We start from the raw sequence: 103,766 nt of genomic DNA on the forward strand, positions 1-103,766 counted from the left end.
AGAAGTGAAACATCATCGCGCCAATGGTAGTGTGGCTCCGGCCATGTGAGAGTAGGTCATCGTCAGCTCTCTATTCTTAAAGCTAAACCCCCTTCGCGAAAGCGAAGGGGGTTTTCTTTGTGCGTGATCATATTATTCTGTATCTATAAACTTACCGATACCATCGTATCCAATTTTTTTAAGCTATGTTACTATCAACAAGCGTTTAATATTATTAATCTGTAGTTTTAAAGTATATTTTAAAAGTTAATAATTGATCTTTAGTGGTACAAATCGCCATACTTAATTCAATATCTTATCAATAGAGAGAAAAAATGATGATCATAAGGTCTGGAACTTATCAGGATATTATATGGATCACTAAGTTATTAATTGAGGGAGCTAACGATGGACACTATTTATCAACAGTAAAAGATCAAGCTAAGGAGCTTTTACAAAATATTGTTGCGAATGGTGGTGTTCAAGTGATGAAATTAAGAGGAAGTATTCAAGCTCCAGTATTTTTACGGATGAATTTGACTATAGCTGAGATAGATGGAAATCCAGTTTCTTTCTTAGTATGTTCTATAGAACCAAACGAAGTTGAAATTTACTTAGCTGGTACATTGAAAAAATCCAGGAGACACGGTTGCTTTAATAATTTAGTAACTGAAGCTGTTTCAACTTATTCAAATAATAGAATTTATGCTCGCTGTTATAAAAAGTCATCTTGGGCTATAAAAGGATTAGAATCTCTTAATTTTAAAATTACAAAAAGTGGGAATCCTATTGAATTAGCACTTATAGAAGCAGAATAAAAGATTCCCAAAGTTAAAAGATATTATGGATTACTATCGCAAATTTTTAATAAAAATAAAATAAGAAGATATCGAGGTTAAATGGACATTTTTACATTCATATCTGAAATAATAAAAGCTTTAGCATGGCCTCTAGCAATCGTAACTTTGGTTTTTTTACTTCGTAGACCTATTATTGAAGTTTTTCCTTTATTGCGTCGATTAAAGTATAAAGATATTGAATTAGAGTTTGCACAAGAAGTTTCTGAATTAAAAGCTGAAGTTGAGGCTATAGCAGAAGAAAAAGGCGAAGAAGCTCCATCTATTACATCTACTTCATCTAACCTTCTAAACTTAGTATCTTATTCGACCCGTGCTGCAATAATGGAAGCTTGGTTAGAAGTTGAGTCCTCAAGCATTGCTGTTGCTAGCTCATTTTGGGGACAGCCAGCAAATAATGCATTCAAAAATATGCCAAAACTTGGAGAGTATTTGCTTCAATGTAATGTCATAGATGAAAACCAACTTACAGTATTCAACAAATTAAGGCAGCTGCGAAATAAAGCAGCACATGCACAGGATCTCGAACTTAGTGAAGATGATGCAAGATCGTATGTAATACTTGCTTCAGATCTCGCGAAACATATCAGAAATGCGCAATGAGATATACTTCAATAGTTACATACAGTTTTGAAATTCTGTGTGTCTGAATTGTATTATGACTCTAGTGAGCTTTTATTATTGCAATCTGCGACTGTTATTCTACTTTAGTGATAAGGGATTATATAAATGATTCAAAAATTATCCGACAGATTTGATCAATTATTCGATGAGATAAAACAAATTGAAGCAACACATGGAAAACAGAATAGTCAGCTTGGTGGAACTATTGATGTTATAGATAACGAGAAAACTTTAACTTGGAAGGTAAAATCTAAAAGCCTGCTAGTTACTACGTGTGGCAAAGACTCACAACACTATGAAGAATTTATAGAGGCAGAAAAGTTACGTAGTTATGAAACTCAGTGGAATGCATTTAAGAGAATGAAGTCTGTATTTATAGCAGCAATGGATGACTACAAAAATGGTTATTTAACTTCGCTAAAAAATCTAATACAAGCAGAAGTTTTTGATAGTGAACTTGAACAAGCTCAAGAGTTGCTATCCAGTGGTTATAAACTAGCAGCAGCAGTCATTGCTGGTGTTGTGTTAGAAACAACACTTCGAGATATATGCCTTCAAAATAATTTAGCCTTAGGAAAGTTAGATAAAATGAATGCTGACCTCGCCAAAGCGGGAATTTATAATAAGCTTCAACAAAAAAGGATTACTGCTCTAGCGGACATAAGAAACAGTGCTGCACATGGAAAACCTGAAGAGTTTTCTGATGATGATGTAACAATAATGATAAGAGATATTGAACAGTTTTTAGCTATTTATTTAGCTTGATTAATAATAATTAATTTCAATTCTTTGCTGAAAATTTAATGAAGTGTTATATTCTAATGGAGATGTATGCTCAAATCTTTCGTAGTAAAAGATATCGAAGAGCTCAAACAACTTGAGCAAAAACTATACGAATCAATGGATAATACTTTATCGCAGATTAGCTCTGAGATTACCTCAAATTCTTCACAAACGCTCTTTTCAAAAATGAAGTTCGGTGGTATAGGTTTTGATCCTTTAAACTCTAACCGTGAACTCAATATGATCGAGCAGATTAACCAGTCTTTCACCTATCTAGCATCATTTTATGCATTGGAAGTTCTATTTATTGAATACCCAGAATTAGCTCCATTTAGACTTAATCTTGGAACTGCTCCAGGCTCTGACATCGAATCTGAGTGTGGTGAACTAGCTGCTGAAGTGTTTGCTGCAGTAGCGCCAACAAGCAATCAAAAGCTTAAGAAAGATATAAACAAAGTATTACAATCTGATGCTAAATTAAAATTTGTTTTCTTCATGTGTCCCAATTTTAAATTAGGTCGTCAATTTCAATTAGAGAAAGATAATGTTATCGTTTGGGCTCTAAAAGGTGCAACCTTATAACTAGTCATCAAAATAGTAATAAAAAAATTTAAGCTTAAAGTCATGTATGTTGATTAATGAATCTAAAGTACTTATTGTCTATAACAGGTCTGTTTAAATTTTTTTGAATAATATTAACCCGAAATCAATAATCATTAAAGAGCAGAAGAATGACAACCTCAAAAGTAACTTATCAAGGCGACCTGCGCACCATTGCCATTCACTTGCAGTCAAACAATGAAATTATTACTGATGCACCAGTTGATAATCAAGGTAAAGGCGAAGCGTTTTCGCCAACGGATTTATTAGCGACGAGTTTAGCCAGTTGTATGTTGACGATTATTGGTATTAAAGCACGCGATATGGATATTGATATTGCAGGCACTACCGCTGACGTAGCCAAAGTAATGGCTGCTGATCCAAGACGCGTTAGTGAAGTACATGTTGCGATTACTTTTAATCAGCAGTTAGATGATAAAACGCAAAAAATATTTTATAACACTGCGCTTACCTGTCCGGTTGCGAAAAGTATCCATCCCGATATTATTCAAAAAGTGACTATTGATTCTAAGAGTTATTGATTCTAAGAAATACTAAATCCAAAAGTTAATAACCTCTATAAGGGTGATTAATATGGCTACCAAAACCTTACTTATCGTTGCTCATGCACCGTCTCACAATACCAAAAAATTGGCACAAGCTGCTTATAACGGTGCCAATCATCCTGAGTTAGATATTAATGTCATACTAAAATCTCCCCAAGATACGCAGCCTGAAGATGTGCTGGCAGCCGATGCGCTATTATTAGGAACAACTGAGAATTTGTCCTATATGGCAGGACTGACCAAAGACTTTTTTGATCGCTGTTACTACCCTGTGTTAGAGAAGAAGCAGGGCATGCCATTTGCCTTATATATTCGCGCAGGACATGATGGTACGGGCACTAAGCTTGCTATGAAAACGATTACGACGGGACTGCGTTGGGAATGGATTCAAGAAGCATTAATATTGCAAGGTGATTGGCAAGAAGTATTTACTGAGCAAGTCGAAGAGCTGGCGATGACATTGGCAGCTGGGATAGAAGCGGGTATTTATTAGTGGTTAGCGGTCGCTATTGCAAGATAATAGAGAACAGGAAAGGCTATGAATAAAGACAGCTCAACAAGTAATCATTTCTTTGACGCTGCAACCTTACCGTTTTCTCAAGCGTGTGAAAATAATAAGCAGCCAATACTGGAAGTCCTACAGCAAGAGTTAAAAGATTCACATCATGTATTAGAAGTTGGTTCAGGGACGGGTCAACATAGCGTTTATTTTGCACCAAGATTAGCCCATTTAACATGGCAGACCAGTGATGTGTTCGCGCATCATGCCACCATCAATGCTTGGCATGCTGCTTATCCTGCGCATAATCTATATGCGCCGCTTACTTTTGATGTATCGCGTGATTCAGTACCAATAAATGAGGTTGTCGCTGCCCCTTACGATGCAGTATTTACCGCCAACACTTTGCATATTATGTCGTGGTCTTTGGTTAGTAAGTTACTTGAATTAATCGGTGACATGCTATCTTTAAATGGTAAGTTTATCGTTTATGGACCCTTTAACGAAAAGGGCAGTTATAGCAGTGAAAGCAATCGTCAGTTTGACCATAGCTTACGGCAGCGCGATGCTAATAGTGGTATCCGTCATTTAGAAGACGTTATAGATTTGGCAAATACATATCATTTAATATTAAGTAGGCGTTATGCGATGCCATCTAACAATCAAATATTAGTATTTGAAAAACTTTATTAACGTAAAAAGCTGAATTGATTCAGTGTGATAACATCATGAATCAACTCAGCGTTGGTACGATTTTGATTGAGTAAATATTTATCTAACTAACTTCCTCTTTCTCTATCAATGCTAACCCGTATTGCGTAGGCCTGCTGCCAAGGCATTGATACTACGAATTAATGCATCTTCGACAGCCAGTCTCTCGTTATTTTCCAATTTATCATCACTAGCGTTATCAGGCTGGCGCATACGTTTGAGTAGCTCAATCTGAATATAGTTAATAGGGTCTAAATAGGCGTTACGCCATTCCAATGAATGAGCCAGTTCTTGTTGGTTTGAGAGTAAAGACGCCTGCTCTAACAAGGAGTTGAGACCTGCGTGCGTCAATTCATGCTCATCAATCACTGCCTGCATCACCTGCTCACGTAAGCTTTCATCTGCACACAGTTGACTGTATGCGCGGGCGATATTCATCTCAGATTTGGTAAAAGCCATTTCGATATTGCTGATAAAGACATTGAAAAAAGGCCAGTTTTTATTCATCTCCTTCATTAACGCTTCGTCTTTTTTGACGCTATCTAAAGCGCTGCCCACGCCATACCAAGCGGGAAGGGTAAAGCGCGCCAATGACCAGCCAAATACCCACGGTATCGCTCGAATCGTCGATTTGCTCGGCAGTCCTTTTTTACGGTGAGCAGGACGTGAGCCAATATTGAGCAATGAAATCTCTTGTACCGGTGTAGCCTCAGAATAAAACTTATAGAAACCTTCTGTGTTATCGGTCAGCTCTCGATATTGCTGTTCGCCAGCATCTGCCAAATCAGCAAACAAGGCTTCATAGCTATCGAGCTGTTTGGGTTGCTCAACAAATCGTGACGAGCTGGCTTTTAGCGCACCTGTGATTCCCATGGTTAATTCAAACACGGCGGTATCTGGATTGGCATACTTGGCGTAAAGCACTTCGCCTTGTTCGGTGAACTTGATTTGCCCGTGTAAAGTGCCAGCAGGTTGCGCGGCAATGGCTTGATGGGTTGAGCCACCACCACGACTGACGGAACCACCACGACCATGGAACAGGCGAGTGGTGATACTATATTGATTGGCGATATCGGTGATGGTTTGCTGAGCGCTATATAACTGCCAAGCGGAGGTAATAATGCCGCCGTCTTTAGAGGAGTCTGAGTAGCCAAGCATAATCTCTTGAAGATTTCCTGAGTGCTCAAGTAACTGACGATACAGCGGATTGTCCAACACCATTGGCATAATTTTATCGATGTTTTTTAAATCGTCGATGGTTTCAAACAGCGGCGCAACCGGTAGGGCGGAAAATAAATGTCCGTTATTATCAATGCCCGATAAGCCTGCAAAACGCATCAGTAGCAGCACCTCTAATAGCTGACTGGCGTTATTGGTCATCGAAATTACATAGCTACCAAAAGTATCATCGCCGACCAGTTTGCGCAGTTTAGCGACAGAATTCATTAAAGCAAGCTGTTCATGTGTTTGTGCGCTTAAGCTGTCGGTATAAACCAGCGGTGCTCCGGGTTTTTCTAGCAAACGGGTTAGCCATTGTTGGCGCTCTGTTTCGCTGAGGGTTTTATAGTCGGGCAGATTCGAGGCGCTAGCAAAAATATCTGCAATAACTTCGCCGTGATAACCTGAATCTTGACGAATATCTAGCGCAGCCAAATGAAAGCCGCAGGTTTTAACCAAGCGAATAGTATCAAGCAGTAAGCCTTCGCCATGCGCTTTGTCATGGGTATTGACGCTTTTGCGAATAAGGCGCAAATCATCTAGCAAGGCCGTCGGGGTTGAGTAAGCCTCTTGTGCAGCCTCACTATCTGCGCCTTGGCTTTGAATATGCTGATTGGTGGCTTTTATTTTGGCAATAATAATGGACAGCAATCTGCGGTACGGCTCGTTATTGTAATCATCGGGATTGTAGCGAAAGACTTTTTGATCGAGCGAGCCGTAGTCTTTGATACGGGCGTAAATCTCTGGGGCGATATCGACGATAGTATCGCTATGAATCAGCTCACGACGCAATTTTCTGACCAACACTTGGTAATGGCGTAGCACGGTATTGGCATGCATCAATACCGCCATTTCAGTGGTTTCATGGGTGACGAATGGATTGCCATCTCTATCGCCGCCAATCCAAGAGCCAAAATTAACAAAAGCTGGCAAAGGATAGTCGCTTAGCTCAGGATAGATATCGACGATAGCTTCTTTGATATTACGATAAACTTTGGGAATGGCGGTGAATAAGCTGGCGTCAAAATAGTGTAAGCCGTTGTTTATTTCATCATAAACCAAAGGTTTGCGGCTACGAACTTCGTCTGACGACCACAGCAAGTCAATAGTTTCTGCCGTCTTTTGCTTAGCTTGCATAAAGGCAAGGCTGCCTTCGGGATAGTCGCTCATGGCATCGGTATGCTCATAGAGGGTCTGCAAGATATTCATCGTTGTGCGTCTACGGGCTTCGGTAGGATGGGCGGTAAACACAGGAATAAATTTAAGCTGATCAATCAGCTCTTGTATTTGCTTCGGTTCGATCTGCCGCTCACGGCATTCTAATAAGGTGCGGCGAAACGAGCCTTCCCAGCTTTGATTGGACTCGGCACGCATAATACGGCGCTGCTCACGCAAGTAGTTTTCTTCGGTTAAATTGGCGAGGAAAAAGTAAATAGAGAATGCTCGAATGACGTTTTTTAAGGTTTGATTGTCTAACGAGGCGATAAGGTCTATAAGTTGTTGTTTTTTCTCTTTGTTATGCTCGCGGCGCTCCTGAATAAAGCCTTTACGCAAGGTTTCGATAGTACGTAAGGTTTCTTCCCCAGACTGACGAGAAATGGCCTCACCTAAAAACGAGCCTAACAATCTAACCCGCGCACGCAATACGTCGTTCTTCAATAACATAACTGGCTTCCTTGCCTTTTAATAGGCGCTTTTATTCATAATTTCTTTTATTCATAAGTGCTTTTATAAATAAGCTAAACTGAGTGATAAATAATTTTCGCTGTTCATATTAAATATGAATTAAGGTAATTTATATTTATCGGCTAAAAAGTCTAAATAATGCTGCCAAGAACGCTCATCAGCGCGAGCGTTATATCTATCGCTGCCGAACACGCTAAAGGCATGTGGCGCGCCACTATAAGTCACCATCTCATGCGGCACTTTTGCCGCTTCTAATGTCTTGCTCAAAGTAGCAAAGCTCTCTAAGGATACAGAATCATCAGCAGAGCCGTGAAATACCAAGATCTCTCCAGTCGTTTTGTCATAACTTTGACCCGTTGGGATATCAAAGGCTCCATGGAAAGGTACAAATGCTTTTTGCGGGAACCCTGAGCGTGCTAGCTCTAGAGCAACCGTGCCACCGAAACAATAGCCCATCGTAACGCCTTCACGGACATTATTACCTTGTTGTTGTCCTGCATTCAGTGCCCCTTGCAGTAAGCGGCGCATTTTACTGCGATCGTTATATAATTCTCCAGTTAAGCGTTTATTGTCCTCAATGTTCGTCGGACGGATGCCTTGCCCAAACAGGTCTGCCGCCAATACATTGTAGCCTTCGGCCGCTAACATGTCAGCGCGTTTGCGCTCATAGTCTGTTAGTCCATCCCAATCATGGATGAGCAAGATAAAAGGCGCATTCGCTTTGTCGGCTTTGGCGTAATAGCCCTCATAGGGTTGATTGTCTACCGTATAAGTGACATTTTTAGTGGTAATGGCGGCAGCTGTTTGGCTAAAAGTGAGCGCCATTAAAACCAGTGAAGTTCTGAGCATTAATGAACGGTAACGGCTTTTAGATGGAGGGAAGGATAATAAATTAGCTGTGGTCAACGATTTCATTAACATAATAGATAGCCTCATTGTCTTGTGAAAAACGATAAATAGGTGGCTAAAAATCATGTCCATTTATTTACCATTGAGAGTCAATTCTTCATTTATAAAAGCATACCTTAAAGAATCTCTATATTACAACAACCGATTATTAATAAGCTGAAGATTTAAAAGATGGATATTTTAAAGGTCGTTACTTTAACCAAATATCAACACGCTTACCGATATATGTGACATACCTAGGGCAAATTTTAAGTAATATAATTGATGAGCTTATCAATGCTGTAATGCCTCAACAGGTAAATGTGTAAAAGCTTTCTCATCTATTAAGAAATAATCGCGCTAAACACAGAAAATTAAACGACATATGAAGTCAAAGCTAGCTCTAAGGATATAAAAACTGTGTTAGTGCCTATTTGATGGGCTGTCTGCAGTCCATTTTACTCATTAGCTAGGATATTTTATGAATAAGAATATTGATCATACCGACCCCGCTAAAGATATGAATACCGAACGCGGCAATGGCGGTGAAACTCACCAACGTGCTAATGGCGACACTAAAGCCATGACAACCCAGCAGGGCGTTGTCATTTCGGACAATCAAAACTCCCTTAAGATTGGCGCTCGTGGCCCGACGCTATTAGAAGATTTTGTCTTACGCGAAAAGATTAATCACTTTGACCATGAGCGTATTCCAGAACGTATCGTCCATGCACGTGGTAGTGCCGCCCATGGTTATTTCGAGCTGACCGAATCGTTAGAAGAATTTACCACCGCTAAGATTTTAACCGAAACAGGCAAACAGACCCCGTTATTTGCCCGTTTTTCTACGGTTGCTGGTAATAAAGGCTCAAAAGATACACCGCGTGATGTGCGTGGTTTTGCGGTGAAAATTTATACTGAAGAAGGTAATTGGGATATTGTCGGTAATAATATGCCGATTTTCTTTATTCAAGATGCGATGAAATTCCCTGACTTGGTTCATGCAGTTAAACCAGAGCCTGATCGCGGCTTCCCGCAAGCGGCTTCTGCCCATGATACCTTTTGGGATTTTGTGTCACTCAGCCCTGAGACCATGCACAATGTCATTTGGCTAATGAGTGATCGTGCTTTGCCTCGTAGTTTGGGGATGATGGAAGGCTTTGGTATCCATAGCTATCGCTTTATTAATAAAGATGGTAAAAGCACCTTTGTACGCTTCCATTGGAAGCCAGTACTAGGCGTACAGTCGACCACATGGGATGAAGCGGTTAAAATCTCTGGCGCGGATCCTGATTATCATCGCCGAGATCTATTTGAATCGATTAATAATGGCGACTATCCCGAGTGGGAATTTGGCGTACAGCTATTTACTGAAGAACAAGCCAATGCGTTTCCGTTTGATCACTTAGATGCGACTAAACTGATTCCAGAAGAGACGGTGCCGGTACGCATCGTGGGTAAAATGGTGTTAAATCGCTATCCGGATAACTTCTTTGCCGAAACGGAACAAGTGGCGTTCTGCCCATCGCATCTGCCACCGGGCATCGACTTCAGTAATGACCCATTATTGCAAGGTCGCCTATTTAGTTATTTGGATACGCAGCTGTCGCGTTTGGGCTCACCGAATTTTGCGCAAATTCCAATTAACGCGCCAAAATGTCCGTTTGCTAACAATCAGCAAGATGGTCATATGCAAATGCATGTCCCAAAAACTCGCGTGTTATATGAGCCACAAAGTCTTGATCCAACAAGGCCACGCGAGAGTGTTAAGAAAGGCTTTGAGTCATTCCATGAGCAGCTAGATGATGGCGTCAAAGGTCGCGTGCGCGCTGAAAGCTTTGCGGACCATTATAGCCAGCCGCGCATGTTCTACCTTAGCCAAACGCCAACTGAGCAAGCACACATTGCTTCAGCATATGCCTTTGAGCTTGGCAAAGTAGATACGGCGCATGTACGTACGCGTATGCTCGGGCATTTACGTAATATTGATGAAGACTTGGCAAAACGTGTCGCAACAGCATTGGGTATGGACTTGCCAGCAGTGGCAGAGCCTGCAGCGCCGATACAAGATATGGCGACTTCTGAGAAGTTACAAACGATTGGCTTGACGCCTAAAACCCTAAAAAGTCGTTTAATTGGTATCTTAGTCGCAGAAGGCTCAAAACACAGTGAGATTAAGAAGTTTGAAGAGGCCGCGAAAGCAGAGGGCGCTCGGGTAAAAATCGTCGCACCAAGTAAAGAGGTAATATTAGACGACGATACTCGCATACAAGCCGATGAGCGCGTTGCAGGTGATCCCTCAGTGATGTTTGACGCGGTGGTCAGTATCATTATGCCTGAGCAAGCAAAGAAGTTGGCTGAAGACAGCGCTATCCTTGATTGGTTTACGGACGCCTACGCGCACTGTAAAGCCATTGCTTATTGCGGGGCAACCGATGAGTTTATCTTAAGTAAATTACCAATCGAGAAAGATGCTTTTGTCACACCACTGGCGGAATTGGATACCTTTATCGAAAATGCCAAATCTCGCTTGTGGGAACGTGAGCCAAAGGTGCGTGACTTGGCATAACGCTTTATAAAAGCTATCTATCGAGAAAGTTAGCTATTTTCATTTAAATGATTAAAAAAACTCAGCTTAAGGGCTGGGTTTCTTGTTTTTATGAACTAAGTGTAAAAGCCAATAAATGGTTGATAAACGCCTAAATACTAAAGCTTAGCCACAAGCGTTCACTGAATATCACTCATAAAACAATACTGAGCGTTATAATGACAAATCATATTGTTTAGAGCGTGTTGAAAAAAGGCTGCGCTTTTATATATAAATGATGTTTATAAATAGCTATGCTAAAGGTTACATCAAAATAAAGGAATATTATGAGCTTAATAGATATCGTTGCCATAGAGGGATATATTCAGACAACGTATATGGCAGTTTATCCTGACAAGTTGCTATTGCTAGATTCAGGATGTCGATGTGATGTAGATAAAATTTTAGCGTATATTACCGATAATCTAAAACGTCCGGTCGAGCAACTTAAGACAGTCATGGTCACGCATATGCATCCTGATCATGCGGGAGGTGCTGAACTTTTGAAACAAAAAACAGGCTGTCAAATCGTCACCGCTATGTCTGACAAGCCTTGGTATCATGGCATTTTGGGAAGGTTCGCCCATCTAAATGATTTGGGATTGACTTATTATGTGGCCAATCGACAAGGTAAGTCGGTTACCAATGTCTGGTACAACCCCATTCTAAAAGCAGATGTCAACGTTCAGGATGGTGACCCTGTGCCAAACTTTGAAGATTGGATCGTCTTGGAGACACCAGGGCATACCGATCGGGACTTGTCTTTATGGCATCCGCAAAGCAAGCAGGCGTATACCGCCGATTTGATATTAATCATCAAAAACAGATTTGTCTCGCCTTATTTAATTACCTTGCCTGACGCTTACCGTGCATCATTGGCCAAGGTGAAAGCACTGCAACTAGATACTTTATTACTGGCACATGATAAAAGGGTTAAGCTCAGCGATGAAGACTTTGAAAAATTAATAGAACGTACACCGAATGAACCACGAGAAACAACCTTGAAACATGGTTTTAAACTCATGCTTGCACAGGTTAAGTTTGCGCGCAAAAGAGTGAATACGCCTTAGTGAAATAAGTGTTAAATAATATCGGCCAAAAAAAAGCCCAATCATTAAATGATTGGGCTTTCCTAAATATGGTGGGCCGACCGCGACTCGAACGCGGGACCAATTGATTAAAAGTCAACTGCTCTACCAACTGAGCTATCGGCCCTGAAGAGTGTATAAAAAAAGCACTGCTTTTTTAACTCTGCAAGAGAATTTACATTTTCGTAAATTCTGTGAAGCTTTCTAAAAGAGAACTTCTTAAACTTCCTAACTTATTACGCTACTACCGGATAGGGTAGCATACATGATAAGGATAATACTAAAGATGGTGGGCCGACCGCGACTCGAACGCGGGACCAATTGATTAAAAGTCAACTGCTCTACCAACTGAGCTATCGGCCCTGAAGAGTATGTAAAAAAGCACTGCTTTTTTAACTCTACAAGAGAATCTTACTTATTAGGTAAAATTCTTAAAGCTTCATTTCTTTATCTATTCATGAATCAATATTAAAAGAGACAATAAGCTTGTTTACCCGTTTAGATTATTTGTATCTCTAAACGTGAGAGCACATTATATATATAATTATGACAATTACAACCCCGAATGTTGAAAAAAGTGCAAATCCATGTGAATTAATCCTATTTTTTTAAATTTAAGGCTTAATGAGTTTCGAAACACGCTAAAATCCTATCAATGACGTACTCTTGACTGTCAGTTTTAAGCAGTTGGTCTTGAACGTTGTGTTCAAAATTCTTTTAATCCCTAGAAAGCGCTTCTACTGGATCTAACTTGGCGGCGTTGCGTGCCGGTAAAAAGCCAAAAACAACCCCAATAAGCGTTGAGCAGACAAAGGCGGCGATTATAGAGGTTGATGAGTATATGACTTTGAAACTATCGCCGCCGACACGGTTAATCAGCTCACCAATCGCAAATGCCATGCCTATACCCAATAGTCCGCCTAAAATACAGACCAAAACGGCTTCAATCAGAAACTGCTGCATGATATCGCTTTGACGCGCACCGACGGCCATACGTACGCCAATCTCATTGGTGCGCTCGGTCACTGATACCAGCATGATGTTCATGACGCCAATACCGCCGACAATCAGCGAGATAATCGCAATGGATGAAATGAGTAATGTCATGGCAGCGGTCGTAGATTCAATCGTCTGACGAATGGAGTCGGAGTTGCGTATGCGAAAATCATCGGTACCATGACGACTTTTCATCAGCTCAGATATGGCAGACTCAGCGGCAGAAGAGGAGATATTGTTGTCAATCAGCGCAACAAAGCTCTCAATATAGGCACTGCCTATCAGCCGCGACATCATAGTGGTGTAGGGCATATATAAAGTCGGCGAATCTGCGCCTCTACTAAAGCCGCTATCGTTCGGCTCTAGTACCCCAATCACGCGCCCAGGAACGCTACCGATTAGTAATACCTCGCCAATCGGATTGGCATTGTCAGGAAAAAAAGTTTTATTGGCATTATTATCAATAATGATATCTTGGGTACGGCGCAGGATACTCTGTTCATCAAAACCTTGACCTAGTGCCAGCTTTTCACCGCTCACATCGAGATAGTCTTTACCAACGCCACTGATACTGGCAGCTTCTTGAACATTACGATAGCGCACGTTCATATTGCTATTGAGCTGCGGGCTGACACTGAGCACATAGGGTTGGTCAGCGACCGCTTGAGCGTCTTGTGGGGTTAAATTATCATCGTTGTACTGACGTCTAGGGTCACCGTAGGGGTAGCCGTCAGTGACAGTAATGGTATTGGTACCTAAGGAGCTAATATTGGACAGTATCTGCTCTTGTGAGCCTTTACCCAAACCGACGACCGATACCACGGAAGCAATACCAATGATAATCCCTAACATCGTCAATAACGTGCGCATTTTATGCGCACGCATAGCAAGTAAAGACATCTTAAAGGCTTCAAATAGACGGTCGATAAAACTGCTAAAGGCATTTTTACGGTGTTTGTCTATCATAGCTGCTGGCTGTGCTTCTGGGCGTTGATAATATTCATTTTTATAATCGGCAATGATATAACCGTCTTTGATTTCAATCACGCGCTCAGCTTGGGCAGCAAGCCCCGGGTCATGAGTGACCATTATTATGGTATGACCTTGCGCGTTTAAGTCTTTGAGGATTTGTACGACATCTTCACCTGATTTACTATCCAGGGCACCTGTTGGCTCATCGGCTAGGATGATATCGCCACCATTCATCAGCGCCCTTGCGATAGACACACGCTGCTGCTGTCCACCCGATAGCTGGCTTGGGCGATTATTAACTTTGTCCGCCAGTCCTAAATCTGACAATAGTTTTTCGGCACGGTCATTACGTGCTTGCCCGTCCATCCCAGCATAGACTGCTGGTACAGAAACGTTGTCACGGGCATTGATGTCGCCCAATAGATGATAGCGCTGAAAAATAAAACCAAAGTGCTCACGGCGTAGTTTTGCCAGCTCATCCGCATCTAGGCGGCTGACCGATTGACCAAATATCTTATAGTCGCCGGCAGTCGCTTGGTCTAAGCAACCCAAGATATTCATCAAGGTCGATTTTCCTGAGCCTGATTGCCCAATGATAGCCACCATTTCGCCTTGATTGATGGTCAGGTTGATATCATGCAAGACGCGAATGGTCTGCTCGCCAGCTTTGAACTCTCTAATCAGTCCTTTGACTTCCATCAAAGGCGTAGCGGTGGCATTAGAAGTCGGGTCTTGGTTACTCATTTGCTATCCTGCTTATATCAAATCAATATTAACGCTCGTTTTTTGCTATCGTCGATTCAACGTAGGTTTTAGAGTTTTAAATTTCGAGCCTTTTAAAATTCAATAGTGTTAACGCTTGAACATCGTTAATCTTACGACTATAACCTCATATTAAAACGGTCGACCGCCTCTGCCACCCATGCCACCTCTGCCGCCCTTACTGCCAATATTAGGTCCTTCTTCGCTTAAGATAACCTCATCACCTTTTTTAAGACCGCTCAAAATTTCCGCATTGACACGATTATTGATACCGACTTTGACGGTTTGTTCAACGACTTCACCATCAGCTTTAAGCACACGCACTGTTGCCATGGTTGCACTAGAATCGCTATCCAGCTTATTTGCAGTGGTAGACTCTGGTTTAGAGCCCTTAGGTTTTCTAGATGTACCAACAGGCTGCAGGGCAGCAGATGGGATAAGCAGCGCGTCTTTTGCTTGATTAATGACGATATAAACTTGCGCGGTCATATCGATACGAAAGCGGCGCTCAGTATTGGGTACTTCGATATAACCAACATAATAAATGGCCGCATCGGTAGAGCTAGTATCACTGATTTTCTCAGGAGCGGGTTCAATCGCTTTGAGGGTCGCATCATATTTTTGGTCGGGATTACCGATGATATTAAAATAGACTGGCAAGCCTGCTTTAACGTTAATGACATCAGCTTCAGAGATTTGCGCATTGATACGCACGGTGGATAAATCGGCTAAAGTCACAATGGTGGGCGCGGTTTGATTGGCGTTGACCGTCGTACCTTGCTCAGTGGTCACCGATACCACCGTCCCTGACATCGGCGCACGAATGGTGGTGTAACTTAAGTCTTCCTGCGCGGTGCTGACGTTGGTTTGAGATTTGCGCAACGCGGCTTGCTGGCTATTGATATTCGCTTCGGTGGTAGCAATCGCCGCTTTTGCCGTCTCAATAGCAGCGCGGGCATTGGCGACAGATGCTTGAGCGGTGGCAACCTTTGTTGCTTGCGTATCATAGTCCTGCTGCGATATCGCATCGATAGCCAGTAAGCCTTGCAAGCGTGAGAAATCTGCTTGTGCTTGTCTCAATTCAGCTTGACGGCTGGCAAGATCCGCTTGCGCACTTTTTAGACTTGCCTGACGGCTTAGCGACTCGGCACGGGCGCTTTGTAGCGCCGCTTCACTTTGTTCAAGGCTCGCTTGCTCATTGCTTAAATTATTCTTCTGCGTCACCTGATCAATCTGCGCAATTAAATCGCCTTTTTTGACTTCATCACCGACGTCAACAAACAGCCGCGTCACTTCACCCGATACCTGCGCGCCAACATCGACGGTATTTAACGCTTTTACTTTACCGGAGGCCATGACGTTATTTTCGATATCACCAATCTCAGCGGTCGCTGTTAGATAGTTGGGTGTGGTTTCTTTTGGCTTCAAGGTTTTGTAGGCTAGAAATCCTAAAGCGATGATGACGAGGGCAATAATGCCCCATTTGATAGCAGACTTTTTGCTCATTTTGCGCATGACAACAATCCAATCACAGTTAAATCAAGTGTAGCTATAGTAGAGGCTTGACGCCCAAAAGGGAATGGCAATTAGTTTGCGAAACGTTAAGAGGAAAAATCGCGACGGTAATAAATGTTAAATTTTAGACAAAAAATAACCCTACAGAGAGGGTTAAATAAGAAAAATCGATGTTTTATCGTTAATGAATTATTGTGCTTTAAACAAACCTTGCCCTGATAGCTTAAGCGCTGCTTGTAATAATAACTCCCATGCTGGCTGGCGTACCAAGCCCTTAATCGCTTGGTCACATTTATAAAGCAGAGCCGGCCAAGTCGCAGTTTGTGCTTTTGAATGGCGTCGACAGGCTTGCTGATATAAGCCTTGTTTGCTACGCCAAATGCCAAGGGCTTGCGGGTCTTGTCCATCCATTAACTGCATAATCTGCCGCATGTCTTTACTGATTGCCCATAAAACCAAAGTTGTTGGCTCATCAGTCGCTTTCAGCTGAAAAATGATTTTAGCAACTTGGGCGCTATTGCCAGCAAGCATCGCATCAGATAAATCGAACACGCTAAACTGCGCATCGCTAACCAATGCTGCTTGTAAGTCATTAATATCTAATGCTACGCCTGTCACAGGCTGGCTTGAGGTGCTTGCAGAATTAGCATTTATGATATCAACCTCTGCCATCAATTGCGGCGCAAATAAATACGATAGCCGCCATAAGGTTTGATAGGCACTAAGCAGATGATGTTCGGTATGTGACATCAGCAGTTGCCAAGCTTCTTGCGATAAGGTTAAGCCAAACTGCTGGGCTTGTATCTGCAATAACTGTTGGCGCTGCTGCTCATTATACAAATTACAATCGATGACATGACCATATTGCGCAAATGGCACAAACCATTTGCTAGTTTGCGCGCGTTTGTCTTGCTTTGGCGTGAGCCACAATAAGCTATGGCTATGCGCCCCTGTTTGCGCATCGACGGCAAAACGTTCTAGCTCGGCAATGACTGCTTTATCAGGTTTATGGTTGCCCGTGACAATGAGCGCACTCGCATCATCGAATAAAGACTGACTGCCAAGCTCTGACAACACTTCCTGCCAACTCTTTACTGACACCAGTTCGATGCGTTTAATAGCATAGTTCTGCGCGCGCCAATGCGGTCGCAGCGCATCGATGAGCCATTGACTGAGTAACGGCTCATCACCGTGTGCCAGCCACAAGCCTGCTACTGCAACGGAAGGTTGTAGCAGTTTTGGATAAGCTTGTATAAAAGTATCTTGCATAGACGAAGAAGGACACAAGGTTATGAATATGAGGGTTAAAGCTATCTTTACCTAAAAAAGTACTTTAAATAAATGCAGCTTCAATAAAAGTGTCTTTAGAAACTTAATTTTTAAAAATAAAAAATAGCAATATTAAGAACTCGGTACGATAACAGCAGTAGATACTGAGCCTTTGCCATTTTGCATAGCTGGTTTGGCGCTGTTAGGGGCGATTTTAGGCAGCGCAATTGCCACATATTGGTCAGTGATACGGCGCGCCAAGCTGTCATAGAGCCAATCGCGAATTTGATCACCCTGTTGGTCATCGGTACTCACCGATGCCTCATTATACTGATAGCTACGCTCAACTTGGATAGGATTAGTGAGCGTCACAGGCTTGCCATCCTCTACGCTTTGATAACTGACATCAGCTGACATTACCAAGCGAATTTCTGTTAATACACCGACCAACTCATAACGCTTAAAACGGACGTTGTTAACCGTAATTGCTGCGATGGTTTCTGCACCTATTTTTTGGTTATTACTGGCAACATCCGCCAAGGTCATATTGTCAATCACATCAACGCCCAATGCCTGTAGACGTTTTGTGAGTGGTAACTTCAATGGGAATGAGGCGCGATTGTCTTCAATAATTACCGCTGTTTTAGCGACATCAAACAGCATGGGCGCATCATAGCCGCGTAGCTGAAAGCCGCAACCACTGAGACTAGCAGTCGCACCCACTATGGCAAGCATTGGCAAAGATGCAAGTAATGCGGTCGCTAGTTTCTGTCTATTCGACTTATTAGGCATGTGCTTTTTCCCTTACATGTTGTTTGATATGACGGCATAGCACAGTGCTTATCCGTCATAATCTCTATTCTTATTGTGATAAGAAAACCTAAAATATCCGCGTTTAATTATCCCTAACCTGCAACCACAATATTAACCAGTCTATTCGGTACGACGATTTCTTTTTTAATCTCGCCAGTAAGGAATTTTTCCACGCCATCAAGCGCGCGTGCCTGTGCTTTAATAGCCTCAGCATCGCTATTGGGTGCTACATCCATTTTACCGCGCATTTTACCGTTAACCTGCACTATCATAGTAATCATGTCTTGCACTAAAGCGCTTGCATCGACTTCTGGGTAGCTCAGGGTGACGGTATCCATTCCTAGTTGCTCAAGCAAATGCTCACCAATGTGCGGCGCGTATACCGATAGGATAATCAATAAATCAATCAGCGCTTCATGCTGTACTTGCAGATCTTGCTCACCGTTTGCTTTAAAGTTACTCAGCTCGTTGGCAAGTTCCATTAAGCTAGAAACTGGCGTATTGAGTGCTAAGCGTTTACCCAAATCACTATCAATTTTGCCGATAGTTTCATGCGTCTTACGGCGTAATGACTTTGCTTCTTTGCTTAAGTTATCCGTATTTAAGGCATCATTATTAAGCTGCTCAAGACTTAAATTGGTATCAGTTAACGCTTGGATATGCTCAGAAGCGATGCGCCATACTTTTTTAACAAAGTTATAAGGACCTTTGAGCGCATCGTCTGACCATTCTAGCGTTTGGTCGGCAGGGGCGGTAAATAAGGTATAAAGGCGAACGGTATCCGCACCATATTTATCAATGGTAATTTGTGGATCAACGCCATTATTTTTTGACTTCGACATTTTCTCGATTTTGCCAATCGTCACTGGCTGCCCATCTGATTTTAAGATGGCTTTGATTGGCTGACCACGCTCGTTATAGTCAATATCAATGTCTTTAGTGAAGTAATAAGTGGTACTGCCATCGGCATTAACGCGGTAGAAAGTACCAGCAAGCACCATACCTTGGGTCATCAAATTGGCAAATGGCTCATCACCTGATACCAAGTTTTCGTCACGCATTAGCTTGTGGAAGAAGCGTGCATAAAGCAGATGCATCACGGCATGCTCGACACCGCCGATATATTGGTCGACTGGCAACCATTTATTCGCCGCTGACTTGTTGACCATATTGGTCGTATCATGTGGGCTAGCAAAGCGCGCATAGTACCAGCTTGATTCAACAAAGGTATCAAAGGTATCGGTTTCGCGCTCAGCAGGATTGCCACATTTAGGACAAGTGGTATTTACAAATTCTGGAATGTTTTTTAAAGGATTGCCGCGACCATCAGGGACGACGTCAGTTGGTAGGATAACTGGTAAGTCTTGCTCTTCGACCGGCACCGTACCGCAATGCTCACAGTTGACCATTGGGATAGGGCAGCCCCAATAGCGCTGGCGAGATACACCCCAATCACGTAGACGGTATTGGATTTTTTTCTTCGCAAGCGCTTGCGGCTCAAGCTTAGCAAGCATGGCTTCAAACGCTTGTTCGAAATCTAGGCCATCAAACTCGCCTGAATTCACTAAGGTGTTACGCTCGGTATAAGCGCGATTGTCATTGCCTTCTTCAGCGTTATCAAAATAGCCAGCAGGGATATCAATCACTTGCTTAATGGGCAAATTGTACTTAGTGGCAAACTCATAATCACGCTCATCATGGGCTGGTACTGCCATGACCGCGCCCGAGCCATAGCTCATCAGTACATAGTTGGCAACCCATACAGGCACTTCTTCGCCGGTCAATGGATGGGTCACCGTCAGACCGGTATCCATACCAATTTTTTCGGCTTTGGCTAAGTCCGCTTCAGCAACTGAGCCTTTTTTGCACAGCGCATTAAACTGGGCAATAGCGTCGTCATTTTCAGCGGCATATTGTGCCAATGGATGCTCGGCAGCAACGGCGACATAGGTGACGCCCATTAAAGTATCAGGGCGAGTGGTAAAGACGTCTAAGCTATTGCTTTGACCAGCCAGCTCATAAGGGAAATGAACTTCCATACCGGCACTACGACCAATCCAGTTACGCTGCATAGTCAGTACTTCAGAGGGCCAGTGACCTTCTAACTGGTCTAAATCATCAAGCAGCTCATCGGCATAATCGGTGATGTTAAAGTAATACATTGGAATATCGCGCTTTTCGACCGCCGCGCCACTACGCCAGCCTTTACCGTCAATGACTTGTTCGTTGGCTAATACGGTATTGTCGACCGGATCCCAGTTGACGGTGGCAAGCTTTTTATAAACCAAGCCTTTTTTGTATAACTGTAAAAACAACCACTGTTCCCACTGATAATATTCGGGGCTACAAGTGGCAAATTCACGTGACCAGTCAATAGACAAACCAAGCAGTTTTAGCTGCGCGCGCATGCTGTCAATATTAGCAAACGTCCATTCAGCAGGCGGTGTTTGATTGGCAATTGCGGCGTTTTCAGCTGGCAGACCAAAACCATCCCAACCCATTGGCTGCATGACTTCATAGCCTTTTAGGCGATAATAACGGCTCAGTACATCAGAGATCGTATAGTTACGCACGTGACCCATATGCAGCTTACCGCTTGGGTAAGGGAACATCGACAGCATATAGCGACTTGGTTTGTCGCTTGGCTCGTTACTTACTTCAAAACGCTTGTCAGTTCCCCATTTGGCTTGCTGCGCCGCTTCAATAAGTTGCGGCTGATACTGGGCGTTATCGATAGAAGTATTATTGGTATGGGTAGTATTAGCAGTTTCTGCTGTCACGGCGTTGCTCATAGTTGGCTCGGAATAGGTTGTTACAGATAAATTGGGTAAAATTTTACAATGCCATAGCATAGCGTAATTTGGCAAAAATTGCGATTGATTGTGAGGTTGTTATAGTCGAGAATAGTTGATTAATCGTTATAAACAGATGATATTCCTATCAACTATAAAGTAGATAAAACATGAGTGAAATTATTCTCAAGCAACCAGTCAGCTTACTTAACCGTAACGTCAAATTTGATTTGAAAGCTTTTTTTATTCAAGCATCGTCCACTGTAGCAGGCACTGCAATTCAAGTTGCTACCGTAAATCCTATTGGAGCATTGACGAGCATAGTTACAGGCTTATCAGGTGCCTCTAAAGCAATCTCGTTGGAGGAGATACCAGTAGAGCAACGAGCTTGGTTGCTTGTTGTGAGTTCTTTAACTCATGCTATTGCCAAGACATTAGAAGACTTTAATGATTTATTTGAAAATAGCATCGAATTTTTTCAACTGAATACGGTTAGCGAGCAACTTACTAACCAAATTAATGAACTTGAAATTACGTTAACAAATGATTTTTTTAACAATCCGCATAAATTAGCATTTTTAGAAGACATCTCTCATATTCTAATTTGTTGGCTACAACAGCTAGGATTAAATGATATTCAAACTAAGTCATTCATTTACCAGTTTAAATCTCAATTTCCGATGTCACTACATTATGAGTGGGGTGCAAATCCATCCTATTATGCGCTGATAGTTGAGAAGCTAGATACACCGTTTAACGTGGTAAATAGATTGCAAAGACAGGCATCTGAATACCGCTACTGGCTCCAGCAACAAGTTAATGAACGTATCTTCGAAGAAGCCTTTGGACTTAAACAAATATATGTACCTCTAAGAGCCTATTACACACAAACAATAAGTAATGATGGTAGTAAAGCTGCTGAAGATAGTGTGGAACCGGAAAAGAGTGAAGTGCTTAATCTTAATAACAGTGGAAATGTCACTAAAACAGTCTGTAATCTGTATGAGGAAATTAGTAAGTGGCTTAAGAAGACTGATATGGACGATAGCTTAAAAATCATTAGCGGTGGTCCTGGTTCGGGAAAATCATCGTTTTCTAAAATTTTGGCTTCAGAATTAGCTGAAAAATCCGATGTACCAGTTTTGTTTATACCTTTACATCGTTTTAAAATTAGTGGTTATCTACCTGATGCTATTAGGCAGTTTCTTGACAATCATCATATATTAAGTCAAGAGAATCTATTAAATGAATCCAATCTTCTTCTCATATTCGATGGTTTGGATGAACTGTCAATGCAAGGTGCCAACTCGAAAGAGGTGGCAAACAATTTCACAGAAGAATTGAAAGAAGTGTTGAGGGAAAAGAGAAGTTTGAACTGGAAAGCAATTGTTACAGGTCGTGAATTATCTATACAACAGCAAAAAAATAAATTAAAAAAGCAGAAAACGATTTTATATTTATTACCATATTTTATTAACGAAGATGATAGGGATGGGTTTGATGATCTTGATAATTTATTATTAAAAGATCAACGTAACGAATGGTGGCAGAGTTTTGGTGAGCTGAAAGGTCAGGGGTATGACGGATTACCCGAGATACTAGCAACTGAACATTTAGAACCTATAACGAAGGAACCTTTGCTTAACTATCTTTTGTCGTTAAGTTATCTACGACAGGATATAAAATTTACATCAGATACTAACCTTAATCAGATATATGCAGATTTACTAGATTCAGTACATGAACGAAAATATACAGGTAGCCGTACTCATACTGGAATAAATAATCTTGAGAAAAATAATTTTATACGAATTCTCGAAGAAATTGCTTTAGTAGTTTGGCATGAAAATGGTCGTACTGCTAGCATTGATAGGATTATGGAACGATGTAAAGAGGCTAATATTGCAAGCTATTTTGATGAATTTAAAGGTGATGCGGAGTCAGGCGTTATTCGGTTACTAATGGCGTTTTATTTTAGAGAGTTTGATGGTAGTCAAGGAGATAAAACATTTGAGTTTACTCATAAAAGTTTTGGTGAGTATCTGACAGCAAAGCGAATAATGCTAGAATTAGACATAATGTTAGATGAAGTCGAACGTGGAAGAAGTCGTGCAGGTTCAGGCTGGACAGTAGAGTATGCATTTGAAAAATGGATAAAAATTTGTGGTGCCCAATATATCTCCTATGAGTTAAATCGATTTATAGGTGGTGAGCTTAAAATAATGATGTTAAAACAGAACGGACTAGAAAAAGTAAAAAAATATCAGAGTTTAATGATCGAATTAATACAAATGTCAGTAAATGGACAATCGCCTATAAAAAACCTTAGTTTAAGCTCTTCTAAAGAGGATTTAACATATAGCAATATAGCTGAAATTGATATGTTAATAATACATTCACTATGTGCCAGATATACTAATGACGTAATTAAAAACGTTAAATATAATGATGAAAAAGCCTTTGATAGCTGGATACATAGGCTAGATTATAATATTGACGGGCAATTTAATCATTTAGATCTTAGAAAGTGTGACTTAAGAAATATATTCTTAGGTTGTAATTTTGACTCCACAATACTAGATGATGGTAACTCGCTTTTTTCCTCCTTTTTTATGTCGACATTTAAAAATGCAAGTCTTAAAAATGCCAAACTATATGTTACTAACTTTGAAAATGTAGACTTTGAAGGTGCAAATTTTGAAAACGCAAAACTTGTAGAGTCTTCCTTGAAAGGTGCTAATATAAAAAATGTTTGTCTTTCAGGTGCTAACTTAGAAAGAACGAATTTTACTAAAGTCCAAGCTGAAGGCGCGGACTTCATGATTGCCAACCTTGAGGATGCTAATTTGAATGAAGCAAATTTTACGAATGCTAATTTCGTAGGTGCTAATTTTAAAAATGCTAATCTTAATGGCACCGATTTCACTAATGCAAACCTTGAAAATGCGAACTTTGAATGCACTAACCATGAGGATGCTATTTTCATTGGATCAAATTTAAAAGGTACTATTTTAGAAAATATATACATATCAGAAGAGAAATTAGAGGAAGAAAAATGACCATCACTATCTACGGCATCAAATCATGCAGTACGATGAAAAAAGCCTTTACTAAACTTGATGAGCTAGGCGTCAGCTATGATTTTCATGATTATAAGAAACAAGGCATTGATAAAGCAACGCTACAGCATTGGGTTAACCAGCTTGGTATCGATAAAGTACTGAATAAGCGCGGAACAACATGGCGCAAGCTGACTGACGAGCAGAAGCAAGCCGCTGATAATAACGTCAATAACGCCATAGATTTGCTGGTAGAAAACACCAGTATGATCAAGCGTCCGATAGTTGAAGGTGAGCGGACAGATAACAATCAGCCGATACTATTATGCGGTTTTAATGAAGCTGAGTTTGAGGCGGCTTTTTATAAATAAACCGTTCTCATAAAAACGCTATCAGTTTGGCACATTATAAATTATTATTAGAATTAAGTTTGCCAGTTTATAATGTTCAAGGACGAGGAGAGGGTTATGAAGAAATTAATATTGATTGCTGCGCTTGCCGTTGCACCATTGATGGTTACAACCGTACAAGCAGCAGACACATCTACCAAGATTACCTTTGCTAAAGACAGCTATTGTGGTAATTTTAGTGGTAACCTTAAAAACGGCAAAGTATTTCGTTTATGGTTACTGTCCGATCAAAACTTAGTGATTCGTAACGTCGGTGACGACCAAATTAATGTCGCTTATGTCTCAGGACCAAATGGTCGCTTAAACGGCGATCGCTACGAAAATGAAAACTCTTATATCACCCAGCGCAAAGGCAATCACCATATGAAGGTGTATGGTAATAGTAGCCATAGTAACGTGGAGTTTTGCGCTTATTAAACGCTTCTAAGTTAAGCAGCTTTGATAAATAAAAAGCCCAAACTTAAATGTTAAGCTCGGGCTTTTTTATATGAAAAATTACCACAGCTCGCTAGCTCATTGACGAATCCAAATCACGGCTAATCAAGGTGCCGACGCCTTCGTTGGTGAAAATCTCTAACAGCGTGGCATGCGGCACGCGACCATCGACAATAACCGCACTTTTTACGCCGCTACGTACCGCATCAAGTGCGCATTGAATCTTAGGAATCATACCGCCCGAGATAATACCATCTGCAATCAAACCATCAACTGTCTTTGGCGTCAATCCAGTCACGACTTCACCATCACGACCCAATACCCCTTTGATATTGGTCAGTAGCATAAGCTTTTCTGCTTGTAAAAACTCTGCGACTTTACCCGCAACCAAATCGGCGTTGATATTATAAGTATTGCCTTCTTCATCGACACCAAGAGGGGCGATAACGGGAATGAAATCAGAGGCAATCAGCATATTAATCACGTCTTTATTAACGCTGACCACATCACCGACAAAGCCCAAATCAACGGGAACCGCTATACCATCAGCGCCGATTTTTTCCATCATTAACTTTTTAGCTAGGATTAAATTAGCATCTTTACCGGTCAGACCAATGGCGCGTCCACCGTGCTTATTGATTAAGCTGACGATAGATTTATTGACGCTACCGCCGAGCACCATCTCAACGATATCCATGGTGCTTTTGTCAGTCACGCGCATGCCGTCGATACGATCAGATTGACGACCGAGCTCTTTTAACAAGTTATCTACTTGTGGACCACCGCCGTGTACAACTACGGGATGCATGCCGACGGTTTTTAATAAGACGATATCACGGGCAAAGGAGCTTTCGAGCGCAGGGTCGGTCATGGCATTGCCGCCGTATTTGACTACAATGAGCTTATCAACAAAGCGTTGAATATAAGGCAGCGCCGTGGTTAATACTTCAGCGGTAATTTTGGCTTCATCCAAATTAAGCGTCATGACAAGCTCCTAAAAGACAGGGTTAAGCGGTTGATTGAGGGTTTCTGTTTTTTTCTGGCGTTCTCTAATAAAATAAATGGTAAAAAAATCAGTTAAATAATAGCTATTCAGCAACGATAGATAGTATTTGCGTGGCTAAATGCTCGTTAAATGGGCGGCATAAAGCGGCGAATCTCGTTTGAATATCGATAAGATCGTCGATGCTATCACCGGCAAAGCGCACGGTCAGATTTTGACTGGTATTTGATTGGCGTAATACGCCAAACCCGCGCGCGAAATCCAAACGTACCCCGTCAATACAGCTTAGTGTCGTACCAATTGGCAAGAGTTTTTTTGCTGCTTCTAAAGTTATAGCGTGTTTTTGAGCGGAACAGGTACAATGCGCTGGTGCACAGTTGATGATAGTCTGGTCATTAGAATGAGTCGAGCAAAGCGCTGTGACTGTTATAAGATGTTGTAAATAAAGACATAGACGGGTCAACTGCTCAACGATTGAGCACTTTGTCAAAACTGTTTCTGGCAGCGGTAAATAATGGTCAGCCGTACTGACGATAACGGGTAAACTCTCGATGATATCAGATAGGCTTGTTGTACGAGTCGTTAGATTGGGCTTAACCAGTTGTGGTTTAGCTAACCAATGTAGCAGTCTTAATGCCGCATACATGGCATCATCATAAAGAATAAAATAGCTATCATTAAAAATAAAATGCCCAGATAACTCACCGGCAAAGACAATTTGACCGTCAGACTGCTGCATTTGTTGCCGCATCAAACTGCTACCTGTTTTACTAATCACAGGCGTGGCGCCAAGTTCAGTAATGAGCTTTGGTAAATGATGACAGCATTTAATATCAAAAAGCACTTGAGCGTTTGATAATGACTCATTTAACGGCGGAGGGCACTGATTGACAGCTACTGTTGCCAACATATAAAGCAGATGGTCAGGCGTGACAACTTTGCCCTGATTATCAACCACCATTAACCGATCGCCATCACCATCAAAGGCGATACCTATATCTGCCTGATGCAGAAGCACGCTTTGCTGTAATTGCTTAAGACGCTGCGGCTCAGTAGGATCCGGATTGCCGGCAGGAAAATCACCGTTTGGCATGTCGTTAAAGGTGATGACCTGCTGGCAAAAACGTTCAAATAAAGGCTTGGCAATATTGCTGGTCGCGCCATGCATACAATCAATCACCACCACTAAATCAAGTTTGGAGGAGGGTGTATAACTATCTTTTGCGCTCTGGCTATTTGACTGGTTATTATATTGATAAATTTGCTCAAAAACTTGTGTAATGGTGTCTATATAAACGCTTGCGACTTGATTAACAGATAAATGTTGCTGTTTATGATAAATAGGCTTATCAATAGCGACTAAAGAATTATCTTGTGCGTCGCCGCTAGCTAGCTGCTGATAGAGAACTTGAATGTCTGCGCTGCTCGGAGAGGTATGGTTGACTAGCCACTTGACCCCTAAAATGTCTTTAGCGGAATGACTGGCAGTGACAATAATGCCATGCCCCTGATATTGCTCCGCCCAAAAAATCATCATGGGCGTGGTAACAAGACCTAATTGAATGACCTGTATACCTTGCTGAGATAACACATCAGTAAGTGTTTGGGCAACGGTATCGCTACCGCAGCGCACATCATAACCCATAACAACGATGGTTTTTTTGTTAGCGCTTTGGCTATTATTTTCGTTATTAGTTTTTTGCTGAACTCGATAAAGATGAGCAAAAGCGTGCCCCAATGCTTGAATAAAGTCATTGGTAAAATGCTGGCGCGAACCACGAATATCATAAGCACGAAATAAGGATTGCTGCGCAGCAAAAGACGGCATCGCTTACTCTCCTTATTGTCGTGTTTATTAAGTTATTGTGATTGTTAAATTATTATGATTTCTAGATTGTGATCATCATAAAAAATTAAAATGGTAAATCAGTACGGACTACTGACGACCTGAATGTCCGAAACCACCGGCACCGCGCGCACTGGTATCACTAAATTCTGCCACCAATTCAAACTCAGGACGAGCAACCGGTACAACCACATATTGCGCCATACGCTCGGCAGGATTTAAGATAAAATTTTCATTGCTGCGATTCCAAATACTGACCATCAGCTCGCCTTGGTAATCGGCATCAATCAAGCCGACTAGATTACCCAAAACAATACCATGCTTATGCCCAAGACCTGAGCGCGGTAAAATCATACCTGCAAAATTAGGGTCTTGAATATAAACCGCCAAACCAGTACCAATCAAATGCGTCGCACCGGCTTTAATCGTCAAAGGCTCGTCAATGCAAGCGCGTAAGTCGATACCTGCGCTGCCATCGGTTGCGCGTGTCGGTAAAGAAAACGCTTTATCTTCAGTAATTTTAGGGTTTAATACTTTAACTTGTACAGCTTGCATAATGCACTCACTTAACGATTTTAATGGTTTTATAAACAGAATGAATCTAGGGCATGCCCTGATTTTTAAATATACTCAACAACAACTATTTTCATTATAAATAGCTGCTGATTTCTAACTTTTAGTTTTCAGATTTTCATATTTTCATATTTTCATATGCGATTGATCAAAGAATCAGTAAACTTGCCAAGCCCAAAAACGACATAAAGCCAACAATATCTGTTACCGTGGTAAGGATAACAGAGGCAGACAACGCCGGATCAATATTCATACGTTTGAGCATCAGCGGAATACTGATGCCTGAAACGTTGGCGGCAGTCATGTTAATCGCGATAGCAAAGCCAATAACGGCACTGATTTTAATATCATGAAACCACAATTGGGCAATAAACGCCATGATTATCGCCCATATGATACCGTTTATCGCCCCAACCCACAGCTCTTTATTTAATAACCATAGGCGGTTGGAACCACCGATTTGACCCATTGCCATACCGCGAATGACCACCGTCAGTGTTTGCGAGCCTGCAATTCCGCCCATACTGGCAACCACGGGCATCAGTATTGCCAACGCCACCACTTTTGCTAATACGGCTTCGAACTGCCCAATCACCGCCGCGGCCAGTAGCGCGGTACACAAGTTAATGCCCAGCCAAATACTGCGGCTTTTGGCGCTGGTCAAAATAGGGGCAAACAGCTCCTCATCTTGGCTGACACCGGCAAGATTTTTCATGGTGCTATCGACATCGTCTTGGATAATCTCCATGATATCTTCGCCATTTAACTGACCGACCAGCTCGCCATGGCTATTAATTACAGGCGCAAAGCGAATGTCTTCTGAACGGAAAATCGCTGCCGCATCTTGAATATCTAAGCGATCATTGACAGTAATGGCGCTATCGATTAAATCAGCGACTAAGGTGCTTTGTTCATGCTTAATTAAATCAGCCAGACTTAATAAGCCAAGCAGTTGTTGGCTTTGGTCGACGACCAAAAGCTCTTGGCTCTCGTCATCGAGCAAATCGGCATTTTCTCGCAGCCAGTTTTGTACTTCTGCAAGGGTGATATCGTCCCTGATTTGAATCAGGTCAGGATCCATATAACTACCGACTTCCCAGTCGGCATAAGTATCAAGCTTATTGACCTGAATGCGAATATCTTCATCCAAAGTCGCCATCACCGAGGTACGCACACTTTCGGTAACGGTATCTAGAATCTCGGAGATATCTTGCGCATCAAGGTCTTGGGTAAAAAGCGATATCTCTTTTGAAGAGACGTTTTCTAACAGCGGTTGGCGGGTATCAAACTCTAACTCCGCCAGCACTTCACCTTTGATATCTTCTGGCACCTGTGCCCATATCAATAAACGGTTTTGGCTAGGGAAAGATTCTAATAAGCTGGCAATCTCATATTCTGATTGCTTTTCTAAAAACTCAGTAATCGCCCCATATGCCTTTTCGGCAACCAAACCTTGTAAATACAGCAGCTTATATTCGCCGCTAGATTCTGCCGGATTATAATCGCCCTGCCGTGTCGATGGTCGTTCAGGATTCGGCGTCGAGGTGGGCATAAAGGTTCCAAGTTTTTTAAAAGGGGTTAATATGAAAATTAAGCTTAGCGCTTATTTTAAGTACGCTAAGCATGAGAAATTTTTTAAAAGTTGAGTTTAGCGATTACCTAATAAAGCGCGAATATTGGCCAAGTATTCATCAGCGACTTTTTCAGGGTCTTTGCTGGCTTTTTTCTTTTTCGCTTTGGCTGGCCAGTCGATATGTTCTTCTGGCAGCTCATCTAAGAATCTGGATTCAGACGTCACGCGCATTTGACCACCCGCGCGGCGCTGAGTGGCGAGCGTCAATGTTAGCTCGCGACGCGCACGAGTAATGCCCACATACATCAAGCGTCGTTCTTCGTCGACCGTCTCGCTCAGGATAGAGTTGCGGTGCGGTAGCATCTCTTCCTCAAGCCCCATGATATATACAAAATCAAACTCTAAGCCTTTTGCCGCATGTAAAGTCATGAGGTTCACTTTATTGGTGTTTTCTTCTTCTTGCTGCTGCTCGAGCATATCAAGCAAAACCAGCTTACGAATGATGGTATCAATGGTGCGGTCTTCATCTTCTTCAGCACGATTAATCAGTGATTGAATACTGGTATAAAGCATGTCGATATTATCAATACGGTTTTTTTCTTGTTGCGGCGTTTTTGAGTCGCTACGGATAAAGTCAATATAACCGGTCTCATCAATCATTTGACGGACGATTGGTACAGGATCAGGATGCTGATCGAGCTCGCGGGTATAGTGGCCAATAAAATCGCCAAACTCTTTTAAGGTGCCATAGGCTTTTGACGGCAAAACGTGAGCAAGCCCAGCATGGGTACAAGATGCCAATAACGAGATGCTATGCTCTTGTGAAAATAAACCAAGCTTTTCAAGGGTTGCTGGTCCCATCCCGCGCTTAGGCGTATTAATAATGCGTAAAAATGCGCTGTCATCTTCAGGGTTAAGAATCAAACGCAGATAGCCCATGATGTCTTTAATTTCACTACGGGCAAAGAACGATTGACCGCCCGATAACTTATAAGGGACTTGCAGCTGACGCAATTGTGCCTCTAGCATGCGCGCCTGAAAGTTACTGCGATAGAGAACCGCATATTGCTCCCACTCATTACCAAAACGTAATTTATGCGTGACAATCTCTTTTGCAACGCGCTCTGATTCATCATCGTCATTACGGCAATTAATAATACGAATTTTCTCGCCTTGACCTTTATCTGACCAGAGTTTCTTTTCAAATAAATGCTCGTTATTGGTAATAACGGCGTTGGCAGAGGTCAAGATACGCGTGGTTGAACGGTAATTTTGTTCAAGCATAACGATTTTAAGTTTGGGGAAATCTTCTTTGAGCAGCGCCATATTTTCAGGTTTTGCGCCGCGCCATGCATAGATAGATTGGTCATCGTCACCAACCACGGTAAAACGTCCTTGCGGTCCAACCAGATATTTAATCATTTCATACTGAGCAGTATTGGTATCTTGATACTCATCGACCAATAAATAACGAATACGGTTTTGCCATTTATCACGCAGCTCTCTGTTTTCACGTAATATTTTGGTCGGTAATACAATCAAATCATCAAAATCTACGGCGTTATAAGCCCGCAGGTTACGCTCATATAAAGCATAAAGGGTGGCAAAAATCATATCTCCTGGATCGTCTAAGGTTTCCATCGCCTTATCAGGTTCAATCAGATCGTTTTTCCAATCAGAAATCATTTTTATCGCTTTACCAACCAACTCACGACTTTCAGCACCGCTTAAATTGTCACGCATCATCAGCTCCATCAGCAAACGCTTGCTGTCGTCGCTGTCCATGATGGAAAAGTTGCCTTTGAGCGGGGTATGAATCAACTCATAACGTAAAAACTGTAGCCCAAATTGGTGAAAGGTAGACACCGTCAGCCCGCGAGTTTTTTCACTCGGCAGCAATTTACTGACACGGGCTTTCATCTCACGCGCCGCTTTATTGGTAAAAGTCACCGCGGTGATACGCTCAGCTGGCATGTTGCATTCTTCGATTAGATAAGCGATTTTACGCGTAATCACCGATGTCTTACCGGAGCCGGCACCTGCTAGCACAAGCAATGGACCAGATACATAGAGCATCGCTTCTTGTTGTTTGGGATTAAGTTGACTCATAAGATGACCTGTAAGACAAAAGCAAAAAAGGAAAGCAAAAATAGGCTGACGCTGATATTGAGAGTCGCTAAGCCAGATGAAAAATGCCCGTATTAGGCAAATCGGTGGTGCCACATGGCATCGATAGGATTATTTAAACCATCCACTCATTAAGCGCATCGCAGTTAATATTTTGTGACAATTGATCATAACCGCTGTCATTAAAACAGCCGCTGATATAACCATGAAATTCGGTGGGCCATTATAAAGCAAAAACCCTATCTTTGGGTGAGGAGTTAGTAGAGAGTGCGCAGTAAAAAAGCGTTTGGATTGCGCGACTTACACTATATATACCAGTGCCTTTTTAAAAATATGGATTTGGGCTTAATATAAGGTAACGTCTATATCATAGTTTATGGTAAAAAAAAACATATTTTTTTTGCAGAGAAAATGACCGTTCAATGCAGTTAAAAACTAGCTTTTGATTACCGATATGCGTATAGTACGTAAATAATTTATGCCAGTTGTCACGTCATTGTTGACCACGTGTAATGAGCTATTAAATCAATTAAGTAAGCGATTGAATACGATATTGATTTAATACGTTGATCTTACGTTGTTAAAAGATGCGTTAGGCGACCAGCCTTTTTATCCGTGAACAGAGCGGAACATCTACAGTTGGTCACGTCTGACATCGTCGTCAATAAGCTTGATAATTGGTTATTACCAGCACAGTAGCTATAATAGTCATTGATTGATCATAATCACTGAGTTATTTAAACAAATTTACTCAAATAAAGTGACTCAATGACAGTTACTTTGTGTTTTCGTCTGCGTTATGCCTGTCGCCATTACCACCATTATTTGTGAGTATTCGCGGTGCGCTTGACACTCGATTGGGTGAGGAGCACGTATTATCATGTCTGCTTTTAATTGGTCAGCAATTGCTTTTATTTTAGCCGCCATTGGGCTAGTTGTTTTTATGCTGGTCGTTCCGCGCTTACTGGGCGGTCGCTCTCATGGCTCACAAAAAGAAGAGATATTTGAAGCGGGTGTTGTCGGAGCTGGCAACGCCCGCATTCGTTTGTCTGCAAAATTCTATTTGGTAGCCATTTTCTTTGTCATCTTCGACTTAGAAGCGCTTTATCTTTATGCTTATGCAGTGTCAGTGCGTGAAACGGGCTGGCTTGGCTTTGCAACAGCAGCGACTTTTATCGTCGACTTGTTGATTGGTCTGGTTTATGCCTTGAGTTTAGGTGCATTGAACTGGGCGCCAGCGGATAAGCGCCGTAAACAAGCACGTTTATATGCCGCTCCAGCAGGTTTCAATTTGGCAGATATCACCAAGTTTGATGGCGTTGATGAGCTGATGGTCGACCCGACGGGTAAAATACCGGCGCAGTCTTCAGGACAGATTAATGTCTCTAACAACATCGAGACCAATCGTCGCCACTTGCAAAATATAGATCATATTAATACCACAGGTAATATTACTTCCGTAGATTTTGCCACCTCTGTGCAACAAGACAATGCTAAAGGCGTTTAAAGCCAATTGCTTTTGGCTATCTTGCTGCAGTTGCACACCAGAATGGTCACTTATTATTAATAATAGAAGTTATGGCGATAGTAATATCAATCTGATTGCTACAAGTCGCTTAAAATAAAGGTTGTATGTTATGAAATACACATTAACAAAAGCCAACCCTGATGCAGATATCTATCCTGCACAGACTAGTCAAACGGTCAATGATCCGCTCGAAGATGAAGTCAATAAAAACGTCTTTATGGGTCGTCTTGAAGACCTTGTCCATTCAACAGCAAACTGGGGGCGCAAGCACTCACTATGGCCATTTAACTTTGGTACTTCTTGCTGTTATGTCGAATATGCCACTACCTTAACCGCGGTTCACGATTTATCACGCTTTGGTGCCGAAGTTATTCGCGCCTCGCCCCGTCAGGCGGATGTGATGATTGTTGCTGGTACCTGCTTTGTCAAAATGGCACCGGTTATTCAGCGCCTTTATGAGCAAATGCTTGAGCCAAAATGGGTCATCTCAATGGGTGCTTGTGCCAACTCGGGTGGCATGTATGATATCTACTCAGTGGTACAAGGCGTGGATAAAATCATTCCTGTTGATGTTTATGTGCCGGGTTGTCCGCCGCGTCCAGAAGCCTTGATTCAAGGCTTGATGCTGCTGCAAGAGTCTATTACTAAAGAGCGTCGTCCGCTGGGTATTCATGTCAATGAGCAAGGTATCTATCAGCCACAAATGACGCCTGAGCGTGACCGTAAGCAAGCAGATCGTATCGCTGTGAAAAACTTACGTAGCCCAGATAGTATCTAGCTATAAGTCATTTAATAGTTAACGTTGTAGTTTGGCTCAATCATTCATAATCCGTAAAAGTGCTCAGTACGCATATATTCATCGTAGTTTGGTTATGATTAACATAGCTCGGTTTTTTTTAATAGAGCGTGGTTATGTTTAGCATAGCTCAATTATGATTAATGAAGGAATACATCATTCATGGTCACGGTAGTTGAAAACATAGATCCTAAGATCAAGCCTGTCCCAGCAGTTATCAAAGAGCTGGAAGAAAAATATGCCGGTAAGTTTGTCGTGCAGCACACTGTGGATGAGATTCCAACGGTTTGGGTGGCACGTGCTGATTTGCTTGATGTTCTCTTATACCTGCGTAAATTGCCAAAACCTTATGTCATGCTATTTGACCTATCAGCGATAGATGAGCGCTTGCGTCAACATCGCCAAGGCTTGCCTGACAGCGATTTTACGGTGTTCTATCATTTGATGTCGCTTGAGCGTAATAGCGATGTGCGTATCAAAGTCGCGCTAAGCGAAGACGATCTCAATGTACCGAGCGCCACCAAAATCTGGCCAAATGCCAACTGGTATGAGCGTGAAGTGTGGGATATGTTCGGCATTGTTTTTAGTGGCCATCCGCATTTGACCCGTATATTATTGCCTAAATATTGGGAAGGTCATCCACTGCGCAAAGAATATCATGCGCGGGCGACTGAATTCACCCCGTATTTCTTGAATACCGCCAAACAACAATACGAACAAGAAAACCTGCGCTTTGTCCCTGAAGAGTGGGGCATGAAACGCTCGGGTCGTGATGAAGACTTTATGTTCTTGAACATCGGTCCTAACCATCCCTCCGCTCACGGTGCGTTCCGTTTGGTGCTACAGCTTGATGGCGAAGAAGTCGTCGATTGTATCCCTGATATTGGCTATCACCATCGCGGCGCCGAAAAAATGGCTGAGCGTCAAACGTGGCACTCATACATTCCTTATACCGACCGTATTGACTATCTCGGCGGCGTCATGAATGAGCTGCCGTACATCATGTCGGTTGAAAAGCTTGCGGGTATTACCATTCCACCGCGCGCTGAAACCATTCGTGTGATGATGAGTGAGTTTTTCCGTATTACCAATAACTTGCTGTTTGTTGGTACCTTTATTCAGGATGCGGGCGGTATGACGCCGGTATTCTATATGTTTACCGATCGCCAAAAAGCCTATGACGTCATCGAAGCCGTGACTGGTTACCGTATGCACCCAGCGTGGTTCCGTATCGGCGGTACCGCGCACGATTTACCGCGCGGCTGGCAACGTTTGGTTCGCGAGTTCTTAGACTGGATGCCAAAACGCTTGGATGAGTATGTCAAAGCGGCACTGCAAAACAGTGTGCTTAAAGGTCGTACCCAAGGCGTTGCCCAGTATAATACCAAGCAAGCTTTAGCTTGGGGTGTTACCGGTGCAGGCTTACGTGCGACAGGTTTAGATTTTGATTTGCGTAAAGCGCGTCCATATATGGGCTACGAGAATTACGACTTTGAAGTTCCAGTCGGCTATAACGGCGATGCTTATGATCGCTGTATGGTCAAAGTAGAAGAGATGCGCCAGTCGCTACGTATCATTCGTCAATGTATGGATAATATGCCGCAAGGTCCTTATAAGGCAGATCATCCATTGGCCGTACCACCGCCAAAAGATCGTACGTTGAATGACATCGAGACCTTGATTAACCACTTTATCTCCGTCTCTTGGGGTCCTGTGATGCCAGCGGGTGAGTGCACCACGATTGTGGAAGCAACCAAAGGTCTAAATAGTTATTACATCACCTCAGATAAAGCGACGATGAGCTATCGTACCCGTATTCGTACGCCGACATTTGCGCACCTACAGCAGATGCCATCGGTTATTAATGGCTCATTGGTCTCTGATGCCATTATGTATTTGGCATCGATTGATATTGTGATGGCCGATTGTGACCGCTAAATGTTAGCCGTAATGCATTTATCATCATCTTTTATGAATGCTAAATATTAGATGTTAAGTATTAAAAGTAAGATACGTTCATTAACATGTTATCGCCAAACTGGCACACCAAAACGCTGTCATTGCGCCATAAGCGCAACCTTAACAGTGGGCTGAGTGAGGAAAGAAAAAGATTATGAAAATTGTTTCCGATAAAATGCCAAAAGTAGATGTGGCAAGTATTTTAACCGCTGAAGAAATTGCAGCTATCCACGAGTTTATGCATCATTATCCCCATCCACGGGCAGCGTCTTTAGATGCGCTAAAAATCGTGCAAAAGCGTAACGGTTGGGTCGATGATGCACAAGTCAATGCCATTGCCAACATTCTAAATGTGCCAATGACAGATATGGATGGGGTGGCAACCTTCTTTAACCGTATCTATCGTCAGCCAGTCGGTCGCAATGTCATCCTTATTTGTGATTCAGTAGCTTGTTACTTAACGGGTTACGAAGCGCTGGCGGCTGAATTAAAAGCGCAGCTGGGCATTGACTATGGTCAAACTACCGCTGATAACCGCTTTACGCTATTGCCGATTTGCTGTTTGGGCAACTGTGACAAAGGTCCTTCTGTCTTGATTAATGAAGATACTTATGGTCCTGTGCAGCCTGAAGAAGTCGCCCAATTGTTGGAGCTATACGCATGAGTTTAACGATTTCAGAGCAGATTGCTCGTCGCGGTCAAGGCAAAGCGCCAAGCCAATTAAATGACCAGCGTATTCCTGTTTATGGCGATAAAGCCACCGCAACTAGTGAAACCAAACCATTAACATGGCGCCTGGCACATCACGATGCGGTATTGGATTTGGCCACTTATGAATCGCTACGTGGTTTTGAAGCGCTAAAAATGGCCTTAAACCAATCGCCAGACGATACTTTGAATACCATTAAAGAAGCTGTGGTAAAAGGTCGTGGCGGTGCAGGTTTCCCAGCAGGTATCAAATGGTCGCTAATGGCACCACCCGATGGTGGTTCACGTTATCTCGTCTGTAATGCCGATGAGATGGAGCCGGGTACTTTTAAAGACCGTCTGCTGATGGAGCGTCTGCCACTACAGCTTATCGAAGGTATGCTGATATCTGCCTATGCGATTGGTGCAACGGCTGGTTATATCTTTATTCGCGGTGAATATATTTTAGCAGCAGAGCGTTTAAATACAGCGCTTGAAGAATTGCGTGCCAATAACTTGGTCGGCGACAATATCTTAGGGTCAGATTTTAGTTTTGATTTACACGTCCATACCGGTGCTGGTCGTTATATTTGCGGCGAAGAAACCGCTTTGATTAACTGTCTAGAAGGTCGCCGCGCTAACCCTCGTACTAAGCCACCGTTTCCACAAGTAGCGGGAGCATGGGGACGTCCGACGGTAGTCAATAACGTTGAAACCTTACATAACGTTTCAGCGATTATTTTGCATGGTAGTAAATGGTATCAAGATTTACCAAAAGCCAAAGGCGTGGTTGAAACCCCGGGCACTAAGCTGTTTGGCTGTTCAGGTCTAGTTAATGATCCCGGTCTGTGGGAGCTGCCATTTGGTTATACGGCGCGTGAAATTATTGAAGATTTCGCTGGCGGTATGCAGGAAGGTAAAAAGCTTAAAGCATGGTTACCGGGTGGCGCATCAACCGACTTTTTAACGGCTGATCATCTAGATACGGTTGTTGATTTTGATACCATTCAAAAAGCCGGTAGCCGTATGGGTACGGGTTTATTAATGGTCGTCGATGAAGAGCAAGATATGGTGCCATTATTGCGTAACCTTGAGATTTTCTTCCAACGTGAATCATGCGGTTGGTGTACGCCATGCCGTGATGGTCTACCGTGGGGCGTGAAAATATTGACCGCCATTAACGACGGTCAAGGTCAAATCGGTGATGTTGAGAAGTTAGAAGAGTTGACTCGTGATTTATGGATCGGTAAAACTTTCTGCGCGCATGCCCCAGGTGCGATGGAACCATTGATGAGTGCTATTAAATATTTCCGTCCTGAGTTTGATCAAAAAATTGCGCAGGCGGTTGGTGAAGATGTCATTGAGGCTGCAGCCAATCAACAGCCAGAAGTGAAATAAGGAGAGCGGCATGGCAGTCATACATATTGATGGAACCACTGTCGAAGTAGATAGCGCAGATAACTTGCTACAAGCATGCTTATCACTCGGCATTGATGTGCCGTATTTTTGTTATCACCCCGCCTTAGGTTCAGTCGGCTCTTGCCGTCAGTGCGCGGTTAAGCAATATCAGTCTAAAGAAGATATGGAAGCGGGTCGTGGTCGTCTCGTGATGTCATGTATGGTCGCACCAGGCGATGATATGTACATTTCAGTGACCGACGATGAAGCCAAAGCATTTCGTAAGTCGATGGTTGAGCTGTTGATGGTCAACCATCCGCATGACTGTCCAACTTGTGAAGAAGGTGGACATTGTCATTTGCAAGACATGACCTATATGTCAGGTCATAGCCGTCGTCGCTATCGTTTTACTAAGCGCACCCATCACAACCAAGAGCTTGGTCCATTTATTGCTCATGAGATGAACCGCTGTATCGCTTGTTATCGCTGCGTCCGCTTTTATAAAGACTATGCAGGTGGCGAAGATTTGGGCGTTTATGGCTCAAACGAGCGCGTTTATTTTGGTCGTGATAAAGATGGTCAGTTTGAAAGCGAGTTCTCAGGCAACTTAACCGAAGTGTGCCCAACTGGTGTGTTTACTGATAAAACCCACTCTGAGCGTTATAACCGTAAATGGGATATGCAATATGCGCCAAGCATCTGTCATGGTTGCTCAGCCGGTTGTAATATCTCTCCGGGCGAGCGTTATGGCGAATTACGCCGTATTGAAAACCGCTATAACGGTGAAGTGAACCGTTATTTCTTATGTGACCGTGGTCGCTTTGGTTACGGTTATATCAATCGCGAAGACCGCCCAACGCAAGCGCTTGAACGTATCAATGACAAGCATGTCAAAATCAATATCGACTATGCCCTTGATGAAACCATCAAACGTATCAAAGATAAAAAAGTCATCGGTATTGGCTCACCACGTGCGAGTCTCGAGACCAACTTTGCGCTAAAAAACATGGTCGGCTTTGATAGCTTTTCGACCGGTCTAAACCATCAGCAGCAAGCACTGGTCAATAAATGTATTGAAGTATTAAGTACTAAGGGTATTTATAACCCGGGTATGACTGATATTGAAAGCCACGATGCCGTATTGGTGCTAGGTGAAGATATCACCCAAACCTCATCACGTGTGGCGCTATCGATTCGTCAGGCGGCAAAAAATGAAGCCATTAAAATGGCGGCAGCAACCAAAACCCAATCATGGCTAGCCGAGCCAGTCAAACGTATTGGTCAAGGCGTTCAAAGCCCAGTATATGTTATCGATGTTATCCAAACTAAGCTAGAAGATATCAGTAAAGTCAGCGTCGTTGCGACACCTGAAGATATCACTAAGCTTGGCTTTAAAGTCGCTGATGCAATTGCTGATTTTGCGGATGATTTATCGGAAATAGTAGACCCACAAACCGCTGAACAAGATGCTAGTGTCGATACCAATGCCGATGGTATGCAAGCGTTGGCACAGCAAATCGCTTATGACTTAATTCAAGCCGATAAGCCGTTGGTTGTTTCTGGTAGCAGCTTATCATCGACTGCTTTGATAGAAGCAGCGGCACAGATTGCTCAAGCATTGAGCCAAAAGCGTGCGGCGATTAAAGCAACTGAGCAGCAGCAAGTTGAGGCGCATAATGAGCAGGTTCGCGCCGCTGAAGCACAAGCAGCAACCACTCAGCAGAGCGAAGACAAAGACTTGTCTGCTAAGCCGAGCAAACCGGAAACAGGTATAGATACAGAAGCGCAAGACGATGTCGAGCGTAAGCCTGCAACCAAGCTTGAGCTCAAAGAAGTTAATAAACAGTACCAAGCGCAAGCCGGTATTTATTTGGCGGTTCCTGATGCCAATAGTATTGGCGTCTGTATGCTTGGCGGTCAATCACTCGAAGAGTTATTAGCGACTGACTTTGATGTGGTGATAGTCGCTGAAAACCAGTTGACTGATGCCATTGATGCGCATAAATTAACCCAGCTATTGACTGACAAAACTGTCATCGCCCTTGACCATCAGCTGCTTGATTGGCATAAAGATGTCGATATTGTATTGCCAGCCGCTAGCTTTGCGGAAGCAGACGGTACGCTTATCTCTGCTGAAGGTCGTGCGCAGCGCTTCTTCCAAGTTTATGACAACGAATATTATCATCCGCTGAGCAGTATCAAAGAAGGCTGGCGCTGGTTACATGCCGTCCATAGCAGCTTAGAAGGTCGTGATGTCGATTGGACACAGCTTGATGATGTCATCAATGCATTGGTTACGACTCATCCTAAGCTTGCTGGTATTAAAGGCGCTGCTCCTGATGCCGATTACCGGATGACCGGTCTAAAAATTGCCCGTCAGCCGCGTCGCTACTCAGGTCGTACTTCTATGCGCGCGCCAGTATCTGTGCATGAGCCGATGCAGCCAAAAGATTTGGATACTGGTTTAACCTTCTCAATGGAAGGCTATAGCGGTAAGCAAACACCAAGCTCGATGATTCCTTTTGCCAGTGCAGCCGGTTGGAACTCACCGCAAGCATGGAATAAATACCAAGATAAAGTCGGCGGTAGTCTCAAAAATGGTGATCCAGGTGTGCGTCTGTTTGATCAATTAAAGCGCCTAGCCACGCGGCAATATGTTGCGCCAGAAATTACCTCGGTGACGACAACGAATATGCAGCAAGGACAAGCAAAACTGGTACCTATTTACAACCTTTATGCCAGCTCTATGATGGCATCACGTAGCCCAGTGGTTGCAGAGCAATTACCGCTAGCAACATGGCGTGTGGGTATTGATGATGCCAAAGACTGGAATATCGCTGATGGAGATTATCTGGCGATTGAGATTGATAAGCAGCAAATCACCTTACCAGTTGAGCTCGTCGGTTACTTGGCAGAAGGTTGTATCGGTTATCCCGTCGGGCAGGTAAGTATTATTCATCCTTCAATGCCGGCATCGGTGCGTAAAGTTGATGCGCCGGTGACGATGATGGGCAGCATGGCGACTGATAGTGCTTTAACAGCCAATACCAATAACCGCGCAACGCCAATAAGCAGCGCGCCGACCACCACACAGGAGCTGTAATATGCAAGTTACCCGCATTATCCCTGATGTGCCAAGCTTTTTGGCTGGTATGATGACCTTTGATACCTGGTCGATACTCTTTATGGTCGTGCAATCACTGGTTATCTTTTTGGTGGTGGTTATAGTGGCGGCAATGATGATTGTCTATGAGCGCCGCATGTTAGCGCTTTGGCAAGATCGTTACGGTCCGAACCGTGTTGGTCCATTTGGCTCATTGCAACTGGTTGCCGATATGCTCAAAATCTTCTTTAAAGAAGATTGGACGCCAAACTTTACCGATAAGTTTATGTTTACCTTGGCACCTGCGGTAGCGATGTTTACCGCGTTGGCGTCATTTGCCATCATTCCTATCTCCCCAACCCTTGGGGTTGCTGATTGGGATATCGGTATTTTGTTCTTCTTTGCCATGGCAGGTATTGCGGTCTATGCAGTGATGTTCGGTGGCTGGGCATCTGCCAATAAGTTCTCTTTACTTGGCGGCTTACGGTCAGCGGCGCAAACTATCAGTTATGAAGTCTTTTTAGGCTTATCATTGATGGGTGTTGTTGCCTTAACAGGCTCGTTTAACCTACGCGAAATCGTTGAATCACAAATTGACGGCTGGTATATCATTCCGCAGTTCTTTGGCTTCTTAACCTTTGTGGTTGCGGGTGTTGCCGTTACCCATAGACATCCATTTGATCAGCCAGAAGCAGAGCAAGAGCTGGCCGAAGGTTATCATGTTGAATATTCTGGCATGAAATTCGGTATGTTCTTTATCGGTGAGTATGTCAACGTCGTACTGATTTCTGCGTTGATGACCTGTTTGTTCTTCGGTGGTTGGCTTGCGCCGTTTAATTTAGATATTCCGTTTATTCCACCAGCTTTTTGGTTCATGATTAAGACACTATTCTTTATGACCATGTTTATTTTGGCTCGAGGCTCACTCATGCGTCCGCGCTATGATCAGGTGATGAACTTTGGCTGGAAAGTCTGCCTGCCGGTAACCTTGATTAATCTGTTGGTTACTGCTGCAGTCATTTTGATTTTTTCCCCAACGTTATAATCGTTACTAGCCATCGCTGATGAACTAGAGTAAAGCTGATAAGGATAATAATCCATGTTTACTACTATAAAAAAGACGGTCATTGGTATTTTTACCATTGTCCGCAGTATGTGGATGGTCAACAGTCACGCCATCAGACCGCGCGATACCATTCTTTATCCTGAAGTGCCGGTACCAGTACCGCCGCGCTTTCGCGGACGTATCATCTTGTCGCGTGACCCCGACGGTGATGAGCGCTGCGTCGCTTGTAACCTTTGTGCGGTGGCCTGTCCAGTTGGCTGTATCTCACTGCAAAAAGCAGAACGTGAAGATGGACGCTGGTATCCAGAGTTTTTCCGCATCAACTTTTCACGCTGTATCTTTTGTGGTTTGTGTGAAGAGGCTTGTCCGACGACCGCGATTCAGATGACTCCAGACTTTGAGATGGGTGAATATGTTCGTCAAGACTTGGTATATGAAAAAGAGCATTTGCTGATTTCAGGACCGGGTAAATATCCCGATTATAACTATTATCGCGTGACGGGTATGGCGGTAGCAGATAAACCAAAAGGCGCGGCGCAAAACGAAGCTGCACCGATTGATCTAAGGAGCTTGCTACCATGATGAATATCTTAAATAGTCCTGAATTGGCAGGATTCTATGCGCTGGCAGCGGTGGCAATATTTGCCAGCTTGCGCGTGGTGACCCTTGCGAATCCAGTGCATGCTATTTTATCGATGATTGTGTCGTTATTGGCCATCTCAGGTATTTTCTTCGTATTGGGTGCGCCATTTGCTGGTGCGCTTGAAATTGTTGTTTATGCTGGTGCCATTATGGTGCTATTTGTTTTCGTTATTATGATGCTAAATCTAGGTATGAGTAATGATGAGCGCGAAGAGCGCTGGCTTGATGCTGGCACTTGGGCAGTACCGACGGGGCTAACGATTATCATCGCGGTTGTGCTGTATGCGATGATTGGTCTTAACCATGATGACGCAGCAATGATTGGCGGTACGACGATTTCAGCCAAAGCAGTCGGTACGGTATTATTTACTAAATATATTATGTTGATAGAAGTGGCGGCATTGTTATTATTAGCCGCTTTGGTGGCCGCTTATCACTTAGGTAAAGAAGCTATCGATGACGAAATTATCGGCAACGATAGCCTAGCGCGTAACCCTAATGTCGCCAGTATCAAACACTACGATGATAGTGGCATGCCCGTAGATACTGATACGGTAAACGGGGCTGAACAATACGAATATAAAGATGTTGACCCGCATGACTATGTTGGCAAGAAAGTCGGCATGAAAGCAGGTACGCAGGTAGGTGTGAATAAAGTCACGCGCAAGGAGTCGGACTGATGGTACTAGCAGCGAGCGTGGCACAAGATGTGTCAAACGTGCCGTTTGCCCACGAGGTAGCAGGCTTAGTGCAGCCGGTTGCTGAGGCGCAGAATGTACTGGGTATGATACCCATGAGCCATGGATTAATTTTGGCCGGTATCTTATTTGCGATTGGTCTGTGCGGTGTAATGGTAAGGCGTAATTTCTTATTTATGCTGATGAGCCTTGAGATCATGATGAATGCGACGGCCTTGGCATTTGTGGTCGCAGGTAGCCGCTGGGTTGATCCAGATGGACAGATTATGTTTATCTTTATTCTGACTTTAGCAGCAGCAGAGGCGGCCATTGGTTTGGCAATATTATTGCGATTTTATCATCAGCGTGGGCATCTCGATGTCGACAGCGCCAATGAGATGAAAGGATGATGTCATGAATTTATTACCATTAACCTTTATATTCCCGCTCGTTGGCTTTTTGATTCTAGCCTTTATGCGTGACAAGTTAAGCGAGCAGGTAGCAGCGATTGTTGGTGTCGGTAGCATGCTGCTATCAGCACTTTGTACGCTGATGGTCAGCTATACCTTTTTAACTAGCAATCCTGCCGGTACGGTCATCGAGATTCCACTATGGACGTGGTTTCAAGTCGGCGATTTCGCGCCAAGTTTTGGCCTAAGCTTTGATGGCTTGGCATTGACGATGCTTGGGGTGATTACCGGTATTGGCTTTTTGATTCATCTTTTTGCCGCATGGTATATGAAAGGTGAAACAGGCTTTGCGCGCTTCTTTAGCTATATGAACTTGTTTGTCGCCAGCATGTTATTACTGGTATTGGCGGATAACTTGTTCTTGCTCTATCTGGGCTGGGAAGGCGTCGGTATTTGTTCTTACTTGCTGATTGGTTTTTATTATCAAGACCGCGCCAATGGTCGGGCAGCAATTAAAGCCTTTACCGTTACACGCGTTGGTGATGTGTTTTTAGCCTTTGGTTTGTTTTTATTATTCCGCGAATTTGGCACGCTTAATATTCAAGAAATTATTACCCGTGCGCCGGAAATCTTTGATATTAATAATCCAACGATGATTTTGACCACCATGATGCTCGTTGGAGGGGCGATGGGTAAATCAGCGCAGCTACCACTACATACGTGGCTTGCTGATGCAATGGCAGGTCCAACGCCAGTATCGGCTTTGATTCACGCAGCGACGATGGTTACTGCGGGTGTTTATCTGATTGCGCGTTTACATCCATTATTTCTCCTTACACCGGGCGTATTGTTGTACTGGGTTGGGGCAGTGGGTGCATTGACGTTAGTTGTCGCTGGATTTTGTGCGCTGGTACAAACTGATATTAAACGTATCCTTGCTTATTCGACCATGAGCCAAATCGGCTATATGTTCTTAGCACTCGGCGTTGGCGCATGGCAAGGCGCTATCTTCCACCTAATGACGCATGCTTTCTTTAAAGCCTTGCTATTCTTATCATCAGGTGCGGTGATTCTTGCGGTTCATCATGAGCAAAACATCTTTAAGATGGGCGGTTTACGCAAAAAGATACCTTTGGTATTTTGGTGCTATATCGTCGGTGGCGGTGCGCTTGCAGCGATACCTTGGGTCACCGTTGGTTTCTATTCTAAAGAAGCGATTCTTTGGGAAAGCTATGCGACCGGTCACCAAGTCCTATTCTATATGGGCGTATTCGGTGCGTTTTTAACCGCGCTTTACACCTTCCGTATGATTTGGATTATCTTCTTTGGTGAAGAAAAGACCCACGCACATAAATTATCTGGTGTGTCATATTGGCTGCCGCTTAGTGTGTTGCTAGTATTATCAACGGCAGTAGGTGCATTCATTACGCCGCCATTACAAGGCGTATTGCCAGAGAGCGTTGGGCATTTACTAGAAGTTGCTGGTCAAGCGCATGGTAAGCATACTGCTGAATATATCGCCATGGGCGCTATGCTTGCAGGCTTGCTACTCGCGGCATTCTTATATGTCGTCGATAAAGGTCGCATGTTGACCCGCTTTAAGCGCACGACTATTGGTGCAGCGTTATATCATTGGTGCTATCACGGTATGGGCTTCGATGCGCTATACGATATAGTTTTTGTAAAACCCTTTTTGTTCATCGGCCGCTTATTTAAAGCCGACCCTATCGATAAGACGTGGCTGTTATTACCTAAGCTGGCATCTGCTTGTAACAAGGTATTGTCTGCGACGCAAACAGGGTCACTTCGAGGTTACGCTACAAGCTTTTGCTTGGGTGTGGCTGTGCTGTTGGTGCTGGTAATGATGACGGTGGTATAAGATGATTGAGTTACAACAAACGTGGATGCTACCAGCATTAATCGCAATTCCTTTTATTGCAGGGTTGCTATGTTGGTTGGTCGAACGCTTTAATAAACGTCTACCGCGCTGGATTGCTCTAATCGGTATGACGTTGACCTTTGCCTTGTCACTAGTACTGTGGCATTACGGCGATTATAGCGGTATGAGTCAGCAAGTGATTGCGCCAGATGCAAATGTGCCATGGGTCGCTGAATTCAGTGTGCCGTGGATACCTAGCTTTGGTATCAGCTTTCACTTAGCCTTAGATGGCTTATCGCTGATGATGGTTGGCTTGACAGGTCTGCTTGGGGTTGCCGCCGTTGCCTGTTCTTGGAACGAGATTCAACGCCGAGTTGGTTTCTTCCATTTAAACTTGCTCTGGAGCTTGGGCGGCGTTATTGGTGTTTTCTTAGCCATTGACATGTTCTTATTCTTCTTCTTTTGGGAGATGATGCTAGTTCCAATCTACTTCTTGATTGCCATTTGGGGTCATGACGTCGTTGGCAAAACCAAAGAATATGCGGCAACTAAGTTCTTTATCTATACCCAAGCATCGGGTCTTATCATGCTGGTTGGTATTTTGATATTGGTCATTATCAGCTACGCTCAAAAAGGCATGGTCAGCTTTAATTATAATGACTTACTCGGCACCTCACTTGGTGGCTGGGAATATCCGATTATGCTGTGTTTCTTTATTGGCTTTGCCGTGAAGTTGCCGATTATTCCTTTCCATGGCTGGTTGCCTGACGCGCATGCGCAAGCACCAACCGCAGGTTCGGTGGATTTGGCAGGGGTTTTGATTAAGACTGCCGCTTATGGTTTGATTCGTTTTGTCTTGCCATTATTTCCAGCAGCATCACAAGATTTTGCGCCGATTGCCATGACCTTGGGTACCATTGGTATCTTCTATGGCGCTTGGTTGGCCTTTATGCAAACCGATATGAAGCGCTTGCTGGCTTATACCAGTATCTCGCACATGGGTTTTGTGGTCTTGGCAATCTATGCAGGTACCTTACTCAGCTTGCAAGGTTTGATGATTCAGATGCTCGCCCACGGTCTAAGCTCGGCGGCACTGTTTATTATGGCAGGCCAGCTATATGAGCGCTTGCATACGCGCGATTTGACCTTGATGGGCGGTATGTGGGGTCAGTTTCGTTATTATGCGCCGATACTGATGTTCTTCTGTGCCGCTTTATTAGGTATTCCGGGCACAGGTAACTTCATCGGTGAGTTTATGATTTTATTTGGCGCGTTTGCCGATTATCCGGTGTTTGTGGTCTTAGCTACATTCAGCTTGGTATTGGCAGGTTTATACTCGCTTATCTTAATTCATAAAGCGCTGTTCGGTACTAATAACATTAAAGAAGTGGCGTTACAAGAAACCAAGTTACACGGTTTACCTGAGCGCCCGCTAAAAGATTTAGGCAGGCGCGAGCTGTCATTATTACTTATGCTAGCGGCAGGCTTGGTCTGGCTCGGACTGTATCCACAGCCGTTCCTTGATACCTCAAGTCACGCGATGCAGTGGATTAATAACGCCTATATATATAGTCAAGTGACACAAGTAGATGCCTCGCAGCTGCTTGATGCAATGGAGGCACGTTAAGTCATGAATGAATTTACGATGAATGATTTGATGGGGCTAATGCCTTATGCACCAATCATTGCGGTAGTTGTTACGGTATTGGTGGTGATGATTGCCATCACGATTAAACGCTCACATATGGTGATCGGTACTATCTCGGTCGTCGGTTTGAACGTTGGTCTGTTTGCGCTGATCGCGCAAATGGCAGGCATCATTGATAGCGGCTCGCTTGTGCCAACGGCTGAGCAGTTATTTGTTATTGATAACTTTGCCCAGTTCAATATGGTGATTATCCTTATCTGTGCATTGGCCTGCTTTACGCTGTCTTATGCTTATTTAGCCGATTTAAATGATCATAAAGAAGAGCTGTATTTGCTAATGCTGCTATCGACTGTTGGCGCATTGCTGATGGTCAGTGCTCAGCATTTGGCTTCATTCTTTATGAGTCTTGAGATGCTATCGATACCGCTATACGGCATGCTGTCTTATACCTATATGCGCAACCGCTCGCTTGAGTCAGGGCTGAAGTACTTGGTGCTATCAGCCACGGCATCAGCAACGCTGCTGATGGGGATGGCGTTTATTTATGCAGAAGTGGGTTCGCTTGCTTTCAAGCCTATCAGCATGACGTTGGTCGATCTCTTTGAGTCGCCATTATTAATCGTCGGTACGGCGATGATGATGTTTGGTATTGCTTTTAAACTGTCTGCTGCGCCATTTCACATATGGACGCCAGATGTGTACGAAGGCGCACCAGCACCTGTCGCTACTTATTTGGCATCGGTCACCAAAGTGGCGATGATGGCGCTTGCTGTTCGATTCTTAATTGATACGTCGCTATTGGCGCTGCCATCGGTACAAATGCTGCTCATGGTTATGGCCACCTTGTCGATATTAGTGGGTAACTTATTAGCGGTACGTCAGACCAGCCTTAAGCGCCTGCTTGGTTACTCGTCGATCGCTCATATGGGTTATGTGCTTATCGTGATTGTCAGCATTGGCTCAGCCGCTGATAGTATCTCAAGCATGTATATGGCGATTTATGCCTTTACCTCTATTGGTGCCTTTGGTGTCGTAACCTTGATGTCGAGCCCTTATCGCTTGGCTGGTGAAGCCGATGAACTGACCCATTACCAAGGATTGTTCTGGCGCCGTCCAGTATTGACCGCTGTCATGACGATTATGATGTTGTCATTGGCGGGTATTCCACTGACCGCAGGCTTTATCACCAAGCTATTTGCGATTCTTGCCGCCGTACAAGGGACCAACTGGTTCTTGGCTGCGATGATTATCTTGGGTAGTGCCATTGGTTTGTTCTATTACTTGCGCGTAATGCTTACGCTCTTTAAACGTCCAAAACAATTTATTGAATTTGACGTATCTGGGCAGTGGGGTCTACGTACCGGTGGTATCATGGTCATCGCCGTCACCGCAATTATTGTATTCTTCGGTGTGTTACCGAATACTATGATTGAGTGGGCAAGTTTGGCTCGTATCTGGTAAGCACAGAAAAGTATGATAAATAGCGGTACCTTGCTGCTGCTACTTATTAGTTGTTACGGTTAGAAAACCAAGATGCGCCAGCTCTATGATAAGCTTGGCGCATCTTTTCGTTTGTAGCCTTTAAAAGTTAATAAAAAATACCATCTACAATAGAGTATCGATAATTATTAATAAAAAAAGAGGGTGAGTCATTATTATGAGTGACAATATTCAGAAAGTAACGGTGCTCAGTAAAACCACTTGGACGCCCAATCTATTTAGCTTTACCGTCAGTCGTCCGGATAGTTTTAAATTTACCGCTGGGCAATTTGTGCGTTTAGGCGTTAATCCCAGTCAATTAAACTACTATAAGCAGCTGAGTGCAGTAGCTGACTATGATGAAGATGATGATGAAGATGAAGAACTGAACGAAGCACTAAACGAGGCGCTGAATGAAGATATTTTCCGCGCGTATTCGATTGTCTCTTCACCTTTCGATGAGATATTAGAGTTTTTCTCTATTGTCATCCCTGATGGCGCCTTTACCTCGCAGCTACAACACCTAGAAGTCGGCGATGAGCTATTATTAAACACCATGCCGTTTGGCTTTTTAACTTTAGCCCGTTATCAAAAACCGCTGCCAAAAGACTTATGGTTACTGGCAACTGGAACAGGTTTAGCGCCTTTTTTATCGATGCTGCAAGACTTAAAAACCTGGGAAGACTACGAGCATATCGTCTTGGCTTATAGTGCGCGCTCGACAGAAGAGCTTGCTTATATGGACAAGATTGAAAGTTTACAAGAAGATATTGGCTCATTGGTGGACAATCCAGCCAAGCTTATCTTTATTCCTATCGTTACCCGCGAGCCTGTCGAGGGCGCACTAACTGAGCGCTTGCCAAAGCTATTATTAGATGGCACGTTGCAAGCGCGCGCGGGCATTGATTTGGACATTGATAGCACGCACGTGATGCTATGCGGTAACCCAGACATGGTCGAAGATACCAAAGAGACCTTAAAGAGCTTAGGCTTGGTGATGAATCGCAGCGGCGAGGGCAATATCGCGGTGGAAAACTATTGGTAAGCCTATGATTGCTACAAGTTGATAGAGTCAGTATTTATTAAAAAAACGCCAATGCTTAAAGATAATCGTCTTTAAGTATTGGCGTTTTTTGTAGGCAGCGTTTGGAAGGCTTTTAATACGTTTATAAAACTAGGCTTATGAAGTAGGTTCTAAACTTGGCTCAGTAGCATCAGCAATGGGGTTGATAGGCCCTTGCATCAATTCAGGCTCATCCTTATCACTAATGATATCTTCATTGGCATTGCTGGCCAGCAAATCACGATAATTAATTTGGGTTTTAAGCACCAATTGTTCTTCCTCAAGCTCACCATAATTGACTTGCACTTTATATAAGGTGCTCATTATTTTTTTGTTCTTTTTTAGCCAGCGATTGATATCAAGGTAGATAATATCTTCTTTGGCACGGGCGATATTGATATAAGACAAAATAAAACCTAACGGATCTTTTTTGAGCACGCTATGATAGAACCAAATAAACAGTTTGAGCCCTTGGCGTTTGATAAAGGATTCGCAGCGTAGGTTAAGGACGTCGGTATAAGTCAGCTGTCCAAAAACAAAGCGCTGGACGTTGCGATCAAGCTGCACATGAACCAAGCTAAAATTACTTGCTACTTCTGCATAAATCCCGCCAACATCAATCGTACAATATAAACGGAACCAGTCGTCATGTATCTCAACGCGCAGCTCTAAAATGGCTTTGACGTTATCGGTGACAAATTTTTGCAGCGCATCGTTGACGTAAATTTGGGCAACCGGCAAGGATAGCTCTTCCTCGAATTTATCCGTCGCTTTATCATAGATACTTCGGACAGCTTGGCTAAGACGCTCCCAGCCATCGCTAAAGGACTCGTCAAAACGGTCAGCGATACTGTCAAATAAATCCTCAAAACTGTCTGAATTATCCATATTGTCCATATGCTCAAAGTTACTCAAACTTATTATCCTTATAATGATGGGGTCGTCATGTAAGCGTTAGGGTAATCATTGCATCTGCGTTTATATTTTATATGGTGCAGGCGAAAATTCATATTTTCTAATAGCTGACTTATAAAACAGTATATATCAAAATTGGCGCATGCTGAATGAACGTCTAGGTTTTGTCTGATTGAGCAGGCTTAGTAGATATAGATAAGCAGCTAAGTTAATAGCCGTAGTATACGGTTGTGCTAGCGACACAATTCTATGTCATGTTATGATACCGCCGGCATTGGTCGACAGACGCTTATATTATCATGCTTCTTGCCAATAGCCCTTATATTCATTAGCTGAGATTAACTGTGGCATCTATTAAAGACTCGCAAAGCTACCATTTTTCAGCGCAAGCGCCCAAGCGTGATATCAGCTTGCCGATGGCTGTGGTGATTGCCGTCAGCGTTCATGCGCTGATTATTTTTGGGATTAGCTTCTCGATGGGGCAAGATCCCGCTGGTATGATCCAAGACGTTGCTAAAGCACTGACCGATAATATGCAGCCCAATGAAGATGCACAATTTATTGCCAGTGCCTCACAAGAAGGCGGCGGTACCGTGCAAGAGCAATTGCGCCAAGAGACCGACCAGAGCAGTCCGTTGTCTGCCGAACAAATGAGCGAAACGCAAGACGTGATTAGCTTACAGCGCCAAGTCCGTCAGCAGCGTTATCAAGAAAGCTATCTGCGTACGACGCTAAGCTGGCGTGAAGCAAGTGTGGAATCAGACAACGATAGCAAGCAAGAGCAAGATGATATGAAGGCGCAAGAAGAGCGTCTGCGTAAGCAAATTGCTACTTTAGAGGCGCAGTTGTCTCAGCGGCAACAGCTGTATGCGACCAAATCAAAAGTCGTGACTGTCGATAGCAACTCGACAACTCGCGGTGCAGCAGCAGATTATATCAATACCTTTCGTGAGCACGTCGAGCGCGTCGGTAATCTGCAATATCCTACCCAAGCGCGCGCCCAAGGTATTACGGGCGAGGTGCGTTTGATGGTCGTCATCGGTAATGACGGTAATATTAAAGCGATTCGTTTGCTTGAGAGTTCAAACTCGACAATATTAGATGAGGCTGCCAAACAATCGGTCAGACAAGCGGCGCCCTTTGGCAAATTTACCGAAGACATGAATGATATCGTCGAGCTGCGTCTGATACGTACGTATCGCTACAGTGATAAAGTAGATGTGACTTATTAGGTATGCTGAAACTCAGTGAATGTCTTATTGGATGATAAATAATGATAAACATCTAAAAGACAAAAAGTATTTATAAAAACAGTTTTTAAATAAAGAGTCAGTATGGAATTTTTAGGTTTTACCCTTGATATTGCTAGCTTAACAGAAAGTGCTATCAGCATTGCGCTTAAACTTGCTTTTGCCTTATTGATATTTATCGTCGGGCGCTGGCTGGCAAAAAAAGTCGTGACTATCAGCAATCGTATTATGTTACGTAGCCGTTTAGAGGCGACGGCGGCTAACTTTTTAAGCCGCTTATTATATGGCTTATTGTTGGTTGTCGTGATTTTGGCAGCGTTGAGTAAAGTTGGCGTACAGACCACTTCGGTCGTCGCTATCTTGGGCGGTGCAGCCGTGGCAATTGGTTTGTCACTCAAAGATCAGTTATCGAATTTTGCCGCTGGTATCATGATTGTCACTTTTCGCCCGTTTGTACGCGGCGACTATGTACAGGTTAGCAGTTACACCGGTACGGTGACCGAAATAACCTTGGTCAATACCCATTTGACGACCATCAACAATCACGACGTCATCATTCCTAATAGCGATATCACTACCTCAGCGGTCATTAACTATACGGCGTTGCCTAATCGCCGCGTCGATATCACGGTCGGTATTGGTTATGATGCCGATATCAAAACCGCCAAAGATATCATGCTAAATTTGGCAAAAAATAATACAATGGCGTTTACTGATCCTGCACCCGTGGTACGCGTGACCAACTTGGGCGACAATTCAGTCGATTTAACCTTGAATGTCTGGACCACCAACGGTGATTGGTGGGCAATGCAATGCGATTTATTAGAACAATTCAAAAACGCGCTTGATGATAAAAATATCGATATTCCATTCCCGCAGCGCAGCGTGCATGTCAAAGGTTTAGATCAAATGATTAACCAGATGGATCAAGCGCAAAAAAGCATGTTAAAAAAGGGTTGAAGAAGGGTTAGAGATAAGCTAAAGATAAGGATTTGGTAGCGCTAATCCTGCCAAAACATCAATCTCAAAGCGTTCCATCTCATCTTGCTCGGCTTGTCCGAGCTCATGGTCAAAACCAAGCAAGTGCAGCACGCCATGTATCAATAAATGGCTAATATGCTTATTGACAGTCTTATCTTGCTCAGCCGCTTCACGAACTACCACGGCGTGGCAAATCACCAGCTCACCTAGCGGTAGCGTTGGCATCAGTCCAATGATTGCCGCTGGTAAGTCGCTTGGGTAAGATAGAATGTTGGTGGCATAATCTTTGCCGCGTGCCTCTAAATTCAGCTTACGACCTTCCACTTCATCAGTAATATAGATATCAAGCGCTTTAATCTTCTCTTGCCATATTTCAGCATCGATATCGGCATAATAAGGCAGCGTCAAACCAGTTTTAATACACCCATCTATATAATCCAAAGTCGCCATCATAACTTTTAATAATTTTTCGCGAGGATAAAAGGTGTCGAGTATCTCGTCATCGATACTATCGGAGGCGCTTATATCAAGTATAGCTAAGCTGTCGTTGCTATTAAAACTGTCATTAAAAGTGTTATTAAAACTACTATTAACATTATCATCAACATTGTTGTCAGCATTATTCTGTTCAGCTTGGCTCATGCCATTATCCTTTTTTATGTCAATTTAAAATATTCAACAATAAATATCTAACAGTAAAAAACCGGATATCAAATCCGGTTTTCTTTCAATGTTTTCTCAAGTCATCTTATATATATTCAGATAACTTACAGCTTAGCAGCTGCAGCTGCTATCGCTGCTTTGCGCTCTTGCTCAGCGACGAAACGCTCTTGTTTGCGTTTTTCTTGTAGCATTTCTTGCTCAATATCAAAGACATCATAAGCTTCGACGATTTTTTGTACCAGCTGATGGCGCACAACGTCTTTTGAATCAAACTTAGTGATATGAATCTCTTCGATACCGCTTAAAATCTCCATCGCCTGTGCCAGACCAGATTTACTGCCGCGCGGTAAATCAACCTGGGTAATGTCACCGGTAATAACCGCACGCGAGCCAAAACCTAAGCGCGTCAAAAACATTTTCATTTGTTCAGGCGTGGTGTTTTGCGCTTCATCCAAAATGACAAATGAGTTATTGAGTGTGCGACCACGCATATAAGCAAGGGGTGCGACCTCAATGATTTGCTTTTCAAGCATTTTACCGACTTTATCAAAGCCTAGCATCTCATACAGCGCGTCATATAAAGGACGTAAATACGGATCGATTTTTTGGGTCAAATCACCCGGTAAAAAGCCTAGCTTTTCGCCAGCTTCTACCGCAGGGCGCACCAGTAAAATACGCTCAATCTCATTGCGCTCAATCATATCAACAGCACAAGCAACCGCAAGGTAAGTCTTACCAGTACCGGCAGGTCCAATACCAAAGGATACATCAGACGATAAGATATCTCTGACGTAACGCTGCTGATTGCCGCCGCGTGGAATGATTTTACCATTACGAGTACGCAAACTAATCGGCGTAAAATCACTTGCAGCATCCAAGTTATCGGCATCTTCCTCGTCAGCCAACTCTTCATCGGCTGCTATATCTTCATCGCGTGAGATACTCGATTGGATAATCAGGTGTAGCTCTTCTGCGCTGATGTCCTTGCTGTTTTGTGCTTCATCGACCATTTTATAAATAATACGTTCACCGCGCTCAACACCCAATATATCACCGCTTAGACAGAAGTCACCTTGGCGTTGGCTAATTTTGATATCGAGGCGTTCTTGGATATATTTCATGTGGTTATTGTATTCGCCAAGCACGGTTTTAAGCTGTGCTGGAGTCAAGAATTCAAACTTTATACGGCGGCTCATGGAATCAGTCAAGCGATTATCCTTATATTAAGTTGCCCGCTGCTATGGCTATTGCTTCTATGCATCACTGCTTCTATACATCATAGTCAGGCGGGCTTTAGAGATAAAATCATTAATTGTATTTCATTATATTTAGATAGTTTTATGACGGCTGTTTGGCTTTTATAAGGGTTGTTTAGATGATGGAAAGGAATGTGACGGCAAATGGCTGATAAAAATTGTTGTTGGTAAAATGGCGAATAATAAGTAAGAGACCTGCCTCCATTATGGTAGATAGTTTTTAAAATTCAAGCCATATAAGGGAGGTGGCGCTTTGTTTTTGTATGACGATTGCAACTACTACAGCTGTTATCACTATTAAAGCCTGTTATTAAGGTTTATCAGTCAAATCTTTATTAAAAACTGTCATTATAAAATACACGCAAAATATCAATTCAAGCTTAGATAATAGGTGACTATCAAAAATTTTGCATACTCGCGATGCAGACTGTCAAGAGCACGGAATACTGAGGAATTTGTGGTAATCTAGTGCAGAGATAATAGCGCTGTAAAAGCCAAGCTTACAAAGATAAAAGAACGAGATATTTTCTACAAAAATAACATTTTGAGTGCATATTCATCACGTCTAATAGCGTGTTAAAAGGGTCATCTTAGGAATAACAATCATGCAAAATAATGAAGCAAATTTATCAAAAAATAATCATATTAAATCTAGCCATGTTAAATCTAGTCATGTTAATAAAGCTGCTATGACTGAACAGCAAGTACTTATTGCGGGCGGCGGGCATGTCGGTTTATCGTTTGCGTTGTTACTTGCGCATCATGGTATCGCCAGTACACTACTTGAAAAGAACAGCTATCCAACCATCAGCCCTAATGATGATGCTAAGCGTAGCCATTATTTGGACAGCCGCAATACCGCCCTGTCACGGCGTACGGTGCAGATTTATCAAGAAATTGGCTTATGGGCTGAGCTACAAAGCCATGCTTGCCGAATTGATGCGGTACAGATTAGCGAGCAAGGTAGCTTTGGGCGCGCGCAATTAAATAAAGCCGATGAGCAGGTCGAGTCATTCGGGCAAGTGATGGAAAATGCGTGGCTTGGACGTAAGCTATTACTGGCTGCCCAGCAAGAGCCGCTGATTACCTTGATTGATAATGCCAATGTGATAGCAGTTAGCCAACAAAGCGATGGCGTGACGCTAAGCTTTAGCTATTACGGTGAAGAAGAGCATGAGCAGCAATTGCAAGCCAGCGTTTTGGTTGCCTGTGATGGTCGCGACTCTACCGTGCGTCAGCTATTAGGTATCAGCACCACGACTTATGATTATAAGCAGACGGCTATCGTTGGGGTGGTAGAGACCGATCAGCCACATCAACATATTGCCATTGAGCGTTTTAGTCCGGCAGGGCCGCTTGCGGTGTTGCCATTGACCGATCCAGAAGGTGACGGCAATGATGAGTATCAAAAAGGCTATAGACGCTCGGTCGTTTGGGTTTGCCCAACTGGCGAAGAGACACAATATCTAGAAGATGATGCGCATTTCTTGGCGACTTTGCAGCAAGCCTTTGGCGCGCGCGCTGGCAGGTTTAAAAAAGCCGGTCGCCGCGGCGCTTATCCACTGACGCGGGTACTGGCCGATAAGCAAGTCGATGGCCGCTGCGTCATCATGGGTAATGCAGCTCACACCTTGCATCCGGTCGCTGGACAAGGCTTTAACCTGTGTATGCGTGATGCCCATGTACTTGCTCACATGATGAGTCAGCAAGTGCTAAAAGGCGAAGATATCGGCGATCCTATTTTGCTAAAGCGCTATGAAAAAGCCCGTCAAACCGATCAAAAACGCGTCATTCGCTTCTGTGATGCGGTAGTCCATGGCTTTACGCATCCAAATCCAGCCGTAAAGCTGGCACGTAACGTGGCCTTGGTTGCCTTTGATAAACTGCCAAATATTAAGCCATTGATTGCCAACTATGCGATGGGCTTGAAGTCGTAGTTCGACATACGGGTAAGTTATTAAGCAAATAAAATCTATCATTTCAGCTGCTGCTAAACCACATAAATATGAGCGGATAGCATGAATAACGCGACAAAGGATGTTTTATGAAAAATAACCATACGCTCATTATCGGCGGCGGTATCGTCGGTGCAACCCTTGCGCTAAAACTGGCACAAGCCCAAATGCCAGTGACGCTCATTGATGCGCGTCCTGAACGTAGCGAGGCAGATTGGCAGCAGGTGCTTGACAAGCGGGATGCGCGTGTTTATGCATTAAGCCTTGCCAGTATTAACTTACTCAAAGACGTGGGCGCTTGGCAAAAGATAGCGGCATCAGAGCGCAAAGCCGATTATTCCCAAATGCAGGTTTGGCAATTGAATGGTCGCGGCGAGTTACTGTTCGGCGATAGTGATGATGCTAATAATGGTAATGACAGCAGTAACAGCAGTCAACACTCTGAGCCAAAAATGCTCGGTAGTATGGTTGAGCCGGCCGTTATCGAATATGCATTATGGCAGCGTTTATCCGCCTCTGATGTCAGTCAATATCTAACCGTTATCGATGGGCAAAAGGTTGTCGATATGGACTGGCTTGGTAGCACGCAAGGTTACCGTGTGACGATAGACGACGGCAGTGTGATTGGCGCGCGTTTATTAGTTGGTGCTGACGGCCGCGGCTCGTTTGTGCGTAAGCAGGCGGCAATTGAGCTGGATGTGCTTGATTATAAGCAAACGGCGATTTGCTGCGCCATTCAAACCGACAAGCCGCACCGAGCGACCGCCCGTCAAGCCATGCTACCAACTGGTACATTGGCATTGTTGCCGCTTGCTGATATTACTGATGAAGATAAAGCCAATCCAGAGCACTGGCAGTCTATTGTATGGACACTACCACGCAATCAAGCATTGGCATTGTTGGAAGAAACGCCGCGCTATATCGCTGATAAACTGGCTGCTGCTAGCAATTATGAGCTTGGCGCTATCCGCGAGATTGAATCCATCGCCAGCTTTCCATTAGCAGCGCAGCAAGCAAAAAGCTACGTCGCGGATAACTTAGTATTAATCGGTGATGCGGCACATGGTGTGCATCCGCTTGCAGGTCAGGGGCTGAATTTGGGCATGCTCGATGTGAAGGTATTAAGTGAACAACTCACCCATGACTATGCGCGCAGTGGCAACAAGCTGTGGGGAACGAACCAAACCTTGCGTAGCTATGAGCGTCTGCGTCGTCCGCATAATAGCCTGATGATGCATAGCTTTTCGGCGCTTAATTGGCTGTTTGCCGGCTCGCTTGCTCAAATGCGTCCGATTCAACAACTTCGCAATGAAAGCATGTATCGCGTGAGCAAAATCAAACCATTGATGCGGTTGTTTGCGAAGCAGGCAAGTGGGGTTTAGTGTTTTATTGAAGCTAATAATTGAACTAAGGATGGCGTATGAAAACTAATTCATGGATGATGATAGGCGTGGTAATAGCTAGTTTTATGTTAACTTCTTGCCAATCCATACCAACAAAAGGTTCAATCCACAAAGAATCATATAACATCCCTAAAGTCATGATAGAGCCACATGTAGATACAGACAGTGATGGTGTCCCTGACATTATAGATAATTGTCCGAACACTCCTGAAGGGGTCAAGGTTGATCCGTATGGTTGTCCTCTCACCACTATTGGAACTGGTTTACAAATGGAGTATCGTGCCTTTTTTGCTAAAGGTAGCAGTGAACTAACCTCTAAATATCAGGCTGAACTGGATAAAGTAGCGGCAAGAATGAAAGAGTATGATACCGCTATTTTTAAAATTGAAGCGCACATTTCAGAGGATGAAATTCATAAAGAGTTAAGCTCATTACCTAAAAACAGAGCACTGATAATCAAAAACTACCTTTTATTAAAACACGGCATAGAATCTAGTCGATTGATGTCTTTAAATTGTGACGCTAGAGCCCCCATTGCACCTAATGATACTGAGGAGGGTAGAGCTTTTAATCGTCGGGTTTATGGTTTATTAACTGAACCTGATAGTGACTATCCTATCAATTTAAAAGACGGCATCTGCGTTGAATTTTAAAGAGAGTTTTTATTAATAAATAGCTGTCAGCTCAACATAAAAAAATTGTTTTTGAAGGTATTCAGAGAGGGTAATAATGGGAATAAAAAACTGTAGCACTTTATGGCTGCTAGTAACATCTATAGCGTTAGCTGGCTGCCAAACCACTTCAACTGCGCCGTCTAAAGAGTTACCTCAACATGAAAACATCAGGACGATGCAATCAGCGATTGATTCAGATAGTGACGGTGTGCTTGAGGATATAGACGAATGCCCTGAAACGTCACCTAACGTGGTAGTTGATGCTAAAGGCTGTCCAATAATAATTGAGGGGGGCGAGGCACTAGAGATGGAATTACGAGGATTTTTTGCACCGCTGAGTAGTCGATTAATTAATACCTATGATAAAGAGTTTGCAAAAATTGAAGAAAAGCTTAACGAATATCCAGATGCTAATGTTTTTATCTTTGGGCACTTGTCATCGAATGAGCTTGCATTATCAAAGGGTAATGACAACTTATCACGCCAACGTGCACTTACTATTAAAAACAGACTCATAACCGAGCATTATATCGCATCTGACCGTATTACTACTTACGACTGCTTAGATCGGTATCCTTCTACCAACATAGACGATGATCCTGAACAGATTGAATCCAAAGACAGAAGAGTGGTTTTTAAGGCAAGCAGACAAGTCAAGGATTTATCGAATCTAAAATACGAAGGTGATAGAGAGAGTTATGGTAAGTACGCCAAACACTGTGAGCTCTTCGAATAATAACGACTGATTTTCATCAATCTTTAAAACTTAACCTTACCCTAACGCCGAAAACAACACCATTAACACTGGCGAGACAATATTAATAATAAAACCAAAACTAATCGCCAGCGGTACGACTTTTAGCCCGCCAGATTGTTGAATAATAGGCAGGGTAAAATCCAAACTGGTCGCGCCGCCAAGACCGACCGCTGCTGATGGATATTTGCGCATAAAGACGGGAATAAATAATAGCGCAAAGAACTCACGTACCAAGTCATTAAATAGCGCCACACTGCCCCAAACCGCGCCATAAGCATCGGTCATGATAATCGCTGATAGCGAATACCAACCAAACCCTGATGCCAGTGCCAAGCCTTTTGTCCATGATACATCGGTAAACATCAGCGCGAAAATAAGTCCGCCAACCAATACCGATAGCGTAAAAATAACGCTCATTTCAACGCCGCGTTTATTGAGCAGTACTTCTTTTAAGGTAATGCCCGAGCCTTTTAGACCAATACCAACCAGTAAGATTAATACCATTAGCATTGCGGTCATGGTGTTTTCAGGTGGCATATAATCGGCTGGCAAGAAATAGCCAATCACAAAACCAATCGCTACGCAAAATACTTGTGCTAGGCTGCCGCGAATACTGACACGGTGCTCTTTGGATTTGACGCTGGGCTTTTTGGCATGCCACGGGCGCAAATGATCAAATAACATCAGGGCAAACAAACCACTGCCAATTGTCAAAATCGATAGGATGGTGACATAAAGTGCGATTTCACCTATTTGACTGCCCAGCCCTTCGACTTGTGACAGCTCAATACCGATGAGGGTTAAGATGACATAAACCAAGTACGACAAGCCTTTATCAGCAAGCTTGGTCATGGTTGGGTTTGAGGGGATGGCAAAACCAATAAACATTGGCATTAAGACCAAAACAAGGGTAATCAGGCTTTGCATGTCGGCAGACTCGTCATTTTTAAACAAGGCGTTTTTGGGAGGGCATTTCTCAGAAGCTGGGGATTGTATCATATCAGGCAAGCAATACTGACACTACTCAAGCAAAATTCGACATGAATGTGCCAGTTTAGGGCGGACTAGCAGCCAATTGCCAATGCATCATCTTTGTTAATTAAAGGGAGGTGGTCTTGGCTATGTTTAACGGATTTATCTACGCAAAGATTCTGCTCATCTGATTGCTTTAATAGAGGCTCAATCACACTCGTCCGAGGTGTGGTTGTTAAGTCAGGATAGTCTTTTCGGTAATGGCCACCGCGGCTCTCATGACGCTGATAAGCAGATTGAATAATCAAGGTCGCTAATTGTAATTGTCTTGCTAATTGAAAGTAAGGCAGCTCATTCAAAATAGTAGCGTTGTCTTTATTGTCGATAGCTAGTTGATTAGAGTCATAACAGTTAAGTTGTTGTTGCCATTGCTGTATTTGTACCAACGCTTGTTCTAACTGCTGAGCATCACGAGTAATGCCCATATGGGAGGTCATCAAAGCTTTTAATCCTGCGGTTATTGCAGTGGTGTCAGCATCCGTATGGACGTGGTAATTGTCATTACAATTACTTTCATGTTCAGTAGACGATGGCAAAGTAATGCGCTGATAATCTCGAAGCGTTGGCGCTATCCACGTATCATGGATTAATTTGTCTAAATTAGCATGAGGTAAAGTCGTTTCTAACGTTTCTATTGCTGCTAAATAGCGCGGCAAGTCAGCAGCGATATTGCGCCCAATGACCACACATTCTAATAGAGAATTGCTTGCTAAGCGGTTTGCTCCATGTAGACCTGTATAAGCAACTTCGCCTGCGGCATAAAGCCCTGCCACATCGGTCAAACCATTGGCAGACGTCACTACACCGCCGCAACTATAGTGAGCGGTAGGGGCAACTGGAATAGGGTCAGTAGTGATATCAATACCGAGATCTAGTAGTGTCTGATAAATTTGCGGGAAATGCTCTTGCAAAAATTCCGCTGGCAAGTGACTGACATCAAGATGTACATAGCCAAGTCCGTTGGTATTAATTTGCTCAGCGATGGCACGGGCGACGATATCTCTTGGAGCCAGCTCTGCACGCTTATCAATATCGAGCATAAAACGTTTGCCCGTTTGCGGACAATACAAGCGTCCACCTTCACCGCGTAATGCCTCGGATATTAGAAAGCTACTGTCATCTAAGGCTAAGCCAGTTGGGTGAAATTGAATAAATTCCAAATTAGCCAAGCGGCAACCCGCTTGCCATGCCATCATCACGCCATCGCCGACACAGACATTCGGCGCACTGGCACGCTTAAATAACTGTCCTAAACCGCCACTCGCTAATACGACAGCGCGACTATGAAAGGTAAGTTTACGTTGATTGACATGATCAAAAACAAGCGCACCTTGGCATTGCTTATTTGGATTAGCGCTGTTTTGTAAAAGGCTCAGTGCTTCATGGTAGGGCAAGATAGTAATATTGGATGCAGCTTGTGCTTTTAGAGTCAAGGCTTCCATAATATGGCGGCCAGTGGCATCATCGGCATGTGCAACGCGCCGACAGCCATGACCGCCTTCTTTGGTCAGATGCAAATCGCTAGTCTGTAATGCCGCTAAAGGATTTACATTATTATATGGCTGTCTTTCCTGTTGAGGAATCAGGGTAAAAGGTACGCCTTGCTCACATAACCATTGGACGGCTTGCTGTCCAGCGCTGAGGATATTAGTGGTATTATCAGTCTCACATAATCCTGCACCAGCGATGAGTGTATCAGCGATATGATCAGCGACACGGTCATTCTTATCTAGACTGGCTGCAATTCCGCCTTGGGCATAATGGCTTGAGCAAACGTCCATTGCTGCTTTACTTAATACGGTAACGCTTAGCGACTTTGGCAAGGCGAGAGCAGTGCTTAGTCCTGCAAGACCAGCACCAATGATAAGGACGTCTGTCTGGACAGTATTCTCAGCATTGTTAGTCTTTATCTTATCCGCTGACCATGCCTCGTTCATATTACGCCGCTCCAACATTGGCAAATAATTTGCGGTCTTTGACAATGTCACCGCTCGCGGCCACCCGTTGCTTTTGCGCTTCAGCAAAATCAAGCATACGTTGGAGTGGTTTTTTGGCAGCTGTCGCCAGCTCTTGCGTCATGAGCACTTCACCGCTATGCTGAGTCAGACATTGTTCAATCCCTTTTAAGCCATTCATTGCCATCCAAGGACAAAAAGCACAGCTTTTACAACTGGCGCTCTCACCAGCGGTCGGGGCAGCTAAGAAACGTTTGTGTGGCGAGCGCTTTTGCATCTCGTGCAAGATACCCAAGTCGGTAGCGACAATAAAGGTATCGGCATCCATCTCATACGTTGATTGCAACAGCTTACTGGTCGAACCGACCACATCGGCCAGTGCTACGACGCTATCAGGTGATTCAGGATGCACCAATACTTTGGCGTTTGGGTGTTCCTCTTTTAATTGCATCAGCTCAGTGGCTTTAAATTCATTATGCACCAAGCACGACCCTTGCCAGAGCAGCATATCCGCGCCAGTCTCTTGGGCGATATATTTACCCAAATGGCGGTCAGGTCCCCAAATGATTGGCTCGCCTTTGTCATGCAAATGACGGACGATATCGATACCAACGGATGAGGTAACTACCCAATCGGCGCGGGCTTTCACAGCAGCGCTGGTATTGGCATAAACCACCACGGTACGCTCAGAGTGAGCATCACAAAACGCGGAAAACTCGTCAGCGGGACAGCCCAAATCAAGCGAACACTCAGCCTCCAAATCTGGCATGAGTACTGTTTTTTCCATACTCAGTATTTTTGCTGACTCACCCATAAAGCGGACGCCAGCGACGACCAATGTCTGCGCACTATGCGCTTGCCCAAAGCGAGCCATTTCGAGCGAATCACCAACACAACCGCCAGTTGCCAATGCCAAATCCTGAATAAAAGGATCGACATAGTAATGGGCAACCAATACTGCATTATGCTCTTTCAACAGCTGCTTAATATTATCTTCAACAGCAAGTCGTTCCGCACGCGGCAAATCCGCTGGGATTTTAGCTTTGGCGTATTCGATATTCATCTGAGTGGCGATGCGATTATCAGTGCTCATGATTGGCGCGTCATAGGGATAAGTTTTCATAAGTGCAACCTTTAGTACATTAACGACAAATGAAGTGTTGTTAGAAATAAGACAGTTAAATACGGTGAATGAATGAAGTGTTTTAATTATGCTCATTTTGAGCATAAATACAAGTATTTTTTATAGTCTGCTTCTAAAACGATACATAATCCGTCAAAAATTACCTTGCTGGCTATCTTTTTTATTGCCTTCAATAATGTCTATTTACAACCCAAAGCTATGATAGCTTTCGATTCACGCTATACTAGTCGTGGTTATAAACACTTCATTTTTGAAACTCTCATTTTACGTTTAAACATAAAGGAAACCTTTAAAGCCATGACGTTGTCTTATTCGCATTCGCATCAACAAGGTAGTGGGACGACAGAAGTGGTCGCCGTGCTGGTAGCGATTACTGAGCACCGCGCGCGCGTTTTAACGGTTGACCAAGGCAAGCTATTGCCAAATGGTCCGTTGATGCCATTACATCGCTCACTACAAGCGGGCGTACGTCAATGGGTCGAGGAGCAAACGCAGCAGCCGCTTGGTTATTTGGAGCAGCTATATACTTTTGTGGATACCAATCGGCGCAACGTCGATGGTCATGCGCTGGTGTATGTCAGCTACCTAGGGTTGGTACAAGAAGCGCAAATGCAGGAGCTGCCAAGCCAAGCATTATGGCGCGATTGGTACGATTATTTTCCGTGGGAAAATCACTTGAATGGTATGCCAAGTATGATTATGAATCATATTGTGCCAGCGTTATTAAGCTGGGCAGATAGCGCAAAAGAATTGGTCGTGCAGCAGCGCCGCCTTCAGCGTATTGGTTTATGCTGGGGATTCAGTGAAGAGACTTTAACCATTGATAGTTTCAAAGATACGGACAAAGCACTAAATGCTGATAAGGCTTATGAAAATAGAGAATGGGTAGCCGAGCACGTCTTGCTGCGTTATGAGATGCTTTATGAAGCAGGATTAATCCCTGAAGCGCCGACTTATCCGCCCAGTTATCAGCTGCAACTACCGACAAATTGGTCGCAGTTAATAGGTGTGCCGATGTATTACGACCATCGCCGCGTGATTGCGACTGCCATCTCAAGGTTACGTGCAAAAATTGAATATCGACCGCTTATCTTTGGTTTGATGCCCGATGTGTTTACCTTATCACAGCTGCAACAAAGTGTTGAAGCGTTATCAGGGGTACCCTTACACAAGCAAAACTTCCGCCGTCTACTTGATGCGCAAAACCTTGTCATGGAGACGGGGCAGAGTAGTAGCGCTCAACGTGGTCGCCCTGCCAAGCTTTATCGCTTTCGCCATGATATTGAGCTACAAAGCTTACTGATGGATAGTAAATTGCCTAAACGAAAATAGCATCAACTGCATAAGCCTTTCTATACTAAAGCTAAATACTCATATCAAAACTAAATCATATTCGTTAATTTTATAAATTTGCACCCTTTTCTTGCGGGGCTTTGCACTTTGCGCTATATTTATGCTCATTTTGAGTTTAATTAAGCAGTATTTATTGCTTTTGTAAAGCCAAAGCGCACTCAGGCGCTATTTAATACGCATATAGCATGTAAAAAGCTAGCACACAAAAATAAGGGTCAAATATGACAGTTAAACAAGAACCAGCATTGGCCGAAATATTACTTAAGCCTTTAGTTGAAGCGGCATTAACGGAAGATTTAGGCAGGCGCGGTGATGTGACCTCACAAGCGACTATCCCAGCGGATATGCAAGCGCAACTACAGATTAAAGCTCGGCAAGCAGGCGTGATATGCGGGATGGATTTGGCGCGCTTGTCTTTCGCTCTGATTGACGAGCAAATCGAGTTTATTGCTAAAGTCAATGACGGTGCAATTGTCGAGGCGGGTACGGTACTGGCGATTGTGCGTGGTAACGCGCGGAATTTGCTAACCGCAGAGCGCACCGCGCTTAATTTCATGACTCATTTAAGTGGTATTGCGACAGATACCAAAAAAATCGTCGATAGCGTCGCAGAATATCCGGCGCAAATTACCTGTACGCGTAAAACCATTCCTGGCTTACGTATTGTACAAAAATACGCGGTACGCTGCGGCGGTGGGCGCAATCATCGCATGGGCTTGGATGATGCAATTTTAATTAAAGACAACCATATTGCTATCGCTGGTGATATCAAAACCGCTATTCAGCAAGCGCAAGATTTCGCTGGTCACCTGATTCCTATTGAGGTTGAAGTAGATACGTTAGCGCAGTTAGAGCAAGCGTTAGAAGCTGGCGTAAGTTTGGTGCTTTTGGATAATATGGCGCCTGATATATTGTCAAAAGCCGTCGCGATGTGTAAAGCTCGCGCCAAAACCGAAGCCTCCGGTGGTATCACTCCTGAAACGGTACAAGCAGTCGCAAAAACGGGCGTTGATTTTATTGCGATGGGTTATTTAACGCACAGCACGACGGCATTAGATATTGGCCTTGATTTTAGCGCCTAAGATTAATGTTTAGTCTAAATCGCGACCTAGTCTTATGGTTTATTTTTTGGCATAAATCTCGGCTAAACAGGTTATTAAAAGGACAGATTTGTACGGATATGCTATTGAATTGGTAAGGATGGGAAATTAAGCGAAGTTAATGATTTAATAGGCTTAACTGCCTATGCTACAATGCCGCTGCTACCGATTATAAGGTTATCCTTGCCTGTGCGCGATGACCTTATCTTTTGCCCGATTTGACCAATAGATAAGCGAGCGCTCAGTGGATACTGAAATTATCAAGATAATCTTAGCCTTTATGGTATTGATTAATCCTTTCGGCGCCTTGACGTTGTTTTTGGATTCAACTCGCGGCTATTCGCTAAATAATCGCCGTAAAGTAGCGCGTGTGGCTTGCCTGACGATTTTTATCACCATCAGCTTTTTTACCTTAGCAGGTGAGACGCTACTAAAAGCGTTGGGTATCTCGATTGGTTCATTCCAGTTAGCTGGCGGTATCTTAGTATTTTTAATCGCCTTAAATATGATGAATGGTGAAGGCAATCCGGTTAAGCCCGATCAAGAAAACTTTGATGTTGACCATCTGCACGGTGCGCCGCCAACGATGGCAGCAGCGGTGGTGCCGATTGCTATTCCCATGATGATTGGACCCGGCGGTATTTCGACGGTGATTATTTATTCATCACAGGTGACTGGCATTTTGCAAGTCTCTGCTATATTGATTGCCGGTTTATTTATCAGCTTATTTTGTTATTTAGCGTTGATGGCAGCAGGTCGTATCAGTCGTTTATTGGGCGATACAGGGCTAAATATTATGAGCCGAATCATGGGTATGTTACTCGCGGCAGTTGCTATCGAAATTATCGTTAATGGACTACGTACTCTATTTCCTGATTTGATGTAAGTATTATTTTTCTCTACATTTATTTAACCTTACTTCAGCGTTTTAACCTCATCGCTTGCACGGACTATATTATTATATTTTAAAATCCCAATTTTTAGGCTATGTAGAAAAGCATAGCCTATATCTCTCTAAATACTTTCAGTTAATATCAAGAAAAACCTAGGCCTCAACAAAAAATACCAAGATTCTAACTTAAAAGGTTGTTTTATAACTGCTTTTTTAAGTTTTATAGTACTTGCAAAAACTTTAATCAATTACCAAAAGTCTGCTATCAAAACGTCATCCATACAAATATGTTATAATAGAGGTACGATGATATTATAGGAGTTGGTTTTGAGTAAGAAAAGAATTGCAATTTTAGGTGCAGGTCCAAGCGGTTTGGCACAGTTACGTGCTTTTGAAGCGGCTCGATTAGCCGGGGTAAAGGATTTACCTGAAATAATATGTTATGAGAAGCAAAACGCCATCGGTGGTATGTGGAATTATAGTTGGCGTACTGGTTTAGATAGGAACGGTGAACCCGTTCACGGCAGTATGTATCGCTATTTATGGTCGAATGGTCCCAAAGAATGCTTAGAGTTTGCCGATTATTCATTTGACGAACACTTCGGTGAAGCCATCCCATCTTATCCGCCCCGTGAAGTCCTAAAAGACTACATCATGGGCCGTATCGATAAACAAGACATCCAAAAATATATTCGCTTTGAATGCCCCGTACGTTGGGTATCATTTGATGAAGAAACGCAAAAATTCACTGTGACAGTGATGAACCATAAAACCGACGAGCAAGAAGTTGAAGAGTTTGATTATGTCGTGGTTGCGACCGGTCATTTCTCAACGCCAAATATGCCGTATTTTGAAGGTCTAGAAGCCTTTCCAGGTCGTATTCTGCACGCGCATGATTTCCGCGACGCGCTAGAATTTAAAGATGAAGATATTTTACTGGTTGGTAGTAGCTATTCTGCCGAAGATATTGGTACGCAGTGTTACAAGTACGGTACCAAATCAGTCACCATCAGTTATCGTAGTCAACCGCTTGGTTATGAGTGGCCTGAAGGTATTAAAGAAGTGCCATTAGTGACGCATTTTGAAGACGATGTCGCGCACTTTGCCGATGGTACGAGCCAAAAATTTGACGCTATCATCATGTGTACGGGTTACTTGTTCCACTTCCCATTTATGCCAGATGAACTGCGTTTGCAGACGCACAACTGTTTATACCCAGCCAACCTTTATAAAGGTATCTTTTGGCAGCCAAATCCAAAGCTGATTTATTTGGGCATGCAAGACCAATATTTCACCTTTAATATGTTTGATGCGCAAGCGTGGTATGCACGTGATGTAATTATGGGTGATATCGAATTGCCCGATTTGGTAGCGCGTGAAGAAGACGAGCAAAAATGGCTCGCTACTTATGCTAAATGCGTGACGGTTAGTGATTCAATTGACTTTCAAGCCGCTTATATTCGTGACTTGACCAATGTTACTGATTATCCAGAATTTGCTGTTGAAAAGCAGGGCGAAATTTTAAAAGAATGGCAAAGAGATAAAGCCGAGAACATCATGACCTTTAGAGAAAAGGCCTATCGTTCTACTTTGACAGGGACAATGTCACCTGAGTTGCCAGAACCATGGTTAGAGATTCTCGACGATTCGCTTGAGCACTTTTTAAATTTAACCTTTGTTAAACCTAAAAAACGTAAAAAAGTGTCATAAGTAATAAGCATGACAAAGAAAAAACCAAATACGTTTAATAACGTATTTGGTTTTTTTATTTTTAGCTTTGGTATAAATGCCAAGCCAAATACAGCATTAGAATTCCTACCAAAGCGTCCAATATATTCCATGCTTTTGGCTTGGCAAATAGCGGTCTCAATAAGCGCGCCCCGTAGCCCAATGCAAAAAAGAAAAAGAACGAGGCACTGACCGCACCGACTGCAAATGCTAATTTGCTACTAGCACCAGTTGAAACCATGCCAACGAGCACCAATGTATCTATATAGACGTGCGGATTAAGCCAAGTAAAGCCAAAGCATAGCAACAGCGCTTTTTTTAAACTGGTAACAACTTGACCTTCGACGGTAAGCGCATGCGATAGGCGTATACTGGCATATAAGCTTTGCAGTCCATAGCCTAGCAAGAAAATAACGCCAGCGATTTTAGCGATGTTCACAACTTGTGGATATTGCGCTGTCACTGCACCAAAGCCCGCTACTCCAGCAGAGATTAAAATCGCGTCACTGACGGCACAAAATAAACAGATGAAAAATATATGTTCGCGTTTCAGTCCTTGTTTTAGCACAAAGGCGTTTTGTGAACCAATGGCGATAATCAAGGATAAACCAAGCAAAAAACCGGCGCTATAATCGTTGATATTCATGATGGTTGGCTTATCCTTTAAGAATCAAAACGGTGACGTTTGCTTACTGGCAGCGCCGAAAAAAGCTGTTAAGATAAGTGATAAAATGGTCGAATGCAATATGTGTGCTGCAATAGATGTTAAGAAGCCACCAGCGGTCAATAAAGAATAAGCGAGGAGCAGGGTAGGTCATGGTTATAAGTTTGACAAGAATGCTACAGTCATTTGGGCAAGCCCAAGATGACCTGCCAACCATCGCTGCCAAAAATGTTCAGCAAGCTGCCGCTAAAAAGGTTTCTGAAAATGAGCATCCTAAAAACGACCGCATTAACAGTGGCGATGATTCGCAACAAGTTAATGCTCAAGTCAACTCTCGAAAAATTAAATCTACAACTTCTAATGCTTCACCGCTTAACGAGCCGCAGCGTACCGAACGTATTTGTGATGCCTTAGCACAAGTAAGTGACATCCGAACGCCGACACCTTTGACCGATCGCTATCTATCTAATCGCGCCCAAATGCGCCCGACCAATAGACCTCCTTTTGACCCAGATACGTTATGGTATCTCAAACATGGACGCTGTCCGATTATGACTGAGCTAGTTGATGTGGTTGACGAAGCCACCCTAAACGCCATGCCGATTGAAGCGGTCGCCATATTAGACCGAATTAATAGTAAGCTAAAGCGCTACCGTGAGTGGAGTAGCGAGCTCAATGCTGAGCAACAACAGCAACATAATGAGCGCCAGTTTGTTATCGATAAGCTGGTGTCCGAAAGTATTCCTGAGGCGCTACATCACTATGAGCAGCTACAACGTTTTAGCCCTCATCGTACTAAGAATAATGTCGTCCAAGGAAAAATGACCGCAGGCGATATGCTTACTGACTTGTTTTTAGAAATTGATTACGAGCTTGATGAGTTACTAGACGAATTACATCAAACAGTGATGAATAAACTGGCTTCAACGCACCGTTATGTCAAAAGCCGTACGCAAAGTTAGTGTGCTTTTAGAAGGTTTTATTGAAAATCAGTTATCATCATTAAACACAATCGGCTCAATACATAACAATATAAGGCTTTAATACAGCCTTATCTTTTTGTTTAATAATAACCATTGAGTATTTCCTAAAATAACAATAATTTTGCCAAAAGTTTTTACTAAATATTTTTTCTAAACAACAAGGATACCCTAATGACCCAAGTGACTGCGATGTTCGTGATGTTTATTTTATATGGTGTGTTGCCAGCAGCTGGGTTGTACCTTGGATATCGTGGTATCAAAAAAGTCACAGCACCCAAAATGCTTGAGTATAAAGCGATGCCGCAATTGGGTTATATTCCTGAAAAAAGCTTACCTGTTGAGGTCAAAGCAGCGCTTGATCAAATCAATGACAAAGGCGAAAAGCTGCGTGTCATTTATGGCGATACCAATAACGATGGCAAAATCGATGATAAAGATACTGTCAATGAAACCTATGTCATGATTCAAAATCTAATGGATAGGCATGTGCCACTAGCGGTGGCTGACTATCGCCGTTTGCATGACTTAGATGTGGGGGATGGCGCACTTGCTGACACGACTAAAATTAAGCACTCTGATGTCACGGGTAAAGAAGCGCTATTAGAAGTGCTTAGGACAATTAATACCCAGTTTGATGACTTGCTAAACGCCTCTTATCATCAAGATGGGCAAAAGCTGCTTGCGACCAATCGATATTTACAGCAGCGTTTCAATAGTTCTGCGGATAATCAAGAGGTTCAAAAGCTTACCAACAGTGAGGATACTGTTAATAGTAATGTAGATATCAAAGCGATTGATAGTCCAACTGATAGCAGAAGCGAGAGCAACACTGAACATATTAAACTGTAAATGCTCAGTCTCATGATTAAACGATAAAGAGTAAGTAAGTGTCTATGAGTATTTTAATCGGTATTGGGATTGTGACGACGGTAACTACCATTTATTTAGGTAGAAAGAGCTGGCACGCATTGCATAAAATGGTCGGCATTACCCCAGGCGTGCTGACATATCAGGATGATAATGCACCATTATCGTTAACTTCTATCAATTGGCAGCAGCTAAATTTAAATAAAAAGCACTTAAAAGTTTTGCCAAATAATCAGCTACTTCAATTACAGCGTATCGATGAAAAGGTCAGCAATTATCAATCTTATCACAAAACACTACAAGCTCAGAATAAAACGCCTGCCGTCATAGAGCAGCAGTTTGTGTTAAATAAAATGTTGCATACTCGGCTGCCCGAAATGTTGGTCAGTCATTATCAGCTAGTAAATATGAATAGAATTAATAATGAGTCGAATCAGCAAAAAAAAGCTGAAGCCAGTGAATTGTTGCAAGAGGCATTAGATAATATAGAGCATCGTCTAGATGACCTATTAAAGCAAATAGAGGTTCAGCAACTGCAAGAGTTACGAGTGATGAACAACTATATTAATAGCCATGATAGCTAAGGCTTAAGTTAGTAGGGTTATTAAGAAACAAATAAAAAAGCGATCAATGAATGAATCATTGACCGCTTTTCTATTATTAACTATAAATTTATAAAAAATTTACAGGGATTTCAAACTAACGCTTATCATTGCGGTCACGAGTATTACGTGTACCGCGACTGGCAGGGCTACCGCTACTTTTTGGTTTAGCGCTACTACTAGTGTTATTACGATTATCGCCACGAGTGTCCGTACGACGTGCTTTAAGCGGCTTGTTTTTAATACGCTCTTGCTTCTCTTTAGCTGCACCATGCAGACCAGTACCATGACGTGGACGCAAGCTCACCAAATCCGTCAAAGTATTAATTTCTTTTTTATCGAGCTCTAAGAAACGACCGGTACGTAGCTCTTTTGGTAAGACAATCGTACCGTAACGTGTACGCAGCAAACGGCTCACTTTAAGACCTTGTGATTCAAACAAACGACGTACTTCGCGGTTACGACCTTCTTTTAGCCTGACGTGATACCACTTATTGACGCCTTCGCCGCCGCCTTCTTTGATATCTTCAAACTGCGCCATGCCATCTTCTAACATGACGCCAGACGTTAACGTACGAGCGATATCTGGTGTCACTTCACCAAGCACACGCACGGCATATTCACGTGTCACTTCGCTAGAGGGATGCATCAGGCGATGCGCCATTTCACCATCATTGGTAAACAATAGCAAACCAGTAGAATTAATATCCAAGCGGCCAACCATTACCCAGCGGTCATGAGTCAGCTTTGGTAAGCGTTCAAATACCGTTGGACGACCTTCTGGATCATTAGCAGAACAGACTTCGCCCTCAGGCTTGTAATAGGCTAAAACGCGACGACGCTTTTCATTTTCGGCAGTGTATTTGATCTGACGACCATCAACACGAATCTCATCGCCTTGTTCGACACGGTCGCCGATAGTCGCAGGACCATTATTAACGGTTACGCGACCTGCTTTAATTACTTCTTCCATCTGACGACGTGAGCCAAGTCCCATACGGGCGAGGGCTTTTTGGAGTTTTTCATCTTTCATAACGATTTCCTTGAATCGGTGGGTTCACATTTCTCAATGTGTAAATTTGGACTGAATATTATACGCTATTTATATAAGTTATGTTTAATAGAAGTTTCTTTAAGACTAACTATGGTGTAATAAACTTCCGTTTATATAGTTAAGTGCTATGCATCATGAATCAATTTAGTATTCATAAAAGTTAAATCTAACTAAATGTTACTCTTAAGTAGATTTCACCAAAAAATTTACCTTATCTGTTCAATCTTTAACCACCTATGTTATTATGGCTTTGTTTTTTGTGCATAGTATGTGCGTTTTAGTATGGCTGTCTTTTTTCTCATTGCTAGACATTACTTATATCTATGATTTATAAAGGTCTTTTTATGTTTTTCAATTCATCAAAGCTATTAAGTGTAAAGTGTCTGTTAATGATTAGTTTGGTTTCAGGCTGTACTAGCATTAATGCTGGGCTACAAGCGGGTGAATTACCCCCTAATGGGGCATTCATTGCTGAAAACGGTTTGCATTTTAATATTCAACCTTTGAATTTAGCAACGTTACCGCCAAAACAGGCAGTGATGCCAAATGCCAATTTAGCACAGTTAATAAGAAATTCTGGTCGGGCAGAATATCGTATTTCTGAAGGCGATATTCTTAGTATTATACTCACAGGCTATCCAAACATAACACCTCTAGCAGCAAGTGATAGCAGCAATCCTTATGTTTCAGGCTTCCCTGTTGATCAACAAGGTTTTGTTCAGTTTCCATTGGTTGGACGTATTAAAGCTAGTGGTATGAGTGTGCCGCAATTTACAGCGAACTTACAAAAACAACTTCAACGCTATCTTAAGTATTCAGACCCACAGGTTAAAATTGTAGACTACCGTGGCAATAAGTTTTTTATTGATGGGGCCGTTAAGCAGCCGGGCGAATTTACAATTGCTGATGCGCCAGTTTCGTTATATGGTGCTATTTCTATGGCAGGTGGCGCTACTTCTACCGGCGACTCGAATAATATTGTGTTTAACCGCAAAGGGGTAAGCTACAATATAGGGTTACAATCGTTACGTCAGCTAGGGACGTCGGCTAATCAGATTTATCTGCAAGATGGTGACTCTATTCATGTAAACAGCCAAGACCGTAATAAGGTATATGTCTTAGGAGAATTTGGTCGTGTAGAGCCTGTGCCTATTTTAGAGCAAGGTATTAGTTTAGCGCAGGTGCTTGGTGAATCAAAAGGTCTAGATTCTAATACTGCTAACGCTGCCAAAATATATGTGGTACGTGATAACCTCAATACTAGAACGACAGATATTTACTATGTAGATATGCAAACCATTACCAGTTTCGCGCTTGCCAATCGGTTCGAGATGCAGGCCAATGACATTGTTTACGTTGACCCAACTGGCTTGACACGTTGGAATCGCGTTATCAGTGCAATACTACCATCAACCTCAGCAGTTGGTATTCTTTCAGGCTTATAGGTAATAATAGTTATGGCATTTGATAATATTTTAGTTGTATGCGTTGGTAATATTTGTCGTAGCCCAATGGCAGAAGCGCTATTAAGACAGCGTTTTCCCAACAAAGATATTGATTCTGCCGGTGTTGGTGCTTTAGTCGGGCATCCTGCGGATCCTGCTGCCCTAGAAATTATGGCTAAACAAGATATCGACATAACTAGTCATATTGCAAAACAAATCGATGAAAATTTAGCAAAAACAGCCGATATTATTTTTACTATGTCAGATGGTCAAACAAAATGGATAGAAGAGCGCTGGCCGTTTTGCCGTGGTAAAACCTTTAAGCTGGGTCATTGGATGAACAAAGATATTGCGGATCCTTATAAGCATGAGATGAGTGCTTTTAAAACAGCATACCAAGATATTGTTGATAGTCTCGAGCAGTGGACAGATAAAGTTAATTAAGTGTTCGGTTCGAAATTATAGATAGTAGTAATTATTAACTCCTCTGCTACAAAGTGATTAACCTTAAGCGATGAATATATAAATATGAATACAGATTCACAAAAAATATCGAAGCCTATTAACGATAACGCTAATAATAGTGATAATGACGAAATTGATCTAATGGCGCTATTATTGGCGTTATTACGTGGATGGAAAGTTATTTTATTCTTCATATTGCTAGGATTAGTTCTTGGTATACTTTATAGTCGCTATGTTAATCCTACCTATCGATCTGATGCTCTGATTCAAATTGATGAAAAGTCATCAGGTCTGCCAGCTCTGGGTGAGAATATCTCTGATTTGTTAGGCTCGGAAAATAGTAAAGCACAGACTGAAGCTGAGCTGATTCGTTCAAGAATGATTTTGGAGCCGGTAGTCAATCAACTACATTTACGTATCCAACTAGCCGATCTTGATGTTAGTGCTATTGACAAAATAATAAATGATCGTACTCATACACAAATAAATGCACCCGAAGGCGTTTCTCTAAAAACAGCAGAAGGTCAAGTGCAGGTTAGCGAATTCAACGTCTCACAAGCCTATCTAAACCAACCTTTTACTATAAACCGAGTGGGTACTGGATTTGTCCTAACTAACGGTTTTGACGACTTTAAAGGGAAGCTTAACCAGCCACAGAAATTCAGCGGCGTAGACGGTCAGATTCATATTACCGTCAATGACTTACCAGCTGATGGTCATGCTATCCGTATCACTAAACAGTCATTGCAGACGACTACTGATGATATTAATAAATCACTATCAGTTGTTGAAAAAGGTAAGCAAACAGGTATTATCGAGCTTTCGATGACTGGCGCTAATCAGCAGCAAACGAGTATGATACTTAAGGATATTATCCTATCATACATAGGTCAGAACCAATCTCGCGGCTCTGAGGAGACGAACAAAACAATCAAGTTTATGGAGACCCAAATTCCTATTCTTAAGAAAAAACTTGAGGATGCAGAAGGGGTTTTCAATGAGTTCCGTAAAAAGTATGGCACTATCGATGTCGCAAAAGAAGCTGAGCTATTACTTACTGAGAATTCTAATATTGATGTACAGCTAAATGAGCTAAAACTTAAAAAAGCCGATTTGACAACTTATTATACCGAAGAGCATCCTCTAGTTATTCAGATCGATGAGCAATTAAAAGTATTGAACGATAGAAAGCAGGATATCGACGATACAATTGCAGGTTTACCTGAATTACAAAGAGAGTTTCTGAAATTATCACAAGATACTGAAATTAACAGAGAGATTTACTTAACTCTACTCAAAAACTATCAGCAATTGCAAATTGCTAAAGCAGGTCAACTAGGTTTTGCCCGAATTGTTGATTTACCAATCAGTACTTATAAAGCCATTGCTCCAAAGAAACTGTTAATTATTACATTGGCAGCACTATTGGGCGCTATGCTTGGGGCTATGTTGGTTCTTATTAAAAATATGCTAAGAAATGTTGTCAAAGACCCTGAGCGTTTAGAGGCCAAGACTGGTGTACCTGTGGTAGCGACGGTCCCACGTTCTCCATTATTGACGAGATTACGCCAGAACAAGAAAGCCCCTAATAGACTATTGGCTTATGTGGATAATAATAGCTTAAGTTATGAGGCTATTAAAAGCTTAAGAACGAATCTGATGTTTGGTATGCCAGCACAAGGTCGAGCAGGTCAACGCGCCAAAGTTATTCTGATTACCGGTGAGAGTCCTGGTGTTGGTAAATCCTTTATATCGTCTAACTTAACTGAGGTATTTGCCCAGTTGGATAAAAAAGTCCTGATTATAGATGCCGATATGCGCTTGGGTGAGCTGCATAAGATGTTTAGTATGAGTCAGGATAATGGTCTAGGGGATTATTTATCACAAGATAAGACACATTTATCTAAAGATAATGCTCAAGTCTCACAAGTTGTTGACAGTCAAGCGCTGAGTAATTTAGCAAGCTTTATCCATGCGACTGGTATAGATAATATTGACTTCATGCCACGAGGTCAGCACCCACGTAATCCGGCATCATTATTGGCTAATGGCAGTTTCGATCATTTAATGGCAGAACTAAACTTGCATTATGACTATATTATTATCGACTCACCACCGATTTTAGCTGCTTCTGATGCCATGATTCTATCCCAGTATGCAGATAAAGTGTTGATGGTGGCTCGCTACGATAAGTCTATAGAAGGTCAGGTGGTGTATGCGATCAATCAGATGAATAAAGCCAATATCAAAGTGGACGGTATTATCTTAAATGATGTACAGCAGGGATTACTAAGTAAGTACAGCTATCATTATAGTTATGCCTATGGCAATAATAACTAAGGGTAAGTTGGTAAATATATAATGTTTCAAATATTAATGCTTGAATAAAACAGTTGTTTGTTATGTCAATAGACCCATTAGTCTCATCCAAATCCCATAATACTAAAGCTATAATATCTACTGGTCTTGCTGAGCGTAGCGCTAAGTTTTTGCTTAGCCTACCTAGAAGTATTAAGCGTAGTATCTTAATGTTGGCTGACTTTATCATGTCAGCTGTTTGTTTATTTTTTGCAATTTCAGCAAGATATGGATATATAGACCATCATGTCAGCTTATTAGTAATAAGTCTGAGTGCGTTGATCCCAGTCTTATGCTTATACGCTATTGGATTTTACAATGGCGTGGCTAGAGGCTTTTTCGATGCAATGATGAGTAGTGTGTTGCAGCTATTCTTTGTGCTCATAATTATCGCCCAAACCATTCTTTATTTTAAACTCCTTCCTGATTTACCACGTGCTGTACCCATTTTATATTTATTTCTATTCTTTATTTGGTTATGGAATAGTAGGCTTACCATTCGTGAACTTTTAACGCGGCTACAAGGTAAAAATCAGAGCCGTATTAGGAATGAAAATGGTTATGACAATATCGTTATTTACGGTGCGGGAGAGGCCGGTCGAGATTTATTAGAAGGCTTAAGAAACTCTCATAAATATAATGTCATGGCTTATATTGATGATGATCCACAGCTTACCGGTGCTTATTTACTCGGCAAAAAGATTTATCCTGCTCATGAGTTAGTAAGTTTAGTAGAAGAGTTAGATATTGCGCAAGTATTTCTGGCTATACCTTCTATTAGCCGCGCGCAAAAAAGACAGATTATAGATAAGCTCTCAGGCATTGCTATAAAAATAAAAGAATTGCCCAGCTTAGAGGAAATCGCTGACGAAAAAGTAACCGTTAGTAGTATGCGTAAGGTGGATATCTTAGATGTCTTAGATCGGCAGACTGTCGAACCTGATGTTTTATTATTGCAAAAAAATATCAGCAGTAAATGTGTGCTGGTTACTGGCGCAGGTGGTTCCATCGGTAGTGAATTATGCCGTCAAGTAATCAAGAACCAGCCCAAATGTCTTGTACTTTATGAGCTGTCCGAGTTTGCGCTGTATAGTATCCATCAAGAGCTAAGCATCAAACAAGCCAATACCCCAGCGTATAAAGATATTAAAATCTTTGCGGTGATCGGTAACGTCACCAATGAATCGAACCTACTTAGAATACTGAAACTTCATAATATACAAACGGTTTATCATGCAGCCGCCTATAAACATGTACCTATGGTAGAGCATAATCCGTTTGAAGGGGTTATTAATAATACTAAAGGTACTTATCACTGCGCCCGAGCGGCTATCCAAGCCAATGTCGAAACTTTCGTACTTATATCGACCGATAAAGCAGTAAGACCGACCAACGTGATGGGTGCCTCTAAACGCTTGGCAGAACTGGTCTGCCAAGCATTAAGCCAGACAGATAGCCAAACCTGTATCAGTATGGTGCGTTTTGGTAATGTCCTAGGCTCATCAGGCTCTGTAGTACCGTTATTTACCAAGCAGATAGAACAAGGTAAACCAATTACAGTGACCCATCCTAATGTGACTCGTTATTTTATGACGATTCCAGAGGCGGCAAACTTGGTTATCCAAGCAGGTGCAATGGCATCAGGCGGTGAAGTATTTGTGCTTGATATGGGCGACCCGGTCAAAATCGTTGACTTGGCACAGCGAATGATTCATTTAAGTGGTTTTGATATAAAAGATGCTGCCCATCCTGAAGGTGATATCGAAGTAATCTTTACAGGGCTTAGAGCCGGAGAAAAGCTCTATGAGGAGTTGATTATTGGTGAGGATAACGTCGAATCCACTGATCATCCGCTTATCATGCAAGCGATAGAGCATAGCTTTCCATTGGAGAATCTTGAGTCAGTACTGTTTGAGCTTAATGAAAAGCAAAAAGAATTCGATGTGGTTTGGCTAAAGCAGCAATTTAAGCAGTTTGTAGAAGGCTATCAGGATAACATTCCAGATCCAAAACACAGTTGTGAAAGTCAATAATTTTATAGGGTTATCATTTAGTTTTGTAATGTGAGTAAAAATGATTATATTATAAGATTTTTTACTAATTCTAAAAATTATTTTTGAATTTAAAATCAGTGTATGTAGGGTAATATAAATATGTCGCCATTTAGAAAAAATTTAGCATATTTAATATTTGCTCAAGGATTAAATTATTTAATACCATTATTGATATTTCCATATTTGGCACGAATACTAGGAGCAGTTAATTTTGGAAAATTATCGTTTGCTACTACTATTGTATTGTACTGCTGTATATGTATAGATTTTGGATTTATATTTAGTGCAACAAAAAAAATAGCAGAGCTAAATAGAAAAAATTTACCTATAAATCAAGTTTTTTGGGACGTTTTATTTGCAAAGTTAGTTATATTTTTAATCGTACTATTGGTTGTTTTTATAATTGGCTTTACTAATGAAAAGATAAATGATGTATTTAATATAGTAATTGTATTAATACCACAGATGATTGCATCATTAATATTCCCATTATGGTATTTTCAAGCTATTGAAAATATAAAGATAATATTATTATCCCAAGTGATAGCTAAGCTCAGCATTCTTCCTTTAACATTTATTTTAGTCAAAAATAGTAATGATGTTCTTATAGCAGCTATTATTCAATCAATGGCATTTCTAATAGCAGCTTCTTTATCTTGGATATACATTTTCAAAAATTCAGATATATCTAAACCCAACACTAATGTATTTAATAATTTTTTAGTAGAGATAAAAGATTCCAGCGCTTTCTTTTTAGGGGGTTTAGCGATTAGTGTTTATACGATTAGTACTCCTATTCTAATAGGTTTTGCCTCTTCGAACTATGAGGTTGGCATTTATAGTGCAGCCGATAAATTTAGAGCCGCAATAGCGGGTATTTTTATAATTACTGGTGGAGCAATATTTCCAAGAGTTAATATTCTTTTTATAGAAAATAGAGCAAGTGCATTTCTTTTTCTTAAAAAAATACTAATGGTTCAAGTTATAATTTTAGTATTTACTTGTATACTATATATAAAGTTTGGTCCCAGTATCATAGGGATAATCCTCGGGAGTACATACAGTGAATCAGCAAAATTAACTAACCCTTTAGCTGTAGCATTATTTTGTTCAGTTATATCTGTAATACTATGTAATTATATTTTAATTCCCTTAGGTCATAAAAGCTTATATTATAAGATCCCACTTATAGTATGTATACTACATGTAATATATACTTGGCTTCTAATTAAATCTTTCGGATCTTATGGAGCTTCTTTAGGAATTGCCATAAGTGAGATTGTCACAATATTATTATTATTAGTTTTTTGTATTAAATACGGTTATTTAAAAGAACTAATACTTGCCAAATAATTTAAGATCAAGAATACAAGGTTAGGTATTTAATTATGAAGAAAATAGCTTATTGCATAATGGCATATGATGATATAAATCATTTACAACAGCTTATAAATGCTCTTGGGAAAAATTGCGAAATGTTTATTCATATTGATGGCTATGTTGATGATTCAGAGTTTGTAAATACTATAAAAAATTCAAATGTTCATTTTCTATTTCCGCGAATAAAAATCTCTTGGGCAGGTATCTCTATGGTAGATACTATGATTGCTTTGCTTAGGCAAGCTATTAAATTTGACGCTGATTTTTCTCATTATATATTTTTATCTGGCAGTTGTTATCCTATAAAATCTGAGTCTTATATTAAAAGTATTTTTAATAGTAATATTGATAAGAGTTTTATAAAATTTATAGATTCAAAGAGCCATCCTACATATGTTAAGCAAGTAAAATTTAAGTATATTATGGACAACCCTTTTCGTAAAAGAAATAGGGTAACTCATAATATACTTAGGGTTGTGAGAAGAATTTCTTTACATACTAAGATAAGAAATAAATGGAGAGACGATATTGTTGCATATAAAGGAAGCCAGTGGGTAGCTTTAAGTGATGAATGTGGCAGATATGTTATAGACTACCACGATAATAACCCATGGTTTAGACAAATGTTTAAGCATACCTATGCTCCTGACGAATATTACATTCATACTATTTTAGGTAATTCTAAACTATCTAAAAAATGTACAGGATTGCAAGATTTCAAATATTATGGCTTGGATTATTTATCAAATATCCATATTGTTCATATATCATTAGCAAAATGGTACTCTATTAGAGATTGGGAAGAAATAAAAAATTCTGAAAAAATCTTTGTTAGGAAAGTGAGAAGTGCTGATGGTTCAGAGCTGGTTGATAAAATAAATTTAGAATTTTCGTTCAACGGTGAAAATAAATGAATGGTATTTTCTTTGTATACCTAGTATTAATGTTTTTTTCGTTAGTGGAAATTTCTAATGTAAATAAGAATATAAAATATTTCCTATGGTTGTTAAGTTCATTATTAATAATATTTGTTTTAGGTTTCGGCTATAAAGTTGGAGTTGACTGGGTAGGATATAAGGATAACTATATTCTTACTGATGATATTGATAGTTTTGAAGTTTTATATAATTACTCTGTAAAAATACTTTCCCCCCATATTAGCTTTTGGTTTTTTGCCATAGTTATTAAAGTTGCTAACATCGTTTTGCTGCTAATGGTTTTTAAGAGATATTCTAAGTTACCAATACTAGCAGCAACTGTATTTTTTGCGCTAGCTTATCCGTTTATTAATGACGTATTGAGACAGCTGCTAGCTTCAATAGTTTTGTTATCCGCTTTCTGTTTATATAAAAAATATCCTAATGCGATTTTTATAATTTTATCAAGTGGCTTTCACAGTTCAGCTATACTTCTGCTTACAGGGAAAATAAGAATATTAAATATAAGATCGAAAAAAAATATATTTATTATGATAGCTACGGCTTTGTTAGTTGCAGTAATATTGGGTGTACTTATTTCAGTAGCTTTACCTTATTTATTGAATGGTTCAGCATCAGAGAAAATTGAGTTTTACTCATCTAGCTCAACTATAGCAAATGTATATTCTAGTGTTACAAGAATTGGCATGTATTGTTTAGCCCTCTACTTTCAAAGAAAGGTAGCTTCTGATAGTAACGATGCCGAAGATTACATATATAGATCAACATTACTACTACTGTTGATTGAAATTGCATCATTAGGCCTACCTATTTTAGCTCAAAGGTTTAGGCTGTATTTACTTCCATTTGTATTGATTGCACTAACAAATGGAATTTATAAAGTAATAAATTCTAAAAAAGTATTAATGATTATTTTAGTTTTAACCTATGTTAGTATATCTTTGCATAGGTTTCTTCATGGAACCTTTGAAATGCACTATCAACTCAAGATGAATATATTAGTTCAGTACTTCTTAGGTTTTCCACCAAATAACTGGGAGTCAGATGCCTATAATTATTGGATATATAGAGATTGATATTGTTTTTTAATTCTAAATTTTTTTAGAAATATAAGTATGTTAACTATAGTTTTTAATATGGAAATTTGGTCGTATTATATGAGTAAAAAAATATTAATTAATGCTTCTAATCTGCATAATGGTGGAGGAGTACAAGTTGCGATATCTTTTCTATACGAAATGTCATTATTGAAATCTGAGTTATCAAATTTTCATATAGTTGTATCTAGTGAAGTTGCAGATGGACTTAATAGATTAAATACTAAAGTTTTAGTTTTTGATCAATACGATATTATAGATGTTTTTGGTATAAAAGCTTTTAACTCTAATTTAAACAAAAGAATAAAGTACTATGACACGGTTTTTACAATTTTTGGTCCGAATTATTTAAGGGTTAAAGCTCAGAATGAAATAGTTGGTTTTGCCCAACCATGGATTTTAAACTTTGATAACCCTATTTCAAAAAGAATGAAGCCTCTTAAGCGAATTGAGCTACGTTTAAAATTTAGTTTACAGTGGCTATTTTTCCTTAGATCAGATCACTATATAGTCGAATTAGACCATGTGCGAGATAAGCTTGTTTCTCTGAAAGGTGTTGATTCTAATAAAATTAGTATTATTCATAATACAGTATCTTCTTTATATTATGATAAAAGTGAGTGGAAGCATGTTTCAATTCAGAAGAGCAATGAAGCCATTTCTTTAGGGTTTTTAACTAGAGACTACCCTCATAAAAATTTAGATATATTGCCTGCGGTTGCCGAGGTACTCCAACTTCATCACAATCTTAGTGTGCGTTTCTATACCACACTGAACGATTTTGAATGGGTGAGTAAAGATGCATTTTTTAAAAAATACGTTTCATCAGTGGGATCTCTAGCCCCAGATCAATGTCCTTCTTTTTATGAGCAGCTAGATGGAGTAATATTTCCAAGTTTATTAGAGTGTTTTTCTGCCACACCACTAGAAGCGATGGCTATGGAAAAACCTCTATTTGCATCCGACAGAGGGTTTGTACGTGATGTATGTGGTAATCATGCTACTTACTTCAATCCATTAGATGCTGATGATATCGCTACCAAAATTGCTGAGTTCTATAAATCTGATAAGGTAGATGCTAATAATCTAAGGGAGGCTAGAAATCATGCCCTCAGTTTCTCAACAGCCAAAGATAGAGCTGAAAAGTATTTAGAAATCATTCATAAACACTTATAAGAATTTAACTATGTTCAAAAATAAAACCCTCTTAATCACTGGTGGAACAGGCTCATTCGGCAACGCTGTACTAAAACGTTTTTTAGATACTGATATCGCAGAAATTCGTATCTTTAGTCGCGATGAAAAGAAGCAAGAAGACATGCGTATAGCCTATGCCAATTCTAAGCTCAAGTTTTACATTGGCGATGTAAGAGATTACTACAGCTTACTTAGTGCTACCCGTGGTGTGGATTATATTTACCATGCAGCCGCTCTTAAGCAGGTACCATCATGTGAGTTTCACCCAATGCAAGCAGTGAAGACCAATGTGCTTGGTACAGAAAACGTACTAGAAGCGGCTATTCAAAATAAAGTGAAGCGTGTGGTTTGCTTAAGTACTGATAAAGCTGTTTATCCTATCAATGCGATGGGTATTTCCAAAGCCATGATGGAAAAGGTCATGGTGGCTAAATCTCGTAACTTAGAAGGTTTAGATACGGTGATTTGCGGTACGCGCTATGGCAACGTCATGGCGTCTCGTGGTTCAGTGATTCCTCTATTTGTGGATCAGATATTAAAGGGTAAGCCTTTAACTATCACTGATCCTAATATGACACGTTTTATGATGACGTTAGAAGATGCGGTAGATCTAGTGTTGTATGCTTTTGAGCACGGTGAGAATGGTGATATTTTTGTGCAAAAAGCACCTGCTGCCACTATCGAAGTACTAGCCAAAGCTTTAAAAGAGCTGATGAATTTTAATGAGCATCCTATTGTTATTATGGGTACACGCCATGGTGAAAAGGCTTATGAAGCCCTTTTAAGCCGTGAAGAAATGGCCGTAGCTATCGATCAGGGGTATTATTATCGAGTACCAGCAGACCAGCGTGACCTTAACTATGGGAAATATGTTGAAGAAGGTGATCTACATATAACCGAAATTGAGGATTATAACTCCCATAATACAGAACGCCTAGATGTAGAAGGTATGAAGCAGCTGCTCCTCAAGCTTGAGTTTGTCCGTGCTTTAACCGAAGGCAGATATATTGATCCGGAGGCGTAATTGTGAATATTTTAGTAACTGGCTCTAATGGTTTCATTGCTAAAAACCTTATTCAATTTTTATCCGAAAAAAATGATATTAATATCTTGTGTTTTAACCGTAACTCTAGTGAGTATGAGTTAAAAGATGCGGTTATCAAAGCAGATTGGATCATACATTTAGCGGGCGTTAATCGTCCATTAAATGAGCAAGAGTTTGTAGAGGGCAATATTACCTTAACGCAAAAAATTGCTGATTTGCTAATAGAGTATAATAAAAAAACTCCGATTATCTTATCTTCATCTATTCAAGCAGAGCAAGACAATGCTTATGGTCAAAGTAAACTCGGTGGAGAGCAGGTATTAATTGATTTAAATAACAATCAAGGTAATTCAGTCTATATTTGTCGTTTGGTTAATGTATTTGGTAAATGGTCACGCCCTAACTATAACTCGGCAGTGGCGACTTTTTGCCATAATATTGCTAACGATTTACCCATTCAAATTAATAATCCCGATGCGGTTATTCGCTTAGTTTATATAGATGATGTAGTAGAGACATTTTGGCAGATGATTGAAGGTCATTATTCACCAGAGCAATACTTTGTCATTGAGCCAGAGTATCAAATTACCGTTGGTAATTTAGCGGACACTCTGCGAGAGTTTAAACAGTCGCGTGAAACCATGATAACGCTGCCAGTAGGTACTGGTCTAACCCGCGCTCTATATTCTACTTATTTAAGTTTTTTACAGCCTAAGCAATTTGATTATACGGTAGCTAGACATGGTGATGAGCGCGGTGTCTTTGTAGAGATGCTTAAAACACCGGATGCTGGTCAGTTCTCCTATTTTACTGCTCATCCAGGGATTACTCGAGGTGGACATTATCATCATAGTAAGGCTGAAAAGTTTTTAGTCATTAAAGGTAATGCTTTATTTAAATTTAAGCATATCGTTACTGGCGAATACTATAATTTAACCACGAATGGTGATGAAGCACGAATTGTCGAGACTGTACCAGGTTGGACTCACGATATTACTAATATCGGTGAGGATGAAATGATCGTTATGCTGTGGGCAAACGAGATTTTTGACCGAGAAAAACCTGATACTTATGCCATGCCAATAACAGAATAAGAGTTGTATTATGAATAAGTTAAAGCTAATGACTGTCGTAGGGACACGTCCAGAGATTATTAGACTGTCTCGAGTCATGCAGGTCTGTGATAAATACTTCGATCACATCATTGTCCATACGGGTCAAAACTATGACTATGAGCTCAATGAAATATTTTTTACTGATTTAGGGATTCGTAAGCCTGATCACTTTTTAAATGCTGCAGGCGCAACGGGTGCTGAAACTATCGGTAACGTGATTATAGGCGTCGATAAGGTTTTAGAGGAAGTACAGCCAGAAGCTTTACTGGTGCTCGGCGATACTAATAGCTGTATGGCAGTCATTCCTGCTAAACGTCGCAAAATTCCTACTTTCCATATGGAAGCGGGTAATCGCTGTTTTGATATGCGTGTACCAGAGGAGATTAATCGTCGTATCGTTGATCATACTGCCGATATTAATTTAACCTATAGTACTATCGCTCGTGACTATTTGCTTGCCGAAGGTTTACCTGCTGATCTAGTCATTAAAACTGGTAGCCCTATGTTTGAGGTGCTCAATCACTATAAAGCCAAGATTGAAGCATCTGATATTTTAGAAACGTTAGGACTTAAAGAGCAGCAATATTTCATTGTCAGTGCCCATCGCGAAGAAAATATCAATTCTGATCAGAATTTTTTAGATTTGGTTAATATGCTAAATGCAGTTGCAGAAAAATATCAATTTCCAGTGATCGTTTCCACGCATCCACGTACTCGCAACCGTATTGAAGAATTGAATATCAATTTTCATCCCCTAGTTCAATTACTTAAGCCACTAGGATTTAGTGATTATAACAAGTTGCAGCTATCTGCTAAAGCGGCATTGTCAGATAGTGGCACGATTAACGAAGAATCTTCTATCTTAAACTTTCCTGCGTTAAATCTACGCCAAGCTCATGAACGCCCTGAAGGCATGGAAGAAGCTGCTGTGATGATGGTAGGGTTGACGGCTAAACGTATTTTACAGGGTCTAGATATTTTAGAGTCGCAGACACGCGGTGAGGAGCGTACATTACGCTTGGTAGATGATTATAGTATGCCAAATGTCAGTGAAAAAGTGGTTAGAATTATTTTGAGTTATACTGATTATGTTAATCGTGTGGTTTGGAAAAAATATTAGGAATTACTGTGTCTAAAAAATTATTCTTGATTACAGAGTTTTACGACTCCTCCCAAAATACAACGGGCTATCTATTTGGTAAGCTATATGAATTTCTTAGTAAACAAAAAGATTTAGATATAACTTTATTAACCAAAAAGGACGAGGATGTACTTAATCACCCTGAAGCTTTTTATGTAAAAGGGTTAAGGTTTGATAAGAAAAGCCTAGTAAGTAGATCTTCTCATGAATTACTCATAGGGTTTAATTTCTTTAAAAACTGTGCTCAATATATTAAAAAAGACGACATAGTATTTACTGGTACAACTCCTATCTTACTACTTATTATTATCCACCTTTTGAAAAAGCTAATAGGATTTAAATGGGTGGTTTTAGTCCACGATGTGTTTCCAGAAAATTTAATTCCCGCAAAGATAATAAAAAAAGATAATCTTGGATACAAATTATTAAAACGTGTTTTCGATACTGTTTATGCTAGTGCTGATGATATTATTGTTATTGGTAGAGATATGAAAGATCTGGTTTATGATAAAACAAATCATAGTAATATTACTGTTATACCTAGCTGGATTGATGAAAAAGATATTGCTTTACAACCAAAAAGTGATAACTCTATTTTAAAGGAGCTAGGTTGGCAAGATGATCAAAAAGTAGTATTTCAGTTTTTTGGTAATCTTGGAAGAGTGCAAGGTATATCAAATTTGATGAAAGCGATTAAGATGATGAAAAGGGCAGAGGATGCTCAATTTATTTTTATCGGAGATGGTGTGTACGTCGATGAATTGAAATCGTTGATTAGTGAGTCAGATAATCAAAATATCGTCTATTATGGGCCAGTATTTCAAGACAATAAGTCGCTTGGCTTAAATGCTTGCGACATATCTATTGTTACTTTAGCAGATGGTATGCTTGGTTTAGGTGTGCCGAGTAAAGCTTATTATTCGATGGCTGCAGACAAGCTAATATTCACCATTATGGATAAAAGCTCTGAAACATATCGGATGGTACAAGAAAATAATATAGGATGGGTGGTAGAAGCTGATAATATTGTGGCAATAGCTGAAATGTTAGATAAGGCAGTAGTCGATATTGGTATTAAAGAATTCAGTTCACCACGGAAAGTTTTAGTAGATAAGTACTCATCTGAGCTTGCGATGAATAAAATTTTAGATATCATTCGCTCACTTTAGGTGTGTTTTGAGAGAGCGGTATTATATAAATATAATTAAGGTTAATTAATGAATATATTAGTAACTGGTGCTAACGGTTTCGTAGGTCAGTCATTAGTTAACAACTTGCTGAATAATACGAAATATAAAGTTGTAGCTGGTGTTCGTAAGATCCCTGCAAAAAAGGTGAACTATGAATACAGGCTTATAAACAATCTCGAAGATAAGCCAGTATTGAGTAATGTTTTTAGAGATATAGACGTTGTCATTCATACAGCTGCCCGTGTACATGTGATGGATGATAAGTCTGCTGATCCTTTAACTGAATTTCGTAAAGTAAATGTAGAAGGGACTTTAAATCTAGTTCGCCAAGCGGTTGAAGCAGGTGTAAAGCGTTTTATATTTATTAGCTCAATCAAAGTTAATGGCGAAGGCACAGATCTTGGCAAACCCTATACTGAACATTCTAACCCTAATCCTATCGATCCTTACGGTATTTCTAAATATGAAGCTGAGCAAGGCTTAATTAAGCTAGCGGAGACTACACCATTAGAAGTTGTAATTATTCGTCCTACTTTAATATATGGTGAAAACGTAAAAGGTAACTTTCACTCTTTAATGAAATGGACTTACAGGGGTGTTCCTCTACCAATAGGTGGAATTAAGCGGAACTTACGTAGCTTAGTATCAGTTGACAACTTGGTTGATTTTATCGTCACTTGTATCGAGCATAAAGATGCTAAAAATGAAGTGTTTTTGATATCTGACGATGATGACATATCTACCGCTGGTTTGTTAGAAGAAATAGCAAAAGGTTTGGGTGTCAAAAATAAAGCAGTAAATATACCTGCGGGATTTATTAATACTGCAGCAAGTGCGATGGGCAAGTCAGGTGTGGCTCAAAGGCTATCCGGCTCATTGCAAGTGGATATCAGTAAAGCTAAAAAATTATTAGGTTGGCATCCTAAGTACTCTACTAGTGAGTCGATTCAAAGGACTGCTAGATCTTATAAATCAGGCTTAACTGCTCCTAAGTCCATGACTTTACAGAGATCTTTAGATATCCTGTTCTCAGCAACTGGTTTAGTAGTAGCCTCACCTCTATTAATTGGTGCAACCGCTATTGGTTACTTGGATACAGGTTCGCCTTTGTTTATCCAAGAGCGGGTGGGTAAAGATCAAAAGCCATTTAACCTTATTAAGTTTCGTACGATGAAGGTGAGCACGGAGTCTGTTGCCAGTCACCTTGTTGATAATACTTCGATAACGAAATTGGGCAAAGTACTGCGTAAGACAAAGCTCGATGAGTTACCACAGCTTATCAATGTATTAAAAGGTGAGATGAGCTTGGTAGGTCCGAGACCCAACCTTTTTAATCAAAAAGACCTTATCGAGGCTAGAGATAAGATTGGTGTTTACGAGGTCTTACCGGGTATCACAGGTCTGGCTCAATTAAGTGGTATAGACATGTCTACACCTGAACGCTTAGCTAAAAAAGACAAAGAAATGATTGATACTATCAATCTTAAAAACTATTTTTCTTATATACTGAGTACCGCCTTGGGTAAAGGTAGTGGCGACGCAGTTAAATGAAAAACAATATAATCTCAGTTATTTGGAAATAATCTATCATGTATAAAAAGCTAAGCTTCGTCCTAAGTTTGAGTGTCTTATCATCAGTGTCGATGTTGGCATCTGCACAAAACCTGTATATGAACGATCTAAAGCTGAAGGCAGATCTTGACTGGCTGGATACTCAAGGGGTCGCGCAGATTAGCACCAGTACTTGGCCGCTGACTGCCAATGAGATCAAACGCGCTTTAAATACCGCTAATGCCCAGACGCCAGCGCAGCAGCAGATCCTGCAGTCGGTACAAATGCGATTGAATCAGAATCGAGACTCAGTAGTAAAAGGGTCAGCCGCACTGCATATACAAACCGACAGAGATCAGCTACCACAAAAATTTGCTGACGATCAACTTGCGGGTCAACAGGCAAGCGTTGGGGTATCGCTTAGCGAAGCGGAGTGGGAATTTAATTTACAAGCCAATTTAAAAAATGACAAACTTATCGATGACAGCTCAGATGTTAGCTTTGAAGGCTCATATCTTGCGGGTACTGCTGCCAATCAATGGTTAATCGCGGGTAAGACTCCAACGTGGTGGGGGCCTGGGCATGATGGTAGCCTTATTCGAGGTGATGCAAGCTTGCCAGTTGCAGGTTTTACCATGCAGCGTGATCAGCAAACTGCGCCGACATCTCCATATTTATCATGGGTCGGACCTTGGCAGTATCAGCTATTTGCGGGTCAGTTAGAGGATTATGAGGCCATTCCAGATACTAAGCTATTTGGCGCACGCTTAACTGCTAGCCCATGGGAATGGTTAGAAGTCGGTGCGTCACGTACCTTTATGTGGGGCGGTGAAGGTCGTCCACAAAGTTTCAGCTCTTTTACCGATGCTTTATTGGGAACAAAAGATAACAATGATGATCCTAGTGTTAGCACTGATGAAGACCCCGCGAACCAGCTTGGCGGTTTTGATGCGCGCTTAAATTTAGCACCCTTAGTGAATGTGCCTGCGGGTGTTTATGCTCAATATGTGGGTGAAGATGAAGCAGGCGGCTTGCCAGCTAAAAACATGTATTTAGCCGGTGTTGATTATGCCTCTGCTGCTTATGGCAAGCCGTACCAGCTATATGCTGAGTATACGGATACCCGCACTAGTGGTGATATTAAAGGCATCTCTTATGAGCATTACATGTATAAAGATGGTTATTATCAGCAAGGCTTCCCATTAGGCTATGCCTTAGGCGGTGATGCAGAAAGCGTAGTGCTTGGTGGACGTTTATGGCTCGATAACCGTAACTTTATTAATGCAAAAGTACAACATGCAAAAGTTAACCAATCAGATCGAAGTACCAATCAAGCATTCCCAACGACTGATAAGCTGACAGGTATCGATGTCGCTTGGGAGCATCAATATAACCGCAAAGCGCTTATCTCTAGCCGAATTTGGGCAGTAGATTCAGATATCCAGTCTACTGATGTCGGCGTAGGCGTAGGTATCGAGCTGCAAACTTATTAAGTCCAAGTTGAATGTATTTAAATAGGAGTGGTTACTGAGGTAACCACTCCTATTTTTTTGTCAAAAATTTAATGATTTGCTGGGGCTTATTCTCTATTTTGAGAATAGGAATAAAAATAAGATAGATTTTTATCATTCAACAGAAATGTTACGGAAAACAAGTACATATTGCCTAAATATTTGTAGAAAATTATTGAATATCACTTCTGACCAATCCCGCCAATTGCTCTTTTATCAGCTCTAACACTTCCACAAAGCTAACTACCATGCCATTTCTATCTAACGCGCTATCTAACGAGATACCTAGCCATTTATCTAACAGATGATCTTATAACTATTATCAGATAACTGCACTACTCTATTTTTTATACAACCTCTTAATCGATGTAAGTAATGCATAAGTTTTGTTGCTAATTGTTTTTAGATGGTATATAAGTATATAAGAATATACGAATATGTAAATTCGATTAGTTATATATAATTATTAATTAGTTAACAAAAGTTTTCCAGATTATGACTCATATTCTTACTAGGACGCTTTTTGTTTTTAATCTAGTTATTTAATGAGTTTGTAATAGCCTTACATTATAAAAATTAAGCTATCGCTAATAGCTGTTATTTATAGCTGCAGTTTACAAGGGGTTCATTATGCGCGGATATCCATCTCAATTATCGACGATAACGTGCCTAGTACTCTTCACTGTCATATCTGGCTGTAGCAGCATTAATTCTGGACTACAAGTGGGAAACTTACCGCCTAGTGGTGCCTTTGTCGCAGAAAACGGTATTACCTTCAATGTTCAGCCATTAGACATGTCGACCTTACCAGCTAAGCAAGCTCCAGTACTCGACAATGAGCTATATAACTTGGTCAAAGCCTCAGGGCCAGTGAGTTACCGTATTGAAGCAGGAGACGTCATAAGTATAGTGCTCACTGACTATCAAAATATCAGTGCATCAACATCAAGTCTGACTGTCGATCAGCAGGGTTTTATTCAGTTTCCACTGATCGGACGCCTGAAGGCGAGTGGCATGAGTGTGCCGCAGTTCACTGCCGTATTACAAAGTAGGTTGCAACGCTATCTCAAATACTCAGACCCGCAAGTCAGAGTCATTAACTATCTTGGTAGCAAATTTTTTATCGATGGCGAAGTTACTAAATCTGGCGAGTTTTCTATTACTGATGCACCAGTTACCTTATATGGTGCTTTGTCCATGGCAGGGGGTGCCACTGCGACAGGCGATTCAAATAATATTGTATTAAATCGCCGCGGTAAAAATTATAACTTAGGGTTGCAGTCACTAAGGCAGATGGGGCTATCTGCCAACCAAATTTATATACAAGATCGCGATTCTATTCATGTCAATAGTCAAAGCCGTAATAAAGTCTATGTCTTAGGAGAGTTTGGTCGAATTGCACCAGTAGCTATACCTGAGCAGGGACTTAGCTTAGCGCACGTACTGGGTGAATCAAGTGGTTTAAATGCGAGCACAGCCAATGCTGCCAAAGTATATATTGTCCGTGATAACTCACAGTATAACTATACCAATATCTATTATGCCGATATGCAGACTATTACCAGCTTAGCACTGGCAAATCGCTTTGAGATGCAGGCCAATGACATTCTTTACGTTGATCCTACGGGTCTCACTCGTTGGAACCGTGTGATCAGTGCTCTTTTACCATCAACTTCTGCAATCAGGTCAATCACAGACTTTTAAGCGATAAAAATTATGGCGTTTGATAGTATCATCGCGAGCCTTAAATAACGGACTAAAAAAATAAGCTGACTGACTAATACTAATTGATGAAGACATAGTTATGGATAACAATGTTATGGATAACCATTCAAAAGACTTATCTAAACACAATACTGACAAAGATAATAATCTACTGGGTCTGCTTTTAGTATTACTACGCGGCTGGAAGATCATTGCTCTGTTTGCAATTTTGGGTTTAATAATAGGAGTGTTATATGTTCGCTATGAAAATCCTTCCTTTAAATCAGATGCTCTGATTCAAATCGATGAAACCTCTCAAAACTTATCAGGTCTAGGAACGAATATAGCAGAGATATTGCCACCTGATGATAGTTCAGTACAAGCGCAGATTAAGCTAATAAGATCCCGCATGGTCTTAGAGCCAGTGGTGGATTTGCTTCATTTGGGTATTAGGTTGAATGACCCGGCAGTGAATAAAATAGATAGAATAAGAAACAACCAAACGAACGTACAAATCAATAGTGCTGATGGCGTTGTACTGGAGACTAGTGATGGTCGAGTACAAGTTAGTGAGTTTAATGTGACAGAAGACTATTTAGATAAACCCTTCACTTTATTAAGAAATAACACAGGTTTTGTTTTGAGTAGTGGTAGTGAGAAATTTAAAGGACAGTTAAAAAAAGCTCATCGTTTCACAGGTAAAAACGGTCTCATTGAAATTACGGTCAATGAGCTACCTACTGGTGAACACTCTATCGATATTACCAAGCAATCACTGCAAATCACCACGGACTCTATCAATAGTGCTTTGTCAGTAGTGGAAGAAGGCACTAAGACCGGTATGATCGAGCTGTCTTTTTCAGGTCTAAACCAGAAGCAAGTCAGCCTAATATTAGAACATATTGTACTGTCTTATAGTGCACAGGACCAAACACGCAGCTCGGAACAAACTATCAAAACTATTGAGTTTATGAAAAAACAAATCCCAGCATTAAAACAAAAACTCAAAGAATCAGAAGCGATATTTAATAAATTTCGTGAGAATTCTGGCACCATTGATGTGGCACAAGAAGCATCAATATTGCTTAGTGAAAATGCTGGACTTGATACACAAATTAGTGAGCTTAAGCTAAAAAGAGCAGATATAACTACTTACTATACCAATGAGCATCCTTTAGTAATCCAGATAAACGAGCAACTTAGCGTACTGAATGCTAGAAAGCAGCAAATCGACAATACCATCAGTGCGCTACCAGAAGTACAAAGAGAGTTTTTGACCCTCTCTGAGGATGTAAACATCGATAGAGAGATTTATCTGACTATCCTTAAAAACTACGAGCAGCTAAAAATTGTCAAAGCAGGCGAGGTCAGCGACGCCCGTATCATCGATTTGCCTATCAATACCAATAGAACCATCACCCCTAAAAAACAATTAATAATGATGTTATCCACCCTAGCAGGTGCTCTGCTAGGTGCTTTATTAGTATTTATTATGCATCTGCTTAGAAATGTTGTTAAAGACCCTGAACGTATTGAGTCTAAGACAGGGGTGCCAGTCATCGCCACCATTCCACGCTCTGCTGTATTATCACGATTAAGTACTAACAAAAAAGCAGCACCTCGTATGCTGGCTCATGTTGATAATAGTAGCTTGAGTTATGAAGCGATAAAAAGCCTTCGAACTAAACTTGTATTGAGTATGCCAGCAGTGACTCCAGGTAGCCAAAAGGCAAAAGTACTTTTATTCACTGGCGAAAGCCCAGACGTTGGCAAGTCGTTTATCTCAGCTAACTTGGCAGAAGTCTTTGCTCAGCTGAACAAAAAAGTTTTGCTCATAGATGCCGATATGCGTATGGGTGAGCTGCACAAGGTTTTTGGTATGAGTCAATATGATGGCTTAGCAGATTGTCTGTTGCTAGATGATAATAGTTTACAACTTAGCAAGAGCGCCGATGCTCAAATAATGAATGATGTTTCTGATTTTAGTATAGAGAACTTTATTCACTCCAGTGGTGTAGATCATATTGACTTTATGCCACGTGGAAAGCATCCAAGTGATCCTGAATCGTTACTAATCAGCGAAAAGTTTGATACTTTGTTAACAGAATTAAAGTCTCAGTACGACTATATTATCATCGACTCACCACCATTATTGGCCGCTTCAGATGCAATGGTGTTAGCTCAGCATGCAGACAAAGTACTCATGGTAACCAGATATGATGATTCAATAGAAAAACAGTTAATCTATGCCGTTAAGCAAATGTATGAGTCTAATATCCAAGTAGATGGCATTATTCTCAACGATGTAAAGCAAGGTCTTATGAGTAAATATAGCTATCATTATCGCTATGCCTATGCCGAAAATCGGTAATATGGTGTTGTTACTATTACTGTTATATTTTCAACCAAGCTGGTTAATCACGTTCTTCAAAAACGGTCAGGTGGTAGAACTATATGATAAATATAAATAAGTTAAAAATAGCAGTGATTGGTTTAGGATATGTCGGACTTCCTCTAGCAGTTGAGTTTGGTAAACAGCATTCAGTGGTAGGTTTTGACATTAATGCTAGCCGCATTGCAGCGCTAATGGCAGGCACAGACCATACCTTGGAGGTTAGTAATGAAGAGCTAGCTGTAGCGATACATTTACGTTATAGCTCAGATATCCAAACACTCAAAGACTGTAATTTCTTTATTGTAACCGTACCGACACCTATCGATAGCTCAAAGCAACCTGACTTAACGCCACTAATCACGGCCTCAAAGGCAGTAGGTTCATTACTAAAGAAAGATGACATTGTGGTGTATGAGTCTACAGTCTATCCTGGCGCGACCGAAGAGGTTTGTGTGCCAGTACTAGAAGAAGTATCTGGGTTAATCTTTAACCAAGACTTTTATGCAGGCTATAGTCCTGAGCGTATCAATCCGGGTGACAAAGAGCACCGCGTAACTAATATTTTAAAAGTAACGGCTGGATCGACACCTGAAATTGCTGATTTTGTTGATGAAGTTTATAACCTAATCATTACCGCCGGTACGCATAAAGCACCAAGTATTAGGGTCGCAGAAGCAGCCAAGGTCATTGAAAATACCCAAAGAGATGTCAATATTGCCCTAATTAATGAGCTAGCGGTAATATTTAATAAGATGGGAATAGATACCGAAGCGGTGCTCAAGGCAGCGGGAACCAAATGGAACTTTTTACCGTTTCGTCCCGGACTTGTCGGTGGTCACTGTATTGGTGTTGATCCTTATTATCTGACTCATAAGGCGCAAGCTATCGGCCATAACCCTGAGATTATATTGGCAGGTCGGCGTTTGAATGACAGCATGGGTGAGTATGTGGTCACACAGTTGGTCAAAACCATGATCAAAAAACGCATACAAATTGAAGGTGCTAAAGTTTTAGTTTTAGGACTCAGTTTTAAAGAGAACTGCCCAGATGTACGTAATACCAAGGTCATCGATATTGTACATGAGCTACAAAAGTACAATGTCGAGATTGACGTTCATGACCCTTGGATAGATGCTAACGAAGCCAAGCGGGAATACAGCATTACTCCTATTCCTCAACCTTTATCAAAACAATATGACGGTATTATTATAGCGGTCGCTCATGAGCAGTTCATCAAGATGGGCATAGAGAAAATAAGAGCATTAGGTAAAGATAATCATGTTATTTATGATCTAAAGTATTTGTTTACTAAAGAAGATACTGACATACGCCTTTAAACATCTAGAGTAATCAAGCTAATTTGGGAGACATTGACTATGAAAGTAACCGCCTATCAACAAGTTGCAGAAGCATTAGTTAATAAACCAAAGACTTGGCTTATCACAGGGGTTGCGGGTTTTATAGGCTCAAATCTACTTGAGAATCTGTTATTACTGAATCAAAAAGTCGTAGGTTTAGATAATTTTGCTACTGGATTTCAGCACAACTTAGATGAAGTTCAATCGGTGGTAACTACCGAGCAATGGCAGCGCTTTACCTTTATAGAAGGTGATATACGCAATTTAGCAGACTGCCAAACCGCTTGCGCAGATGTTGATTATATTCTCCATCAAGCAGCATTAGGCTCAGTGCCACGCTCTATTGCAGATCCCATTAATACCAATGACACCAACATCTCAGGTTTTTTAAACATGCTGGTCGCCGCTCGCGATGCGAATGTGGCAAGCTTTACCTATGCCGCTAGTAGCTCGACTTATGGTGATCATCCTGCATTACCAAAGGTTGAAGAAGCCATTGGTAAGCCTTTATCACCCTATGCTGTGACCAAGTACGCCAATGAGCTATATGCCGAAGTTTTTGCTCGTACTTATGGTTTTCATACTATTGGCCTGCGTTACTTTAATGTCTTTGGTAAGCGCCAGACCCCGGACGGTGCTTATGCGGCGGTGATACCTAAATGGACAGCAGCCATGATCCAAGGCGATGATATTTATATCAATGGCGATGGTGATACCAGCCGAGATTTTAATTTTATTGAAAACGCGGTACAGGCCAATATCTTGGCAGCAACTGCCGATGATGATGCCAAAAACCAAGTCTATAATGTAGCCGTCGGTGGTCGTACCACGCTCAACACTTTATTTATAGCACTAAAAGATAACTTAAGCATTAATGGCGTAGATTATAGCCAAGCTCCTATTTATCGTGACTTTAGAGAAGGCGATGTGCCCCACAGTCAGGCTGATATTAGTAAGATCAAAAGTGCATTGGGTTATGATCCGCAGTTTGATGTTGTTCAAGGTATAAAAAAAGCCATGCCTTGGTATGTTACTTTTTTACAAAATAGCTTGCATGGTTGATACCAAATAAAATAGAGACGTTACGTTATGACGCAGGACTGATATGAATGTTTCTGTCGTACGGTGCCTAAGCCGACAGAGGGTGCAAAAAATTGATCCCAGTCCCGCTGTATCTTTTTATATTGAACTTAATATAGTTGAATAAGTTATGTTAAAAGTAATCAAACAGCTCTTTGTTCTACTGACCGATAAACAGTTAAAACAGTTTTATCTATTGCAAGTGCTGGTGGTTATTATGGCGTTTACAGAGCTATTAGGGATTGCTTCTATAGCCCCTTTTATGGCTTTAGTTGGTGATATTAGCATACTAGAGACTAATGGCGTTTTTGCGCAGTTATATAAGATGTCTGGTCTGAATAATCCTATGGACTTTTTATTCTATACTGGTGTGATCGTCCTAGTCATGTTGACGTTTTCTACTGTCATTGCTATGTTTACAACTTGGAGATTATCAATTTTTGGCGCGCGTATCGGTACTGAGATTGCGGATCGTCTCTATAGCTACTATATGCAGCAAAGCTGGCAGTTTCATGCCAGCGGTAGTAGTGCACAGCTGACTAAGCAAGTATCCACTGAAGCGGCACGCATCAGTAATGACATCATACAACCGTTAATGCAAATGAATTCCAAGCTAGTCTTAGCACTATTTATATCCATCAGTATTGTGGTTTATGATCCAGTTATCGCAATATTGGGATTATTCATATTTTCGTTAGCATACTTCGTACTATATAGATTAGTACGACAAAAATTAGAAAGTAATGGTCAACAGCTGTCTGAAGTGTCGACGCGACGTTTTAGACTCATGAACGAAGGGTTTGGCGGTATTAAAGATGTCTTATTGCTAAACCGTAGCCATGACTTTATCACTCGGTTTCATGATAGCGGTAAAGTCTACGCTCGTGCTCGAGGAACCAATATAGCTATTAGCCAAGTACCACGATATTTTATAGAGCTTATAGCCTTTGGTGCGATGATTTCATTGGTATTGGTATTGATTAAGGTACACTCTGGTAATTTAGGAGAAGTCTTACCAATCTTAGCAGTTTATGCTCTGGCGGCATTTAAGTTGTTGCCAGCTTTACAACAAATATATTCTAGTCTATCTGTTATTAAAGGTAATGTCGCTGCGTTCGAGGCTGTCAAAGATGACTTACAGCGCTCAATTGAAAACCAGAAGATCGTCAGCGAAAATTCGATAGTTACATCCATAAACCTCTATAAAAATATTGCTCTGAATGATATAGCATTTAGTTATCCTGGTAAGGATAGAGCGGCTGTGGACGGTGTCAGTATGAGTATCCCTGTCAATAGTGTGATTGGTCTGGTTGGTTCATCAGGCTCTGGCAAATCAACTTTGATAGATTTGTTGCTTGGTTTGTTGACCCCGCAACAAGGCGGTATATATGTCGATAACATTCGTATCACTGCAGATAATAAACGAGCTTGGCAAGATCTATTGGGATTTGTACCACAAAGTATTTTTCTGAGTGAAGGAAGTATCGCTGAAAATATTGCCTTTGGTATTCCGGCGAAAGACATCAGCCTAAAGCAAGTCAATAAAGCGTTAAATTTAGCCAATCTGACAGAATTGGTTGAGCAACTGCCAGACGGTGTCAATACCAAAGTAGGTGAGCGCGGCGTACAGCTCTCAGGTGGTCAGCGGCAACGTATCGGTATTGCGCGCGCACTGTATCATGAAGCAGAAGTTTTAGTATTCGACGAAGCAACCAGTGCATTAGATGGTATTACTGAAAAGATAGTCATGGACGCTATCCATGAGTTCAGTGGTCAAAAGACTATTATTATGATTGCACACCGTCTAAAAACAGTAGAGAAGTGTGATCTTCTCTACTTTATGGAGCACGGTAAAATAATTGATCAAGGGACTTATCAGGAACTTGTGGTACGTAATGTAAAGTTTAAAGAAATGGCTAGATACGCTTAGCGTTACTGACGGGAGTTCTAATATGTACTTAAGTTTGATCATCCCATTTTTCAATTCGGCACATAAATGCAAGAGACTGCTTAAACGTGTAACAGAAATAACGTCGAGAGATCTCGATCTCGAGGTTATTTTAGTTGATGACGGTTCAACTGATGTCACTTATCGTTTACTTACAGATTTTAGAGATAGCTTGCCACAGGCTAATATAATCGCAATAAAACAAAAAAATAAAGGTCCTGGTGGTGCTAGGAACACGGGGTTGAAGCTCGCAAAAGGTGAATATGTTTGGTTCGCCGACTCTGATGATGATATAACGATAGATGCCTTAATGTTTATAAAAGACAACTGCGCCAATCAGTATGATTTTATCGATTTCAATGTTATAAGCTCAGATAATATTCCTATGAATACAATGGGCGTGGCACCAGGCAGCTACAGAGATAGACGAGAAGTTCCTCATATACTTTTGAGTAGGTTTATGTCTCAAACGTGCAAAGCTTTTAGGCGAAATTTTTTGATTGAAAACCAAGTTTATTATCCTGAGTACTGCTATTACGAAGACATCCCATTGGCATTTACCCTCCCGCTTCTCGTCACGAGTTTTTTAAAAACAGACATCGTTGGCTATCTATATCATCAAGAATTCGCTTCTATTACTAGAGGTAAGATAACTCTAAAATCACTTGATCGTCTCTATACATCAATTTGTGGATTGAGAGAGAGCTTAGCAGGTGCCAAAACTGATATAGAAATCGATATCATAAAGCAGCGTTTTATTCAGCTGTACTTGATAGACAGTGCTGAGATGTTCTTTAGTGTAATACCCAATAAAGGGTGGGTAACTATTTGGCGGATTATGAGCGAATATCGCAGATTGGCTAAGCAATTTAATATAAGTCTAAGCCCATTTAATCTCATTAATGAAAAAGACTATCAGTATAAACTGTATTTCCGTGCACAGTGGTTTATGTCTTTTACACTGACAGGTGAACAGACGGCTTACTTTGAGGGGATAAGAAAAAAAGAATGGAATTTATAAACTAATATAAAGCTATTTACTCTACTACAAGCGTATCGCTTTTATTTTGAATCGACTATAGATATCTACTGAACATTTATATTTCTGACTCCCAATGTATTATCCCTTCACTTTCGGCAAAAACCAAACTATAAACACAAATAGGAGTCATTAAATTACCTTATAAACATTATTCTAATATAAATATATTCGAAATTTCGGATATATATTTATAAAAAAATTACTTCACAGCATAATTTTAGTAACTAAGAATTTATGTATTTTAAGTGAGACGTTTCATTTCAGCGATATTAAGGTCAAATAAAATAAGGGATTATTATTAATTAGGCTAAAGGAGAACCGAGTAATGAAAAATATTGGTATAGAAATGCACAAGCTTTGTGAAAAGCTTTTCCCGATATGTCGTAGCATCACTGGAATTGGTTTTCGAGAATCCTTAAATATTCTAAAAAAGGATATGCAATTGAATGATTTGAATGTGTTTGAGGTAGCAACTGGTACCAAATGCTTTGATTGGGAAGTCCCAAAAGAGTGGAATATTAGAGACGCCTATATCATTACTCCGGATGGCAAAAAGATATGTGACTTTCAAGTTTCTAACCTTCATGCCGTTGGCTACTCTATACCTGTAAATCAAGAAATATCGCTTGAAGAATTGCAGAATCATCTTTACTCATTGCCAGAGCAACCGAATGCGATACCCTATATAACCTCATACTACCAAGAAAGATGGGGTTTTTGTATCGCTCAACAAGAGAGGGGCACGCTCAAACCAGGTACTTATAAAGTATATATAGATAGTGATTTAGAGGAAGGAAGCTTAACCTACGGAGAGTTGATCATTCCAGGTGAAACGGAAGAGGAGGTCTTTTTATCAACCTATTTGTGTCATCCCTCAATGGCAAACAATGAGCTATCAGGACCAGTGGTAACGGTATTTTTGGCAAAGTGGCTTTTAAGCTTGCCATTTAGAAAATATACTTATCGTATTATTATCATCCCTGAAACTATTGGCTCAATCACATACCTCAGTCATCATCATGAAGCGATGAAACAAAACATTATTGCTGGCTTTAATATTACCTGTGTAGGTGATGATAGGGCTTACTCATATTTGCCTTCCAAAACCGGTGACACATTAGCAGACCAAGTGGCAAAACATGTTTTAACCCACACACATCCAGAGTTTGTCAGTTACTCTTTCTTAGACAGAGGAAGTGATGAACGACAGTACTGTAGCAAGGGTATAGATCTGCCTGTATGTTCAATTATGAGAACAAAGTATGGATGCTATCCAGAGTATCACACCTCTTTAGATGACTTGGAGCTGGTCACTGCTACTGGGCTGCTTGGTAGTTATGAAGTGCTAAAAAAATCGATTGAATGTCTTGAAGTTAATGAAGTACTTGCAACAAGCTTTTTATGCGAACCACAACTTGGCAAGAGAGGTTTACATCCCACAATCGGTACCAAAAACAGTAGCTTAGTTGTCAAAAATATGATGAATTTTCTGGCTTACTGCGATGGAGTAAGCACAAATCTAGAAATAGCAGAAAAAATAAACGCCCCATTATGGGAGTTGCAAGATACTATAAATAAGCTAAAAGCGGAAGATTTATTGATAAGTGTTGACTTGGTATCAGATCATAACGATAGTTATGAATATTCAAAATTGCTATTTTAGCCTTTATATTAATTACTAATCTGCTTACTTTTCCACATTGAACACTGTGACCTATAATTTTTTTTGACTTTAGGCAACTGTAATTTCTTCTAATCAATAAAGAGCTTTGGTTTAAATGTATGAATAATCATATGTTTAGGCCAGAGCTCTTTTTTTGATGACTAATTTTTGTCATTTATATTACGTTTAATTTATTTTTGCTAGTTACATATTTAAATATGTCACCACCCAAACTACCCCAACCGTCACATAAATCACAAAACCACCCCACCACAAAAAGCGCCCCAGCCCAAAC

80 protein-coding genes and 2 tRNA genes are annotated in these 103,766 nt (G+C 41.5%); 60 read left to right on the forward strand and 22 right to left on the reverse strand.

Features of this window, described 5'->3' with window-relative positions; translation table 11 throughout:
* Window positions 1-314 precede the first annotated feature (314 nt).
* The 7 genes from JMX13_RS07980 (at window position 315) to JMX13_RS08010 (ending at window position 4,601) form a co-directional block, all read left to right on the forward strand.
* Window positions 315-797 carry a hypothetical protein gene (locus JMX13_RS07980; RefSeq protein WP_201611992.1) on the forward strand — a complete coding sequence of 161 codons (483 nt, stop codon included), beginning with the start codon at window positions 315-317 and terminating at the stop codon, window positions 795-797.
* Between the two features lie 81 nt (window positions 798-878).
* Window positions 879-1,439, forward strand: a complete 561-nt coding sequence (locus JMX13_RS07985) for a hypothetical protein (RefSeq protein WP_201611994.1) — start codon at window positions 879-881, stop codon at window positions 1,437-1,439.
* A 126-nt stretch (window positions 1,440-1,565) separates the two neighbouring features.
* Entirely contained in the window at window positions 1,566-2,225 is a 660-nt protein-coding gene (locus tag JMX13_RS07990; RefSeq protein WP_201611996.1) for a DUF4145 domain-containing protein, read from the forward strand.
* A 66-nt stretch (window positions 2,226-2,291) separates the two neighbouring features.
* Window positions 2,292-2,825, forward strand: coding sequence for a hypothetical protein (locus JMX13_RS07995; RefSeq protein ID WP_201611998.1), 534 nt, complete (start codon window positions 2,292-2,294; stop codon window positions 2,823-2,825).
* 149 nt (window positions 2,826-2,974) lie between these two features.
* Entirely contained in the window at window positions 2,975-3,385 is a 411-nt protein-coding gene (locus tag JMX13_RS08000) for an OsmC family protein (RefSeq protein ID WP_201612000.1), read from the forward strand.
* A 52-nt stretch (window positions 3,386-3,437) separates the two neighbouring features.
* Complete coding sequence (locus JMX13_RS08005) at window positions 3,438-3,902, forward strand: flavodoxin family protein (protein WP_201612002.1); 465 nt, start codon at window positions 3,438-3,440, stop codon at window positions 3,900-3,902.
* Between the two features lie 45 nt (window positions 3,903-3,947).
* Window positions 3,948-4,601: a DUF938 domain-containing protein gene (locus JMX13_RS08010; RefSeq protein ID WP_201612004.1), complete on the forward strand. Its 654-nt coding sequence runs from the start codon at window positions 3,948-3,950 to the stop codon at window positions 4,599-4,601.
* A 111-nt stretch (window positions 4,602-4,712) separates the two neighbouring features.
* Here JMX13_RS08010 and ppc read toward each other — a convergent pair whose 3' ends face one another.
* Window positions 4,713-7,502 (reverse strand): phosphoenolpyruvate carboxylase, encoded by a 2,790-nt coding sequence (gene ppc, locus JMX13_RS08015; protein ID WP_201612006.1) that lies wholly within the window; start codon window positions 7,500-7,502, stop codon window positions 4,713-4,715.
* A 120-nt stretch (window positions 7,503-7,622) separates the two neighbouring features.
* Window positions 7,623-8,444: a dienelactone hydrolase family protein gene (locus JMX13_RS08020; RefSeq protein WP_265088403.1), complete on the reverse strand. Its 822-nt coding sequence runs from the start codon at window positions 8,442-8,444 to the stop codon at window positions 7,623-7,625.
* Window positions 8,445-8,892: 448 nt separating this feature from the next.
* On the opposite strand from JMX13_RS08020, the gene JMX13_RS08025 reads away from it, so the two are divergent.
* Window positions 8,893-10,980, forward strand: a complete 2,088-nt coding sequence (locus JMX13_RS08025) for a catalase (RefSeq protein ID WP_201612008.1) — start codon at window positions 8,893-8,895, stop codon at window positions 10,978-10,980.
* A 305-nt stretch (window positions 10,981-11,285) separates the two neighbouring features.
* Complete coding sequence (locus JMX13_RS08030; protein ID WP_201612010.1) at window positions 11,286-12,068, forward strand: MBL fold metallo-hydrolase; 783 nt, start codon at window positions 11,286-11,288, stop codon at window positions 12,066-12,068.
* Between the two features lie 69 nt (window positions 12,069-12,137).
* Here JMX13_RS08030 and JMX13_RS08035 read toward each other — a convergent pair.
* The 7 genes from JMX13_RS08035 to leuS form a co-directional block, all read right to left on the reverse strand.
* Window positions 12,138-12,213, reverse strand: a tRNA-Lys gene (locus tag JMX13_RS08035).
* 160 nt (window positions 12,214-12,373) lie between these two features.
* Window positions 12,374-12,449 (reverse strand) — tRNA-Lys (locus JMX13_RS08040).
* Window positions 12,450-12,803: 354 nt separating this feature from the next.
* The gene (locus tag JMX13_RS08045) at window positions 12,804-14,798 is read right to left on the reverse strand and encodes a MacB family efflux pump subunit (RefSeq protein ID WP_201612012.1); all 1,995 of its coding nucleotides are present in this window, start codon (window positions 14,796-14,798) and stop codon (window positions 12,804-12,806) included.
* Window positions 14,799-14,948: 150 nt separating this feature from the next.
* On the reverse strand, window positions 14,949-16,331 hold the full coding sequence (locus JMX13_RS08050) for an efflux RND transporter periplasmic adaptor subunit (protein ID WP_201612013.1): 1,383 nt from the start codon (window positions 16,329-16,331) through the stop codon (window positions 14,949-14,951).
* Between the two features lie 189 nt (window positions 16,332-16,520).
* Complete coding sequence (gene holA / locus JMX13_RS08055; protein ID WP_201612014.1) at window positions 16,521-17,600, reverse strand: DNA polymerase III subunit delta; 1,080 nt, start codon at window positions 17,598-17,600, stop codon at window positions 16,521-16,523.
* Window positions 17,601-17,732: 132 nt separating this feature from the next.
* A complete protein-coding gene (locus tag JMX13_RS08060; protein WP_201612015.1) occupies window positions 17,733-18,392 on the reverse strand; it encodes a hypothetical protein in 660 nt (219 codons plus the stop codon).
* Window positions 18,393-18,505: 113 nt separating this feature from the next.
* The gene (leuS, locus tag JMX13_RS08065) at window positions 18,506-21,205 is read right to left on the reverse strand and encodes a leucine--tRNA ligase (RefSeq protein ID WP_413786311.1); all 2,700 of its coding nucleotides are present in this window, start codon (window positions 21,203-21,205) and stop codon (window positions 18,506-18,508) included.
* Between the two features lie 170 nt (window positions 21,206-21,375).
* On the opposite strand from leuS, the gene JMX13_RS08070 reads away from it, so the two are divergent.
* From JMX13_RS08070 to JMX13_RS08080, 3 genes are all read left to right on the forward strand, one after another.
* Complete coding sequence (locus JMX13_RS08070) at window positions 21,376-24,264, forward strand: pentapeptide repeat-containing protein (protein ID WP_201612017.1); 2,889 nt, start codon at window positions 21,376-21,378, stop codon at window positions 24,262-24,264.
* A complete protein-coding gene (locus tag JMX13_RS08075) occupies window positions 24,261-24,635 on the forward strand; it encodes an arsenate reductase (protein ID WP_201612018.1) in 375 nt (124 codons plus the stop codon). Before JMX13_RS08070 ends, JMX13_RS08075 begins: the two co-directional genes overlap by 4 nt.
* Before the next feature lie 96 nt (window positions 24,636-24,731).
* On the forward strand, window positions 24,732-25,091 hold the full coding sequence (locus JMX13_RS08080; RefSeq protein WP_201612019.1) for a hypothetical protein: 360 nt from the start codon (window positions 24,732-24,734) through the stop codon (window positions 25,089-25,091).
* 91 nt (window positions 25,092-25,182) lie between these two features.
* Here JMX13_RS08080 and argB read toward each other — a convergent pair whose 3' ends face one another.
* The 5 genes from argB to JMX13_RS08105 all read right to left on the reverse strand — a co-directional run bounded on the left by argB (window position 25,183) and on the right by JMX13_RS08105 (window position 32,213).
* Complete coding sequence (gene argB, locus JMX13_RS08085; RefSeq protein WP_201612020.1) at window positions 25,183-26,094, reverse strand: acetylglutamate kinase; 912 nt, start codon at window positions 26,092-26,094, stop codon at window positions 25,183-25,185.
* 103 nt (window positions 26,095-26,197) lie between these two features.
* Window positions 26,198-27,940 (reverse strand): phosphomannomutase, encoded by a 1,743-nt coding sequence (locus JMX13_RS08090; protein WP_201612021.1) that lies wholly within the window; start codon window positions 27,938-27,940, stop codon window positions 26,198-26,200.
* A 108-nt stretch (window positions 27,941-28,048) separates the two neighbouring features.
* Window positions 28,049-28,513 (reverse strand): dUTP diphosphatase, encoded by a 465-nt coding sequence (gene dut, locus JMX13_RS08095; protein ID WP_201612022.1) that lies wholly within the window; start codon window positions 28,511-28,513, stop codon window positions 28,049-28,051.
* A gap of 166 nt (window positions 28,514-28,679) precedes the next feature.
* The gene (mgtE, locus tag JMX13_RS08100) at window positions 28,680-30,083 is read right to left on the reverse strand and encodes a magnesium transporter (protein ID WP_201612023.1); all 1,404 of its coding nucleotides are present in this window, start codon (window positions 30,081-30,083) and stop codon (window positions 28,680-28,682) included.
* 96 nt (window positions 30,084-30,179) lie between these two features.
* Entirely contained in the window at window positions 30,180-32,213 is a 2,034-nt protein-coding gene (locus JMX13_RS08105; protein ID WP_201612024.1) for a UvrD-helicase domain-containing protein, read from the reverse strand.
* A gap of 898 nt (window positions 32,214-33,111) precedes the next feature.
* On the opposite strand from JMX13_RS08105, the gene ndhC reads away from it, so the two are divergent.
* The 14 genes from ndhC (at window position 33,112) to JMX13_RS08175 (ending at window position 50,548) form a co-directional block, all read left to right on the forward strand.
* Complete coding sequence (ndhC, locus tag JMX13_RS08110; protein ID WP_201612025.1) at window positions 33,112-33,738, forward strand: NADH-quinone oxidoreductase subunit A; 627 nt, start codon at window positions 33,112-33,114, stop codon at window positions 33,736-33,738.
* A gap of 130 nt (window positions 33,739-33,868) precedes the next feature.
* Complete coding sequence (locus JMX13_RS08115; protein ID WP_201546587.1) at window positions 33,869-34,537, forward strand: NuoB/complex I 20 kDa subunit family protein; 669 nt, start codon at window positions 33,869-33,871, stop codon at window positions 34,535-34,537.
* Window positions 34,538-34,717: 180 nt separating this feature from the next.
* Window positions 34,718-36,493 (forward strand): NADH-quinone oxidoreductase subunit C/D, encoded by a 1,776-nt coding sequence (gene nuoC, locus JMX13_RS08120; RefSeq protein ID WP_201612026.1) that lies wholly within the window; start codon window positions 34,718-34,720, stop codon window positions 36,491-36,493.
* Between the two features lie 175 nt (window positions 36,494-36,668).
* A complete protein-coding gene (gene nuoE / locus JMX13_RS08125; protein ID WP_201612027.1) occupies window positions 36,669-37,178 on the forward strand; it encodes an NADH-quinone oxidoreductase subunit NuoE in 510 nt (169 codons plus the stop codon).
* Window positions 37,175-38,599, forward strand: a complete 1,425-nt coding sequence (gene nuoF, locus JMX13_RS08130; RefSeq protein WP_201612028.1) for an NADH-quinone oxidoreductase subunit NuoF — start codon at window positions 37,175-37,177, stop codon at window positions 38,597-38,599. The genes nuoE and nuoF overlap by 4 nt, the downstream gene beginning before the upstream one ends.
* 10 nt (window positions 38,600-38,609) lie before the next feature.
* Complete coding sequence (gene nuoG, locus JMX13_RS08135; RefSeq protein ID WP_201612029.1) at window positions 38,610-41,702, forward strand: NADH-quinone oxidoreductase subunit NuoG; 3,093 nt, start codon at window positions 38,610-38,612, stop codon at window positions 41,700-41,702.
* 49 nt (window positions 41,703-41,751) lie between these two features.
* On the forward strand, window positions 41,752-42,747 hold the full coding sequence (gene nuoH / locus JMX13_RS08140) for an NADH-quinone oxidoreductase subunit NuoH (RefSeq protein ID WP_201612071.1): 996 nt from the start codon (window positions 41,752-41,754) through the stop codon (window positions 42,745-42,747).
* A 54-nt stretch (window positions 42,748-42,801) separates the two neighbouring features.
* The gene (gene nuoI / locus JMX13_RS08145; protein WP_201546582.1) at window positions 42,802-43,350 is read left to right on the forward strand and encodes an NADH-quinone oxidoreductase subunit NuoI; all 549 of its coding nucleotides are present in this window, start codon (window positions 42,802-42,804) and stop codon (window positions 43,348-43,350) included.
* The gene (gene nuoJ, locus JMX13_RS08150; RefSeq protein WP_201612030.1) at window positions 43,347-44,090 is read left to right on the forward strand and encodes an NADH-quinone oxidoreductase subunit J; all 744 of its coding nucleotides are present in this window, start codon (window positions 43,347-43,349) and stop codon (window positions 44,088-44,090) included. The genes nuoI and nuoJ overlap by 4 nt, the downstream gene beginning before the upstream one ends.
* 98 nt (window positions 44,091-44,188) lie before the next feature.
* On the forward strand, window positions 44,189-44,497 hold the full coding sequence (gene nuoK, locus JMX13_RS08155; protein ID WP_045445153.1) for an NADH-quinone oxidoreductase subunit NuoK: 309 nt from the start codon (window positions 44,189-44,191) through the stop codon (window positions 44,495-44,497).
* A gap of 4 nt (window positions 44,498-44,501) precedes the next feature.
* Window positions 44,502-46,376, forward strand: coding sequence for an NADH-quinone oxidoreductase subunit L (gene nuoL, locus JMX13_RS08160; protein ID WP_201612031.1), 1,875 nt, complete (start codon window positions 44,502-44,504; stop codon window positions 46,374-46,376).
* 1 nt (window position 46,377) lies between these two features.
* Entirely contained in the window at window positions 46,378-48,003 is a 1,626-nt protein-coding gene (gene nuoM / locus JMX13_RS08165; RefSeq protein WP_201612032.1) for an NADH-quinone oxidoreductase subunit M, read from the forward strand.
* Between the two features lie 3 nt (window positions 48,004-48,006).
* Window positions 48,007-49,485 carry an NADH-quinone oxidoreductase subunit N gene (locus JMX13_RS08170; protein WP_201612033.1) on the forward strand — a complete coding sequence of 493 codons (1,479 nt, stop codon included), beginning with the start codon at window positions 48,007-48,009 and terminating at the stop codon, window positions 49,483-49,485.
* A gap of 196 nt (window positions 49,486-49,681) precedes the next feature.
* The gene (locus tag JMX13_RS08175; RefSeq protein WP_201612034.1) at window positions 49,682-50,548 is read left to right on the forward strand and encodes a ferredoxin--NADP reductase; all 867 of its coding nucleotides are present in this window, start codon (window positions 49,682-49,684) and stop codon (window positions 50,546-50,548) included.
* Window positions 50,549-50,683: 135 nt separating this feature from the next.
* Here JMX13_RS08175 and JMX13_RS08180 read toward each other — a convergent pair whose 3' ends face one another.
* Window positions 50,684-51,463 (reverse strand): hypothetical protein, encoded by a 780-nt coding sequence (locus JMX13_RS08180; protein ID WP_201612072.1) that lies wholly within the window; start codon window positions 51,461-51,463, stop codon window positions 50,684-50,686.
* Window positions 51,464-51,825: 362 nt separating this feature from the next.
* On the opposite strand from JMX13_RS08180, the gene JMX13_RS08185 reads away from it, so the two are divergent.
* Together JMX13_RS08185 and JMX13_RS08190 are read left to right on the forward strand one after the other, a co-directional pair.
* Complete coding sequence (locus JMX13_RS08185) at window positions 51,826-52,713, forward strand: energy transducer TonB (protein WP_201612035.1); 888 nt, start codon at window positions 51,826-51,828, stop codon at window positions 52,711-52,713.
* A gap of 102 nt (window positions 52,714-52,815) precedes the next feature.
* Window positions 52,816-53,691, forward strand: coding sequence for a mechanosensitive ion channel family protein (locus JMX13_RS08190; RefSeq protein ID WP_201612036.1), 876 nt, complete (start codon window positions 52,816-52,818; stop codon window positions 53,689-53,691).
* 18 nt (window positions 53,692-53,709) lie between these two features.
* Here JMX13_RS08190 and ybeY read toward each other — a convergent pair whose 3' ends face one another.
* Entirely contained in the window at window positions 53,710-54,354 is a 645-nt protein-coding gene (gene ybeY / locus JMX13_RS08195; RefSeq protein ID WP_201612037.1) for an rRNA maturation RNase YbeY, read from the reverse strand.
* Window positions 54,355-54,479: 125 nt separating this feature from the next.
* A complete protein-coding gene (locus JMX13_RS08200; protein ID WP_201612073.1) occupies window positions 54,480-55,571 on the reverse strand; it encodes a PhoH family protein in 1,092 nt (363 codons plus the stop codon).
* Between the two features lie 749 nt (window positions 55,572-56,320).
* Here JMX13_RS08200 and JMX13_RS08205 point away from each other — a divergent pair.
* The 4 genes from JMX13_RS08205 (at window position 56,321) to JMX13_RS08220 (ending at window position 60,399) form a co-directional block, all read left to right on the forward strand.
* Entirely contained in the window at window positions 56,321-57,568 is a 1,248-nt protein-coding gene (locus JMX13_RS08205) for an FAD-dependent monooxygenase (RefSeq protein WP_201612074.1), read from the forward strand.
* Window positions 57,569-57,675: 107 nt separating this feature from the next.
* Window positions 57,676-58,968 carry an FAD-dependent oxidoreductase gene (locus tag JMX13_RS08210; RefSeq protein ID WP_201612038.1) on the forward strand — a complete coding sequence of 431 codons (1,293 nt, stop codon included), beginning with the start codon at window positions 57,676-57,678 and terminating at the stop codon, window positions 58,966-58,968.
* A gap of 38 nt (window positions 58,969-59,006) precedes the next feature.
* Complete coding sequence (locus tag JMX13_RS08215; RefSeq protein WP_201612039.1) at window positions 59,007-59,642, forward strand: OmpA family protein; 636 nt, start codon at window positions 59,007-59,009, stop codon at window positions 59,640-59,642.
* A 76-nt stretch (window positions 59,643-59,718) separates the two neighbouring features.
* Window positions 59,719-60,399 (forward strand): OmpA family protein, encoded by a 681-nt coding sequence (locus JMX13_RS08220; RefSeq protein WP_201612040.1) that lies wholly within the window; start codon window positions 59,719-59,721, stop codon window positions 60,397-60,399.
* A gap of 36 nt (window positions 60,400-60,435) precedes the next feature.
* On the opposite strand, the gene JMX13_RS08225 is transcribed toward JMX13_RS08220, so the two are convergent.
* The 3 genes from JMX13_RS08225 to nadA form a co-directional block, all read right to left on the reverse strand.
* Entirely contained in the window at window positions 60,436-61,347 is a 912-nt protein-coding gene (locus JMX13_RS08225) for a lysine exporter LysO family protein (RefSeq protein ID WP_201612075.1), read from the reverse strand.
* A 137-nt stretch (window positions 61,348-61,484) separates the two neighbouring features.
* Window positions 61,485-63,389, reverse strand: coding sequence for an L-aspartate oxidase (gene nadB / locus JMX13_RS08230; protein ID WP_201612041.1), 1,905 nt, complete (start codon window positions 63,387-63,389; stop codon window positions 61,485-61,487).
* Window position 63,390: 1 nt separating this feature from the next.
* Window positions 63,391-64,530 (reverse strand): quinolinate synthase NadA, encoded by a 1,140-nt coding sequence (gene nadA, locus JMX13_RS08235; protein WP_201612042.1) that lies wholly within the window; start codon window positions 64,528-64,530, stop codon window positions 63,391-63,393.
* A gap of 318 nt (window positions 64,531-64,848) precedes the next feature.
* Here nadA and JMX13_RS08240 point away from each other — a divergent pair, with 318 nt between their 5' ends.
* The 4 genes from JMX13_RS08240 (at window position 64,849) to JMX13_RS08255 (ending at window position 69,606) form a co-directional block, all read left to right on the forward strand.
* Window positions 64,849-65,883: an NUDIX hydrolase gene (locus JMX13_RS08240; protein ID WP_201612043.1), complete on the forward strand. Its 1,035-nt coding sequence runs from the start codon at window positions 64,849-64,851 to the stop codon at window positions 65,881-65,883.
* 242 nt (window positions 65,884-66,125) lie between these two features.
* Complete coding sequence (gene nadC / locus JMX13_RS08245) at window positions 66,126-66,986, forward strand: carboxylating nicotinate-nucleotide diphosphorylase (protein ID WP_201612044.1); 861 nt, start codon at window positions 66,126-66,128, stop codon at window positions 66,984-66,986.
* A 262-nt stretch (window positions 66,987-67,248) separates the two neighbouring features.
* Complete coding sequence (locus JMX13_RS08250; RefSeq protein WP_201612045.1) at window positions 67,249-67,890, forward strand: MarC family protein; 642 nt, start codon at window positions 67,249-67,251, stop codon at window positions 67,888-67,890.
* Window positions 67,891-68,223: 333 nt separating this feature from the next.
* Window positions 68,224-69,606 (forward strand): NAD(P)-binding domain-containing protein, encoded by a 1,383-nt coding sequence (locus JMX13_RS08255; RefSeq protein ID WP_201612046.1) that lies wholly within the window; start codon window positions 68,224-68,226, stop codon window positions 69,604-69,606.
* A 61-nt stretch (window positions 69,607-69,667) separates the two neighbouring features.
* On the opposite strand, the gene JMX13_RS08260 is transcribed toward JMX13_RS08255, so the two are convergent.
* Entirely contained in the window at window positions 69,668-70,270 is a 603-nt protein-coding gene (locus JMX13_RS08260; protein ID WP_201612047.1) for a LysE/ArgO family amino acid transporter, read from the reverse strand.
* Between the two features lie 170 nt (window positions 70,271-70,440).
* On the opposite strand from JMX13_RS08260, the gene JMX13_RS08265 reads away from it, so the two are divergent.
* From JMX13_RS08265 to JMX13_RS08275, 3 genes are all read left to right on the forward strand, one after another.
* On the forward strand, window positions 70,441-71,250 hold the full coding sequence (locus JMX13_RS08265) for a hypothetical protein (protein ID WP_227686258.1): 810 nt from the start codon (window positions 70,441-70,443) through the stop codon (window positions 71,248-71,250).
* Between the two features lie 192 nt (window positions 71,251-71,442).
* Window positions 71,443-72,120 carry a hypothetical protein gene (locus JMX13_RS08270; protein ID WP_227686259.1) on the forward strand — a complete coding sequence of 226 codons (678 nt, stop codon included), beginning with the start codon at window positions 71,443-71,445 and terminating at the stop codon, window positions 72,118-72,120.
* A 44-nt stretch (window positions 72,121-72,164) separates the two neighbouring features.
* Window positions 72,165-72,722 carry a hypothetical protein gene (locus JMX13_RS08275; RefSeq protein ID WP_201612048.1) on the forward strand — a complete coding sequence of 186 codons (558 nt, stop codon included), beginning with the start codon at window positions 72,165-72,167 and terminating at the stop codon, window positions 72,720-72,722.
* 115 nt (window positions 72,723-72,837) lie between these two features.
* Here JMX13_RS08275 and rluB read toward each other — a convergent pair whose 3' ends face one another.
* Complete coding sequence (rluB, locus tag JMX13_RS08280) at window positions 72,838-73,773, reverse strand: 23S rRNA pseudouridine(2605) synthase RluB (protein ID WP_201612049.1); 936 nt, start codon at window positions 73,771-73,773, stop codon at window positions 72,838-72,840.
* A gap of 410 nt (window positions 73,774-74,183) precedes the next feature.
* Here rluB and JMX13_RS08285 point away from each other — a divergent pair, with 410 nt between their 5' ends.
* The 21 genes from JMX13_RS08285 to JMX13_RS08385 all read left to right on the forward strand — a co-directional run bounded on the left by JMX13_RS08285 (window position 74,184) and on the right by JMX13_RS08385 (window position 103,471).
* The gene (locus JMX13_RS08285) at window positions 74,184-75,239 is read left to right on the forward strand and encodes a polysaccharide biosynthesis/export family protein (protein ID WP_227686260.1); all 1,056 of its coding nucleotides are present in this window, start codon (window positions 74,184-74,186) and stop codon (window positions 75,237-75,239) included.
* A 12-nt stretch (window positions 75,240-75,251) separates the two neighbouring features.
* Window positions 75,252-75,683 carry a low molecular weight protein-tyrosine-phosphatase gene (locus JMX13_RS08290; RefSeq protein ID WP_201612051.1) on the forward strand — a complete coding sequence of 144 codons (432 nt, stop codon included), beginning with the start codon at window positions 75,252-75,254 and terminating at the stop codon, window positions 75,681-75,683.
* Between the two features lie 84 nt (window positions 75,684-75,767).
* Window positions 75,768-78,044, forward strand: a complete 2,277-nt coding sequence (locus tag JMX13_RS08295) for a GNVR domain-containing protein (RefSeq protein WP_201612052.1) — start codon at window positions 75,768-75,770, stop codon at window positions 78,042-78,044.
* Between the two features lie 62 nt (window positions 78,045-78,106).
* A complete protein-coding gene (locus JMX13_RS08300) occupies window positions 78,107-80,095 on the forward strand; it encodes a nucleoside-diphosphate sugar epimerase/dehydratase (protein ID WP_201612053.1) in 1,989 nt (662 codons plus the stop codon).
* 120 nt (window positions 80,096-80,215) lie between these two features.
* Complete coding sequence (locus JMX13_RS08305) at window positions 80,216-81,469, forward strand: flippase (RefSeq protein WP_201612054.1); 1,254 nt, start codon at window positions 80,216-80,218, stop codon at window positions 81,467-81,469.
* Window positions 81,470-81,504: 35 nt separating this feature from the next.
* On the forward strand, window positions 81,505-82,410 hold the full coding sequence (locus tag JMX13_RS08310; RefSeq protein WP_201612055.1) for a beta-1,6-N-acetylglucosaminyltransferase: 906 nt from the start codon (window positions 81,505-81,507) through the stop codon (window positions 82,408-82,410).
* The gene (locus JMX13_RS08315; protein ID WP_201612056.1) at window positions 82,407-83,510 is read left to right on the forward strand and encodes an EpsG family protein; all 1,104 of its coding nucleotides are present in this window, start codon (window positions 82,407-82,409) and stop codon (window positions 83,508-83,510) included. The genes JMX13_RS08310 and JMX13_RS08315 overlap by 4 nt, the downstream gene beginning before the upstream one ends.
* 81 nt (window positions 83,511-83,591) lie before the next feature.
* Window positions 83,592-84,707: a glycosyltransferase gene (locus JMX13_RS08320; protein WP_201612057.1), complete on the forward strand. Its 1,116-nt coding sequence runs from the start codon at window positions 83,592-83,594 to the stop codon at window positions 84,705-84,707.
* Window positions 84,708-84,717: 10 nt separating this feature from the next.
* Window positions 84,718-85,752, forward strand: a complete 1,035-nt coding sequence (locus JMX13_RS08325) for a polysaccharide biosynthesis protein (protein WP_201612058.1) — start codon at window positions 84,718-84,720, stop codon at window positions 85,750-85,752.
* Window positions 85,753-85,754: 2 nt separating this feature from the next.
* Window positions 85,755-86,867, forward strand: coding sequence for a UDP-2-acetamido-2,6-beta-L-arabino-hexul-4-ose reductase (wbjC, locus tag JMX13_RS08330; RefSeq protein WP_201612059.1), 1,113 nt, complete (start codon window positions 85,755-85,757; stop codon window positions 86,865-86,867).
* Between the two features lie 10 nt (window positions 86,868-86,877).
* Complete coding sequence (wecB, locus tag JMX13_RS08335) at window positions 86,878-88,008, forward strand: non-hydrolyzing UDP-N-acetylglucosamine 2-epimerase (protein WP_201612060.1); 1,131 nt, start codon at window positions 86,878-86,880, stop codon at window positions 88,006-88,008.
* Window positions 88,009-88,016: 8 nt separating this feature from the next.
* The gene (locus tag JMX13_RS08340) at window positions 88,017-89,198 is read left to right on the forward strand and encodes a glycosyltransferase family 4 protein (RefSeq protein WP_201612061.1); all 1,182 of its coding nucleotides are present in this window, start codon (window positions 88,017-88,019) and stop codon (window positions 89,196-89,198) included.
* A 48-nt stretch (window positions 89,199-89,246) separates the two neighbouring features.
* Complete coding sequence (locus JMX13_RS08345; protein WP_201612062.1) at window positions 89,247-90,770, forward strand: hybrid nucleoside-diphosphate sugar epimerase/sugar transferase; 1,524 nt, start codon at window positions 89,247-89,249, stop codon at window positions 90,768-90,770.
* Between the two features lie 38 nt (window positions 90,771-90,808).
* Window positions 90,809-92,263 carry a capsule assembly Wzi family protein gene (locus JMX13_RS08350; RefSeq protein WP_201612063.1) on the forward strand — a complete coding sequence of 485 codons (1,455 nt, stop codon included), beginning with the start codon at window positions 90,809-90,811 and terminating at the stop codon, window positions 92,261-92,263.
* 648 nt (window positions 92,264-92,911) lie between these two features.
* The gene (locus JMX13_RS08355) at window positions 92,912-93,985 is read left to right on the forward strand and encodes a polysaccharide biosynthesis/export family protein (RefSeq protein ID WP_201612064.1); all 1,074 of its coding nucleotides are present in this window, start codon (window positions 92,912-92,914) and stop codon (window positions 93,983-93,985) included.
* Between the two features lie 100 nt (window positions 93,986-94,085).
* Window positions 94,086-96,356, forward strand: coding sequence for a polysaccharide biosynthesis tyrosine autokinase (locus JMX13_RS08360; RefSeq protein ID WP_227686261.1), 2,271 nt, complete (start codon window positions 94,086-94,088; stop codon window positions 96,354-96,356).
* A gap of 83 nt (window positions 96,357-96,439) precedes the next feature.
* Window positions 96,440-97,717: a Vi polysaccharide biosynthesis UDP-N-acetylglucosamine C-6 dehydrogenase TviB gene (gene tviB, locus JMX13_RS08365; protein ID WP_201612065.1), complete on the forward strand. Its 1,278-nt coding sequence runs from the start codon at window positions 96,440-96,442 to the stop codon at window positions 97,715-97,717.
* A gap of 39 nt (window positions 97,718-97,756) precedes the next feature.
* Entirely contained in the window at window positions 97,757-98,800 is a 1,044-nt protein-coding gene (locus tag JMX13_RS08370; RefSeq protein ID WP_201612066.1) for an NAD-dependent epimerase/dehydratase family protein, read from the forward strand.
* Window positions 98,801-98,948: 148 nt separating this feature from the next.
* Window positions 98,949-100,748, forward strand: coding sequence for an ABC transporter ATP-binding protein (locus tag JMX13_RS08375; protein ID WP_201612067.1), 1,800 nt, complete (start codon window positions 98,949-98,951; stop codon window positions 100,746-100,748).
* A 22-nt stretch (window positions 100,749-100,770) separates the two neighbouring features.
* Window positions 100,771-101,787 (forward strand): glycosyltransferase family 2 protein, encoded by a 1,017-nt coding sequence (locus JMX13_RS08380; RefSeq protein WP_201612068.1) that lies wholly within the window; start codon window positions 100,771-100,773, stop codon window positions 101,785-101,787.
* Between the two features lie 346 nt (window positions 101,788-102,133).
* Complete coding sequence (locus tag JMX13_RS08385) at window positions 102,134-103,471, forward strand: DUF4910 domain-containing protein (protein ID WP_201612069.1); 1,338 nt, start codon at window positions 102,134-102,136, stop codon at window positions 103,469-103,471.
* The last annotated feature ends 295 nt before the right edge of the window (window positions 103,472-103,766 follow it).

Origin of the sequence: Psychrobacter immobilis (assembly GCF_904846285.1) — a bacterium.
Taxonomy (GTDB): Bacteria; Pseudomonadota; Gammaproteobacteria; order Pseudomonadales; family Moraxellaceae; genus Psychrobacter; species Psychrobacter immobilis_D.

Excerpts from the sequence above, each read along its gene's own strand:
- JMX13_RS07980 (WP_201611992.1), top strand. The coding sequence starts at position 315 with ATGATGATCATAAGGTCTGGAACTTATCAGGATATTATATGGATCACT.
- JMX13_RS07985 (WP_201611994.1), top strand. The coding sequence starts at position 879 with ATGGACATTTTTACATTCATATCTGAAATAATAAAAGCTTTAGCATGG.
- JMX13_RS07990 (WP_201611996.1), top strand. The coding sequence starts at position 1,566 with ATGATTCAAAAATTATCCGACAGATTTGATCAATTATTCGATGAGATA.
- JMX13_RS07995 (WP_201611998.1), top strand. The coding sequence starts at position 2,292 with ATGCTCAAATCTTTCGTAGTAAAAGATATCGAAGAGCTCAAACAACTT.
- JMX13_RS08000 (WP_201612000.1), top strand. The coding sequence starts at position 2,975 with ATGACAACCTCAAAAGTAACTTATCAAGGCGACCTGCGCACCATTGCC.
- JMX13_RS08005 (WP_201612002.1), top strand. The coding sequence starts at position 3,438 with ATGGCTACCAAAACCTTACTTATCGTTGCTCATGCACCGTCTCACAAT.
- JMX13_RS08010 (WP_201612004.1), top strand. The coding sequence starts at position 3,948 with ATGAATAAAGACAGCTCAACAAGTAATCATTTCTTTGACGCTGCAACC.
- ppc (WP_201612006.1), bottom strand. The coding sequence starts at position 7,502 with ATGTTATTGAAGAACGACGTATTGCGTGCGCGGGTTAGATTGTTAGGC.
- JMX13_RS08020 (WP_265088403.1), bottom strand. The coding sequence starts at position 8,444 with ATGTTAATGAAATCGTTGACCACAGCTAATTTATTATCCTTCCCTCCA.
- JMX13_RS08025 (WP_201612008.1), top strand. The coding sequence starts at position 8,893 with ATGAATAAGAATATTGATCATACCGACCCCGCTAAAGATATGAATACC.
- JMX13_RS08030 (WP_201612010.1), top strand. The coding sequence starts at position 11,286 with ATGAGCTTAATAGATATCGTTGCCATAGAGGGATATATTCAGACAACG.
- JMX13_RS08045 (WP_201612012.1), bottom strand. The coding sequence starts at position 14,798 with ATGAGTAACCAAGACCCGACTTCTAATGCCACCGCTACGCCTTTGATG.
- JMX13_RS08050 (WP_201612013.1), bottom strand. The coding sequence starts at position 16,331 with ATGCGCAAAATGAGCAAAAAGTCTGCTATCAAATGGGGCATTATTGCC.
- holA (WP_201612014.1), bottom strand. The coding sequence starts at position 17,600 with ATGCAAGATACTTTTATACAAGCTTATCCAAAACTGCTACAACCTTCC.
- JMX13_RS08060 (WP_201612015.1), bottom strand. The coding sequence starts at position 18,392 with ATGCCTAATAAGTCGAATAGACAGAAACTAGCGACCGCATTACTTGCA.
- leuS (WP_413786311.1), bottom strand. The coding sequence starts at position 21,205 with ATGAGCAACGCCGTGACAGCAGAAACTGCTAATACTACCCATACCAAT.
- JMX13_RS08070 (WP_201612017.1), top strand. The coding sequence starts at position 21,376 with ATGAGTGAAATTATTCTCAAGCAACCAGTCAGCTTACTTAACCGTAAC.
- JMX13_RS08075 (WP_201612018.1), top strand. The coding sequence starts at position 24,261 with ATGACCATCACTATCTACGGCATCAAATCATGCAGTACGATGAAAAAA.
- JMX13_RS08080 (WP_201612019.1), top strand. The coding sequence starts at position 24,732 with ATGAAGAAATTAATATTGATTGCTGCGCTTGCCGTTGCACCATTGATG.
- argB (WP_201612020.1), bottom strand. The coding sequence starts at position 26,094 with ATGACGCTTAATTTGGATGAAGCCAAAATTACCGCTGAAGTATTAACC.
- JMX13_RS08090 (WP_201612021.1), bottom strand. The coding sequence starts at position 27,940 with ATGCCGTCTTTTGCTGCGCAGCAATCCTTATTTCGTGCTTATGATATT.
- dut (WP_201612022.1), bottom strand. The coding sequence starts at position 28,513 with ATGCAAGCTGTACAAGTTAAAGTATTAAACCCTAAAATTACTGAAGAT.
- mgtE (WP_201612023.1), bottom strand. The coding sequence starts at position 30,083 with ATGCCCACCTCGACGCCGAATCCTGAACGACCATCGACACGGCAGGGC.
- JMX13_RS08105 (WP_201612024.1), bottom strand. The coding sequence starts at position 32,213 with ATGAGTCAACTTAATCCCAAACAACAAGAAGCGATGCTCTATGTATCT.
- ndhC (WP_201612025.1), top strand. The coding sequence starts at position 33,112 with ATGTCTGCTTTTAATTGGTCAGCAATTGCTTTTATTTTAGCCGCCATT.
- JMX13_RS08115 (WP_201546587.1), top strand. The coding sequence starts at position 33,869 with ATGAAATACACATTAACAAAAGCCAACCCTGATGCAGATATCTATCCT.
- nuoC (WP_201612026.1), top strand. The coding sequence starts at position 34,718 with ATGGTCACGGTAGTTGAAAACATAGATCCTAAGATCAAGCCTGTCCCA.
- nuoE (WP_201612027.1), top strand. The coding sequence starts at position 36,669 with ATGAAAATTGTTTCCGATAAAATGCCAAAAGTAGATGTGGCAAGTATT.
- nuoF (WP_201612028.1), top strand. The coding sequence starts at position 37,175 with ATGAGTTTAACGATTTCAGAGCAGATTGCTCGTCGCGGTCAAGGCAAA.
- nuoG (WP_201612029.1), top strand. The coding sequence starts at position 38,610 with ATGGCAGTCATACATATTGATGGAACCACTGTCGAAGTAGATAGCGCA.
- nuoH (WP_201612071.1), top strand. The coding sequence starts at position 41,752 with ATGATGACCTTTGATACCTGGTCGATACTCTTTATGGTCGTGCAATCA.
- nuoI (WP_201546582.1), top strand. The coding sequence starts at position 42,802 with ATGTTTACTACTATAAAAAAGACGGTCATTGGTATTTTTACCATTGTC.
- nuoJ (WP_201612030.1), top strand. The coding sequence starts at position 43,347 with ATGATGAATATCTTAAATAGTCCTGAATTGGCAGGATTCTATGCGCTG.
- nuoL (WP_201612031.1), top strand. The coding sequence starts at position 44,502 with ATGAATTTATTACCATTAACCTTTATATTCCCGCTCGTTGGCTTTTTG.
- nuoM (WP_201612032.1), top strand. The coding sequence starts at position 46,378 with ATGATTGAGTTACAACAAACGTGGATGCTACCAGCATTAATCGCAATT.
- JMX13_RS08170 (WP_201612033.1), top strand. The coding sequence starts at position 48,007 with ATGAATGAATTTACGATGAATGATTTGATGGGGCTAATGCCTTATGCA.
- JMX13_RS08175 (WP_201612034.1), top strand. The coding sequence starts at position 49,682 with ATGAGTGACAATATTCAGAAAGTAACGGTGCTCAGTAAAACCACTTGG.
- JMX13_RS08180 (WP_201612072.1), bottom strand. The coding sequence starts at position 51,463 with ATGGACAATATGGATAATTCAGACAGTTTTGAGGATTTATTTGACAGT.
- JMX13_RS08190 (WP_201612036.1), top strand. The coding sequence starts at position 52,816 with ATGGAATTTTTAGGTTTTACCCTTGATATTGCTAGCTTAACAGAAAGT.
- ybeY (WP_201612037.1), bottom strand. The coding sequence starts at position 54,354 with ATGAGCCAAGCTGAACAGAATAATGCTGACAACAATGTTGATGATAAT.
- JMX13_RS08200 (WP_201612073.1), bottom strand. The coding sequence starts at position 55,571 with ATGAGCCGCCGTATAAAGTTTGAATTCTTGACTCCAGCACAGCTTAAA.
- JMX13_RS08205 (WP_201612074.1), top strand. The coding sequence starts at position 56,321 with ATGACTGAACAGCAAGTACTTATTGCGGGCGGCGGGCATGTCGGTTTA.
- JMX13_RS08210 (WP_201612038.1), top strand. The coding sequence starts at position 57,676 with ATGAAAAATAACCATACGCTCATTATCGGCGGCGGTATCGTCGGTGCA.
- JMX13_RS08215 (WP_201612039.1), top strand. The coding sequence starts at position 59,007 with ATGAAAACTAATTCATGGATGATGATAGGCGTGGTAATAGCTAGTTTT.
- JMX13_RS08220 (WP_201612040.1), top strand. The coding sequence starts at position 59,719 with ATGGGAATAAAAAACTGTAGCACTTTATGGCTGCTAGTAACATCTATA.
- JMX13_RS08225 (WP_201612075.1), bottom strand. The coding sequence starts at position 61,347 with ATGCAAAGCCTGATTACCCTTGTTTTGGTCTTAATGCCAATGTTTATT.
- nadB (WP_201612041.1), bottom strand. The coding sequence starts at position 63,389 with ATGAACGAGGCATGGTCAGCGGATAAGATAAAGACTAACAATGCTGAG.
- nadA (WP_201612042.1), bottom strand. The coding sequence starts at position 64,530 with ATGAAAACTTATCCCTATGACGCGCCAATCATGAGCACTGATAATCGC.
- JMX13_RS08240 (WP_201612043.1), top strand. The coding sequence starts at position 64,849 with ATGACGTTGTCTTATTCGCATTCGCATCAACAAGGTAGTGGGACGACA.
- nadC (WP_201612044.1), top strand. The coding sequence starts at position 66,126 with ATGACAGTTAAACAAGAACCAGCATTGGCCGAAATATTACTTAAGCCT.
- JMX13_RS08260 (WP_201612047.1), bottom strand. The coding sequence starts at position 70,270 with ATGAATATCAACGATTATAGCGCCGGTTTTTTGCTTGGTTTATCCTTG.
- JMX13_RS08265 (WP_227686258.1), top strand. The coding sequence starts at position 70,441 with ATGGTTATAAGTTTGACAAGAATGCTACAGTCATTTGGGCAAGCCCAA.
- JMX13_RS08270 (WP_227686259.1), top strand. The coding sequence starts at position 71,443 with ATGACCCAAGTGACTGCGATGTTCGTGATGTTTATTTTATATGGTGTG.
- JMX13_RS08275 (WP_201612048.1), top strand. The coding sequence starts at position 72,165 with ATGAGTATTTTAATCGGTATTGGGATTGTGACGACGGTAACTACCATT.
- rluB (WP_201612049.1), bottom strand. The coding sequence starts at position 73,773 with ATGAAAGATGAAAAACTCCAAAAAGCCCTCGCCCGTATGGGACTTGGC.
- JMX13_RS08285 (WP_227686260.1), top strand. The coding sequence starts at position 74,184 with ATGATTAGTTTGGTTTCAGGCTGTACTAGCATTAATGCTGGGCTACAA.
- JMX13_RS08290 (WP_201612051.1), top strand. The coding sequence starts at position 75,252 with ATGGCATTTGATAATATTTTAGTTGTATGCGTTGGTAATATTTGTCGT.
- JMX13_RS08295 (WP_201612052.1), top strand. The coding sequence starts at position 75,768 with ATGAATACAGATTCACAAAAAATATCGAAGCCTATTAACGATAACGCT.
- JMX13_RS08300 (WP_201612053.1), top strand. The coding sequence starts at position 78,107 with ATGTCAATAGACCCATTAGTCTCATCCAAATCCCATAATACTAAAGCT.
- JMX13_RS08305 (WP_201612054.1), top strand. The coding sequence starts at position 80,216 with ATGTCGCCATTTAGAAAAAATTTAGCATATTTAATATTTGCTCAAGGA.
- JMX13_RS08310 (WP_201612055.1), top strand. The coding sequence starts at position 81,505 with ATGAAGAAAATAGCTTATTGCATAATGGCATATGATGATATAAATCAT.
- JMX13_RS08315 (WP_201612056.1), top strand. The coding sequence starts at position 82,407 with ATGAATGGTATTTTCTTTGTATACCTAGTATTAATGTTTTTTTCGTTA.
- JMX13_RS08320 (WP_201612057.1), top strand. The coding sequence starts at position 83,592 with ATGAGTAAAAAAATATTAATTAATGCTTCTAATCTGCATAATGGTGGA.
- JMX13_RS08325 (WP_201612058.1), top strand. The coding sequence starts at position 84,718 with ATGTTCAAAAATAAAACCCTCTTAATCACTGGTGGAACAGGCTCATTC.
- wecB (WP_201612060.1), top strand. The coding sequence starts at position 86,878 with ATGAATAAGTTAAAGCTAATGACTGTCGTAGGGACACGTCCAGAGATT.
- JMX13_RS08345 (WP_201612062.1), top strand. The coding sequence starts at position 89,247 with ATGAATATATTAGTAACTGGTGCTAACGGTTTCGTAGGTCAGTCATTA.
- JMX13_RS08350 (WP_201612063.1), top strand. The coding sequence starts at position 90,809 with ATGTATAAAAAGCTAAGCTTCGTCCTAAGTTTGAGTGTCTTATCATCA.
- JMX13_RS08355 (WP_201612064.1), top strand. The coding sequence starts at position 92,912 with ATGCGCGGATATCCATCTCAATTATCGACGATAACGTGCCTAGTACTC.
- JMX13_RS08360 (WP_227686261.1), top strand. The coding sequence starts at position 94,086 with ATGGATAACAATGTTATGGATAACCATTCAAAAGACTTATCTAAACAC.
- tviB (WP_201612065.1), top strand. The coding sequence starts at position 96,440 with ATGATAAATATAAATAAGTTAAAAATAGCAGTGATTGGTTTAGGATAT.
- JMX13_RS08370 (WP_201612066.1), top strand. The coding sequence starts at position 97,757 with ATGAAAGTAACCGCCTATCAACAAGTTGCAGAAGCATTAGTTAATAAA.
- JMX13_RS08375 (WP_201612067.1), top strand. The coding sequence starts at position 98,949 with ATGTTAAAAGTAATCAAACAGCTCTTTGTTCTACTGACCGATAAACAG.
- JMX13_RS08380 (WP_201612068.1), top strand. The coding sequence starts at position 100,771 with ATGTACTTAAGTTTGATCATCCCATTTTTCAATTCGGCACATAAATGC.
- JMX13_RS08385 (WP_201612069.1), top strand. The coding sequence starts at position 102,134 with ATGAAAAATATTGGTATAGAAATGCACAAGCTTTGTGAAAAGCTTTTC.